The following is a 113463-nucleotide window of genomic DNA, read 5'->3' on the forward strand; positions in this document are numbered from 1 at the left end:
CCGAGCGGGTCGTCGGACTCGTCGACTCCTCCAAGGTGGGCGTCGAGACCGCCGTCCGGTTCGCCGCGCTCGACGAGGTCGACGCCCTCGTGACCGACCGCGAGATCCGGGCGGTGGACCGCAAGGCCATCGCCGCGACCGGCGTCGAGGTGGTGACCGCGTGATCATCACCGTCACCCCCAACCCCAGCATCGACCGCACCCTCGCGCTCCCCGGCGAGCTCGTCCGCGGCGGCGTGCTCCGCGTCGCCGCGTCGCTCGACCAGCCCGGTGGCAAGGGCGTGAACATCTCCCGCGCCTGCGTCGCGGCCGGTGTCCCGACCTGCGCCGTGCTGCCGGTCGCGGCGGACGACCCCTTCGTGCGCGAGCTCGACCGCCTCGGCGTGCCCAGCGCGCCGGTGCCGCCGGCCGGGCCGATGCGGGTCAACCTCACCCTGACCGAGCCCGACGGGACCACCACCAAGCTCAACGCCGCTGGGGCCGAGGTGTCCATCGCGGACCTCGACGTCCTGGCGGACCGGGTTCTCGCCCTCCCCGGCGACGGATGGGTCGTGCTCGCCGGCTCGTTGCCGCCCGGCGCCCCCGACGGCTGGTACGCCGACCTCGCGGCCCGGCTGCGCGCGACCGGCCGCCGGGTGGCGGTCGACACGAGCGATGCCGCCCTCGATGCCGTCGTCGCCCAGCTCGCGCCCGGGTCCGCGCCCAGCCTGCTCAAGCCCAACGCCGAGGAGCTCGCCTCCGTGGTCGGTGCCGACGCGGCCGAGCTCGAGGACGACCCGCAGCGGGTCGCCCTCGCCGCCCGGACCCTCGTCGACCGGGGCGTCACCACCGTCCTGGCCACGCTCGGCGGCGCCGGTGCGGTGCTCGTCGACGCGACCGGCGCCTGGCACGCCGTACCCCCGCCGACCCGGGTCGTCAGCACCGTCGGCGCCGGCGACAGCAGCCTCTTCGGCTACCTCGCCGCCGACCTGCGCGGCGCCGCGGCGCCCGACCGGCTGGCCGCCGCCGTCGCCTACGGCAGCGCCGCCGCCGCCCTCCCCGGCACGACCGTGCCGACCCCCGATGACGTCCGGACCCACACGGTCCGGGTCCGTGCGCTCGACCTGAGCGCCACCGCCCACGAAGGAGAACCCTCATGGCAGAGCTGATGACCACCGCCCTGGTCAGCCTCGACGCCGTCCTCGGTGCCGACAAGGACGCGGTGATCGCCGCCCTCGCCGCACGTGTCGCCGAGGCGGGTCGTGCCACCGACGTCGAGCAGTTGAAGGCCGACCTCTACGCCCGTGAGGCGAAGTCGTCCACCGGGATGAAGGACGGGATCGCCATCCCGCACTGCCGTTCCGTCGCGGTCACCGAGCCCACCCTCGCGTTCGCCCGGCTGGCGCCGGGCGTCGACTTCGGCGCGAAGGACGGTGCGGCCGACCTGGTCTTCCTCATCGCGGCGCCCGAGGGCGGCGGCAACGCCCACCTGCAGATCCTGGCCAAGCTCGCCCGGTCCCTGGTGAAGCCCGAGTTCACCGACGCGCTCCGCGCTGCCACAACGCCGGAGGCGGTCGTCGCCCTGGTGCAGGGCGTCGTGGCCCCGCCGGCCGACGCAGCGCCCGCCCCGGTCGACGTCCAGAAGAAGACCACCCCCGCCGTCGTACGACGCCTGGTGGCCGTGACCTCCTGCCCGACCGGCATCGCCCACACCTACATGGCGGCCGAGGCGCTCGAGGCGGCCGCGGAGCGGGCCGGCGTCCAGATCGACGTCGAGACCCAGGGCTCGGCAGGCTCGAAGCCGCTTCCGCAGGCGACCATCGACGCCGCGGACGCGGTCGTGTTCGCGACCGACGTGGGCGTGCGGGACAAGCACCGCTTCGCGGGCAAGCCCGTCGTGGCGACCGGGGTGAAGCGCCCGATCGACGACGGCGACGCCGTCATCGCGGAGGCGCTCCGGGCCGCGGACAACCCGTCCGCCGCCCGGGTCGAGGGCTCCGCCGCGGCCGGCGGCGCCGGTTCGTCCGCCGGCGGCTCCGCGTCCGCGGGGGAGTCGTGGGGCGGCCGGGCGCGCCGCGTGCTGATGACCGGCGTGTCGTACATGATCCCGTTCGTCGCGGCGGGCGGTCTGCTCATCGCGCTCGGCTTCCTGCTGGGCGGCTACGACAGCGCCAACGTCGCGGGCGACATCCTCGTCAAGCACAGCCTCCTCGACCGGCCCACGCCCGCCGACTACGGGCTCGACCACGTCGCCTTCGGCTCCGGAGCCATGCTCTACCTGGGCGTGCTGCTGTTCGTGATCGGCAAGGCGGCCTTCGCGCTCTTCGTGCCCGCGCTGGCAGGCTACATCGCCTACGCGATCGCCGACCGGCCCGGACTGGCGCCGGGCTTCATCATGGGCGCGCTGGCCACGAACCTGGCGGGCTTCGCCGCGGGCGACGCCACCGCGGCGCCCCAGACCGGGTTCATCGGCGCCATCGTCGGCGGCACCCTCGCCGGCCTGATCGCGCTGTGGGTCTCGAGCTGGCGGGTGCCGACCTGGGCGCGCGGCCTGATGCCCGTGCTGGTCATCCCGCTGGTCACCAGCATCGTCGCCGGCCTCGTCATGTTGCTCCTCCTGGGCCGCCCGATCACCTGGCTGATGGAGCAGTTGAGCGACGGGCTGAACAGCATGAGCGGCTCGAACGCGATCATCCTGGGCGTCGTGCTCGGCATGATGATGGCCTTCGACATGGGCGGACCGCTCAACAAGGTCGCCTACAGCTTCGCCGTGGTCGGCATCGGTGCAGCCAGCCTCAAGACGGGTGCTCCCGAGCTCAAGATCATGGCCGCCGTGATGCTGGCCGGCATGGTGCCGCCGCTGGCCATGGCGCTGGCGACGGTCGTCCGGCCCGGCCTGTTCACCAGCGCCGAGCGGGAGAACGGCAAGGCCGCCTGGCTCCTCGGCGCCTCCTTCATCTCCGAGGGCGCGATCCCGTTCGCGGCCGCCGACCCGCTCCGGGTCATCCCGTCGATCGTGCTCGGCAGCGCCGTCACGGGCGGCCTCGCCGAGGCGCTCGACGTGAGCCTGCGCGCCCCGCACGGTGGCATCTTCGTGCTGTTCGCCGTGGACGGCGTGCTCGGGTTCTTCGTCGCCCTGATCGCCGGCACGGTCGTCGCAGCGGCCGCCGTGATCGCGCTCAAGTCCGTGGGACGCGCCGCCCCCGTCGAGGCCGCGCCCGAGCCCGTCACCGTCTGACACCAGCCATCCGTCGTACCGAACGAGAGGAAGCATCCATGCACACCGTCACCGTCACCGTCGGCTCCGCCGTCGGCCTGCACGCCCGTCCCGCCGCGATCATCTCCGAGGCGGCCGAGGAGCTCGACTCCGAGGTCCTGATCGGCATCCCCGGCGACGAGGGCGTCGACGCCAGCTCCGCCCTGCTGATCATGACCCTGGGCGCGGGCAACGGCGACCAGGTCGAGGTCTCCGGCGAGAGCGAGGCGGACGTCGCGAAGATCGCCGCACTCGTCGAGCAGGACCTCGACGCGGAGTAGCCGCGGGCCCTCGATTGGGCACGAACTGCACGCCCCGGACCCTGATCTCTGCGGATTGGTCCCGAACCGCAGCACAACCGAACGGGATGTCAGTCGAACGCGAGCCGGAATCCCGCCATCCGGAACGACCCGAGCCGACGGGCCCCCTGCAGGAACGCGAGGGGCCCGTCGCTCGCGAAGCTCCACCGCGAGCGGCACGGCAGCGCCTTCGCGTTGCCCTTCATCACCACGTCCGCGACCTCGGGGTGCTCGGGGATGCCGGGCTGCTCGACCAGGCCGGTGAACGGCACCCGGATCGCCGCGCGCGAGACGTCGGTGAACTGCGCCGACACGATCGGCCGCCGCTCCACGGTCGCCGTCCAGTCGGTCGAGGTGACCGGGCCGCGGAAGCTGCTCTCCATGTCGAAGTCGCACAGCTGCTTCGGGATCGCCCACAGCTCCCGGCCGCCGGCCTGCGAGGCCGGGGAGTCGACCCAGATGTCGGTGATCGTGACCGCGCCCTTGCCGGCGCGGTTCTTCGTCGTCCGGGCCACGAGGAGCTCGTGGTAGGTCAGCGGGCTCGGGTCCTCGTACGAGACCAGCGCGACGCCGTACGTGCCGGCCGGGTGGCGGTCGTCGGCGTCCTCGCGCAGCCTGAAGGCAGACAGCCACAGGGAGCCGTGCATGTGCCACGGCGCCGGGGGATAGGGCTTCACTCGGTGTCCTCGCTCGAGTCGATGAGGAGCTGCGCGGTGTGCTCCAGCTCCGCCTCCATCGCGGCCGGCAGGTCGTCGGTCAGCTCGTCGGCCATCGGGCTCTCCTCGCGCGGGCCCAGCCCGGCGGCGGCCTTCTCGATGGCGGCGCCGACGTTGATCACGGTGGCGTCGCGCACGTAGGGCTTGTCGAGCTCCTTGGCGACGTACTTCGCGATGAAGCGGCGCAGCTCGCCCTCGACGTTGGCGGCCTTGTTCATCAGCGAGGCCCGCAGCCCCTGCGCCTTCAGCCGTACGACGACCTGGTTGGCCTCCGGCGGCGTGACCTCCAGCGCGATGGCGAGGTCGGACCGGCCGTGGGCGGTGATGACGATCGGCACCGTGATGTCGGCGTCGAAGTTCTGCTTGTCCATGCCGAGGTCGATGCTGAACTGCAGGGTCACCGGCAGGTCGACGTGGAAGGAGACGGGGGAGGAGCCGACCCGCTGGCCGGCGGCGGTGCCGATGGTGCCCTTCGCGGTCACCTTGGCGATCCGGCCCGGCCCGACGCCGAGTGGTCCGACGTCGATCTGGCGCCCGGACAGCACGTTGACGCCGGCCAGGACGCGCTCGGCGGTCACCGCGGTCGCGAAGAACCGCTCACCCCAGCTCGCGTAGTCGATCAGCTCCTCGCTCACCCGGCCGACACTAGTGCTTGGGCCGCGCCTTGGGGCCGGTGGCCAGTCCGCGGGTGGTCATCTCCAGGGTCCGCTCGACGGCGGCCTCGCGCTCGGCCTCCGTCATGTCCTTGAGCGGGCCGTCGATGAGCAGCATCGCGAGCCCGTGCACGGCGGCCCACGGCCCCGCCTCGGCGCCGGGGCGGTCCTCGGGTGCGAGGTAGCCGACCTCGACGAGGTCGTCGAGCATGGTGCCGAGCAGGACGTACGGCGCGGGGTTCCCCATGCCCTCGGGCTCGCCCTCGCCCTCGGGCTCGCGGAGCCGGCCGGTGAAGCAGGTGCGGAAGATCCCCGGCTCCTGGAGCGCGAACCGGATGTAGCCGCGGCCCGTCGACTCCAGCCGCCCGATCGCCCGGGCGACCGGGTCGGCGTCCGCCGGCACCTGCTGCAGGAAGTCCGACATCGCCGCGACCATGCCGTCCATCGCGAGTGCGCGCGCGGCCTCGAGCAGGTCGGACTGGTTGGCGAAGTGGCGGTACGCCGCCGTCGGCGTGACGCCCACCTGCCGCGCCGCGCCCCGGATGGTCACCGCGTCCGGGCCGCCGGTCGTGGCCAGCTCGGCCGCGGCCCGGGCGAGGGCGTTGCGCAGGTCGCCGTGGTGGTAGCTGGTCCGGCTGGAAGTCGTCACGAGGAACATGTTGACACCCGTACACATCCATGCCAAGTTAACACCCATAAAGTTTACGTTCGTACACATTGGAGGAGTGCCATGTTCCGCTGGATCGGAGAACTGGTCACCCGGCGGGCGCGCTGGGTGCTGGCCCTGGGCCTGGTCGCGGTCGTCGCGGCGGCGGTCGTCGGCGTCGGTGCGTTCAGCAAGCTGCAGACCGAGGGCTTCGACGACCCCGACTCCGACAGCAGCCGCGCCGCCGCGCTGCTCGAGGAGCGCTTCGAGGGCTCGGCCGACTACGTGTTCGTCGTGGAGGCGGCCGACGGCGACGTCGACTCACCGGCCTCCGCAGCGGCGGGCGCGGCGCTCACCGAGCGGCTGCGGTCCGACCCGGACCTGGCCGACGTGGCGTCGTACTTCGACGGACGGGCGGGCCCGATGCGCTCGACCGACGGCAGCCACGCCCTGGTGACGGCCTCGGTCGCCCCGGGCACGGAGGCCGACCCCGCCGCCGTCCTCGACGACTACGCGACGAGCGACGGGCCGCTCTCGGTCGACGTCGGCGGCGGTGAGGTCGTCGGCGAGGAGATCGGCGGCCAGATCGGCAAGGACCTCGGCCTGGCCGAGAGCATCGCGATCCCGCTGATCCTCGTCCTGCTCGTGCTGGCCTTCGGCAACGTCGTCGGCGCGCTGGTCACTCTCGGCGTCGGCATGGCCGCCATCCTCGGCACCTTCGCCGAGCTCTCGATCCTCGGCTCGACCACGGACGTGTCGATCTACGCGGTCAACCTGACGACCGGCCTCGGTCTCGGCCTCGCGGTCGACTACGGCCTGCTGATGGTGGCCCGGGTGCGCGAGGAGCGCGCGGCCGGGCGTGCCCACGACGCCGCGGTACGACGAGCGGTGGAGACCGCCGGCCGGACCATCGCGTTCTCGGCGACGACGGTGGCGGTCGCGCTCGCGTCGCTGCTGGTCTTCCCGATGTACTTCCTGCGCTCGTTCGCCTACGCCGGCATCGGGGTCATGCTGATCACCGCGTTCAGCGCGGTGGTCATCCTGCCGGCCGGGCTCGCCCTGCTCGGTGACCGGATCGACGCGTGGCGGGTGCCGAAGGTCCGCGGCATCCGCGGCGAGGAGGCCCCGGCGTGGGCGCGGCTCGCCCGGTTCGTCACCCGGCGCCCCCTGGTCAGCGCCCTCCCGGTCGTCGGCGCCCTGCTCGTCGTCGCCATCCCGCTCGCCGGCATCGACCTGGGCACGCCCGACGACCGCGTGCTGCCGACCAGCGCGTCCAGCCGCCAGGCCGGCGACGCGCTGCGCACGGAGTTCGCGGGCGACGGCACCCACCCGATCCAGGTGGTCACGACCCCCGCGCTCGACCAGGCCGACCTGGCGTCGTACGCCGACGACCTGGCCGGGCTCGACGGCGTCGTCCGGACCGAGGTCCGTCCCGGTGACGGTGCGTCGCTCGTCTCCGTGGTCACCGACCTCGACCCGCGCTCGGCCGCGGCCCGCGACCTGGTCGAGGACGTGCGCGCCGTGCCGGCGCCGGACGGCGTCGAGGCACTGGTCGGGGGCGCCAGCGCGGAGCTGCACGACCAGATGACCGGCATCGGCGACCGTCTCCCGATCGTCGCCGGGTGGCTGGTGCTGACCACGATGGTGATCCTGTTCCTGTTCACCGGCAGCGTGGTCCAGCCCGTCCGGGCCCTGCTGCTCAACGCGCTCGGCCTCGGTGCCACGCTCGGCGCGATGGTGTGGGTGTTCCAGGACGGCCACCTGTCAGGCCTGCTCGGCTTCACCCCGCAGCCGATGGACAGCTCGATGATGGTCCTGCTCTTCTGCGTCGCCTTCGGGCTCTCGATGGACTACGAGGTCTTCGTGATGGGCCGGATCAAGGAGATGCGCGACCTCGGCATGGACAACGAGCAGGCGCTGGTCCACGGCCTGGCTCACACCGGCCGGATCGTCAGCACCGCCGCGGCCCTGATCGCGATCAGCTTCTTCGCGTTCCTGGTCAGCTCGGTCAGCTTCATCCAGTTCTTCGGGCTGGGCACGGGGCTGGCGATCCTGATCGACGCGACCCTGATCCGCGGCGTGCTGGTGCCGGCGAGCATCCGGCTGCTGGGGGAGCGGGCCTGGTGGGCCCCGGCCCCGCTGCGGGCGCTCCACCGGCGCTTCGGGCTCTCGGAGTCGGTGCCCGAGGCGCCGCCGGTCCGGGAGGCGGCTGCGGTCGGCTGACCTCCCACGGCCGACTGGAGCTGAAAGGGACGAGGGCCCGGCGGAGAGATCTCCGCCGGGCCCTCGTCGCGTCTCGTGACGGTCGCTGACCGACCTCCTCGACGACCGCCGGGGCTAGTCCTCGGGGTCGTCGAGCCGGGCCAGCCAGGTCGCGAACCGCTCGACCGCCACCTCGAACTCCGGGTGGGTGTCCACGAACTCCTGCAGCCGCTCGCCGAGCCAGGCCAGGGTGACCTCCTCGTCACCCCGGCGCTGCTCGAGCTCCTCGATGCCGCGATCGGTGAAGTACATCAGCCCTCCACGTCAGGCGAAGGCCTCGCCGATGAGGACCTTGGCCTCCTCGAGGTGGCGCTTGGCGGTGCCGACCGCGGTGGTCGACGAGGCGGCGCGGGTCACCGGCTCGATCTCGCGGTCGAGGTGCGGCACCACGTTGAGGTAGTACGACGGCCACGGACCCTGGTTGTAGGGCTCGTCCTGGACCCACTTGACCTTGGCGTTGGGGTACTTGGCCAGCTCGGCCTTGATCGCCTCGACGGGCCACGGGTACAGCTGCTCGACGCGCAGGATCGCGACGTCCTCGCGGTTGGACTTCTGGCGCTCGACCACGAGGTCCCAGGTGAGCCGGCCGGAGACCAGCAGCACCGTGGTGACCTTCGCCGGGTCGACCGTGTCGTCGCCGATGACGGCGCGGAACTCGCCCGAGGTGAAGTCGGCCGGCTGCGAGGCCGCCTCCTTGCGCTTGAGCATCGACTTCGGCGTGAACACGATGAGCGGCTTGTGCTCGCCGCCGAGGGAGTGCTGGCGCAGCAGGTGGAAGTACGACGCCGGGGTGGACGGCTGGGCGACGACCATCGCGTCGTCCGCGCAGAGCGTGAGGAAGCGCTCGATGCGGGCGGAGGAGTGGTCGGCTCCCTGGCCCTCGTAGCCGTGCGGCAGGAGCAGCACGACACCGGAGTCCTGGTTCCACTTGGTCTTGCCGGCCGAGATGTACTCGTCGATGACCGATTGGGCGCCGTTCACGAAGTCACCGAACTGCGCCTCCCACAGGACGAGGGCGTCCGGGCGGGCGACCGAGTAGCCGTACTCGAAGCCGAGGGCGGCGTACTCGGACAGCAGGCTGTCGTAGACGAAGAACTTGGCCTGGTCCTCGGTGAGGTTGGCCAGCGGGGTCCACTCGTCGGCGTTGTGCCGGTCGATGATCGTCGCGAAGCGGGACACGAAGGTGCCGCGGCGCGAGTCCTGGCCGGCCAGGCGGACCGGGCGGCCCTCCATGAGCAGCGAGCCGAAGGCGAGGATCTCGCCGGTGCCCCAGTCGATCGGGCCGTCGGCGATGGCCGCGGCGCGACGCTGCAGCTGCGGCATCACCTTCGGGTGCACGGTGAAGCCCTCGGGCGGCGTGACGTAGGCGTCCGCGATCCGCTTCATGACCTCGGGCGTCACCGACGTCTGGGTCTCGCCGGTCGGCTTGTCCGGGTAGTCCGGGACGGTCGTCCACTCGTCGGGCTTCGTGTCGGCCTCGCGGACCTCGGTGAACACCCGCTCCAGCTGCTGCTGGTAGTCGCGGAGGACCTGCTCGGCCTCCTCGATCGTGATGTCGCCGCGACCGATGAGCGACTCGGTGTAGAGCTTGCGCACCGAGCGCTTCTGCTCGATGAGGTCGTACATCAGCGGCTGCGTGTACGACGGGTCGTCGCCCTCGTTGTGACCGCGGCGGCGGTAGCAGACGAGGTCGATGACGACGTCGCTCTTGAACGTCTGGCGGTACTCGAAGGCCAGCCGCGCGACGCGGATGCACGCCTCCGGGTCGTCGCCGTTGACGTGGAAGATCGGCGCCTGGACCATGCGGGCCACGTCGGTGCAGTAGAGCGTCGAGCGCGACGAGCCGGGGGAGGTGGTGAAGCCGACCTGGTTGTTGATGACGACGTGGATCGTGCCACCGGTGCGGTAGCCGCGCAGCTGGGAGAGGTTGAGCGTCTCCGCCACCACGCCCTGGCCGGCGAAGGCCGCGTCACCGTGGAGGAGGACCGGCAGGACCGGGAACTCCTCGCCGCGGTTGAGCACGTCCTGCTTCGCGCGGGCGATGCCCTCGAGCACGGGGTCGACCGTCTCGAGGTGCGACGGGTTGGCGGCGACCGAGACGGCGATGGTCTCGCCGGTGCCGGCGACGAACGCGCCCTCCGCGCCGAGGTGGTACTTCACGTCGCCCGAGCCCTGGACCGTGCGCGGGTCGATGTTGCCCTCGAACTCGCGGAAGATCTGGTTGTAGGACTTGCCGACGATATTGGCCAGCACGTTGAGGCGGCCGCGGTGCGCCATGCCGATCGCGACCTCCTCGAGGCCGGCCTGCGCGGCGGCCTCGGCGATCTCGTCGACGACGGGGATCGTGGTCTCGCCGCCCTCGAGGGAGAAGCGCTTCTGGCCGACGAACTTCGTCTGCAGGAAGGTCTCGAACGCCTCGGCCTGGTTGAGCTTCAGCAGGATCCGCAGCTGCTCCTCGCGGGGCGGCTTGCTGTGCGGCTGCTCGACGCGCTCCTGGATCCAGCGCCGCTGCTCCGGGTCCATGATGTGCATGTACTCGATGCCGGTGGTGCGGCAGTACGAGTCGCGCAGGATGCCCAGGATGTGGCGCAGCTTCATGAAGCGCCGGTCGCCGCCGCCGAAGGAGCCGGTCGGGAACTCGCGGTCGAGGTCCCACAGGGTCAGGCCGTGCGACTCGATCCGCAGGTCCGGGTGGCTGCGCTGCTTGTACTCCAGCGGGTCGGTGTCGGCCATCAGGTGGCCGCGCACGCGGTAGGCGTGGATCAGCTCGAGGATCCGGGCCTGCTTGTCGATCTCGTCGTCGTGGGACGTCGCGATGTCGGCGTTCCAGCGGATCGGCTCGTAGGGGATCCGCAGCGCGCGGAAGATCTCGTCGTAGAAGCCGTCCTGGCCGAGCAGGTACTTGTGCACCTGGCCGAGGAACTCGCCCGACTGCGCGCCCTGGATGACCCGGTGGTCGTAGGTCGACGTCATCGTCATGATGCGCGAGATCGCGTTGCGGGCGATGGTCTCCTCGGACGCGCCCTGGAACTCCGGCGGGTAGTCCATCGAGCCGACGCCGATGATGGCGGCCTGGCCCTGCATGAGGCGCGGCACGGAGTTGTTGGTGCCGAGGCCACCGACGTTGGTGAGGCTGACCGTCGTACCGGAGTAGTCCTCCATGGTCAGCTTGTTGTCCTTGGCCTTGCGCACGATCTCCTCGTACGCCGTCCAGAACTGCGCGAAGTCCATCGACTCGCACGCCTTGATCGACGGCGCCACGAGCTGGCGCGTGCCGTCCTTCTTCTGCTGGTCGATCGCCAGGCCCAGGTTGATGTGGGCCGGCGTGACCATCGTCGGCTTGCCGTCGATCTCGTCGTAGGTGTTGTTCATCGCCGGCAGCTCCTTGATCGCCTTGACGATCGCGTAGCCGATGAGGTGGGTGAACGACACCTTGCCGCCGCGGGCGCGCTTGAGGTGGCTGTTGATGACGATCCGGTTGTCCCACAGCAGCTTGACCGGGATGTTGCGGACCGAGGTCGCGGTCGGCACGGACAGCGAGATGTCCATGTTCTTCGCGGTCGCGGCCGGGATGCCGCGCAGCACCGTCAGGGTCGGCTCGTCGCTCGCGGTCACGGGAGCCGGGCGGGGAGCGTCCTTCGGGGTGGGCTTGGGGGCGTCGGCCTTCGGCGGGGTCGGCGTCGTGGTGGAGGCGGGGCTCACCTGCGGGGCAGGGGTCGCCTTCGGGGTCGGGGCGGCTGCGGGGGCGGCAGCCGGGGCGGCCGCGGCCGCGGGCGCCGCCGGAGCGGGGGCCGGGGCCGGGGCCGTGGTGGTGGCCGTGGCCGTGGCGGCAGGGGCAGCGGCGGCCTTCGTGCCGTTCGTGCCCGCGCCCTTGAAGTACGCGGCCCAGGCCGGATCGACGCTGTTCGGGTCAGCCTCGAACTGCTCCTTCATCTCCTCCACGAGCCACTCGTTGGCTCCGAAGTCGACGGGTTCTGGTGATCCGTGGGACTGGTCTGACGACTGCGTCACGACGTGCTTCGCCTCTTCCGAATGTGCGCGTTGGCCCCCCGCCGCCGGTGACGGGCGGTTTCGACCGCCAAGGCTAGTCCCATGCCGAAGCAAATGCCGCCCCTCGGTCACCCTTTGGCGCAGGGTGTTGCACAACAGGCGTCTGCCGGGTCGTGGTGGTGGGCACCGGACGGGAGTGAATGCCATGAGCACGGTTCCAGACGACGCCGGTGCCCGCGCGCGGAGGATGCCCGTGGGTACGGGGATTTCGGCCCTTGTCGTGGTCGCGGGACTGCTCCTCGGAGGCTGCTCGGGGGGCGAGGAGGAGCCCGCTCCGGCGCCTTCGAAGGAGTCGTCGGCCCCGGACGTGAGAGTGGTCACGGACAGCGGCATCGGCAAGGTCCGGGGGCCGCTGAGCCCCCCACGGCGCGCCGAGGTGGTCCGTGACGTGACCGCCGTCGTCGACGCCTGGTCGACGAGGGCGTACGGCGGCGACTACCCGCGCACCGACTTCGCCGACGCCTTCGCGGCCTTCACCCCGGACGCCCGGGCACTGGCCCTGAGGAAGACCTCGCTGCTGAGCAACGCCGCCGCCGGCGCCGACCTCGAGGCGGTGACGATCGCGCGGCGGGTCGTCCGGGTCGACGTACTCGCGCCGCGGGGGAAGGTCGCCGGGGCGACCGCGCGGATCCGGATCGTGCTCGACCTGTCGGGGCCGACCGACCGTCGCGAGGTGGTGACCGGCCGCCTGCTGCTCTCGCCGACGGCCAAGGGGTGGCGGGTCTTCGGGTTCGACGTCAGCCGAGGGAGGGATTCCTGATGCGCACCTTCATCCGCACGACGCTGCTGGCCCTGCTGCTCGGGGTCGTCGCGATCGTCGTCCCGGACAGCACGCCGGCGCCGACGCAGTTCACCATCGTGAAGCTCGACCGGTCCGACGGCGTGGACGTCGACCCGGACGTGATCTGGGTGCTCGCCGTCGGCTCGGACGCCCGGCCGCGCGAGAACCCGTTGCGGGTGCGCGGCGACGCCCTGCAGCTGGTCGGCATCAACACCCGGACCGGCGCGGCCACCGCGATCGGCATCCCGCGCGACAGCTGGGTCCCGATCCCGGGCGTCGGCTCCAACCGGGTCAACGCCGCCCTCTACTACGGCGGCCCCGAGCTGCTCGGCCGGACCGTCGGCAACCTCGTCGGCCTCCAGCCGGACTACGTCGTCGTCGCGACCTTCAGCGGCCTCGCCGAGCTGGTCAAGGGGATCGGCGGGATCACCGTCAACAACCCCCGCGCCTTCTCCGACGCCCACCTGCACCCGCGGGGCTGGCCGAAGGGGAGGGTCCGGCTCAACGGGATGAAGGCCGTCGAGTTCGCCCGGGTGCGCAAGTCGCTGCCGCGCGGCGACTTCGACCGGTCCGCCAACCAGCAGCGCGTGATCCGCGGCATCCAGCGCCGGGTCGCCGAGCGGGCGGCCGAGCCCGGGTTCATCGAGGGCCAGGTCATCAACGTGCTGCGCCACCTCTCCACGAGGGGGCTCTCCCCGGCGGAGCTGTTCCGCGTCGCGCAGGCGATCGCCCAGGTCGATCCCGCCAAGGTCACCGGCTGCGTCCTGCAGGGCAGGGGCGCCAGCATCAACGGGGCGAGCGTGGTGCTGCCCGACACCCGGGCGGCGCGGCGCTACGGCGACGACGCCCGCAAGGACGCCGTCATCCGGCGGTGCTGAGGTCCCGTGCCTCGCGGGCACCCTTCCCGGCGAGCGCGTCGGCGCGCTCGTTGCCCGGGTCGCCGGCGTGGCCCTTCACCCAGTGCCAGGTGACGTCGTGCGCGGCCGCGGCGACGTCGAGGCGGCGCCACAGGTCGTCGTTCTTGACCGGCGCCTTCGCGGCCGTGCGCCAGCCGTTGGCCTTCCACTTCACGACCCACGACATGATCCCGTTGCGGACGTAGCTGCTGTCCGTGTGGAGGTCGACGGCCGACGGGCGGGTGAGGGCCTCGAGCGCCTGGATGGCCGCCATCAGCTCCATCCGGTTGTTGGTCGTGGCCGGCTCGCCGCCGCGGAGCTCGAGCTCGTGGCCGCCGTACCGGAGGACGGCGCCCCAGCCGCCCGGCCCCGGGTTGCCCAGGCAGGCCCCGTCGGTGTGGATGGTCACGCGGGAGGTGGACGGGCTCGGCACAAGGCGAGGGTACGGCGATCTGCTGGCGGCCCGGGCACCGCCACGGCACGATGGGCGGGGTGACGAAGAAGGCCAGGCGCTCGGACCGGGCGCGACGCAGGAAGGTCGTCGGCCGGCTGCGTGCCGCCGAGGCGAAGCAGCGCCATGTCGAGCTCCGGCTCCGTGACGCAGACCCGCTGAGCGGGTTCGTCCTCGGGGTCGACGACAAGCACGTCGAGCTCACCCGGCTCGGTGAGCCTGGCGAGGCCGACGGCGTCGAGGTGGTCCGGGTCCGCGACGTGGAGAAGGTGCGCCGGACGTCGGCCCCGGCCGACCCCGGGCCGCTGCGCGGCCGCTTCACCCACCTCGAGGAGGTCGAGGAGCTGGCCCAGGCGGTCGTCGACGAGGCGTTCGAGGAGGGCTGGCCGTACGACGCCCAGGGGATCGACCAGCTGACCGGGCTGCAGCGGGCGATCCGCGAGCTCGCGTGCGTCGTACGACGTCCGGCGGAGCCGGCGGGGGACTGACCCGAAAAACAGAAGGGCGCCTCCGGCAGGATTCGAACCTGCGACACCTGGTACCGGAAACCAGTGCTCTATCCCCTGAGCTACGGAGGCATGCGACCGAGACGGGCTCGGCGACGCGAGGCAGAACACTACCGGGCGATACTCACGCGAAGGAAACCGGCACGCGCCGATAGGCTTCGGTCGTGACTCCAGCCCAGCTCTCCTCGACCATCGTCGCGGCCCTCACGTCGCTCGTCGACGACGGTGCCCTGACCCTTCCCGACGGCGTCCCGGCGGAGGTCACGGTGGAGCGACCCCGGCAGAAGGGGCACGGCGACTACGCCACCAACGTCGCGCTGCAGCTTGCGAAGAAGGCCTCGACCAACCCGCGGGCCCTCGGCGAGCTGCTCGCCAAGCAGCTCGAGCAGGCCGACGGCATCAGCGCCGTCGAGGTGGCCGGGCCCGGCTTCCTGAACATCACCGTCGAGGCGGGTGCGCAGGGCAAGGTGGCGGCCGAGGTCGTCGCCGCGGGTGCGGCGTACGGGCACAGCGAGCTGCTCGGCGGCGAGAAGATCAACGTCGAGTTCATCTCCGCCAACCCGACCGGTCCGCTGCACCTGGGCCACACCCGGTGGGCGGTGCTCGGCGACGCGATCGCGCGCGTGCTCGCGGCGGCCGGCGCGGAGGTGACGCGGGAGTTCTACATCAACGACCGCGGCGTGCAGATGAACCACTTCGCCGACTCGATCATCGCCGCGGCGCTGGGGGAGCCCAAGCCCGAGGACGGGTACGCCGGCGAGTACATCACCGACCTCGCCAAGGCCGTCGAGCAGGCCAGCCCCGGCATCTTCCAGCTCGAGGGCGAGGAGCGGCGTGCCGCCGTACGGGCCCAGGGCTACGCGATCCAGCTCAAGGAGCAGCAGGACCAGCTGGACGGGTTCAACACCCACTTCGACGTCTGGTTCTCCGAGCTGTCCCTGCACGAGTCCGGCTCGGTGCCGGAGACGCTGCAGCGGCTGAAGGACCTCGGCCACGTCTACGAGGAGGGCGGCGCGCTCTGGATGCGCACCACCGACTTCGGCGACGACAAGGACCGGGTGCTCATCAAGTCCGACGGCGAGCTGACCTACTTCGCCTCCGACACCGCCTACTACCTCGACAAGCGGGCGCGCGGCTTCGACCACTGCATCTACCTGCTCGGCGCCGACCACCACGGCTACGTCGGCCGGCTCCGGGCGATGGCGGCGTGCGTGGGCGACGACCCCGACAAGACGCTGGACGTGCTCATCGGACAGCTGGTGAAGATCCTCAAGAACGGCGAGGAGCTCAAGCTGTCGAAGCGGGCGGGCAATATCGTCACGCTCGACGACCTGGCGCGTGAGATCGGCGTCGACGCGCTGCGCTACTCGCTGGCGCGCTACCCGGCCGACTCGCCGCTGGTGCTCGACGTCGCCGAGATCACCAAGCAGTCCAACGACAACCCGGTCTACTACGTCCAGTACGCCCACGCGCGGACCTGCCGGATGATCGAGAACGCCCGCGACCTCGGGATGGCGCTGCCCGAGCTCACGGCAGCCGATCAAGGCGGCTTCGACCCGAGCCTGCTCGGCCACGAGCGCGACGGCGAGCTGCTGCGCGCGCTGGCCGAATACCCGCGCGTCGTCGCGAGCGCTGCCGAGCTGCGGGAGCCGCACCGGGTCGCGCGCTACCTGGAGGACACCGCGTCGGTGTTCAACAAGTGGTACGACACCAAGGAGTGCCGCATGCTGCCGCAGGGCGACGAGCCGGTGCGGCCGGTCAACGAGGCGCGCCTGGTGCTCACGGTCGCGACCCGGACCGTGATCGCCAACGGCCTCGACCTGCTCGGCGTCTCCGCGCCCGAGCGCATGTGATGGCAGGTCGCGTCCCGCCCGGCGACTACGCCGGCTCCTCCCCGCACTGGCTGCGCGAGCCGGCCGACGTCAACGCCCTCGTCCCGGCGCTCTGGTCGAGCACGGCGTCGAAGGACGCCGACGGCGTGCTGCACGTCGGCGGCCTGGCGATCCCCGACCTGGTCGCCGACGTCAACACCCCGGCGTACGTCTTGGACGAGGACGACTTCCGGGCTCGGGCCCGTGCCTTCCGCGACGCGTTCGAGGGCGTCGACGTCTACTACGCCGGCAAGTCGTTCCTGTGTACGACGGTCGCCCGGTGGATCGCTGAGGAGAACCTGTTCCTCGACGTCTGCTCCGACGGTGAGCTGACGGTGGCGCTGCGCGGGGGAGTCGAGGCCGAGCGGATCGGCTACCACGGCAACAACAAGACGCCGATGGAGCTGCGCCGCGCCATCGTCCTCGGCGTGGGACGGATCGTCGTCGACTCGTTCCACGAGATCGAGCGGGTGGCCGCCATCGCGGCCGAGACGGGCGTGCCCGCGCGGGTGATGGTCCGGGTGACCGCCGGCGTCGAGGCCCACACGCACGAGTTCATCGCGACGGCCCACGAGGACCAGAAGTTCGGCTTCTCGATCTCCTCCGGCGACGCGTTCGAGGCCGCCCGTCGCGTCATCGCCGCGGACGGCGTCGAGCTGCTCGGCCTGCACTCCCACATCGGCAGCCAGATCTTCGACACCGCCGGCTTCGAGGTCGCCGCCCGACGGGTCCTGGCCCTGCACGCGCGGATCGCCTCGGAGCTGGGCGTCGTCCTGCCCGAGATGGACCTCGGCGGCGGCTTCGGCATCGCCTACACCAGCCAGGACGACCCCAAGCCGGCCGCCGAGCTGGCGGCGGGCATGCGCGAGATCGTCGTGCACGAGTGCCGCGCGCTCGGCATCGAGGAGCCTCGTCTGTCGATCGAGCCCGGCCGTGCCATCGTCGGGCCGACCATGTGCACCGTCTACACCGTCGGCACGGTCAAGCAGGTCCAGCTCGACGGGGGCGCCGTGCGCACCTACATCAGCGTCGACGGCGGGATGAGCGACAACATCCGCACGGCCCTGTACGACGCCGACTACTCCTGCACGCTCGCGTCCCGCGCCTCGGCGGCGGAGCCGGTGCTCGCCCGGGTCGTGGGCAAGCACTGCGAGTCCGGCGACATCGTCGTCAAGGACGAGTTCCTCCCCGGCGACGTGGCCCCTGGTGACCTGATCGCGGTGCCCGGCACGGGCGCGTACGGCCGCTCCATGGCCTCCAACTACAACCACGCCCTCCGACCGCCGGTGGTCGCGGTCAAGGACGGCCAGGCGCGAGTGATCGTGCGCCGCGAGACGGTCGACGACCTGCTCGCGACGGACATCGGCTAGCGGGTCGGCCTTCGCCACGCAACAACCGAATTCGTCCTCGAACGGCGCAGGAGGCGACGAATTCGGTAGTTGCGTCGCGAGCTCAGGAGCGGCCGAGCAGCCGGACCGGCCCGTCGCCGTACTCGCTGAGGGTGTCGCCGGGGTTGGCGAGCCGGCACGACTGCATCGACAGGCAGCCGCACCCGATGCAGTCGTCGAGGGTGTCGCGCAGCTTCTCGAGCCGGGTGATCCGCTCGTCGAGGGTGGTGCGCCACGACCGCGACAGCCGGGCCCAGTCCGCCTTCGTCGGCGTGCGGCCCTCGGGGAGGGTGGCGAGCGCCGCGCGGATGTCGGCGAGCGAGATGCCGACGCCCTGCGAGACGCGGACGAAAGCGATCCGCCGGAGCACGTCGCGGTGGTAGCGGCGCTGGTTGCCGACCGTGCGCACGCTCGTGATGAGCCCCTCGCGCTCGTAGAAGTGCAGCGCCGACACCGCGACCCCGGCCCGCCGGGCCACCTCGCCGGGCGCCAGGTCGTGGGTGCGGATCTCCCGGTTGATGTCAGTCATTGACCTCAACCTTACTTGAGGTTGTCGGATGGTTGCCATGCACGCGATCCGTCACCACGCCTTCGGGCCCGCCTCCGTCCTCCAGCTCGAGGAGCTGCCCGACCCCGTCCCCGGCGCGGGCCAGCTCCGCATCGCGGTCGAGGCCGCCGGCGTCCACCTCCTCGACACCTACCTCCGCTCCGGCAACGGACCGGCCACGATGGCAGCACCGCAGCTGCCGGTGGTGCCCGGCCGCGAGGTCGCCGGCGTGGTCGACCGGGTGGGCGAGGACGTGGACGAGCGCTGGCTCGGGAGGGCGGTCGTGACGCACCTCGGCCCGCAGGGGAGCGGCGCGTACGCCGAGCTGGTCGTCGCCGACGTGGCGCGGGTGTACGAGCGCCCACCGGGCCTCGACGCCGCGACCGCCGTCGCGGCGATCGGCACCGGCCGGACGGCGGCCGGCATCCTCGACCTCGCCGGGATCACCGCCGACGACGTCGTCGTGGTCACCTCCGCGGCCGGCGGCCTCGGCACGCTGCTCATCCAGGGAGCGCGCAACGCCGGCGCCCGGGTCGCGGGCCTGGCCAGCGGCCCGAAGCTCCACGTCGCCCGCCAATTCGGGGCCGACACCACGGTCGACTACCGCGACCCCGAGTGGCCGGCCGTGCTCCGTGCCGCCGAGCCGCGCCTGACCGTGCTCCTCGACGGCGTCGGCGGGCCCGTGCCCCGAACGGTCCACGCGATGCTCGAGCCGGGCGGGCGCACCGTCCGCTTCTCCGGCGACGTCGAGGGGTACGACGCCCCCGGCCGCGCCGTCGTCGACGTGCTCGGTCCGCCGATCACCAGCCGCCTCGCCGAGCTGGAGAAGGCGGCCCTCGAGGCAGCGGCCGACGGCAGCCGGGTGCCCTACGTCGGCACGGTCCTCCCGCTCGCGGACGCCGCGCTCGCCCACGAGGCCCTGGAGTCGCGCACCGCCGTCGGGAAGGTCGTCCTCGAGGTCACCCGGTGACCGCGGTCGCCGACGCCGCGGTGGTCTCGCCGTGGCGGGGCCGCCATGCCCGGACGACCGTCGGGGTGTTCTCGCTCGCCTTCCTCTTCGCCTTCGAGGCGCTCGCGGTCGCCACGGTGATGCCCGATGTCGCCGCGGAGCTCGACGGCCTGCGCTGGTACGCCGTGGCCTTCGCCGCGCCGCTCGCCGCCGGAGTCGTGGCGCTCGCCGCCAGCGGGCCGCAGGTCGACCGGCTCGGCCCGGGCCCGGCGCTGCGGCGCGGGCTGGTCGTCTTCTGCGCCGGGGTGGTCATCGCCGGACTGGCCCCGGACATGCCGGTCTTCGTCCTCGGCCGCCTCGTGCACGGGTACGGCGGCGGCGTGCTCGGCGTCGCCCTCTACGTCGTGATCGCGCAGGCCTACCCCGAGGCGATGCGGCCGCAGGTGTTCGCGGTGCTGACGACGGCCTGGGTGCTGCCGGCCCTCGTCGGTCCCGTGCTCGCGGCGCACGTGGCCGAGCAGCTCGGCTGGCGCTGGGTGTTCCTCGGGGTGCCCGTCGTGGCCGTCGCCGCGTGGCTGCTCGTCGCCGACGCGCCGTCGGCGCCCGGCGTGGCTCGGGCGGAGCCCGGCCGGTTGGCGTGGGCGGTCGCGGCGGCCGGCGGCGTGCTGGCGGTGAGCGTCGGGGGCCAGCAGGTCGTGGCCTGGTGGCCGGTCCTCGTCGTGGCGGGCCTGGCCGCGGTGGTGCTGGGTGGCCGGCAGGTGCTGCCGGCCGGGTCCTGGTCGCTGGCGCCCGGCCTCCCGGCGGTTCTCGGCTCCCGGGCGGCGATCGGTACCGCGATGGCCGCTGCCGAGGTCTACGTCCCGCTGCTGCTCGTGCTCGAGCGTGGCCTGAGCCTCGCGCAGGCCGGCTGGGTGCTGACCACGGGTGCGGTCACGTGGTCGGCCGGCGCGGTGCTGGCTGCCCGGTGGCGGTTGCTCGCGGACCAGCCGGGTCGCGTGCGGACCGGTGCGCTGCTCCTGGGCGTCGGGATCGCCGCCTTCGCGACGGTGTCGCTGTCCGTCGTACCCCTGGGGGTGGTGGTCGTCGCCTGGGGCGTCGCCGGGCTCGGCATCGGGATGGCCTTCTCGACGCTGTCCGTGCTGGCGCTCGCGACAGCCGGGGACGGGGAGGCGGGGCGGACCTCGTCGGCGCTGCAGCTCAACGACTACCTGGCGAACAGCGCCGGCGTCGCGGTGGGCGGGGTCGTCTTCGCGGCCTTCGCCGAGACCGCGCCGGGTGCGGCCGCGACGGCGCTCGTGCTCGCCGCGGCCGGCATCGCCGGGCTCGCCCTGGTGCCCGCGGCGCGGCTGCGGTCCTGAGCCGGAGGATCAGTCGCCGGCGTACCGGTGGACCGCGACCCGCGCCGGCCGCACCGACCGGCCGACCTCGGCGAGCAGCAGGCCCGGCTCCAGCAGCGAGGCCACCGTGCGGTCCCGGGCGGCGACGTCGGTAGCGACGACCTCGACCGCCTCCATCAACACCGCGTCGAACGGGGTGCCCTCGGTGGGCGCGACCAGCCGGCCGCCCCGTCCCTCGATCAGCCGCTCGATGCCGCCGGCCATCGCACCGAAGGCCTCGCGCTCCCGACGCGAGCGGGCCGTGGCCGCGCAGGTGCTCGCGTCGCGGTGCAGCGCGAGCAGGTCGACGAGGAGCGGTACGTCGGCGCCGGCCCGGGCGCGCGCGGCGGCCGCACGGCTGTCGTCGACCAGCTGGTCCAGGCTCGCGGCCTGCCGGGCCACCAGACGGCCCACGTCGACCACCGCGTCGGCCAGGTCCTGGAGGCTGGGTTCGGGCGCGGGTTCGGACACGCGGGAATCGTATCCACGCGTTGCCAGCCGCAGGTACGCTCGCGCCCGTGGCCGTCCACGGAATCGACCTCGGGACCACCTGCTCGGCGATCGCCCGGACCGACAGCAGCGGTCGGCCGCAGGTGCTCGTCGGCATGACCGGCGAAGCGACCGTGCCCTCCGTCGTGCTCTTCGCCTCCGACCGCGAGCACCTCGTCGGGGAGGGCGCGCGCCGGCAGGCGCGCCTCGACCCCGAGCACGTCTGCGCGCTGGTCAAGCGCCGGATGGGCGAGTCGGACTGGCGCTTCGTGGCCCACGGCCGCAGCTGGTCGGCCGCCGCCGTGTCGTCGCTGATCCTGAAGTCGGTCTGCGAGGACGCCGCCTTCGGGTCGGGGGAGCAGGTCACCTCGGCGGTGATCACGGTGCCCGCCTACTTCGGCGACGAGGAGCGCCGGGCGACCACGCTCGCCGGCACCTACGCCGGCCTCGACGTGGTCGACGTCCTCTCCGAGCCGATCGCCGCCGCGCTGTCGTACGGCTTCGGCCGCCTGGACGGCTCCTTCGGCCTCACCAAGGACGCCGGCTACGAGACCGTCCTCGTCTACGACCTCGGCGGCGGCACCTTCGACGCCACGGTGATCGAGCTCGCCGACCGCCGGATCTCGGTGCTCGCCGTCGACGGGGACCACCAGCTCGGCGGCGCCGACTGGGACGAGCGGATCTGCCTGCACCTCTCGCGCCAGTTCTGCGCGGAGAACCCCGATGCCGAGGACCCGCTCGACGACTCGGCCGGCGCCCAGGAGCTGGTCATCGCCGCGCAGCGGGCCAAGCACGACCTCTCCGACCGCGAGTCCACCGAGGTCGTCGTCACCCACGACGGCGCCCGGTCGACGGTCACGCTGACCCGGGCCGAGCTGGAGGACATGACCTCCGCGCTGCTGCGCCGCACGATCGACCTGACCCGGTCCTGCCTCGAGGCGGCGTCGCGCCGCGGCGTCGGCCGTGTCGGCCGGGTGCTGATGGTCGGCGGCTCCTCGCGCATGCCGATGGTCGAGAAGGCGCTGCGGGCCGAGCTCGGCATCGCGCCGGAGCTGCACGACCCCGACCTCGCCGTCGCGAAGGGCGCCGCGCTCTACGGTGCGAAGAAGGAGCTGGAGCGGCTCGTCGAGGGAGACCTCGTGACCCGCGGCCGGCTGCGGGCGGGCGACCGGATCGAGGACGCCCCGCCCGACGAGCTCGACGCGGCCTGCCGCCGGGTCGCGGACGCTCTCGGCCAGCCGCTCGCGCAGGTCCGGCGCGCGATCGAGATCCGGGTCGACACGGTCGTGTCCCGTGGCTTCGGCGTGCTCGCGGCCAACCCGATGACCGGCGAGCTCGAGCCGGTCTGGCTGGTGCACCGCAACGACCGGCTGCCGATCAACGTGAGCCGCTCGTTCGGGACGGTACGACGCGACCAGGACGCCATCGAGATCCGGATCGTCGAGCAGCAGAGCCAGGCCGAGTCGATGCGCGTGCAGGACGTCAAGCTCCTCGTCGCCGGCACCATCGAGGGCATCCCGCCGGGCTACGACGAGGGCAGCGAGGTGCGGGTCCGGTTCCTCATGGGCTTCGACGGCCTGCTGACCGTGCTGGCCGACCACGTCGAGGCCCGGCTCCCGCTCACCCTCACCGCCCAGACCGGCGCGACGCTCTCGCAGGCGGAGGTAGCACGCGAGCGTGAGCAGCTCCAGCGGACGCGGCGGCGCGACGCGTGAGCGGCCGGCGCCCGCCCTTCGACGGCAACGACTACCGCAAGCGGGTCCTCGCCGCGATCCAGAAGCGCGGCGGCGCCGAGGGGGCCGACCCGTTCGAGGTCTACGACCTGCCCGTCGACGAGGTCGGGCGGTGGAGCGACGCCGACGTCGCCGCGCAGGTGGACGAGGTCTGGGGCTTCTGGCAGCGCCAGCGCGACCACCCCAAGTACGGCACCCTCGTCGGCATCCTCGTCGCGTTGCACGAGCAGAACAGCGCCGAGGTGCTCGACCCGCGCCGTCGGGGCCATCTCGTCGAGCAGGTCCGCCAGCAGCGCGCGGCGCGTGACTCCGCACGGTTCCAGCCGCTCGACGAGGCGATCGCCCGGCTGGTCCAGCGCCACGGCGGCATCCCGCGCGACAAGCTCGAGGGGCTCGTCGAGGTCGGCGCGCTCGGCGGGCTGAGCCGCGCCGAGGTCGAGCTGCGGCTGCGCCGGCACCGGGTCGTCGACACGGCCCCCGCGCCACCGCCCCCGCCGCCGGTCGCGAGCAGCCCGGTCAGCGACCACCGCCGCCAGCAGGTGCGCGACCTGCTCGACGAGTTCGGCCGGCTCCAGGAGCAGCCGCCTCCTCCCACCCTGCTGGCCCTGCTGGGCCTGGGACCGGACGCCGACGACGCGGAGGTCGCCCACCGCGCCGAGGCGTGGCGGGTGCGTTGCCGGGAGCTCCCGCCGCTGCGGATCCGCGCCGTCGCCGACGAGCTGATGGTGCACGTCGCCGAGTTGCTCGAGGCCGGCCCGATCGTCCGTGACGCCTACCTCGACGCCGTCGTGCACGACGTCCGGGCGCGCCTGCTGCCGCGGGTGCGCGCCGCCGTGCTCGTCGAGGACCGCCTGGTCGCCGACGACCACGAGCACCTCTACGAGGAGGCGCTCGACCTCGGTCTCGACCCCGGCCGGGCCCGCGCGGCGCTCGCGGCGATGGCTGCCGAGCTGGGCGTGGCCATCGAGCCGATGCGCGGCAGCGGCGTACCTGCTCCGGCGCCGGCTCCCGCGCGGCCGCCCGACCGGGTGTGGGAGGAGATGCTCCGGGCCGCACGGGCCGCGCTGCGACGCGGTGCGCTGCTGGAGGCCCGGCGTCTCGTCGCGCAGGCGCGGGCCACGGGCGACCCGGCGTCCGCCACCCCCGTCCGGGCGGTGTCCGACGAGGTCGACGAGGCGATCCGCGAGGCCGAGCTGCGCTGGCGTGCGGTGTCGGCTGCGCTCGGTGCGCGCCGGTTCGCGGAGGCCATCGACCACCTGGAGCACCTCGCCCGGGTCGCGTCCGACCTGCCGAGCCCGGCCGGGCTCGACACTGCCGAGGCCGAGCTGGCCCGGGCCAGGGGCGAGGTGCGCGAGGCCGACGCCCGCGTCGCCGATGCCCGCGCGGCGGCCGACCCGGTGGGCGCGCTGATGACGGTGCTCGAGCGGTGGCCCCAGCACCCGGCCGCGGTGGCGGCCCTCGCCGCGATGCCGCTGCACCCGCCTTCGGCCGTGCGCGCCGTCCGCGACGGGTCCGGCGCCGTCGTGGTCAGCTGGCAGCCGTCGCCGACCAGCGGCGCGACCTACAAGGTCTCCCGCGTCGAGCCGAAGGGGACGACGCGCGTCGTCGGCCGGACCGCGGCCCCGCAGATCGAGGACGGCGGCGCCCCGGCTGGTTCCGACGTTCCCGTGTACGTCGTCGTGGCGGTCCAGCCGGGACGGGTCTCCGACGAGGTCCGGTCCGACCAGGCCGTCGTACCGGCCCCGGCTCCGCCGGCACCCGCTCAGCCGGCACCCGCTCCGCCGCCACCCGCTCCGCCGCCGGCGGCAGCGCCACCACCACCTCCGCCCCCGGCCGCTCCGCCGACATCCGCTCCGGCGCCACCCGCTCCGCCGCCACCGGCAGCGGTCCCGGGCGCCACCGACGTCACCGCCGTCCGGGCTCCCGACGGCTCGGTGCACGTGCGCTGGAACGGACCGGCCGACGCCGAGTTCAAGGTGTCGCGCCGCGCGCCGGACGGGCGCTGGCAGGTCGTCGGCCGCACCCGTGGCCATGAGCTGGAGGACGGGGGAGCGGCGCCCGGCGAGGTGCCGCTCTACTCCGTCTCCGCCAGCAGCGCGGCGGGCTTCGCCGCGGACGCGTTCTCCGCGCCCGTCTGACCCTCAGGCGGGCACGGCGCGCAGCGAGAAGCGGGCCCGGTACTGCTGCGGCGAGAGCCCGACCCGGTCGCGGAAGTGCTTGCGCAGGGCCGCGGCGGTGCCGAAGCCTGCCTCGTCGGCGACGAGGTCGATGGTCGCGTCGGTGGTCTCCAGCAGCTCCTTGGCACGGTCCACGCGCGCCGCGACCAGCCAGTTGCCGAGGGTCAGGCCGGTCTCGGCGCGGAAACGGCGGGTGAGCGTCCGCACGCTCATGCCGAAGGCGGCGCCGACCTCGTCGAGGCTCACCGGCCGGTCGAGCCGGGCGAGCAGCCACGCGCGCACCTCGGCCATCGCACCGGCCTCGTCGGCCAGCGTCGGGCGGGGCACGAACTGGGACTGGCCGCCGCCGCGGTGCGGTGGGGCCAGGGTCAGCCGGGACACGTCGGCAGCCGCGGCGGCCCCCAGGTCACGCGCGATGATGTGCAGGGTGAGGTCGATGGCGGCCGACGCGCCGGCCGCCGTGAGGACGTCGCCCTCGTCGACGAAGAGCTCGTCGGGCCGGAACACGACCTTCGGGAAGGCGGCGCGGAACTCGTCCGCCGCGCACCAGTGGGTGGTCGCGGCGCGCCCGTCGAGCAGCCCGGAGGCGGCGACGGTGAAGGCGCCGGTGCAGTAGGAGACGACCCGTGGCGCGCCGAGGTCCGCGAGCCCGATCGGGTCGCCCGTCGTGGTCGACGTCTGCCAGGGAGGTACGACGACCGTGTCGACCTCGTCGAGGACCGAGCGGTCCGCGGTGACCGCCACCGAGAAGTCCGCCGCGGTCGGCACCGGCCGGCCGTCGAGGCTGCACGTCACGACCTCGTACGCCGCCCGTCCGTCCACGCTCGCCGCGCCGAAGAAGCGCGAGGCGATCCCGAGCTCGTAGGGGTAGACGCCGGGCAGCGCGACCACGCCGATCCGGTGCGGTGCGGGTGCTTGTCGGGTCATGGCCAGATCATGACACATGTCGTCCATCTGGCCACTGTCGTGCGGACCGCGCGGCCGGGAGGCTGGGAGCACCCCGGAGGAACCCGGGGCACTCCGGCGAGAAGAACCGACGAGAAGAAGACGAGAAGGAGCAGGTCATGCGTGCAGTCCGCTATACGGGTGCTGGTGCGGCAGCAGAGGTCACCGAGCTGGTCGAGGTGGCCGATCCCACCCCGGCGCAGGACGAGGTGCTGGTCCGGGTCGCCGCGGTCGGCCTCAACCCGGTCGACGTGAAGATCCGTGCCGCCGCGGTCGACTTCGGCCCGATCGAGTACACGACCCTCCCGGGCTGGGACGTCGCCGGCGAGGTCGTCGCGGTCGGACCGGCCGTCGACGGCTTCGCCCCGGGCGACGCGGTCTTCGGGCTCGCCCGCTTCCCGCGGGCCGCGCACACGCTGGCCGACCTGGTCGCCGTACCGGCCTCCGACCTGGCGCACGCCCCGGCGGCGTGGAGCGTCGCCCAGCAGGGCGGCGCACCGCTGGCCGTGCTCACCGCGTGGCACGCGTTCGAGGCGGCCGGGCTGACCGGCGACGCGACGGGCAAGCGGGTGCTCGTGCTCGGCGGCGCCGGCGGCGTCGGCCACCTCGCGGTCCAGGTCGCGAAGGCCCGCGGCGCCCAGGTCGTCGCGACCGCGAGCCGTGCGAAGCACGACGTCCTCACCGGCCTCGGTGCCGACGAGGTCGTCGACTACAAGGACGAGTCCGCGCTCGAGGAGATCGCGCCGGTCGACGTCGTGCTGTCCACGGTCGACAACGGCGTGCCGCCGCTCGGCGCGGTCCGCGAGGGCACGGCCGTCATCACCATCACCGGCTTCCCCGACGGCGCCGAGGAGGCGCTGCGCGCCGCCGGGGCGTCCGTCGTCCAGCGGATCATGGTGACCGCCGACGGCCCCGCGCTGGCCGAGGTCGCCGCCCTCGCCGACGACGGCCGGCTGACGGTGCTGGTCGACGGCGCGTTCCCGCTCGACGACGTGGTCGCCGCGCAGGAGCGGCTCGAGACCGGCCGGGTGACCGGCAAGGTCGTCGTCACCCTGTCCTGACCCGCAGTCCTGACCCGCACGACCGGCGACGTGCCGGGCGCCGAGGCCGCGGAGCCTGTCCGCGTTCTGCCATCGGTTCCCGGCACGAACCCGGGCGCCGATACGATCGCGGGGTGAACAGTCCCCTCAAGGTCGCCGTGCTCGGCTGTGGCTCCGTCGGGTCGCAGGTGGTGCGGCTCCTCGGTGAGCAGGCCGACGACCTGGCGGCGCGGGTGGGCGCCCCGGTGCAGCTCGCTGGTGTCGCCGTACGACGTCTTGACGCCCCGCGCGAGGTCGACGTCCCCGCGGAGCTGCTCACGACCGACGCGGCCGCGCTGGTGGCCCGCGACGACATCGACCTCGTGATCGAGGTGATCGGCGGCATCGAGCCCGCGCGCTCCCTCATCCTGTCGGCGCTGGAGAACGGTGCCTCGGTCGTCACGGCCAACAAGGCGCTGCTCGCCGAGGACGGGCCGACCCTGTTCGAGGCCGCCGAGAAGGCCGGGCGCGACCTCTACTACGAGGCGGCCGTCGCCGGCGCCATCCCGATCCTGCGCCCGCTGCGCGAGTCCCTCGCCGGTGACAAGGTCACCCGCGTGCTCGGCATCGTCAACGGCACCACCAACTTCATCCTCGACAAGATGGACACCCAGGGCAGCGGCTTCGCCGACGCGCTGGAGGAGGCCCAGGCGCTCGGCTACGCCGAGGCCGACCCGACGGCCGACGTCGAGGGCTTCGACGCCGCGGCCAAGGCGGCCATCCTCGCCAGCCTCGCGTTCCACTCCCGCGTCACCGCCGCCGACGTGCACCGCGAGGGCATCACCGACGTCACCGCGGCCGACGTCCGCTCGGCGCGCGAGATGGGCAGCGTCGTCAAGCTGCTCGCGATCGCCGAGCTCGTGCCGTCCGCCGACCCGGCGGAGGACGCCGGCGTCAGCGTCCGCGTGCACCCGGCGATGATCCCCCGGTCGCACCCGCTGGCCAGTGTCCGCGAGGCCTACAACGCGGTCTTCGTCGAGTCGGAGGCGGCCGGCCAGCTGATGTTCTACGGTCCCGGTGCCGGCGGCTCGCCCACGGCGAGCGCCGTGCTCGGCGACCTCGTCACGGTCGCCCGCAACCACCGCCAGGGCACGCGCGGCGTCGGCGAGTCGGCGTACGCCGACCGGGCGGTGCTGCCGATGGGGGAGACCCGCACCCGCTACCACGTCGCCATCGACGTCGACGACCGCGCCGGTGTGCTGGCCGCGGTGGCGCAGGCCTTCGCCGAGCACGGGGTGTCCATCCAGACCGTCCGCCAGGAGGGCCGGGGCAACGACGCCCAGCTCGTCGTGGTCTCGCACGAGGCGTCGGACGCGGCCCTGGCCGCCACCGTCGAGCAGCTGCGTGACATGGAGATCGTCCGCGAGGTCACCTCGGTGATGCGCGTCGAGGGAACCGAAGAGTGAGCATGAGCAACCCCGTCAACCGGGCGAACGGTCAGTGGCGTGGCGTCATCGAGGAGTACCGCGAGCTCCTCGACATCCCGCAGGACACCCCTGCCGTCACGCTCCGTGAGGGCGGCACGCCGCTCGTGCACTCGGGCTGGCTGTCCGGCCTGACCGGTGCCGAGGTCTGGCTCAAGGTCGAGGGCAACAACCCGACCGGCTCGTTCAAGGACCGTGGCATGACCACCGCGCTGTCGGTCGCCGTCCACGAGGGCGCCAAGGCCGTCGTGTGCGCCTCGACCGGCAACACGTCGGCGTCGATGGCGGCGTACGCCGCGAAGGCGGGGGTCACCCCGATCGTGCTGGTGCCCGAGGGCAAGATCGCCGCCGGCAAGATGGCGCAGGCCGTGCTGCACGGCTCGCAGGTCATCCAGGTCCGCGGCAACTTCGACGACTGCCTGCGGATGGCCCGCGAGATGGCGTGGAAGTACCCCGTCGCGCTGGTCAACTCCGTCAACCCGCACCGGCTCGAGGGCCAGAAGACGGCGGCCTTCGAGATCGTCGACTTCCTCGGCGACGCGCCCGACTTCCACCTGCTCCCGGTCGGCAACGCCGGCAACATCTCGGCCTACTGGCTCGGCTACACGCAGTACGCCGCCCTGGGCCGCGCGACGAGGAAGCCGGTGATGCGCGGCTTCCAGGCCGAGGGCGCGGCGCCGCTGGTGACCGGCGAGCCGTTCCCCGACCCGGAGACTCGCGCCACCGCGATCCGGATCGGCAACCCCGCGTCGTGGAAGCTCGCCGAGGCGGCCCGCGACGAGTCCGGCGGCCGCTTCGCCGCCCTCTCGGACGCGCAGATCCTGGCCGCCCAGAAGGAGCTGGCCTCGAAGGACGGCGTCTTCGTCGAGCCCGCCTCCGCCGCCGGTGTCGCCGGCCTGCTGGCCGAGCTCGCCGCGGGGGAGTCCTACACGGGCAAGACCGTCGCGATCACCGTCACCGGCCACGGCCTGAAGGACATCGCGACCGCGCTCGACGGCCTGGTGCTGCCCGAGGTCGTCGTCGACGCCGATGTCGACGCGGCCGCCACGGCCGCGGGTCTCTGATCCCGTGACCTTCGTGCAGGGCCCGGCCCGGGCCACCGTGCCCGCGACGTCGGCCAACCTCGGCCCCGGCTTCGACACCCTCGGCCTCGCCCTCGAGCTGCGCGACACCCTCGAGGCCGAGGTGCTCGACGGCGGGCTCGTCGTCGAGGTGAGCGGGTACGGCGAGGGCCAGGTCCCGCTCGACGAGCGCCACCTCGTGGTGCGCGCGATGCGTGCCACCTTCGAGCGGCTCGGCCAGCAGCCCGCCGGCCTCCGCCTCTCCTGCACCAACGTCATCCCGCACGCGCGCGGCCTCGGCTCCTCGTCCGCCGCCATCGTCGGCGGGGTGTGGCTGGCCCGCGAGCTCGTCGCGGGCGGACGCCTGCTGCTCGACGACGCCGCGCTGCTCGACCTCGCCGCCCGGCTCGAGGGCCACCCCGACAACGTCGCGCCGGCGCTGCTCGGCGGCTTCGTCATCTCCGGCCAGGACGCCGACGGCGGGTTCTGGGCAGTGCCCGGCAGCGTGGACCCGCGGGTCGGTGCCGTGGTCTTCGTCCCGCCGACCCCGGTCGAGACCGAGGCGGCGCGCGGGCTGCTGCCCGACGTCGTACCCCATGGCGACGCGGCGGCCAACGCCGGTCGCGCCGCGCTCCTCGTCGCGGCGCTGTCGGGCCGCCCCGAGGAGCTGCTGCGCGCCACCGAGGACCGCCTCCACCAGGAGTACCGCCGCCCGGCGATGCCGGAGAGCCTCGCGCTGGTCGAGGCGCTGCGCGCCGACGGCGTCCCCGCGATCATCTCCGGCGCGGGCCCCACGGTGCTGGCCTTCACCGACGGCCCCGGTACGACGACCGCCGACGCGCTGCTCGCCCGGTGCCCCGCCGGCTGGGAGGCCCACTCCCTCGCCGTCACCCGCCCGGGCGCCACGCGCGCGGACTGACCTCGCGCCCGGAATCCGCGGTGGTACATTGACGGTGCGCCGCAGTCATCGGCGCCCGCACGTCCTCACGGACGTGCCTGTTCTCCGGCGTGGAGCCGGACCCGCGGGACTTCCCGCTCGGTCGTCCGCGCTGGATCCAACCAGATGCCGTCCCGTGCCGATCTCCGCCGGGATGAGCGTGTATCCGTGGGAAGGGCTCACGTGACCGAGACTCTCGACTCCACCGCTGGCGCCGCCGAGACCCCCGAGGGGTCGGCGGCCAAGGCGCCCAAGAAGCGCACCGGTGGACTCAACTCCATGCTCCTCGCCGACCTCAAGGCGATGGCGGGCGGCATGGGCATCCCGGGTGCCGGGAGCATGAAGAAGGCCGCCCTGGTCGACGCCATCAAGGCGGCCCAGGCCGGCGGCGGTGCGCCGTCGCAGCCTGCGAAGGCCGAGCAGCCTAAGGCCGAGCAGCCGAAGGGTGATCAGCCGAAGGCCGAGCAGCCCCGGGGTGAGCAGCCCAAGGGCGATCAGGCCAAGGGCGATCAGGCCAAGGGCGATCAGGCCAAGGGCGATCAGGCCAAGGGTGAGCAGGCGAAGGCCGAGCAGGCGAAGGCCGAGCAGCCGAGGAAGGCCGACGAGCAGAAGGCCGACCAGAAGGGCGACCAGAAGAAGGGCGACGAGCCCAAGGGCGAGCAGCCCCAGCAGAGCCGCCAGCAGAACTCGCGCCAGCGCGGCAACCAGCAGGGCAACCAGCAGGGCGGCCAGGGCAACCAGCAGGGCCAGCCGAAGCAGGGTGGCCAGCAGGGCAACCAGGGCAACCAGGGCAAGGCCCAGCCCAAGCAGGACGAGCCCCGCCCGGCCGACGACGACGCCCACGACGACGGCGACGGCGCCGACGGCGAGGGCGGCAGCCGCCGCAACCGCCGCCGTCGTGGTCGCGACCGCGACCGCACCACGCGCGCCGGCCGCGAGCCCGACACCGAGGTGCGCGAGGACGACGTCCTCGTGCCCGCGGCGGGCATCCTCGACGTCCTCGACAACTACGCCTTCGTGCGCACGAGCGGCTACCTCGCCGGCGTCGACGACGTCTACCTCTCGCTGTCGATGGTCCGGAAGTACGGCCTGCGCCGCGGCGACGCCGTCGTCGGCCAGGTGCGCCAGCCGCGCGAGGGCGAGCGCCGCGAGAAGTTCAACCCGATGGTCCGTATCGACACGGTCAACGGCGTCGACCCCGAGCAGGCGAAGAACCGGGTCGAGTTCGACTCCCTGACCCCGGTCTCGCCGACCGACCGGCTGCGCCTCGAGACCGGTCCCGACGCCGTCGTGGGCCGGGTCATCGACCTGGTGACGCCCGTCGGCAAGGGCCAGCGCGGCCTCGTGCTGGCGCCGAGCGACGCGGGCAAGACGGCCACCGTGCAGGCAATCGCCAACGCGATCACCGCCAACAACCCCGAGTGCCACCTGATGGTGGTCCTCATCGACGAGCGCCCCGAGGAGGTCACCGACTTCCAGCGCGCGGTCAAGGGCGAGGTGGTCGCCAGCACCTTCGACCGTCCGGCGACCGACCACACGACGCTGGCCGAGCTGGCGATCGAGCGGGCGAAGCGCCTCGTCGAGCTGGGCCACGACGTCGTCGTACTCCTCGACGGGTTGACCCGCCTCGGCCGCGCCTACAACCTGACGGCGCCGGCCAGCGGCCGGGTGCTGCCCGGCGGTGTCGACGCGGCCGCGCTCTACCCGCCGAAGAAGCTCTTCGGTGCTGCGCGCAATATCGACAACGGCGGCTCGCTGACGATCCTGGCGACCGCGCTGGTCGACGGCTCCAAGATGGACGAGGCCGTCCTCGAGGAGCTCACCGGCACCGACAACCTGCGCCTCCACCTCTCGCGCGAGCTGGCCGACCGTGGGCTCGTGCCGGCGGTCGACGTCCACGCGTCGGGCACCCGCCGGGAGGACCAGCTGCTGACCAAGGAGGAGCTGGCCGTGCTCGGTTCGCTGCGCTCCGAGCTGGCCGGCAAGGACGCCGCGGAGGCGCTCGAGCAGCTGCTCGGCATGGTCCGCAACAGCCACACGAACTACGAGCTGCTGGTCCGCCTGCAGCGCGGCTGACCGGCGGCCGACGGCGGGAACAACCTCGCCTCCCCGGCGGTTTGGGGAGGCGAGGGATCTCGCCGTAAGATCTCCCGTTGGCTCCGGTTCACGTCCGCACCCCGCGAGGCGACCCGGGCCCCTTTGAGAGGACACCCATGAAGAAGGACATCCACCCCGACTACGTCGTGACCCAGGTGACCTGCACCTGTGGCGCCTCGTTCACCACGCGCAGCACCGCGACCTCCGGCACGATCCACGCCGACGTCTGCTCGCAGTGCCACCCGTTCTACACCGGCAAGCAGAAGATCCTCGACACCGGCGGCCGCGTCGCCCGCTTCGAGGCCCGCTACGCCAAGGCTGCCAAGAAGTAGCTGCCTCCGAGCGCCGGTCCGCCCCCACCACGGGGGTGGACCGGCGCTCGTCATTTGTCCGCGCTTGCTGACCATTCCCTGCGGTTGTTGACGGTTGCAACCGTCACCAACCGCAGGAATCCCCGGCCAGGCGGGGATTCCCACCACCCCGAGGAGCCAAGGTGTTCGAAGCCGTCGAGGGCATGCTCGCCGAGCACGCCGAGCTCGAGACGCGGCTCGCGCTGCCCGAGACCCACGCCGACGCCCGGCTGGCGCGCACGCTCAACCGGCGCTACGCGGAGCTCAACGCGATCATCGCCACCTGGCGCGAGTGGCGACAGGCGGGCGAGGACGCCCAGGCGGCCCGCGAGCTCGCGGCCGACGACCCGACGTTCGCCGAGGAGGTCGACGACCTGCTGGCGCAGCAGGAGGAGGCGGCCGAGCGGCTGCGCCGGCTGCTCGTCCCACGCGACCCGGCCGACGACAAGGACGCCCTGCTCGAGGTGAAGTCGGGGGAGGGCGGCGAGGAGAGCGCGCTCTTCGCCGGCGACCTGCTGCGGATGTACAGCCGCTACGCCGAGCGGCGCGGCTGGAAGACCGAGATCCTCGACGCCACCGAGTCCGACCTCGGCGGCTACAAGTCGGTGACCGTCGCGGTGAAGGCGAGCGGTGCCACCGAGCCCGGCCAGACGCCGTACGCGCTGTTGAAGTTCGAGGGCGGCGTCCACCGGGTGCAGCGGGTGCCCGTGACCGAGTCGCAGGGCCGGATCCACACGAGTGCCGCCGGCGTGCTGGTCATGCCGGAGGCCGAGCAGGTCGACGTCGAGATCAACGACAACGACCTGCGCATCGACGTCTTCCGCTCCTCGGGCCCCGGCGGCCAGAGCGTCAACACGACCGACTCGGCGGTCCGGATCACCCACGTGCCGACCGGCATCGTGGTGAGCTGCCAGAACGAGAAGTCGCAGCTGCAGAACAAGGAGCAGGCCATGCGCATCCTGCGCGCCCGGCTGCTCCAGGCCGCGCAGGACGCCGCCGACGCCGAGGCGAGCGATGCACGGCGCAGCCAGGTCCGCACGGTCGACCGCTCGGAGCGGATCCGCACCTACAACTTCCCGGAGAACCGGATCTCCGACCACCGCACGGGCTACAAGTCCTACAACCTCGACCAGGTGCTCGACGGCGACCTCCAGCCCGTCCTCGACTCCTGCGTCGAGGCCGACATGGCCGCCCGGCTCGCGGCGCTCGAGGAATGAGCACCGAGCCGATGAGCACCACGAGGGAGCTGGTCCGCGCGGCCGCCGACCGGCTCGCCGCCGCCGGCGTCGCCAGCCCCGAGTACGACGCCGCGGAGCTGCTCGCCCACGTGCTCGGCACCACCCGCGGCCGGCTCCTCCTGGTCGACGCGGTCGAGGAGCCCCAGCGCCGCCGGTACGACGACCTGGTGGCCCGCCGCGCCGCCCGTGAGCCGCTGCAGCACCTCACCGGCAGCGCCGCCTTCCGCCACGTCGAGGTCGCCGTCGGGCCGGGCGTCTTCGTTCCCCGCCCGGAGACCGAGCTCCTCGCCGGCTGGGCGATCGACCGGGCCCGCGAGGTCGTCGCGGCGGGGGAGGTCCCCGTCGTGGTCGACCTGTGCACCGGCTCCGGGGTGATCGCCCGCAGCATCGCCGACGAGGTGCCCGAGGCCCGGGTCCACGCCGTCGAGCTCGACCCGGGCGCGCATGCCTGGGCCGAGCGCAACCTCGCCGGCACCGGCGTCGACCTGCGCCTGGGCGACCTCGCGACCACGTTCGACGAGCTCGCCGGGCAGGTCCACGTGCTCGTGAGCAACCCGCCGTACGTACCGCTCGAGGCGTGGGAGTCGGTCGCCGTCGAGGCGCGCGACCACGACCCGCACCTGGCCCTCTTCTCGGGCGACGACGGGCTCGACGCGATCCGCGTCATCGCCGTCCGCGGCCTGCTCCTGCTGCGCCCCGGCGGCGTCGTCGGCGTCGAGCACGCCGACGCCCAGGGCGAGGCCGCCCCGGCCGTCTTCAGTCAGGACGGGCGCTGGGAGGAGGTGCGCGACCACCGCGACCTGGCCGGCCGGCCGCGCTTCCTCACGGCACGCCGCCCGCAGTCCTAGGAGGCCGTGGTGCGAGGATGGGCGTCGTGAGTGCCGAGCGGTTCCCGACCGAGACCGACGAGCAGCGCGAGGCCGCGCTCGAAGCCGCAGGACAGGCCGTGCGCCTGGGCCGCCTGGTCGTCCTCCCCACCGACACCGTGTACGGCGTCGGCGCGGACGCCTTCGACCCCTCGGCCGTGAGCCGGCTGCTCGCCGCCAAGGGCCGCGGCCGCGAGATGCCGCCGCCCGTCCTGGTCGGCACCAAGGGCACCCTGGAGGCGCTGGCCACCCGCGTGCCGCCGTATGTCGCGCCGCTGGTCGAGCAGTTCTGGCCGGGCGCGCTGACCATCGTGTGCCACCAGCAGCCCTCGCTGCAGTGGGACCTGGGGGAGACCCGGGGCACGGTCGCGATCCGGATGCCCGACCACGACCTGGCCCGCGCCCTGCTGGACCGGACCGGCCCGCTGGCCGTGAGCTCGGCCAACATCTCCGGCCAGCCCGCCGCGGTCGACGCCGACGAGGCCACCGAGATGCTGGGAGAGGCGGTCGCGGTCGTCGTCGACGGCGGTGCCGCTCCCGGTGGGGTCGCCTCGACCATCATCGACGCCACCGGGCCCCGCCCGCGCCTGCTGCGCGCCGGAGCCATCCCCGTCGAGGAGATCGACGCCGTCCTCGCCGACCTCGAGCTCACCGTGGAGACCGAGCCGGACGATGCGTGAGTACCTCGTCGTCTTCTTGGTCGCGGCCGTCGTCACCTACCTGCTGACGGTCGTCGCCCGGGAGATCGCCGTGCGCACGGGCGCGGTGGCGAAGGTGCGCGACCGCGACGTGCACGCCGAGCCGGTGCCCTACCTGGGCGGCCTGGCGATGCTCGGGGGCCTGTGGGCGGCGTACTTCGTCGCGAAGGGGCTGCCCTTCCTCGGCGACGACCGGCCCTTCGTCTTCGACGACGCGTCCGCGGTGCTGCTGGCCGGCACGCTGGTCTGCGCGGTGGGCGTCGTCGACGACATCATCGACCTCGACGCGCTCACCAAGTTCGGCGGCCAGGTCCTCGCGGTCGGGGTGCTGGTCTACTCCGGCATCCAGTTCCGCTACTTCTACCAGTCGCAGGGCGAGGTCTTCGCCCTCGACCCGGGCCAGGGTGCGCTGCTCACCGCGTTCGCGGTCGTCGCCACCGTCAACGCCGTCAACTTCATCGACGGCCTGGACGGGCTCGCGGCCGGCGTGATCGGGATCAGCTCGGCCGCCTTCTTCCTGTTCTGCTACTCGCTGTCGTTCCTCAACGACGTCACCCGGGCGACCACCGGTGCGCTGCTGTCCGCGGCGCTCGCCGGCGCCTGCGTCGGCTTCCTGGTCCACAACTTCCATCCCGCCCGGCTCTTCATGGGCGACAGCGGCTCCATGCTGATCGGGCTGGTCCTGTCGGCCACGGCGATCACGATCACCACCCAGTTCGCGCCGGGCGACCTCACCCAGGGCGCCGACGGGACCCGCGCGAGCCTGCTGCCGGTGCTGCTGCCGGTCCTGCTGCCGATCCTGATCCTGCTGGTGCCGCTCGCGGACCTGGTCCTCGCCGTCGTACGACGAACGCGGGCCGGGCGCTCGCCGTTCGCCCCCGACAAGCAGCACCTGCACCACCGCCTGCTGGAGATCGGGCACTCCCACCGCCGGGCCGTCATCATCATGTGGCTGTGGGCGGGCTTGATCGCCTTCAGCGTCGTCGTCGCCAGCCTGTTCACGGGGCCGGCGGTGTGGGGCGCGCTGGGTGCGAGCTTCGTCGTGACCGTCGGCCTCACCTTCGCCCTGCCGCTGGTGCACGCGCCCCTGGTCGACCAGGTGCTGGACCAGGCCCTGGAGCCGGCCGAACCACCGCTCCCGGAGGCCGTCCCGGAGCCTGCCGCAGACCGGGGGACCACCCCCGATGCGGGCTCCTCCGGGACCTTGTGATAACTTTCACGAACTCCCGGAGAGCTCCTTCCGGGCCCGACGACCGCGACGAGCAGAACGGCCGCCGATGATGACGACCGACACCCGGACCCACCGCGTGGTGACCCGTGCGGCCGTCGTGGCCGCGGTCGCCGCAGCGGGCCTGGTCCTGGTCGCCGCCCTCGTCTCCGGCGAGTCCGCCGCCCTCGGTGCCGCGGTCGGGGGAGTGATCGCCGTCGGCGTCTTCGCCTTCGGCTCCTTAGCCGTCGAGGCGGTCTCGCGCCTGATGCCGGCGGCCTCGCTGCTGTTCGCGATGGTGACCTACACCTTCCAGGTTGCGGTGATGGCGCTGTTGTTCGTCGCCCTCAACACCTCCGGCCTGCTCGACGACGAGATCGATAGCACGTGGGTCGGCGTGGCCATCATCCTCGGGGCCTTCGTGTGGATGGCCGTGCAGATCCTGCTGGCCACGACGGCGCGCATCCCGGCGTTCGAGACCCCTCCGTCCACCCCGTCCGAGGGCGGTGCGCGATGACCGTTCGCGGCTGCTATTGTCCGGGGCGCAATGAGTCAGCCCGAGGAGAAGCCCAAGGGCGATCCGTGGCATGCGTTCGGCTACATCGTGGCCGGGGTCGCGTTCTACGGCTTCGCGGGGTGGCTCGTGGACCGATGGCTGGGCACCACGTTCCTCGTTGCGGTGGGCATCCTCGTGGGTGCCGCGCTGGGGATCTACCAGACAGCCGCACGGTTCCGCGTGGATCCACCAGACCAGCCGCACAGCACCCCGCCCGACAGCACCGACGAGCAGTGAACGCAGAGGAGACCTGGTGATCACCGCAGCCAGCGCCACCGTCCGAGCCGAGGAGTTCCACGCTCCTGGCCCGAGCCTGTTCGACCTGCCCGGCATCGCCGGCTCCGAGGTCACCAAGCCGATGGTCCAGCTGTTCCTCGCCGCGATCCTGGTGTTCGGCTTCTTCTACCTCGCCTCGCGCAAGCGGGCGCTGGTCCCGGGCAAGCTGCAGTTCGCCGGTGAGGGCGCCTACGGCTTCGTGCGCAACAGCGTCGCGCGCGACATCATCGGCAGCCACGACTTCCAGAAGTTCGTGCCCTACCTCGTCACGGTCTTCTTCTTCATCCTGGTGAACAACCTCTTCGCCAGCATCCCGTTCATCCAGTTCCCGACCTTCAGCCGCGCCGGCATGGCCTACGCGCTGGCCGGTCTGTCCTGGCTGGTCTACAACGGCGTGGGCGTGGCCCGGCACGGCCTGCTCGGCTACCTCAAGCTGCAGAGCGTGCCGTCCGGCGTCAGCCCGGTGATGTACCCGCTGCTCGTCCCGCTGGAGTTCTTCTCCAACATCCTGGTCCGCCCGGTCACGCTGGCCCTGCGTCTGTTCTGCAACATGTTCGCCGGCCACATCCTGCTCGCGCTGTTCGCGACCGGTGGTCTCTACCTGATCGAGCACGTCGGCGGCATCGGGTACGTCGCCGGCCCGCTCGCCTGGGTCCTCGCGATCCTGGTCAGCTTCCTCGAGATCCTGGTGCAGTTCCTGCAGGCCTACGTGTTCGTCCTGCTGAACGCCATGTACATCCAGGGCGCGCTCGCCGACGAGCACTGATCCACAGCTTTCTGCACCGCACCACCAACCCACAGTTCTCTGCACGAGAAAACAACCCGAAAGGAAAGTAGCCATGGGTGGCTCTCTCAACATGATCGGTTACGGCCTGGCCGCCATCGGCCCGGGTATCGGCATCGGTCTGATCTTCGCCGCGTACATCAACGGCGTTGCCCGCCAGCCCGAGGCGCAGAGCCGCCTCCAGTCGATCGCGATCCTCGGATTCGCGCTCGCCGAGGCGCTCGCGATCATCGGCATCGCCCTGGCGTTCGTCCTCAAGGCCTCGAACACCTGAGCCGTACCGGCCTCCTCCTGTCAGTACGAGATCTAGGTCAGGTCCATGAAGTCACTGTTGATCGTCGCCGCCGCTGAGGCGGAAGAGCACAACCCGCTCGTCCCTGAGTGGATCGAGGTCGTCCTCGCCCTCGTGGTGTTCGCGATCCTCTTCTTCGCCATCAAGAAGTTCGTCGTCCCGAATTTCGAGACGACGTTCGCCGAGCGTTCGGCGGCGATCGAGGGTGGCATCGCCGCGGCTGCGACCAAGCAGGCCGAGGCGGACGCCAAGCTGGCCGAGCTCGAGCAGCAGCTCGCTGACGCCCGTCACGAGGCGGCTCGCATCCGCGAGGAGGCTCGTGAGCAGGGTGCCGCGATCGTGGCCGAGATGCGGGAGCAGGCGCAGGCCGAGGCCAACCGCATCGTCGAGCACGGCAAGACGCAGATCGAGGCCGAGCGCCAGCAGGCGGTCACCTCGCTCCGCGCCGAGGTCGGCTCCCTCGCGACCGGCCTCGCCGGCCGCATCGTCGGTGAGTCGCTCGAGGACGACGCGCGCCAGTCGCGCGTGGTCGAGCGCTTCCTCGCCGAGCTGGAGACGGCCAACGCGGCTGACGCGGGCAAGGACGCGTGATGGTGTCCTTCCGCGGCGCCTCCGCCGACGCCATGGCCGCCCTCACCGACGTCGTCGGTGGGGTGGCCGAGGCGTCCGCAGCAACGGTGGCGGGGGACCTGTTCTCCGCGGCCGCTGCCTTCCGGTCCGAGGCGGCGCTGCGCCGCGTCGTCACCGACCAGTCGGTCCCGGCCGAGGCCCGCACGGGCCTGGTCGGCGACCTGTTCACGGGCAAGGTCGACGCGGCGACGCTCGGCCTGCTCCGTGACGCGGCCGGTCGGCGCTGGACGCGCGCCCGCGACCTCGCCGACGCGCTCGAGCAGCTGGGCGTGGTCGCCATCGTGCGGTCCGTCGGGCTGCAGGCCGGCACCCTGGTCGACGAGCTGTTCGGCGTACGCCAGCTGGTCACCGGCAACAGCGACCTGCGCAACGCGCTGTCCGACCCGGTCCGCTCCGCGGCCGACAAGGGCGGGCTCGTCGAGTCCCTCCTGTCGGGCAAGGTGCTGCCGGCGACGGTCCAGCTCGTCAAGCAGGCCCTCTCGGGCTCCTACCGCACCGTGGTGGCGGCGCTCGAGGACTACGAGCGCACCGCTGCCCAGGTGCAGGGCGAGAGCGTGGCCACCGTCCACGCCGCACGGGCCCTGTCCGCGGACGACGAGCAGCGCCTCGCCTCCGCACTGACGCGGCAGTACGGCCGCCCGGTGCACCTCAACATCGTCATCGACCCGCAGGTCCTCGGCGGCCTGCGTGTGGAGATCGGCGATGACGTCATCGACGGCACCGTCGTCAGCCGCCTCGATGACGCCCGCCGGAAGATCGCCGGCTGACGCCGCGCGGCACCACGCACACCCACGACTTCACAGCTGTAGAGAAGGAAGAAGGCACCTGAGATGACGGAACTCTCCATCCGTCCGGACGAGATCCGCGACGCCCTCGCCAAGTACGTCGCGGACTTCGAGCCCGCGGCCGCCAGCAAGGAAGAGGTCGGCACCGTCGCCTCTGCCGCGGACGGCATCGCCCGCGTGGCGGGCCTCCCGTCGGCCATGGCCAACGAGCTGCTCGAGTTCGAGGACGGCACGCTCGGCCTCGCGCTGAACCTCGAGGACCGCGAGATCGGTGTCGTCATCCTCGGTGACTTCGACAAGATCGAGGAGGGCCAGACGGTCCGCCGCACCGGCGAGATCCTCTCGGTCCCCGTCGGCGAGGGCTACCTCGGCCGCGTGGTCGACCCGCTCGGCAAGCCGATCGACGGCCTCGGCGAGATCGCCACGGAGGGTCGCCGCGCCCTCGAGCTCCAGGCCCCCGGCGTGATGATGCGCAAGTCGGTCCACGAGCCGCTCGCCACCGGCATCAAGGCCATCGACTCGATGACCCCGATCGGCCGTGGCCAGCGCCAGCTGATCATCGGTGACCGCGCCACCGGCAAGACCACGGTCGCGATCGACACGATCATCAACCAGAAGCAGAACTGGGAGTCGGGCGACCCGACCAAGCAGGTCCGCTGCATCTACGTCGCCATCGGCCAGAAGGGCTCGACCATCGCCTCCGTGCGTGGCGCCCTCGAGGAGGCCGGCGCCCTGGAGTACACCACCATCGTGGCGGCTCCGGCGTCCGACAGCGCGGGCTTCAAGTACCTCGCCCCCTACACCGGCTCGGCCATCGGCCAGCACTGGATGTACGACGGCAAGCACGTCCTCATCGTGTTCGACGACCTGACCAAGCAGGCCGAGGCCTACCGCGCCGTGTCGCTGCTGCTGCGTCGCCCGCCGGGCCGCGAGGCCTACCCGGGTGACGTCTTCTACCTGCACTCCCGCCTGCTGGAGCGCTGCGCGAAGCTGTCCGACGAGCTCGGTGCGGGCTCGATGACCGGTCTGCCGATCATCGAGACCAAGGCCAACGACGTCTCGGCGTTCATCCCGACCAACGTCATCTCGATCACCGACGGCCAGATCTTCCTGCAGTCGGACCTGTTCGCGGCCAACCAGCGCCCGGCCATCGACGTCGGCATCTCGGTCTCCCGCGTGGGTGGTGCCGCGATGACGAAGGCGATGAAGGCCGTCACCGGCTCGCTCAAGGTCGACCTGGCGCAGTACCGCGCCATGGAGGCGTTCGCCATGTTCGCCTCGGACCTCGACGCCGCGTCGAAGCAGCAGCTGGCCCGCGGCCAGCGGCTGATGGCGCTGCTGAAGCAGCCGGCCTACTCGCCGTACCCGCTGGCGGACATGACCGTCTCCCTGTGGCTCGGCACCTCGGGTCGCCTCGACGTCGTCGACACCGGTGACGTGCTGCGCTTCGAGCGTGAGTTCCTCGACTACCTGCACCGCTCGCACGACGGCATCCTCGCCGCGATCCGCGAGACGCAGAAGTTCGAGGACGAGGACGGCCTCGCGGCGGCGTACGACTCCTTCCTGACCCAGTTCGAGACCTCGGACGGTGGCAGCATCAAGGTCGGGCACGAGCCCGAGGCCGAGGCGCTCGCCGACGACGAGCTCGAGCAGGAGCAGATCGTCAAGCAGAAGCGAGCCTGAGCATGGCCGTATCGCTGCGTGAGTACCGCGCGCGGATCAAGTCGACGGAGTCGATGAAGAAGATCACGCGTGCCATGGAGCTCATCGCTGCGTCCCGGATCATCAAGGCGCAGCAGCGGGCGACGGCGGCAGCGCCGTACGCCCGGGAGCTGACGCGCGCCGTGTCGGCGGTGGCGACGTTCTCGAACGTCGACCACCCGCTGACGCGGGAGCAGGAGAACCCGAAGCGGGCCGCGGTCCTGGTCATCACCAGCGACCGGGGTCTGGCGGGTGCCTACTCCTCGAGCGTCATCAAGGAGACCGAGCGGCTCAGCGAGCGGCTGCGGGCCGAGGGCAAGGAGCTCGACTTCTACCTCGCCGGGCGCAAGGCGGAGGCCTACTTCAAGTTCCGCAACCGCCCCTACGTCCAGGCCTGGACCGGGTTCTCCGACCAGCCGACGTACGACAAGGCGGCCGAGATCGGCGCCGCCCTGATCGAGGCGTTCCTCAAGGAGCAGGGCGAGGACGGTGACGTGGACGAGGTCCACGTCGTCTACACCCGCTTCCGCTCGATGCTCACCCAGGAGCCGACCGCGATCCGGCTGCTGCCGCTCGAGGTCGTCGAGGGTGAGGAGGCCCCCGAGGCCGACGAGCTGCTGCCGCTCTACGAGTTCGAGCCGTCGGCGTCCGAGGTCCTCGACGGGCTGCTCCCGCAGTACGTCCAGAGTCGGATCTTCTACGCCCTCCTGCAGGCCGCGGCCTCCGAGCTCGCGGCTCGCCAGAAGGCCATGAAGTCCGCGACGGACAATGCTGAGGAGCTGATCAAGAAGCTCACCCGGATCGCCAACCAGGCGCGCCAGGCGGGCATCACCCAGGAGATCAGCGAGATCGTCGGTGGCGTGAACGCCCTCGCCGACGCCCAGGCTGCGAACGACTGACCCACCAGAGAAAACACCAAACGGAGTAAGACATGACTGCAACGGTTGAAGAGACCACCGCCAGCGGTGCGGCCTCGGTGGGTCGGATCGCACGGGTCATCGGCCCGGTCGTCGACATCGAGTTCCCGACCGACTCGATGCCCGACATCTACAACAAGCTCGAGGCCGAGATCACCCTCGACGGCGAGACCACGGTCCTGCCGCTCGAGGTGGCCCAGCACATCGGCGACGGCATGGTCCGCGCCATCTCCCTGAAGCCCACCGACGGCCTGGTCCGGGGCCAGAGCGTCTCCGACACCGGCGAGCCGATCTCGGTGCCGGTCGGCGACGTCACCCTCGGCAAGGTCTTCAACGCCACCGGTGACTTCCTCAACCTCGCCGAGGGCGAGACGGTGGAGGTCAACGAGCGCTGGGGCATCCACCGCAAGGCGCCTGCCTTCGACCAGCTCGAGTCGAAGACGCAGATGTTCGAGACGGGCATCAAGGTCATCGACCTGCTCGCGCCGTACGTCACCGGTGGAAAGATCGGCCTGTTCGGTGGTGCCGGCGTCGGCAAGACCGTGCTCATCCAGGAGATGATCGCCCGCGTCGCCAAGAACCACGGTGGTGTGTCGGTGTTCGCCGGTGTCGGCGAGCGCACCCGTGAGGGCAACGACCTGATCGTCGAGATGCAGGAGGCCGGCGTCTTCGACAAGGTCGCCCTGGTCTTCGGCCAGATGGACGAGCCGCCGGGCACGCGTCTTCGCGTCGCCCTGTCCGCGCTGACGATGGCGGAGTACTTCCGCGACGTCCAGGGCCAGGACGTGCTGCTGTTCATCGACAACATCTTCCGGTTCACGCAGGCCGGCTCCGAGGTCTCGACGCTGCTCGGCCGCATGCCGTCCGCCGTGGGCTACCAGCCCAACCTGGCTGACGAGATGGGCACGCTGCAGGAGCGGATCACCTCGACCCGCGGTCGCTCGATCACCTCGATGCAGGCGATCTACGTCCCCGCCGACGACTACACCGACCCGGCCCCGGCGGCGACCTTCGCCCACCTGGACGCCACGACCGAGCTCTCCCGTGAGATCGCGTCGCTCGGTATCTACCCGGCGGTGGACCCGCTGACCTCGACCTCGCGGATCCTCGACCCGCAGTACATCGGTCAGGCCCACTACGACTGCGCGATCCGCATCAAGCAGATCCTGCAGCGCAACAAGGAGCTCCAGGACATCATCGCGATCCTCGGTGTCGACGAGCTCTCCGAGGAAGACAAGATCATCGTCTCCCGCGCGCGTCGTATCCAGCGGTTCCTGTCGCAGAACACCTACGTCGCCAAGCAGTTCACCGGCATCGAGGGCTCGACGGTCCCCGTGGCCGAGACGATCGAGGCGTTCAACAAGATCGCCGACGGTGAGTACGACCACGTGGCCGAGCAGGCGTTCTTCATGTGCGGCGGTCTCGACGACGTCGAGCGCAACTGGGCCGAGATCCAGAAGAGCCTCTGATCATGGCTGAGACCGCAGTCGAGCACCTGCACGTCGAGCTCGTCGCTGCCGACCGGACCGTGTGGTCCGGTGAGGCGGCGATGATCATCGCGCGCACGCTCGAGGGTGACATCGGCGTCCTGCGCGGTCACGCGCCGACGCTGTCGCTGCTGTCGGCCTCGGTGATCGAGATCCAGGTCGCGGGCACCAACCAGCTCGTGGTCGCCGCCGTCGACGGTGGCTTCCTGTCGGTCGCCCACGACCGGGTCTCGATCCTCGCCGAGCACGTCGAGAAGGGCGAGGACATCGAGGTGGAGCAGGCGCGGATCGACCTCGAGGAGGCGCGTCGCCTCCTCGACTCGAGCAACGAGGCGGAGCAGCGCGTGCGGCACGCCGAGGCCCGCATCCGCGCCGCAGAGAAGGTCAGCTAGCACGCAGATGGCTTGGTGGGAGTGGCTGCTCGACATCTGTGGCGCCCTCCTGCTGCTGTGTGTGCTGTACGGCGCCGGACTGATCGTCCGGCGCCGTCTGCTGTCCCGGCACGGTGGCACCTTCGAGCTGAGCCACCGCTACCGCATGGACCGGCCCGAGCGCGGCTGGGTCCTGGGCCTCGGTCGGTACTCCGACGAGACGCTCGAGTGGTTCCGCGTCTTCTCGCTGTCGCCACGCCCGAAGCAGACGTGGACCCGCGAGGAGCTCGACTACGACGGTCGGCGCGAGCCGCTGGGTGCCGAGCAGGCCTCGTTGTACCCCGACCACCTGGTCATCCGGTGCCAGTCGCCGAACGGCCTCGTGGAGCTCGCCATGAGCGTCTCGTCGCTCACGGGCTTCCAGGCGTGGCTGGAGGCCATGCCTCCCGGCACCGACTGGAACCGGGTCAAGGGCTCGTCCTAGATGGAACCCACCTGCGCTGACGTCACGTTCGGCTCCCGCACCGGACGCGCGGTGCTCGCGGCGGCGACGCTCGGCAGCGCCATGGCGCTGCTCGACAGCACGGTCGTCAACGTCGCGCTCCGTCAGGTCGGTGAGGACCTCGAGGCGAGCCTCAGCGACCTGCAGTGGGTGACCAACGGCTACCTGCTCACCCTCGCCGCCCTCACCCTGCTGGGTGGCTCGCTGGGCGACCGCTTCGGCCGGCGTCGCATCTTCGTGCTCGGAGTCGTCGGCTTCGCGGTCACGTCCGCGGCGTGCGGACTGGCCCCGTCGGCGCCCTTCCTCGTGGTCGCGCGGATCGCCCAGGGGGCCGCTGCCGCCTTGTTGACCCCGGGAAGCCTGGCCATGATCCAGGGTTCCTTCGCACCGGGCGACCGGGCACGGGCGATCGGGACCTGGTCGGGCTTCGGGAGCGTGGCCGCCGCGGTGGGACCGTTCGTGGGTGGCTGGCTCGTCGAGGCGGCCAGCTGGCGGTGGGTCTTCCTCATCAACCTGCCCGTCGCGGCACTGGCGCTCCTGGCGGCGCGCGCCGTGCCGGAGACGCGTGACCCCGAGGCCGTGCCGGGCTTCGACACCCGGGGCGCCGTGCTCGGCGCCCTCGGCCTCGGCGGCGTCACCTACGCGCTGATCCAGTGGACCACGACCCCACCGGCAGCCGCGGTCGCGCTCGTCCTCGGCCTGCTGGCGGGCGTCGCCTTCGTCGTCGCCGAGCGGCGCAGCCCGCACCCGATGCTGCCGCTGTCGCTCTTCGGGTCGCGCCAGTTCTCCGCCGCCAACGGGATGACCCTGCTGACCTACGCCGCGCTCGGTGGCGTGCTCTTCTTCCTCGTGCTGCAGCTCCAGACCGTCGGTGGGTACGGCGCGCTCCGCGCCGGTCTCGCGACGCTGCCCATCACGGTCGCGATGGTCCTGCTGGCCGGTCGCGGGGGAGCGCTCGCCGCGCGGATCGGCCCGCGGCTGCCGATGACGGTCGGGCCGCTGCTGTGCGGCGTGGGCACCTTCCTGCTCGCCCGGGTCGACGCCGACGTCGACTACTGGCTCGACGTAGCCGTGCCGCTCACGGTCTTCGGCCTCGGCCTGGCCTCGCTGGTCGCTCCGTTGACGGCGGCGGTCCTCGCCGCCGCGCCCGACCACCACGCCGGCGTCGCGTCCGGCATCAACAACGCCGTCGCCCGTGCCGGCTCACTGCTGGCCGTCGCGGCCCTGCCACTGCTGGTCGGGCTCTCGGGGGAGGACTACCAGGTGCCGAGCGAGTTCGCGCACGGCTATCGCGCGGCGATGCTGTGGTGCGCCGGCCTGCTCGTGGTCAGCGGCGTCTTCTCCTGGCTGACCATCCGCAACCCCTCCACGGTCGTCGAGTAGCCCGCGCCGCTGCTCACTCGAACAGCCCGCGGATGTCGTCGGCACCGATCGAGGTGCTCATCGCGCCGTCGCCGTCGATCACCTGGGCGAAGAGCTCGGCCTTGCGTGCCTTGAGCTCCATGACCTTCTCCTCGATGGTGTCGCTCGCGACCAGCCGGTAGACGTGGACGTGCTTGGTCTGGCCGATCCGGTGGGCGCGGTCGACGGCCTGCGCCTCGGCGGCGGGGTTCCACCACGGGTCGAGCACGAAGACGTAGTCGGCCTCGGTCAGGGTCAGGCCGACACCGCCCGCCTTGAGCGAGATGAGGAAGACCGGGGCGGAGCCCGACCGGAACTCCTCGATGACCGCGCTCCGGTCGCGGGTCGCGCCGTCGAGGTAGGTCGTGGCGATCCCGGCGTCCTCCAGCCGCGACCGGACCCGGCGCAGGAAGGAGGTGAACTGGCTGAAGACGAGCGCGCGATGACCCTCCGCGGTGATCTCGAGCAGGTGGTCGACGAGGACGTCGAGCTTGGCCGACCCGACCCGCTCGTGCTCCTCGTCGACCAGTGCCGGGTCGAGCGCGAGCTGGCGCAGGGTGGTCAGGGCGCTGAAGATCGCGACCCGGTTGCGGTCGAAGTCCTCGACCAGGCCGAGGATGCGCTGGCGCTCCTTCGCGAGGTGGGTGTCGTAGATCTTGCGGTGCCGGGGCGCGAGCTCGACGGGCAGCACCTGTTCCTGCTTCGGCGGCAGGTCGTCGGCGACGAGCTCCTTGGTCCTGCGCAGCAGGAACGGCTTGACCCGCGCCCGGAACCGGTCGAGGACGGCCTTGTCGGCGTCGCGCTCGATGGGGCGCACGACCTTCTCGGCGAACCGGCGCGGCCACGGGTAGAGGCCGGGCACCGTGATGGAGAGCAGCGACCAGAGCTCCATCAGCCGGTTCTCGAAGGGGGTGCCGGTGACGGCCAGCCGGAAGGGCACCTCGAGGGTGCGCACGGCGGTGTAGGTCTTGCTCTGGTGGTTCTTGACCTGCTGGGCCTCGTCGAGGACCAGGCCCGCCCACGTGACGGCGGCGTACTCCTCCTGGGCGAGGCGGAGCAGGGTGTAGGTCGTCACGACGACGTCGGCATCGGCGGCGAGCTCCGCGACGTCGTCGGTACGGCGGCTCGCGACCCGCACCCGGAGGCCGGGCGCGTGCCGGGCGGCCTCGTCGGCCCAGGCGGTCACGACGCTGGTCGGCGCGACGACGAGGAAGGGACCCTCGTCGGGCCGCTCGGACCGGGCATGCGCGATCAGCGCGAGCACCTGGAGCGTCTTGCCCAGGCCCATGTCGTCGGCGAGGATCCCGCCGAGGCCGTGCTGCCAGAGGAAGGCCAGCCACCAGAAGCCCTCGCGCTGGTAGCTGCGCAGCCGGGTGGCGAGACCCTGGGGCTCCGGACGGGGGATGTCGGTCAGGTCGCGGAGGGCCTCCGCCCGCCGGACCCACTCGGCGACCTGGCTGTCGACCAGGCCGGTCTCGGCGAGCTGCGCCCACAGGCCGAGGTCCTGGCGGCCGACGGCGATCCGCTCGCCGTCGTGGTCGTGCAGCTCGGCGGCCGCGGCGACGACCTCGCGGAGCCGGTCGAACTCGGGGCGGTCGGTGGTGACGTACATGCCACTCGGCAGCACGAGGAACTCCAGGCCGAGCGTGAGCGCCGCGAGCACGTCCGGCAGCGGGATCGACTCGTCGGCGACCCGCACGCTCACGGCGAGGTCGAACCAGTCGGTGACCGGCTTGTCGTCGTCGGGCTCCACGACGTCGAAGCGGATCTCGGGGGCGACGTCGACCTCGCGGAAGTCGGGGCGCTCCTCCTCCACGACCCGCACGTCGGGGAGGGTGCGCAGGTGGGGGAGCTCGTGGATGGCCAGCGCGAGGGCCTCGCCGTCGGTGGCCGTGGTGGTGCCGAGCAGCTCGGGAGCGACCTGACCGACGATCTCGCGCTCGGCCGCCCGGTCCCGGACCCCGCCGAGCGGGTCGCGGCTGCCGAGCGCGCAGGTGCGGCTCCCGTCGTCGCCGTACTCCCAGGTCCAGGCCAGCCCGGCCTTGGTCGCGGTGTGCCAGGTGACCGTGAGCACCAGCGTCGGGCGCAGCGGCTCGGGCAGCTCGATGGCCGCCGTCTCCGTGCGCACCGTCAGGTGGCGCATCAGGACCGGCAGCTCGGCGCGCAGGTCGTCGGCGTCGGCGGGCGGGACCGTGAGCCCGGGCCCGTCGACGAGGTGGCGCACCGACAGCGGCATGGGGGAGTCGAGGGCGGCGATCAGCAGGTGGCCGTCGGCGTCGAGCAGGCCGACCGACGTGGCCGGGTTGCCGATCGGGATGACGTCGTCACCGCGCCACGACTGGTCGCCGAGGGTCACCGCCGCGTGCACGGCCGTGCCACCCGACGCACTGTCGGACAGCAGGACGACGACCTCCGCCTCGTCGTCGGCGACGCTGACGCCCGCGGTCCCCCTGCCGCCGAGCAGGGTGACGCCGGCGTCGCGGGCCGTGCGCAGCGCGCGCACGACCTGGCCGCCGAACTCGTCGAGCGAGGGCGCCACGCCGGCGTAGTAGTAGGAGCGGTGGCCCATCCAGAGCTGGTGCAGCGCCGCGACGGCGTCGGCCTGCGCGCGGGGGAAGCCGCCGGTGACCTCGGCCGCCGCCACGTCGGACCAGTCCGCGCCGGTCTTGACCCAGGGCTTGTTGCGGCCACGCCGCAGGGGGCGCACGTGCAGCGTCCGTCCGACGCCCTGGTAGCCGCGGCGCGGCTCCTGGAGGCTGATCTCGAGGGCCAGCGGGACCTCGTCGACCGGCTCCCGGTGCTGCCGGTCGAGCTCGGTCACCACCCGTTCCAGCGTCCGTCGCCAGGTCGAGCCGATCGAGGGGATGCTCGCGGCCGGCGCGAAGCTCTGGCGCAGGGTCAGCGCGAGGGCGGCGCCGTGCTTGCACACCGAGCGCACGGGGCACGTGCAGACGGTGAACAGCCAGCCCGCGTAGTCGGCCGTGGGCGCCTCGACGTGCAGCTGCACCTGGTAGGGCTCGACCCGCGAGCCCAGCACCTCGGCCGTCGCGGTGACCGACGCGGCGGACAGCATCCCGATCTCGGGCCGGCGCACGGCGCCCCGCTCGACGACCTCACGGGCGCGCGCCAGCGTCCCGGGGTCGAAGTGACGCTCCAGGAAGGTGTCGGTGAGCTGGGCGAGGACGTTCACGATCCGTCCAGAATGTCACGGGGGACCGACGTCTCCCGCATCCATCCACAGCCCCTCCCGGGGCGGGCGGATCAGTCCCCGCGGCCGCGGTCGTACCCGCGCTCGCCGCCCGGCACCCACAGCACGTCGCCGACCTCGCGGTTGGCGTGCCGGGCGAGGATGAAGAGCAGGTCGCTGAGCCGGTTGAGGTAGGTGATCGCGAGGGGGTTCATGGTCTCGGCGTGCACGGCGTGGGCGGCCCAGGCGGCCCGCTCGGCCCGTCGTACGACGGTGCGGGCGACGTGGAGCTGGGCCGCCGCGGGCGTGCCGCCGTTGAGGATGAAGGACCGGAGCTTCTCGAGGTCCTCGTTGAAGTGGTCGCACCAGTGCTCGAGCCGGTCGATGGAGCCCTGCTCGATGCGCAGGGGCGGGAACTCCGGGTCGGTCACCACCGGGTTGCAGAGGTCCGCGCCCACGTCGAACATCTCGTTCTGGACGTGGGTGAGGACGGCGACGACGTGGTCGGTCAGCCCGCCGGTGGCGACCGCGACCGCGATCTGCGCGTTCGCCTCGTCGACCGTCGCGTAGGCCTCGAGCCGCAGGTCGGTCTTCGTGGTCACGCTCATGTCGCCCAAGCGGGTCTCGCCGGCGTCGCCGGTCCGGGTGTAGATGCGGGTGAGGTTGACCATGGTCGGGAGCCTACTTCTGCAACTCGCCGAAATTTTCCGGGGCTCGGTGCAACCGAATCGGGTACCCGAGCGTCATGGTGGGTAGAAGGCCGTGAGGGACGGCCCGCACGGATCTCGGGAGGCACGGATGGGCGCGACGATCAGCACCGACCTGCAGACGACCGGCGCCGTGCTCGTGCTCGCCGGGGAGCTCGACGTGCGGAGCACGGGCGAGATCCGAACCGCCCTCTACGAGCACCTCCGCGTCCACGGCTCCTACACCGACGGCCGCGTGCTGGTCGACCTGAGCGACGTGACCTCCATCGACGAGACCGCGCTCAAGGTGCTGGCTGCCGCCAGCCGCCGGGCCCGCCGCCGCGGCGGGGCCGTGGTGCTGCGCGGTGCCTGCCCCGCCGTACGCCGCATGCTCCACCTGACCCACCTGGTCCGGCTGTTCGAGCTCGAGCGGCTCCCGGTTCCCGCCTGAGCGCGATCCTCGCCGGGCGGACGACCAGCCCCTTCCGCGGGTGTGGCGTTGTGCACAACCACACACCGAACGGCGGTTACCAAGCGGTAGTGATCCGCCTAGTCTTCGCTCTATGAGTTCGATGCCTGACGCCTCCGCCACGCCCGAGAAGGCCTCGCACCCCAAGGACCGCCCCTGGGTGATGCGCACGTACGCCGGCCACTCGACCGCCGAGGCGTCCAACGCGCTCTACCGCACCAACCTGGCCAAGGGACAGACCGGCCTCTCGGTCGCCTTCGACCTGCCCACGCAGACCGGCTACGACCCCGACAGCCCGCTCTCGCGCGGCGAGGTCGGCAAGGTCGGCGTACCGGTGCCGCACCTGGGCGAGATGCGCAAGCTCTTCGACCAGATCCCCCTCACCGAGATGAACACCTCGATGACGATCAACGCGACCGCCATGTGGCTGCTCGCGATGTACCAGGTCGCGGCGGAGGAGCAGAACCCCGACCTGTCGCCGTCGGAGGTCGCCCACAAGCTCGCGGGCACGACCCAGAACGACATCATCAAGGAGTACCTCTCGCGCGGGACCTATGTCTTCCCGCCGGAGCACTCCCTGCGCCTCATCGGCGACATGATCGCCTACACGGTCCACGAGATCCCGAAGTGGAACCCGATCAACATCTGCAGCTACCACTTGCAGGAGGCCGGCGCGACGCCGGTGCAGGAGATCGCCTACGCGATGTGCACGGCGATCGCCGTCCTCGACCAGGTGAAGAACTCCGGTCAGGTCTCCGACGACGACTTCGAGAAGGTCGTCGGCCGGATCTCGTTCTTCGTCAACGCGGGCGTCCGGTTCGTCGAGGAGATGTGCAAGATGCGCGCCTTCGTCGAGCTGTGGGACGAGATCACCCGTGAGCGCTACGGCGTGCAGGACGAGAAGATGCGCCGCTTCCGCTACGGCGTCCAGGTCAACAGCCTCGGCCTCACGGAGGCGCAGCCGGAGAACAACGTCCAACGCATCGTGCTCGAGATGCTCGCCGTGACGCTGTCGAAGAAGGCTCGCGCCCGCGCGGTGCAGCTGCCCGCGTGGAACGAGGCGCTCGGCCTGCCGCGGCCGTGGGACCAGCAGTGGTCGCTGCGCCTCCAGCAGGTGCTGGCGTTCGAGTCCGACCTCCTCGAGTACGAGGACATCTTCGACGGCTCCCCGGTGGTCGAGGCCAAGGTCCGCGAGCTCGTGGAGGGCGCCAAGGCGGAGATCGACCGGGTGCAGGCGATGGGCGGCGCGATCGCCGCCGTCGACTCGGGCTACATGAAGCAGGAGCTGGTCTCGTCCCACGCCCGGCGCCGTGCCGCGATCGAGGCCGGCGAGGAGATCATCGTCGGCGTCAACAAGTTCGACACCACCGAGCAGAGCCCGCTGACCGCCGACCTCGACGGCGCGATCATGGTCGCCGACCCGGAGGCCGAGAAGGCCGCCCTGGCGTCCGTCGAGGCGTGGAAGGCCCAGCGCGACCAGGCCGAGGTCGACGCCGCGCTGGCCCGCCTGGCCGAGGACGCCAAGACCGGCACGAACCTGATGGCCGCCACCCTCGCCGCCGCCCGCGCGGGCGCGACCACGGGGGAGTGGGCCGGGGTGCTGCGCGAGGTGTTCGGCGAGTTCCGCGCCCCCACCGGCGTCGCCGGCGCCGTGGGCGTGGCTGAGGCCGGCGCCGAGCTGACCGCCGTCCGCGAGGCCGTGCAGCGCACCGGTGACGAGCTCGGCGGCCGCCTGCGGCTGCTGGTCGGCAAGCCCGGGCTCGACGGCCACTCGAACGGCGCCGAGCAGGTCGCCGTACGGGCGCGCGACGCCGGCTTCGAGGTCATCTACCAGGGCATCCGGCTCACCCCCGAGCAGATCGTGGCCGCCGCGGTCGCCGAGGACGTCCACTGCGTGGGCCTCTCGATCCTGTCCGGCTCGCACATGGAGCTGGTGCCGGCCGTGCTCGACGGCCTCAAGGCCGCCGGGATGGGCGACGTGCCGGTCATCGTCGGCGGGATCATCCCCGAGTCCGACGGCAAGGCGCTCCTCGAGCTGGGCGTGGCCGCGGTCTACACGCCGAAGGACTTCGGGCTGACCGAGATCATGGGCGGCATCGTCGAGGTCATCCGCAAGGCCAACGGCCTGGCGTAGCCCGGTCGTCGGGGAGGTTGCACCGCAACCGGCCCGGAGGCGAGACCCTCAGTCGGCCGCGATCACCCGAGCCACGGACTCGGGGTCGCGGCCGACGACCGTCGTACCGTCGGCGGCGGTGATGATCGGCCGCTGGATGAGCCGCGGGTTCTCGGCGAGCAGGCGCAACCACGCCGCACGCTGGTCCGCGGCCTTCGGCGGCAGCGTGCGCTCCAGCTTCCTCGCGTCGGCGGTGCGCGCGATGTCCCAGGGCTCCAGGCCCAGCCGGCCCAGCACGTCCTCGAGCTCGGCGACCGTCGGCGGGTCGTCGAGGTAGCGACGGATCGTGTACTCGACGCCGGCGGCCCTCAGCTCGCTCTCCGCGGTGCGGCACTTGGAGCAGGCGGGGTTCAGCCAGATCTCGATCACGGCGTGACTGTAGCGACCCGCATCACCTGTGACGCCGGTCACGTCAGTTAGGTCTGCCTACCCTCATCCCTTACCCTCGTGACGTGGGCAAGGACAAGAAGAAGTCGAAGGGGAAGCAGAAGCTCCCCAAGACGAAGTGCTGCGTCTCGAAGTCGAAGTGCGGCCGCTGCCCCCTGCGCATGCTCAAGGAGGGCACCCTCCCCGACGGCTTCACCGTGAAGCGGCGCGTGCTGGTCACGACCAGTGGCAAGAAGGTCACCAAGAAGGCGCTGCAGAAGGCCGCCTGAGCCGCGACCACCGACTCTGATGGATAGGGTGGCCCGCATGGCTGCACCACGCTTCACCGACCAGCTCAACGTCCAGATCGGCAACGAGTTCGCCGCGCACAACCAGTACCTCGCGTGCGCCGTCTACTACGACGCCCTGACGATGCCGCAGCTGGCGGGCTTCTTCTACGCCCAGGCGCTGGAGGAGCGCGAGCACGCCATGATGATGGTGCAGTACCTCCTCGACACCGACGCCGACGTGGCGATCCCCGGCGTCGAGGCGCCGGTCTCCGGCTTCGCCGACATCACGGCGCCGATCTCCCTCGCCCTCGAGCAGGAGAAGCGCGTCACCGAGCAGATCTACGGCCTGCTGCGCATCGCGCGCGAGGAGAGCGACTTCGCCTCCGAGCAGTTCATGCAGTGGTTCATCAAGGAGCAGGTCGAGGAGGTCGCGACCATGAACGACCTGCTCGCCGTGGTGACCCGGAGCAAGGACGACATCAACGCGATCGAGGACTGGGTCGCCCGCGAGCAGGGAGCCGGCGCCGCCGACCCGACGGCTCCGGCCGCCGCCGGCGCCTGATCCCTACGCCTTGCGCGGATGGCGGCGCCGGTAGACCAGCACCGCCACCACGACGCCGAGCGCGAGGCCGACCAGGCCGCTGATCCCGGGCGCGCGGTCGCCCCCGATGGCCATGCCGATGCCCAGCCCGGCGGTGCAGATGACCAGGGCCAGGCTGACGACGAGCACGTTGAAGAACATCTCGCGGAAGTAGGTCCGGGAGAAGCTCTCGCCGGGCCGCGCGGAGGCCGCGGGAGCGGCGGTGGCCGCAGGTGCGGTGGCCACGGCCGGGGCCGCGGGACGCGGTGCGGCGGTCGTCGTACCGGGGGAGAGCGGGATGGCCTTGACGACCGCACTCGCCGGCAGCCGCCCGTAGATGTGCGGGAAGGTCTCCTCGACGCCCGGAGCCGGCGGCTCCTCGACGACGGGTACGTCGAGCAGGTCGGTGTCGATCTCCAGCAGCACGAGCGGCTCGGCGACATCGGCGTAGAACCGGTCGCGCACGGCCGTCCACTGGTCCGCGCGACTGGCGTGGATGAAGCCCTCCTCGGCCAGCGACCGGCCGAGCGTCGACGTGGTGTACGCGCCTGACGCCTCGGCGGCCGCCCACTCCGAGGCGAGGGCGAGGTGGAAGATCGTGGCCATGGCCGCGATCTTGCCAGCACGGCTTGGTTCGCTTCCCTACGGTGGGGTGCGATGACCGACACAACGGCAGGACCCCGGCGGCGCGGCAGGCGGAAGGCCCCGCAGCCCGGGCGCACGGTGGCGCGTGTGATCGTGGCGAGCCTGGTCAGCCTCGGGCTGGTGACCGGCGTGGGCGTGGCCCTCGTCTACGCCCACTGGAACGGCAACCTGACGGTCAAGAAGGTCGACGACCTCGTGACCGACCGACCGGACCGGTCGGGTGGCGAGGAGGTCAACATCCTGGTGATGGGCGACGACACCCGCGCGGGCAAGGGCAACAAGATCGACGGCGCCGGCGGGGGTGGCTCCGACACGACGATCCTCTTCCACCTCTCGGCCGACCGGGAGTTCGCCTACGGCATCTCGATCCCGCGCGACACGCTCGTCGACCGGCCGGAGTGCAAGAAGGAGGACGGCTCGGTCACGCCGGCCAAGGCCGACGCGATCTGGAACGAGGCCTACGCCGTCGCCGGCCCCAGCTGCACCATCCAGCAGTTCGAGAGCCTGACCGACATCCTCGTCGACAACTACGTGGTCGTCGACTTCAACGGCTTCAAGGACATGGTCGACGCGCTCGACGGCGTCGAGGTCTGCATCCCCGAGGACATCGTCGACGAGGACGCCGGCATCACCCTCAAGGCGGGCACCCGGGAGATCGAGGGAGACGAGGCGCTGAGCTACGTGCGCGTGCGCAAGGGCGTCGCCGGTGGCGACGGCACCGACCCCCAGCGGATCAAGCGCCAGCAGGCGTTCATGGCGTCGATGATCAACGAGGCGCTCCGGGCCGACATGCTGGCCCGTCCCGACCAGCTGATCGGCTTCATCAACGCCACCACCAAGTCACTCACCACCGACTTCGAGAACATCGGCCAGATGGCCGACCTCGCCCGCTCCTTCCAGGGCATCGGCCTCGACAACATCTCCTTCGTGACCACGCCGTGGGTGTACTCGACCGCACAGGAGGGCCGCGTCGAGTTGACCGACGACGTCGCGAAGCTGTGGCGTCTGGTCCGCCAGGACAAGGAGCTGACCCGCGACTTCCGCGACGACTCCATCAACGCGGCCGACGACCCCGACGGCAGCCCGTCGGCCTCCGGCAGCGCCTCCGGTACGCCGGAGGGGTCGGCCTCCGCGTCCGCCGGCGACCCGTCGACGGACGCGACCGAGGAGCCGGTCGAGGAGGAGCCGGCGTCGCCGGGGCTCTGCTAGACCCGCCGCCACCTCTGCCCAGGAACACGCGGCGGAGCGCTCCGCCCGCGGGATCAGAACAGCCGGTCCTCGGCGTTGTCGAGCCCGCGCAGGGCGTCGTAGTCGACGACGGCGCAGGTGATGCCGCGGTCCTCGGCGAGCACGCGGGCCTGCGGCTTGATCTCCTGCGCGGCGAAGATGCCGCGGACCGCGCCCTTGGTGGTGAGCAGCGGGTCGCGGTTGAGCAGCTCGAGGTAGCGGGTGAGCTGCTCGACGCCGTCGATCTCGCCGCGCCGCTTGATCTCGACGGCGACGCTGAGGCCGGCCTCGTCGCGGCACATCAGGTCGACCGGCCCGATCGCGGTCGGGAACTCGCGCCGCACCAGCGTCAGCCCCGCCGACAGGGTCGCGGGGTGCTCGGCGAGGAGCTCCTGGAGGTGCTTCTCGACGCCGTCCTTCTGCAGGCCGGGGTCGATCCCGAGGTCGTGCTCGCTGTCGTGGAGGATCTCCTCGACGAGGATCCGCAGTGTGTCCGGCGTCTGGCCCTTGGGTGCCTTCGCCGTCACGGTCCACTCGACCTGGCCGTCGTCGGTCGTGCCCTCGCGCACGGTGCACGGCGGCGACATCCAGTTCAGGGGCTTGTACGAGCCGCCGTCGGAGTGCACGAGCACCGACCCGTCCGACTTCAGCATGAGCACCCGGGTCGCCATCGGGAGGTGTGCGGTCAATCGGCCTGCATAGTCCACCTGGCAGCGCGCCACGACGAGTCTCACGGGGAAGGAACATACCCTCAGCCCCGTGGAGATCGAGCCCGACCAGCCCTGGTGGCGTCCCGAGCAGGGGAGTACGACGACCTGGCTGCTCTCCGTCCGGGTGCAGCCGGGCGCGTCCCGCACCGGCGTGGCCGGTCCGACGGGCCCCGAGGGCGCCGAGCTGAAGGTCCGGCTCGCGTCGCCCCCGGTGGACGGTCGGGCCAACGAGGAGCTGGTCCGCTGGCTGGCGCGCGAGCTCGGCGTACCGCGCTCGGCCGTGACGCTGGTGCGCGGCCAGACGTCGCGGTCGAAGCAGCTGCGGATCGACACCACGAACCGGCGGAGCTGAGCACGTCGTGTGACTTCCGTCTCGATGTGTCCACATGGTTACCGACGGGTAGCCGCAGGCCCTTCGGGCTGCCAGAATCCGGCGCATGACTTCGAGCGAGCAGATCTTCAACACGCTGGTGCTCCCGTACCTGAACCACGCGGTGCGCACCTACGAGTCGGGCTACGCCTCGGTGGCCGACATCGACGCCGCGATGCGCTTCGGCTGCGGCTACCCCAAGGGCCCGCTGACCGTGGTCGACGAGATCGGCGCCGCCCAGGTCCGTGACCTCCTCGCCGCGCGCTACGCCGAGACCGGCGACCACCTGCACCAGCCGGCCGACCTGCTGGAGAAGCTCGTCGCCGAGGGGCGCACCTTCGCCGACGAGGCGGCCGCTGCCGGCGAGTCCGCCGCGCCGCAGTTCAAGCACGACATCAACCGGGTCGGCGTCGTCGGCACCGGCACGATGGCGTCCGGCATCGTCCAGGTCTTCGCCCAGGCCGGCTACGACGTCGTCTACGTCGGCCGCACCCAGGAGAAGCTCGACGGCGTCATCGGCTACATCACCAAGAACCTCGACCGGGCCATCGCCAAGGGCAAGGGCACCGAGGCGGACAAGGACGCGCTGCTCGGCCGCCTGACCGGGGCCGTCGAGCGCGAGGCGCTGGGCGACGTCGACATCGTCATCGAGGCCATCGCCGAGGACCTCGAGATCAAGCTCGAGCTGTTCCGCGACCTCGACAAGATCGTCAAGCCGGGCGCGATCCTCGCGACCACGACGTCGTCGCTGCCGATCACCAAGCTCGGCGAGGCCACCGGCCGCCCGCAGGACGTCATCGGCATGCACTTCTTCAACCCGGCCCCCGTGATGAAGCTCGTCGAGATCATCACCACCGCCGACACCTCCGCCGACGTCGACGAGACCGTCCGCGCGCTGACCGCCAATGTCGGCAAGGTCGGCGTCTCGGCCGGCGACCGCTCGGGCTTCATCGTCAACCTGCTCCTCTTCCCCTACCTCAACGACGCCATCAAGCTGGCCGAGGGTGGCGAGGAGCTGGCCACGATCGACGCCGCGATCAAGGAGACGGCCGCCTTCCCGATGGGCCCGTTCGAGCTGCTCGACGTGGTCGGCAACGACGTGTCGCTGGCGATCCAGAAGGAGCTGTACGGCGAGTTCGGCGAGCCCGGCTTCGCCCCCGCGAAGACGCTCGAGGACAAGGTCGCGGCCGGCGAGCTCGGTCGCAAGACCGGCAAGGGCTTCCACGACTACTCCTGATGGTGCGGGCGCGTCTCCGGCGCGTTGATGGGGGCAGCAAGCTGCCGTCGCGCGCCTCCAGCCGCGCTGCCGCACTGGCTGCTGATGCCGCCACGCCCGCCCGATAGGGTCGGCGCATGACGCTTCACCACACGGCTCTCGGTTCCACCGGGAGCCGTGTGGTCTTTCTCCACGGCCTCTTCGGCCAGGGCAAGAACTGGACCGGGATCGCCAAGCAGCTCGCCGAGAAGCACCGCGTGCTGCTGCTCGACCTGCCGCACCACGGCCGCTCGTCCTGGCCCGAGCGCTTCGACTTCGCCGAGTCGGCCGGGCTGGTCGCGGAGGCGATCACCGCGCACGGTGGTGACGAGCCGGTGACCCTCGTCGGCCACTCGCTCGGCGGCAAGGTCGCCATGGTCCTGGCCCTGCTGCACCGCGAGCGCGTCGAGCGCCTCTGCGTCGCCGACATCTCGCCGGTGCGCTACGACGAGAGCCGGGAGTTCCCGGGCTACATCGAGGCCATGCGCGGCATGGACCTCGCCCAGGTCGTGCACCGCTCCGACGCCGAGCGCCTGCTGGAGCCGGCGGTGCCGGACCCCGTCGTGCGCTCGTTCCTGCTGCAGAACCTGCGCCGCGACCCCGAGGCCGCGTCGGGCTGGAGCTGGCAGGCCAACCTCGACGTGCTCGACCGCGACCTCGGGGTCATCAGCGACTGGCCGGAGGAGGAGCTGGCCGGCGCGGCGCCGTACGACGGACCGGTGCTGTGGCTCGCCGGAGGCCGGTCGAGCTACGTCCAGCCCGCGTACGACGCCGCGATGGACCGCTGGTTCCCGCGCAACCGCAAGGTGACCCTGAAGGACACCGGCCACTGGCTGCACTCGGAGCGCCCCGAGCTCTTCCTCGAGGTGCTCAAGCGGTTCCTGGGGGACTGAGCGGGGCGCTCACCAGATCGACTCGGCGTACTCCGGGTGGTCGATGAAGGGGTTCCGGTTGCCCTGGTAGCTGCCGTAGATGAGGTTGTTGCGCGCCCGCTCGGCCGCCGACACGGGGTCGGCCGCGTGCCAGGCCAGCAGCACCGAGATCTTGCCGAGATAGGCCGTCGACCCGTTGATGCTGTCGTTGAGCTCGAGGTCGGCGAAGCCGTCGCCGCCCTCGTAGCGCACGGCCATGTACATCAGCCCGCGGGCGACGTCGCCCTTGACCGAGTCGCGCGGCTCGAACGAGTCGGCGTCGGAGAAGCAGTCGGGACACTGGGCGACCGCGGAGCCGCCGTTGTCGAAGTCCTTGTTGCCGCGGGTGGAGTTGACCGTGACGTCCTCGGGCCGCAGGTGGTGGAGGTCGGTGCCGGGACCGTTGCTCGTGCCGAAGCCGCCGTGGCTCTGCGGCCAGGTGTGCTCACGGTTCCAGTCGTCGGGGTCGCCGCCGTTGGTGGTCTTGGCGATCGAGCGCCCGGAGTAGAACTCGATCACGTTGCTGGAGTTGTTCGGGTCGGCGTCGGTGACCTTCAGCGCCTCCCAGACCTGGGCGTAGGTCAGTGTCGTGTGCCCGTCGATGATCCCGTGCAGCGCGGTCGCCAGCGCGGCGCCGCTCTTGCCGGCAGCGGGGTCGTAGTAGCCCGCGGGGATCGAGGGGTCGGTGCCGCCGCCCCCGCCTCCGCCGCTGCCGACGACGGCGAACGCGGTGCCGTCCTTCAGGCCCGGATGCGAGAAGTACGCCGCCAGCGTGCCGGTGACGTCGATCTGATTGCCCATGAGCGAGGGGTTCGACCGCAGCCCGAAGGACGCGCGGAAGGCCGACGGGATCTGCACGTAGACCATCTGGCTGGTCGAGGTCGTGCCGGGGGAGTCCGCGAGCGCGAGCGCGTAGTCGTTGGGGAAGCCGCTGGTGACGACGGTCGAGGTCGCGGTCGGCTGCCCGACGACGTACCCGCGGACCGTCGCGACGGACGAGTTCTGGGTGGCGATCGCCTGCGTCACGGTGATCGGCGTCGCCGCGGCGGCCGTGTCCGGTCGCGGGGCGACGAGCAGCAGGGACGAGAGGAGGAGGGTGAGGACGAGCGCGCCCAGAGGGCGTCGTCGCATCCCGAGCATGCGAGTCATGGGCAGATCCTGCCCCGCGCGGGCCGGCCCGGCCAGACCCCCGGCCGAGATGTCACACGGACGTCACTCGCCGGCCTCCTCCGCCTCCGCCTGCCGGGCACGGTACGCCGCGACCGCGTTGCGGTTGCCGCACGTGACCGAGCAGAAGCGGCGGGAGCGGTTGCGGGACAGGTCGAGCACGATGCCCTCGCAGGTCTCGTCGGCGCAGATCGCGAGCCGGGACATCTCGTCGGCGCGGATCACGTCGATCATCGCCATCGCGGTCTCGACGACGATCCGCTCGGCGAGGGGACGGTCCGGTGCGATCGCGTGCAGGTGCCAGTCCAGGCCGTCGTGGCGCTGGAGCTGGGGGAGCGCCTGCGCGTCCCGGAGCATCTCGTTGACGATCCGCACGGCCTCGTCGCGGTGTGCCGTCAGCACCGCCCGCAGGCGGGGGACGATGGCGTGCACCTCGTCGACCTCGGCCTGGTCGCCGTCGTGGCGACCGGTGTAGCCGAAGTCGGCGAAGAAGTCGTCGAGCTCCTCGGGCGTCCTCAGCCCGACCGGCTCCAGCTCGGAGTTGACGAGCGTGACCGCGGCCTGGAGCGATGCGGCGGTGTCATGGGTGAAAACCACTTTGACAGGTTACCGCAGTCAGGACTACCGTCATGAGTCATGACGACCTTGACTCGTGACGCACCGGTGGTGGCCCGCCGGGACGCCGGGACCGGCCTGCTGCTCGCGATCGTCTCGGCCGCCACCTTCGGCATGTCCGGCGCGCTCGCGCGGCCCCTGCTCGACAGCGGCTGGACCGCCGGCGGGGTCGTCCTGCTCCGGATCGCCGTGGGCGCCCTCGCCGTGCTGCCCTTCGGCATCGCCGCGATGCGGGGTCGCTGGCACCTGCTCGGGAAGGCGCTGCCGACGGTCGTCCTCTACGGCATCCTGGCCGTCGCGGGCGCCCAGTTCTGCTACTTCTCCGCCGTGCAGACGATGGAGGTCGGCCCGGCCCTGCTCATCGAGTACACCGCGCCGGCCGCAGTCGTCGTGTGGATGTGGGCCGCCCACGGCCAGCGTCCCGGCCGGCTCACGGTCGTCGGCGCCGCCGTCGCCGCGCTCGGCCTGCTGCTGGTGCTCGACCTCTTCTCCGGCGCCGACTTCGACGTCCGCGGCGCTGCCTGGGCGCTCGGCGCGATGGTCGGCGCGGCGGCGTACTTCGTCATCTCGGCCGACGACCGCAGCGGCCTGCCGCCCATGGCCCTGGCGACCGGAGGGTTGATCGTCGGCGGTGCCTTCCTGGGCCTGATCGGCCTGCTCGGGCTGATGCCGGTGCGGACCGCCTCCGCCCACGTCGAGTACGCCGGCCTCGTGGTCGCGCCCTGGGTCGCGATCCTCGCGCTCGGCCTCGTCACGGCCGCGCTCGCCTACGGCACCGGCATCGCGGCGAGCCGCCGGCTCGGCTCGCGGCTCGCGTCCTTCGTCGCGCTGAGCGAGGTCGTCCTCGCGGTCCTGTGGGCCTGGGCGCTGCTGGGCCAGCTGCCCGGACCGGTCCAGTTCGCGGGCGGGGCGCTGATCCTGGTCGGCGTCGTCGGGGTCAAGCTGGGGGAGCGGACTGTCGAGCACGAGGAGCCCGTGCTCGCCTGACCGACGCGCGCCCGCTGCGCAGGGCCAGGTTGATGAGCACGCTCGTCGACGCCGCCCACACGCACCACAGCGAGATCACGGCGTTCTGCTGGAGCCACGCCAGCAACGAGACGACGAGCAGGTTGCCGATCCCGAACCACCGCAGCTCCGGGCTGCGCGCGAACAGGCTCGGTCCGCAGGTCGCCAGGACGTACGCGGCCAGCACGACGCCGGACCACGCCACCCCCGGGTGGTAGGCGATGTGGTGGCCGTCGATGTGGCGGCCGACCGGCTCGAAGCCGATCGCGAACAGCCCGGCGCCGGCGGCGGCGAGGCCGGAGGCGAGGAAGAGCCGGTCGAGGACCGGGCGGTTCGTCGTACCCAGGCGCAGGAAGGCGTAGGGAACCAGCGCCGGCACGACGACCAGCGCGATCGCCACGTAGGTCCACGCCGCGAGGTCGGCCGCCGGCGTGGACACGTGGCCCTCGAGGTTCCACCACACCCATGTCTCGACCAGCTGGTGCGCGCCGAAGACCAGGGGCAGCAGCCCCAGCGCGAGCTGGTCGCGGGTGCGCACCTGCCGCAGCGTGTCGACCCCGATGCCGGTCACGACCAGGCCGGCGGCCAGGTCCATCTCCGCCGAGAAGCACATGCCGGGTCCTCCTAGCGAAGATCCTGCCTCTTGACGACGACCTCGCGCACCACCAGCAGCACCGCGGCGGCCGCCGGGATCGCGAGCAGTGCGCCGACGACGCCCAGCAGGGCGGTGCCGACGAGGGCGGCGATCACGATCACGGCACCCGGCAGGTCGACCGACTTGCTCATCACCCGCGGGTAGATCACGTAGTTCTCGACCTGCTGGTAGACCACGTAGAAGACGACGCAGATGATGCCGGTCTTCACGTCGGTAGCGAACGCGATCGCGCAGACGATGACCGCGCCCAGGGTGGCGCCGATCATCGGGATGACGTCGAGCACCGCGACGACGAAGGCCAGCGCGACGGCGTACTTGCCGATGGGTGTGAACCAGAGGAAGACGAGTGAGGTCAGCCCGGCGCACAGGGCCACGAGGAAGGCGCCGGAGACGTAGCCGCCGATGTTGGCGATCACCTTGTCGCCGAGCTTGGCCACCCGGTCGCGGCGCGAGGCCGGGGCGAGGTTGTACATCGCGCCCGTGGTCGTCTTGAGGGAGGCGAGGAAGTACAGCGTCAGCACGACGATGACGAAGAGGTTGAACAGCGCCGACACGATCTTGAGGCCGAAGCCGAGCGCACCGCCGAACAGCGCGGAGACGAAGTTCTCGTCGGTGATCTTCGCCTTGATCTTGTCGATGATGTCGTACTCGCGGTTGAGCTCCTGGATCCGCTTGTTCTTCTGCAGCTCGTCCAGCCAGCCGGGGGCGCTCTTCGTGATCGACTGCACCTGGTCGGTGATCACCGGGACGATCGCGACCACGAACAGCGCCACGGTCGCCAGCGCGATGACGATCACCAGCGTCACGGCGAACGAGCGCCGCAGGTTGTGGCGCTCGAGGAACTCGACCGACGGGTTCAGCCCCGCGGCGAGGAAGAAGGACACGACGACGAGCATCAGCACCGAGCCGATGCCGGCGACGGCCTGGAACAGCCAGAACGCCGACAGGGCGCCCAGGGCACCCACGAAGCCGTAGTAGAACGGCGAGCGCCGGTCGAACGGCTCACCCATCGTGCCGTACGGCGCCTCGGGGTCGTTCGGCGCCGGGGCGGCGGGGTCGATCCCGCCGTGCTCGCTCACCCCGTCGACGGCGCTGGTCGCGTCGTCGACGGGGTCAGCGGCGACATCGTCGCTTCGGCTCAACTGTCGTCCTCGCCGAAGCCGGCGACCAGGTCGGCGAGCGAGGACAGCTGGGCGGTGATGGCGGCGCGGCGCTTGGTGAGCCGGTCGAGCTCGGCCCGGCGGGCCGAGATCTCACGCTCGACCTCGGAGTTGCCCGAGGCGGTGACCGCCTCGGCCTGCGCGCGGGCGGAGGCCACGATCTGCTCGGCCTCGCGGCGGGCCCGGAGGAGGGCGGCCTCGGCCTCCGACTGTGCCGCGGCGCGGTTCTCGGTCGCCTGCTTGCTGGCCTCGGCAGCACGCGCCTCGGCCGCGTTGGCCCGCTGCTCGGCCTCCTCGACCAGGCGGCGGGTCTCGGCGACCGCGCTGTTGTGGTGGTCGGTCGCCTCGCGGGCGAGCCGCTCCTTCTCCACGGCCAGCGCCCGGCGGGCCTCCTGGACCTCGCGGTCGACCGCGGCGCGGGCCTGCTCGACCTCGCGCTGGGCCTGGCTGCGCTGCTCGGAGACCTCCTGCTGGGCGGCGAGGCGCAGCTGGTCGGCCTCGCGCCTGGCCGAGGCGAGCACGTCGGCCGCCTCGCTCTTCGCCAGCGCCCGCTCCTGCTCGGCGTCGGTGAGCAGGCGGGTGCGGTTCTCCTCCAGCTCGCGCAGCTGGACGGCGCGCATGTCGTCGGCCTCGCGGGCCGCCTCGGCGCGGATCGCCTTGGCGTCGCGGGTGGCCTGCTCGCGGATCTCGAGCGCGTCGGACTCGGCGACCGTGCGGATCTCGGCGGCCTCCTCCTCGGCGAGACGGAGCATCGCGCTGGCCCGCCCGCCGAGCCCGGCGTACGACGGGTTGTCGGTCTCCGCGAGCTCGGCGCGCACCTTCGCCAGCTCCTGCTCGAGCTCGATGACGCGCTGCTCGGACTCGGTCAGGCTGGCGCCGAGCGTGGCCTTCTCGCTGGACAGCTGCCGGATCTGGGCGTCGACCGCGTCCCGGTCGTAGCCGCCCTTGCGGACGATCGGCAGGCCGCCGGAGGGGGCGGTGAAGCCGACCGGGCGGGGCGAGGCCGCCTGCGACGCGGCGCCGCGCGGCGCGCCGGACGGACGGGGCGACGTCGCCGCGGCGCGGTCCGGCTGCGTGGCGGTCGGCCGGTCGGAGGGGGCGGCCGGGGCGGCCTTCGGGCGCGCCACCGGCGTCTCTGCGGTCTTCGTGGCCGGGATGACCTGCGTCGGCTCCTCGTCGGTGGACTTGGTCGTCACGGGGGTGGACTCCTCGGGGGTGGTGGGCTCGTCGTCGAAGATGGACAGACCCTGGTCGCTCATGGGGACGGAGCCTCCCTGGCTCTCGGTGGCGTACATGGGGGGATTGGCCCCCATGATCCCCGATGAGCCTGAGCTTTCCCAGCCCGCCCCGCCGGATCGGTCAGGTGTCGGCCGCGAGGCGTCGTACCTGCCGAAAAATGCCGGGAGGCCGGCGCGTCGCCGCGCCGGCCTCCCGGTCCCGCTCCGTGGCTCAGATGCCGCGGAAGAGGTTGATCTTGTCGAGGTGCTTGGCGCGGAGCTCCTCGTTCTTGACGCCGAGGCCCTCCTCGGGGGCCAGGCACAGGACGCCGACCTTGCCCTGGTGCTTGTTGTGGTGCACGTCGAGGGCGGCCTGGCCGGTGTCCTCGAGCTTGTAGGTGCGCGACAGGGTGGGGTGGATCTTGCCCTGGGCGATGAGGCGGTTGGCCTCCCACGACTCGCGGTAGTTGGCGAAGTGGCTGGAGATGATCTTCTTGAGGTTCATCCACAGGTAGCGGTTGTCGTACTCGTGCATGTAGCCGGTGGTCGAGGCGCAGGTGGTGATGGTGCCGCCCTTGCGGGTGACGTAGACCGAGGCGCCGAAGGTCTCGCGGCCCGGGTGCTCGAAGACGATGTCGATGTCCTCGCCGCCGGTGAGCTCACGGATGGCCTTGCCGAAGCGCTGCCACTCCTTCGGGTTCTGCTTGGTGCCGTCCTCGTTCCAGAACTTCGGGGCGAGCTCGGAGCGGTTGATGACCATCTCGGCGCCCATGTTGCGCACGATCTGGGCCTTCTCCTCGTTGGAGACCACGCAGATCGGGTTGGCGCCACCGTTGAGGGCGTACTGGGTGGCGAAGCCGCCGAGGCCGCCGGAGGCGCCCCAGATCAGGACGTTGTCGCCCTGCTTCATGTTGCCGCCGTTAGAGGAGACGAGCTGGCGGTAGGCCGTGCAGTTCACCAGGCCGGGGGAGGCGGCCTCCTCCCAGGTGAGGTGCTCGGGCTTGGGCATGAGCTGGTTGGCCTTGACCATCGCGACGTCGGCGAGGCCGCCGAAGTTGGTCTCGAAGCCCCAGATGCGCTGGGAGGTGTCGAGCATCGTGTCGTTGTGGCCGTCGGGGGCCTCGAGCTCGACGGAGAGGCAGTGCGCGACGACGCGGTCGCCCGGCTTCCACTTGGTCACGCCCGCGCCGACGGCCAGGACGACGCCGGACAGGTCGGAGCCGACGATGTGGTAGGGCAGGTCGTGGCGCTTGGAGAGCTCGGACTCGCGGCCGTAGCGCTCGAGGAAGCCGAACGTGGAGACGGGCTCGAAGATCGAGGTCCACACGGTGTTGTAGTTGATCGCGGAGGCCATGACCGCCACGAACGCCTCGCCCGGTCCGAGCTCGGGGAGGGGCACCTCGTCGACGTGCAGGGACTTGCGGGGGTCCTTGTCACGCGAGGCGATGCCCTCGAACATGTCGACCTCGTCCTTGTGGACCGTCACGGCCCGGTAGGACTCGGGAAGCTCGAGGTTGGCGAAGTCCTCCGCGGAGGCCTCCGCCTGGATGGCGTCGAGGATGTGCTGCACGGTCGTCGTCTCCCTGGGAATCGGTGGCGCACCTCCGGCGGTGCGCGTTGGGGTGGCAATACGGCCGCGGCGAAGATTACCCATCGGTAACCGGCTGGTGGCGGTTCCGTGACAGGCGTCTCACTTGCGGCGGCTGCACCGTCCTGGGCTCGGCGGCGCTCGGCAGCCCCGATCAGGGCTCGATGGGCCACCATAGGCCCGTGACGTTGCATTCGGGTCGCCCGTCCACGACTTCCACCCCGAACGGGGGTGACGTGGATCTCAACGCCGATGTGGGCGAGTCCTTCGGCCGGTGGCAGCTCGGCGACGACGCCGCGCTGCTGCCCCACCTGACCAGCGCCAACGTCGCCTGCGGCTTCCATGCCGGCGACCCGCTGACGCTGCGGCGTACCTGCGAGCTGGCGGTGGAGCACGGCGTCGTGATCGGGGCGCAGGTGGGCTACCGCGACCTCGCCGGCTTCGGGCGGCGTGACATCGACATCGATGCCGAGGACCTCGAGGCGGACGTGCTCTACCAGCTGGGCGCCCTCGACGGGATCGCGCGGGTCGCCGGGTCCGCCGTCCGCTACGTCAAGCCGCACGGTGCGCTCTACCACGCGGTGAACCAGCGCGCGCACAAGGCGCGGGCCGTGCTGCGGGCGGTGGTCGCCTTCGGCGACGCCCGGGGCGAGGCGATCCCCGTCCTGGGCCTCCCGGGCTCGCAGTTCCTCCGCTTCGCCGAGGAGGCGGGCCTTCCGGCAGTGGGCGAGGGCTTCGCCGACCGCGCCTACCGATCCGACGGCGGCCTGGTGCCACGCTCCTCGCCCGGGGCGCTGCTGACCGATCCTGCCGAGGCCGCCGCCCAGGCCGTGCGGCTGGCCTCCTCGGACGGGGTGCGCTCCCTGTGCGTGCACGGCGACTCGCCGGGGGCCGCCGCGCTGGCTGCCGCTGTCCGGGAGGGGTTGTCGTCCGCCGGGATCACCGTCGCGCCCTTCGCCGGCCGATGAGGCTGCTCCCGTACGGCGACCGCGGGCTCCTCGTCGAGCTCGCGGACACGGCCGCGGCGGTCTCCGCGGCCGCCGCCCTGCGGACCGACACCGCGGTGGCCGAGCTGGTCGCCGACGTCGTCCCGGGCGCCCGGACCGTCCTCCTCGTCGCCCGCCCGGGGGTGTCGGTCGACCGCCTCCGGACGGTAGTCCCTGACGAAAAGCACCTTCTGGGGGCCGGGAACGGTGCTTTTGGTCAGGGACTACCGGGCCCGGAGGTCATCATCCCCGTCGTGTACGACGGCCCCGACCTCGCCGCAGTGGCGGAGCTGACCGGGCTGAGCGCCGAGGAGGTCGTCGCGGCCCACACCGCAACGTCCTGGCAGGTCGCCTTCGGCGGCTTCGCGCCCGGGTTCGCCTACCTCGTCGGCGGCGACCCGCGGCTGCGGGTGCCGCGTCGCGACCAGCCCCGGACGACGGTTCCTGCCGGGTCGGTCGGACTGGCCGGGGAGTTCAGCGGGGTCTACCCCCGTGCCTCGCCCGGCGGCTGGCAGCTGATCGGTCGCACCGACGCGGTGCTGTGGGACATCGAGCGTGATCCGCCTGCGCTGCTCGCGGCCGGCATCACCGTGCGCTTCGAGGCGAGCGAGCGGTGAGTGCGCTGCTCGTGAGGGCCGTCGGCGGACCGGTGCTGGTGCAGGACGCCGGCCGACCCGGCCACGCCGCGATCGGGGTCGGCTCCGCGGGAGCGGCCGACCGGGCGTCGTACACGCTCGGGGGGAGGCTGGTCGGCAACGAGCCGGGCGCCGCGGCGCTGGAGGTGGTGCTCGGCGGGCTGGAGGTCGAGGCAGACGGTCACGTGACCGTGTGCGTGACCGGCGCTCCGGCGCCGCTGGAGGTCGAGGGGCGCCCGGAGCCGTCGGGTGCCGTGCTCACGCTGCGCCCCGGCCAGCGGCTGCGCCTGGGCACCCCGGCGTCGGGGCTGCGCAGCTACCTCTCGGTCCGCGGCGGCCTCGAGCTGCCACCGCTGCTGGGCTCACGCGCCCGCGACACCCTGGCCGGCCTCGGCCCGGAGCCGGTCCGTGTCGGTGCCGTGCTGCCCGTCGGCACCCGGGCCCCGGGGGAGGTGCTGGTCGACGCCGTCCCGCCCAGCAGGTACGACGCCGTGCCGGTCGTCCGCGTCGTGCGAGGCCCCCGCGACGACTGGGCGGCGGACCCGGACGCCCTGGTGGCCCGCACCTGGCGGGTCGGCGGGGCCAGCGACCGGGTCGGGCTGCGGCTCGAGGGGGATCCCCTGGGCGTCGTACCCGGCAAGGGGGAGCTGCCCAGCGAGGGCGCCCTCCGCGGCGCCGTGCAGCTCCCACCGGACGGTCACCCGGTCGTGTTCGGCCCCGACCACCCGGTGACGGGCGGCTATCCCGTCATCGCCGTGGTGGTCGACGCCGACACCGACCGGCTGGCCCAGCTGCGCCCCGGCGAGGAGCTCCGGTTCCGCTGGGTCTGACACGAAGTGGCGCGGTTTCTCCGCCGAAGTGGCGCGGTTTCTCCATCGAGGTGGCGCAGCTTCTCCATCGAGGTGGCGCAAGTTCTTCGCCCCGCGGAGAAGGTCGCGCACCTCGGCGGAGAAAGACTCACACTTCGGCGGAGAAAACCTCACACTTCGCGGGCGATCAGTGGCCGCCGTCGGCGGCCGGCTCCACGAGCTCGACGAGCACGCCGCCGGCGTCCTTCGGGTGGACGAAGTTGATCCGGCTGTTGGCCGTGCCGCGGCGGGCCTCGGGGTAGAGCAGGCGCAGGCCGCGCTCGCGCAGGATCGCGGAGACCTGGTCGAGGTCGGTCACGCGGTAGGCGAGCTGCTGGAGGCCCGGGCCGCTGCGGTCGATGAACTTCGCGATGGTCGACTCGGCGTTGAGCGGGGCGAGGAGCTGGATCTTCGAGTCGGTGTCGCCGACGGCGACCATCGCCTCGCGGACACCCTGCTCCTCGTTGGTCTCCTCGTGCGCGACGTGCATGCCGAAGTTGTCGCGGTAGAAGGCGATCGCCTCGTCGAGGTCGGGCACCGCGATGCCGACGTGGTCGATGGCGGTGAAGAGGTGCGTGGGAACGCCGTCAGTGATGCTCATGCGCGCCATTGTGCCGTTGCGCCTCCGTTCGGGGGGTGTGACGAGTGCCTCACCGACCGCACGATGGACCCCTCGCCGGGTCCGGATACCCGCGAGTAGAGTCGAAATGTTCCGACCACACGTCTGCACGGAGGATCCATGTCCGACAACCCCAGCGTCATCGTCGCCGGCGCTCGTACGCCGATCGGTCGCCACCTCGGCGCCCTCAAGACCCTGTCGGCCGCCGACCTCGCGGGCGTCGCCATCAAGGGCGCGCTGGAGAAGGCCGGCGTGTCCGGTGACCAGGTCGACTACCTGATCGTGGGCCAGGTGCTCCAGGCCGGCGCCGGCCAGAACCCCGCCCGCACCGCGGGTCTCGCCGCCGGCCTGCCGCCGCAGGTCCCCTCGATCACCATCAACAAGGTGTGCCTGTCGGGCATCAACGCCATCGCCCAGGCCGACCAGCTGATCCGTGCCGGCGAGGCCGAGATCGTCGTCGCCGGTGGCACCGAGTCGATGACCCAGGCGCCGCACCTGCTGCCGAAGTCCCGCGAGGGCTTCAAGTACGGCGACACCACCCTCGTCGACTCGCTGGCCTACGACGCCCTCTTCGACCAGGCCACCCAGCAGGGCATGGGCAACCTGACCGAGGCGACCAACGCCTGTCGCGAGACCCCGCTGACCCGTGAGGAGCAGGACGCCGTCGCGGCCCGCTCGCACCAGCTCGCCGCCGCCGCGCAGAAGAACGGCATCTTCGACGACGAGATCGTCCCGGTGACGATCCCGCAGCGCAAGGGCGACCCGATCGTCGTCAACAAGGACGAGGGTGTCCGTGGCGACACCACCGCCGAGTCGCTCGCGGCCCTGCGCCCGGCGTTCGCCAAGGACGGCACCATCACCGCCGCGTCCTCCTCGCAGATCTCCGACGGTGCGGCCGCCGTGGTCGTCACCTCGAAGAAGAAGGCGGAGGAGCTCGGCCTGCCGATCCTCGCCGAGATCGTGAGCCACGGCCAGGTGGCCGGCCCGGACTCGACGCTGCAGCTGCAGCCCGCCAACGCCACGAAGAAGGCGCTCGACAAGGCCGGTCTGAGCGCCGCCGACCTCGACCTGGTCGAGTTCAACGAGGCGTTCGCCGCCGTCGGCATCGAGTCGGCCCGCGCGCTCGGCATCGACGAGGACAAGGTCAACGTCAACGGTGGCGCCATCGCCATCGGCCACCCGCTGGGTGCCTCCGGTGCGCGCATCACGCTGCACCTCGCGCTCGAGCTCAAGCGCCGCGGCGGTGGCCTCGGCGCGGCCGCCCTCTGCGGCGGTGGCGGCCAGGGCGACGCGCTGGTCCTCCGGGTCCCGGCCAGCTGACCGACCGAGCGGACTGCGTTGCCTGACGCAAGCAACATCCAGGGCGGCCGTCGCGGGATCACCGCGGCGGCCGTTCCTGCGTTGGTCGAGAAGGCCCGCGAGGGCGACCCCCGATCGGTGGGTCGCCTCGTGTCACAGGTCGAGGACGAGTCGCCGCTGCTGCCGGACCTGATGCGCGCCCTCGCGCCCCATGCCGGGCACGCGCGGATCGTCGGTCTCACGGGTGCTCCCGGCGTCGGGAAGTCGACGTCGACCAACGCCCTGATCGGCGAGCTGCGGCGGCGGGGCAACCGGGTCGCCGTACTCGCGGTCGACCCGTCGTCCCCGTTCTCCGGCGGTGCCCTGCTGGGCGACCGGATCCGGATGGGCGACCACGTCCTCGACCCGGGCGTCTTCATCCGGTCGATGGCCGCGCGTGGGCACCTCGGTGGCCTGGCCTGGACGACGCCGCAGGCGCTGCGGGTGCTCGACGCGGCCGGCTTCGACTACGTGCTCGTCGAGACGGTCGGCGTCGGCCAGAGCGAGGTCGAGGTGGCCGGGCAGGCCGACTCGACGATGGTCCTGCTCGCGCCCGGCATGGGCGACGGGATCCAGGCCGCGAAGGCCGGGATCCTCGAGATCGGCGACCTCTACGTCGTCAACAAGTCGGACCGCGACGGCGCCGACAAGGTACGCCGCGACCTGCGCTCGATGCTCGGTCTCGCCGAGCGCCGCGAGGGGGCCTGGCGCCCGCCGGTGCTCAAGACCGTCGCCTCCAAGGGCGAGGGCGTCGCCGACGTGGTCGACGCGCTCGAGGAGCACGGCACCTGGCTGCGCGAGAGCGGCGAGCTCCAGCGCCGGCGTGTCCGCCGCGCGCGCAACGAGATCGAGACCCTGGCGCTGACCGCGCTGCGCCGTCGTTGGGGCACCGTGGGCGGGGGCGACCGCCTCGACGACCTGGCCGCGGCCGTCGTCGCGGGGGAGACCGACCCCTACACGGCGGCCGACCAGCTCACCGGGTGAGCTCGGGCGACCACGGCCGCGTGCCGTGGCCGGCCCTGCCGGTCCCGGTCTGCGACCGGGACGCCGTCCGGCCGGTGCTTCCCCCGGACCGTGCAGGCCGCGAGCCGGCCAGCGACGGTCGCCCGTGCCGGTCGAGCCCCGTGAAGCAGAACCCGCGGTTGCGTGCGCCCCGCACCACCTTGGCCACCGCGGCGACAGAGATGGGCGAGCGGTCGACGCCGTCGTGCTGGAGGACCACATTGGGGCCGGGCCGCAGGTCGCGCAGGATCCGCGAGGCGATCTGGTCGGCCGAGCCGTTGGCCCAGTCGCGGGAGTCGATCGTCCAGAGCACCGGGACGTAGCCCGCGCCCACCAGCTCCCGCCGCACCCGGCGGTCCATGGCGCCGTACGGCGGTCGCATCAGCGTCGTCGGGTGCACACCGGCCCGGCGCAGCTCGCGCTGCGTCGCGGTGATCGAGGCCCGGACCTGCCTGCTCGAGCGGGCGGTGAGCTGCTCGTGGGCCCAGCTGTGGTTGGCGATCTGGAAGCCGCCGCGCTCGACGGCCCGGGCGAGCTCGGGGTGCTGGCGCACCCGGCGCCCCACCATGAAGAAGGTCGCGGGCACGTTGGCCGCACGCAGGACGCTCACCAGCCGCGGCGTCGTCCCGGGCACCGGGCCGTCGTCGAAGGTGAGCGCGATCGTGCCCGTGCAGCGCCGGTTCCGGGCGGTCTGGCCTGTCCGGTTGGTCCGGGTGCTCCGGTTGGCCCCCGGCTTCGCCTGGGGCGCCGGCCGGGCGCGCACGCTCGAGGCCAGCTCGGCCGCAGGCCGGTCCTCGCCCGCGCCGTTCGGGCGCGCGTGGTGGGGGCCCAGCACGAGGGCAGCGAGGAGCAACATGGCGGCGGCACAGACGGGCCCGAGTCTCCGTCCCGTGACCTCCGTCCGGACACGGGGGGGAAGCACGGGGCAAGCATGCGGGCTGAGGGGGTGCGGTCGTCGGATTTCGCCGCTGTGTTGAGAGGATTGTGACGTGAAGGACGTCGTCATCCTCGGATCCACCGGCTCGATCGGCACCCAGGCGCTCGATCTGGTGCGGGCCAACCCCGACCGGTTCCGCGTCGTGGGCCTGACGGCCGGCGGCAGCAACCCCGATCTGTTCGCCCGTCAGGTCGAGGAATTCGCGCCGCGCTTCAGCGGCCTGGGCGAGGAGGCCAGCACCGACGCGGCCGCGCAGGAGTGCGACGTCGTCCTCAACGGGATCACCGGGGCCGTGGGCCTCCGACCGACGCTGGCCGCGCTCGATGCCGGCAACACCCTCGCGCTCGCCAACAAGGAGTCGCTCGTGATGGGCGGTCCGCTCGTGCTGGAGCGGGCGGAGCCCGGCCAGATCGTGCCCGTCGACTCGGAGCACAGCGCCCTCGCCCAGTGCCTGCGCGGCGGCAGTGCTGCGGAGGTACGACGGCTCGTGCTCACCGCCAGCGGCGGTCCCTTCCGCGGGCGCACCCGCGCCGAGCTCGTCGACGTCACTCCCGAGCAGGCCGGCAACCACCCGACCTGGGACATGGGTCCCGTGATCACCATCAACTCCGCGACCCTGGTCAACAAGGGCCTGGAGGTCATCGAGGCGCACCTGCTCTTCGGCATCCCCTACGACCGGATCGAGGTCGTGGTGCACCCGACGAGCGTCGTGCACTCGATGGTCGAGTTCGTCGACGGCTCCACCCTCCTGCAGGCGAGCCCGCCGACGATGCTGATCCCGATCGCGCTCGGCCTCGCCTGGCCGGATCGGGTGCCCGACGCCGCCCCGTCGGTCGACTGGTCCAGGCCCGAGACCTGGGAGTTCTTCCCGCTCGACGACGAGGCGTTCCCGTCCGTCGCCCTCGCCCGCGCGGCGGGGGAGCGCGGGGGCACGGCTCCCGCCGTCTACAACGCCGCCAACGAGGTCGCGGTCGACGCCTTCCGCCGCGGTGAGCTGGCGTTCACCGGGATCGTCGACGTCGTGGCGGACGTGGTAGCCGCCCACGACGTACCCTCGAACCAGCAGATCTCGCTCGACGACGTCCTCGCGGCCGACGCGTGGGCGCGCGAGGCTGCCGCCCGCTCCGTCACCGCCTCGAGGACAGCCGACCGCCCGTGATCACCGTACTTCTCTACACGCTCGGCGTCGTCGTCTTCGCGACCGCGATCCTGGCGTCGATCGGGCTCCACGAGCTCGGCCACATGATCCCGGCGAAGAAGTTCGGCGGGAAGGTCACGCAGTACTTCATCGGCTTCGGGCCGACGGTGTGGAGCAAGCAGGTCGGTGAGACCGAGTACGGCATCAAGGCGGTGCCGCTCGGCGGCTACGTCAAGATCGTCGGGATGCTGCCGCCCGCGGCCGACGACCTCGTCGAGGAGGTCGAGTACGACGACCAGGGCAACCAGGTCTTCAAGGTCCGCAAGTCCAACACCGGCCTGTTCACCCAGCTGATCTCCGACGCACGTGCCGCCGAGTGGGAGCACGTGAAGCCCGAGGACACCGACCGGCTCTTCTACAAGCTGCCGTGGTGGAAGAAGGTCATCGTGATGGCCGGCGGGCCCACGGTGAACATCCTGATCGCGTTCACGATCTTCGCCGCCGTCTTCGCGACCTACGGCAACGGCGGCGACGAGAAGGTCGACACCACGATCAAGATCGTCCACGCCTGCGTGAAGCCGGCCGACGAGTCGGGCGAGGTGTGCACCGCCGCGGACCAGCCCACCCCGGCCTACGCAGCCGGGCTGGAGGAAGGTGACCGGATCGTGTCGTTCAACGGCACGTCGATCACCAGCTGGGACCAGATGCAGGAGCTGGTCAAGGCCAACGGGACCGATCGGGCGACGGTCGTGGTCGAGCGCAACGGCGAGAACCTCACCTTCCGCACCAAGACGACCGTGCGCCCGCCCGACAAGGCGGGTGACGAGGCGGACGAGGAGGTCGGCTTCCTCGGCGTGACGCCCGACTCCCACCTCGCCAAGGGCGGTCCCCTCTACACGATCGGCCAGATGGGCCACATGACCGTCGACGTCGCGAAGTCGCTCTCGACGCTGCCGGCCAAGGTGTGGGGCGTGGCGCAGGCGATCGTCGGCGTCAAGGAGCGCGACCCGCTGGGACCGGTGAGCGTGGTCGGCGGCGGCCGGCTCGCGGGCGAGGTCGCCTCGCACGACGAGATCAGCGTCAACGACAAGCTGGTCTCGCTGCTGATGCTCATCGCGGGCTTCAACTTCTTCATCGGCATGTTCAACTTCGTGCCGCTGCTGCCCCTCGACGGCGGCCACATCGCCAGTGCCCTCTGGGAGGCCGTACGCCGCGGCCTCGCCCGGCTCCGCCGGCGTCCCGACCCCGGTTACGTCGACGCGGCGAAGCTGCTGCCGGTGGCCTATGTCGTCGCAGGCGCCCTGCTCGTGATGGGTGTCGTGCTGATCGTCGGCGACCTCGTCGTCCCGGTCCACCTCGAATCCTGATCCCGCCCGGTCGGCGACTAACCTTGGGGTCATGACGTCGATCAGCCTGGGCATGCCGGCCGCCCCGCCGCCGGTGCTCGCCCCCCGTCGTACCACCCGCCAGATCCAGGTGGGCAAGGTCGGGGTCGGCAGCGACCACCCGATCTCGGTGCAGTCGATGACCACGACGCTCACCTCCGACGTCAACACCACGCTCCAGCAGATCGCGGAGCTCACTGCCGCGGGCTGCGACATCGTGCGGGTCGCCTGCCCGAGCCAGGACGACGCGGACGCGCTGCCGGAGATCGCGAAGCACAGCCAGATCCCGGTGATCGCGGACATCCACTTCCAGCCGAAGTACGTCTTCGCGGCCATCGAGGCCGGCTGCGCGGCGGTGCGGGTCAACCCGGGCAACATCAAGAAGTTCGACGACCAGGTCAAGGAGATCGCCAAGGCGGCCCAGGACCACGGCACGTCGATCCGGATCGGCGTCAATGCCGGGTCGCTCGACAAGCGGCTGCTCGAGAAGTACGGCAAGGCCACGCCCGAGGCGCTCGTCGAGTCCGCCGTCTGGGAGGCCAGCCTCTTCGAGGAGCACGGCTTCCGCGACTTCAAGATCTCGGTCAAGCACAACGACCCCGTCGTGATGGTGCGGGCCTACGAGCTGCTCGCCGAGGCCGGCGACTGGCCGCTGCACCTGGGTGTCACCGAGGCCGGGCCCGCCTTCCAGGGCACGATCAAGTCGGCCACGGCCTTCGGCGCCCTGCTCTCGCGGGGCATCGGCGACACGATCCGGGTCTCCCTCTCCGCCCCGCCGGTGGAGGAGGTCAAGGTCGGCATCCAGATCCTGCAGTCGCTCAACCTGCGCCCCCGCAAGCTCGAGATCGTCTCCTGCCCGTCGTGCGGCCGTGCCCAGGTGGACGTCTACACGCTCGCCGAGCGGGTGACCGCCGGCCTCGACGGCCTCGAGGTCCCGCTGCGCGTGGCCGTCATGGGCTGCGTCGTCAACGGCCCGGGGGAGGCCCGCGAGGCCGACCTCGGCGTCGCGTCCGGCAACGGCAAGGGCCAGATCTTCGTCAAGGGCGAGGTCATCAAGACCGTGCCCGAGGCCGAGATCGTCGAGACCCTGATCGAGGAGGCGATGAAGATCGCCGAGACGATGGAGCCGGTCGAGGGCGCGGAGGCCACGGTCTCCATCAGCTGACCCGTCAGCCGACCCGTCAGCCGACGCCCCACATCGCGGCCACGTGCCGCGCGTCGGTGCCGCAGCAACCGCCGAGGACCTCGAGGTTGCCGAACGCGTCGAGCAGCGGCTGCTGGTCGGCCGCGAGCTGCACGGGGTCGCCGTCGTCGAGCGTCTCGGCCTCGTCGAGCTCGGCGTGGCTCATCGTCGACGCGTTGACCCGCAGGCCACCGACCCGCTCGCGCCACGCACCCTCGTCGAGGCCGCGCAGCACGTGGCTCGGGTGCGCGCAGTTGACCAGGTAGTACGCCGGGGGAGCGGCCGCGTCGACCTGCTCGATCGCCGACGCCAGGCTGGTGCCGTCGGGCAGCCGGCCGTCGGTCTCGACGGTGAAGCCGATCCCCGCCGGCAGGCCCACGTCGGCCGCGGCGCGGGCGATCCCGATCGCCTCGCCGACCTCGGTCAGGGTGAGCACCGTAGCCCGGCTCGCGCCGGCCGCCGCGAACGAGGCCAGCTGCGGACGGTGGTAGTCCGCGGCGGCGTCCGGGTCGACCGGCCCGGCGCTCGCGTAGCCGTCGCCGCGGGGTCCCAGCATCCCGCCGACCTCCCAGCCGACGAGCTCGTCGGCCCGCTCGGCCGCCACGGAGGAGAGGAAGTCGACGCTCTCGCGGTTGACGCGGTCGAGCGCCGCGTCGTCGTACCCGAGCAGGGCGGCGTGGTCCGGGTTCGCCCGCCACGTCGGCGTCTCCAGGAGCAGCGGCGCGCCGACGCGGACGGCGATGTCGGCGTAGGCGAGGTAGTAGTCGCGCAGGGCGGCGCGGCCCTCGTCGGTGTCCAGGAGCGGGAACGAGGCGAACTCGGGGAGGTCGAAGCCGCGCAGGAAGATCAGGTCGGTCTCCAGACCGCCATCGGTCACGTGACGTGCAGGCATCGGCACCACCTCGCTCCGGGGGACTCCAGTGTGGACCTGATCGCCGGTCCGTGTCCCGTCCTCACTTCGCGTGGGCCGAGGGCATAGGCTCCGATCGTGTTGACGACCCGGCACGGCGTGCGCGTCCTGGCGACGGCGGACGTCCCTGCGTTCCTGGAGCTGGCCAACCAGGACCCGGTCGTCAACGTCTTCGCCGTCCACCGGGCACACACCACCAACCTCGAGCCGCGCTGGCTCGGTGGCGAGATGTGGGGCCGCTTCGACGGAGGTCACCTCGTCGCGGCCTGCCACGTCGCCGCCAACCTGGTGCCGGTCCAGGCCGGCCCGGAGGACGCTGCCGCCTTCGCCCAGCGCGCGCTGACCCGCCGTCGTACCGCCTCGACGATCGTCGGGCCGCAGTCGGCCGTGCGCCCGTTCTGGGACGAGGTCGGGCCGTCCTGGGGGCGGGCCCGGGACACCCGCTGGGACCAGCGCCACCTCGAGATCGCCGGCCCGCCGGCCGTCCGGCCCGACCAGGGCGTGCGGGCAGGGGTGCAGGGCGACCTCGGCACGCTCTACCCGGCCTGTGTGGCGATGTACACCGAGGAGGTCGGGGTCTCGCCCGAGGCCGGTGGCGGCGCCGACCTCTACCGCGCCCGCGTCGCCCAGCTGGTCGGCCGCGGCTGGTCCTTCGTCCGGTACGACGGCGACGAGCTCGTCTTCAAGGCCGAGGTCGCCTGCGCGACCGAGCACGCCGCCCAGATCCAGGGCGTGTGGGTGCCGCCGCACCGCCGGGGCGAGGGGCTCGCGACCGAGGGCATGGCCGCGGTCGTGCACCAGGTCCGGGCGCGGATCTCGCCGACGGTCTCGCTCTACGTCAACGACTGGAACCACGCGGCGCGCGGCGTCTACGAGCGGGTCGGGTTCGTGGAGACGACCCGCTTCGCGACCGTGATGTTCTGAGCGACCGCCGCTACCGGGCGAGCCGGGGGAGCCCGTTCCAGAGCAGCCGGCTGGCGATGTCGGTCACCTCGTCCAAGGTCGCGGTCGGGTGGTCCTGCCACCAGCGGGCCACCCCGTCGACACCGGTGATCAGCAGCTCCACCACGACGGCCGAGGCGGTCGAGCCCGCCGTCACCCCGGAGCGCGCGAGGTCGGGGGCGAGCATCGCGGCCACCGCCTGGGTGCGGGCCGTGCGGTAGGCCGCGATCACCTGGTCGAGCTCGGTGTCGCCGGTCGGGATCGGGTCGACGAGCAGCCGGCGGGCGGCGGGGCGCTGCCGCGCGAAGGAGAGGTACGCCGCCACGGTCGAGCGCAACCGGTCCGCGCCCGCACCGGCACCGGTGATCCCCGCGCCGACCTCGGCCAGCATCGCGGCGTTCTGCCCGTCGAGCACCTGCAGGTAGAGCTCGCGCTTGGAGCGGAAGTGGTCGTAGAGCACGGTGCGGGTGACGCCGGCCGCGGTGGCGATCTCGCCGACCGACGTGGCGTCGTACCCGCGCTCGGCGAAGACCTCGACCGCGGCGGCCTCGATGCGCTGGCGGCGGGCGGGCCCCGTCAACCGGCGACGCACGGTGTCCGTCGTCATGGTCGGCTCCTCTCGCTCGGTGCTAACCCACACCTGTGTCGGCTGACTCCGCGAAGGGCCTTGACCGTTGTGGTGGGAATCACTCTATCCTCAGGTCGACAGTAACCGACACCTGTGTCGGTTGGATCTCATGGGGGAGACCACGATGACCCACCGCCTCGACCGCCGTACGCTCCTCAGCTCGTCCCTGGCCGCCGGCGCCGGTGCCGCGCTGGCGACCACCGGCCTGGCGCCCGCCTTCGCCGCGACTCCCGGCAAGGAGGCGGTGGTGCTGGGCGGCGGCATGGCCGGCCTGACAGCGGCCCACGAGCTCGTCGAGCGGGGCTTCTCCGTCACGGTCTTCGAGCCGTCGGCGTGGGGCGGCAAGGCGCGCAGCATCCCCTTCGCCGGCACCGGCACGGGCGGTCGCGCGGACCTGCCCGGTGAGCACGGCTTCCGGTTCTTCCCCGGCTTCTACCACCACGTGCCGGACACGATGCGGCGCATCCCGTTCGGCTCCGGCACGGTCGGCGACAACCTGGTGGCCGCGACGGGCGGCAAGTTCCTGCGCGGCGGGGACCACGCCGACGCCTTCGTCTTCGGCGTCGGCCCCGACCCGGAGCAGCTGCTCACGGTCGACGGCCTGCGCCGGTTCCTGCTCGACAACCTCGGCGGCCACTCCGTCCCGCCGCACGAGCTGACCTACTTCGTCGAGCGGCTGCTGGTGTTCCTGACCAGCTGCGACGAGCGGCGGCTGGGTCAGTGGGAGAAGGTCAGCTGGTGGGACTTCGTCGGCGCGGCGAAGCGCTCGCAGCCCTACCAGAAGATCCTGGCCGCGGGGCTGACCCGCAACCTGGTCGCCGCCAAGGAGACCATCGCCAGCACCCGCACGATCGGCAACATGGGCGAGGCGTTCGTCTACAACATCATGGGCCGCGGCAACGACGGTGCGCTCGACCGCGTGCTCGACCTGCCCACCAACGAGGCCTGGATCGACCCGTGGATGACCTACCTCCGGGGCCGTGGCGTCCGCTTCGTCAGCGGCCAGCGCCTGGTCCGCTACGAGACGTCCGCCGGGCGGATCAGCGCCGCCGTCCTCGCCGACGCCGCCGGTACGACGAGCCGCGTCGAGGCCGACTGGTTCGTCAGCGCCATGCCGGTGGAGCGCGTCGTCCCCACCCTGACCTCCGACGTCCTGACGCTCGATCCCGGCCTGCGGGGCCTGTCCGCGCTGAAGACCGACTGGATGGTCGGCATCCAGTACTTCCTCCGGGACCACGTCGAGGTCACCAAGGGGCACATCACCTTCATCGACTCGCCCTGGTCGCTGACCGCGCTCACCCAGGGCCAGTTCTGGGCGGACCGCGACATCCCCCGCGACTACGGCGACGGCGAGGTGGTCGACATCCTCTCGGTCGACATCTCCAACTGGGACGCCCCGGGCATCCTGTTCGGCAAGACGGCCAAGGAGTGCACCCGCGACGAGATCGCGGCCGAGGTGCTCGCCCAGATCAAGGACCACCTCACCGTCGGCGACCTGCTCCCCGACGGCATCGTCCACTCCTGGTTCCTCGACCCCGGCGTGCAGTGGGACGGCGCGGCCGGCCGCAACACCAACGAGACGCCGCTCCTGGTCAACACCGTCGACTCGTGGAAGAGCCGGCCGACGGCCCGCACGAGGATCCCCAACCTGCTGATGAGCGGTGACTTCGTGCAGACCGACATCGACCTGGCCACGATGGAGGGCGCCAACGAGTCGGCCCGGCACGCGGTCAACGCCATCCTCGACGAGTCCCGGTCGACCGCGGCCCGGGTGAAGACCTACCGGCTCTACGACCCGCCGGAGTTCGCCGCGCTCAAGGCGACGGACAAGCTGCTCTACAAGCTGGGGCTGCGCAACGCGCTCGACCTCGGCTGAGCCACGCCGGGCGGGGCTGTCAGGATGGCCCCATGAGCCTGCCCACCGGCGCCAAGGTCGTCACCGGAGCCTTCCTCGTCAGCGGGACCGTCCACCTGGTCAAGCCCGAGGTCTTCGAGCCGCTGATGCCACGCCAGCTGCCCGCCCACCGCGAGATCATCGTGGCCAGCGGGGTGGCCGAGCTGCTCTGCGCGGCCGGGCTGCTCAACCGTCGTACGCGCAAGGTCGCGGGGTACGCCAGCGCGGCCCTGCTCGCCGGCGTCTTCCCGGGCAACGTGCAGATGGCGGTGGACGCGCTCCGCGGCGACAACACGCCGTTGAAGGCCGCGTCGGTCGCCCGGCTCCCGCTGCAGTGGCCGATGATCCGGGCGGCGCTGAAGGCCGCCCGCACCGCCTGAGCGTTACTGGTTGGGCCGCCGTCCCGTCCCGGCCGTAGGCTTCGGCCGTGCTGATGAGGATGTCGACCCTGTTCGTCCGGACCCTGCGTGAGGACCCCTCGGACGCGGAGGTCCCGAGCCACCGGCTGCTCGTGCGCGCGGGCTACATCCGCCGCGCCGCGCCGGGCATCTACACCTGGCTGCCGCTGGGCCTGAAGGTGCTGCGCAAGGTCGAGGGCATCATCCGCGAGGAGATGGACGCGATCGGCGCGCAGGAGGTCAGCTTCCCCGCGCTGCTGCCCCGCGAGCCCTACGAGGCCACCAACCGCTGGACCGAATACGGCGACGGCATCTTCCGGCTCAAGGACCGCAAGGACGCCGACTACCTGCTCGGTCCCACCCACGAGGAGATGTTCACGCTCCTCGTGAAGGACATGTACTCGTCGTACAAGGACCTGCCGCTGAGCCTCTACCAGGTGCAGACGAAGTACCGCGACGAGGCGCGCCCGCGGGCCGGCCTGCTGCGCGGGCGCGAGTTCATCATGAAGGACTCCTACTCCTTCGACGTCGACGACGCGGGCCTCGAGGCGTCGTACGAGAAGCACCGTGACGCCTACGTCCGGATCTTCGACCGGCTCGGCTTCGACTACGTGATCGTGAAGGCGACCGCCGGCGCGATGGGCGGCTCGAAGTCCGAGGAGTTCCTGGCCAACGCTGCCGTCGGCGAGGACACCTACGTGCGCTGCACGAAGTGCGACTACGCCGCCAACGTCGAGGCCGTCGAGGTGCGCGCGCCCGCGCCCGTGGCGTACGACGGCGTGCCCGCCGCGCACGCCGAGGACACCCCCGACACCCCCACGATCGACTCCCTCGTCGACCACCTCAACGCGGCCTTCCCGCGTGAGGACCGGCCGTGGACGGCCGGCGACACCCTCAAGAACGTCCTGGTCGTTCTCAAGCACCCCGACGGCAGCCGCGAGCCGCTCGCGATCGGCCTGCCCGGCGACCGCGAGGTCGACCAGAAGCGCCTCGAGGGCCAGTTGGAGCCGATCGAGGTCGAGGCGATGGACGAGGCCGAGTTCGCGAAGCACCCCGCGCTGGTCAAGGGCTACATCGGTCCCGGCGTGCTGGGGGAGGAGGGCAAGAGCGGCATCCGCTACCTGCTCGACCCCCGCGTCGGCGAGGGCACCCGCTGGGTGACCGGCGCCGACGAGCCCGGCCGCCACGTCATCGACCTCGTCGCCGGCCGCGACTTCACCGGCGACGGCACGATCGAGGCCGCCGAGGTGCGCGACGGCGACCCCTGCCCCAACTGCGACGGCGGCACGCTCGAGTCGGCCCGCGGCATCGAGATGGGCCACGTCTTCCAGCTCGGCCGCAAGTACGCCGAGGCGCTCGACCTCAAGGTCCTCGACGAGAACGGCAAGCTCGTCACCGTCACGATGGGCTCCTACGGCGTGGGTGTCTCGCGTGCCGTCGCCGCGATCGCGGAGGACACCCTCGACGAGATCGGCCTGTGCTGGCCGCGCGAGATCACGCCGGCCGACGTGCACGTCGTGGCCGCCGGCAAGGACCAGGCCGTGTTCGACGCAGCCGAGTCCCTCGTGGCCGGGCTCGTCGACGCCGGTGTCGACGTCCTGTACGACGACCGCGCGGGCAAGATCAGCCCCGGCGTGAAGTTCAAGGACGCCGAGCTGATCGGCGTCCCGACCATCGTCACGGTCGGCCGGGGCGTGGCCGACGGCCTGATCGAGGTCAAGGACCGCCGGACGGGCGAGAAGCAGGAGATCGCGCTCGACGGTGCGGTCGAGGCGATCCGCGCGATCATCACGGCCTGACGATGACGGCGCCCGGACCGGTCGAGATCACCGACCTGGTCCGGGGCTGGCTGCCCGACGGCGGCCGTGAGCCCATCCGCCGCGACGACGTCGTCGGGGCGCTGCTCGAGCGGGGGCAGCGCCGCGGCGCGCGGATCGCAGCCGCCCTGCCCGCCTCCGACGACGGGCTCCTCGACCTCGCCGTCGTCGACGCGCTCGTGCTGCGGGTGCACGCGGAGCTCCAGCGGTTCACCGAGGAGCTCAGCCAGGGCCGTCGTACGGCGGCCCGGCTCCGGCCCCTGCTCGACGGGCTCGGTCCCGGGCCGGTCCGCGTGGTCGACGTCGGCTGCGGCCTCGGGCACGTCATCCGCTGGCTCGCCGCGACCGGCGCCCTCGGCCCCGACGTCGAGCTGGTCGGCATCGACCTCGACCGCACCCTCGTCGCCTCGGCCGCGGCGCTCGCCGCCGAGGAGGACCTGCCCTGCCGGTTCCTGGCCGCCGACGCCTTCGCCCCCGACGGCGTCATCACGGACCCGGACCGGACCGTGGTCATCTCCTCGGGCCTGCTCCACCACCTGCGTGGCGACGACCTGGCGGACTTCTTCGCCGCCCAGACCCGCCTCGGCGTGGCCGCGTTCGTGCACTGGGACCCGGTGCCCGGGCCGTGGCCCGTGCTCGGCGCGTGGGTCTTCCACCGGGCCCGGATGCGCGAGCCGCTGTCGCGCCACGACGGGCTGCTGTCCGTGCGCCGCTCGCACCGCGCCCCCGAGCTCCTGGCCGCCGCGCGGCACCCGGACTACGACGTCACCTGCACCGACCCGCGCCGGGCGCTGACCACGCAGGTGGTCCGCCCCGTCGTCGGGGTACGACGATGACGGGGCTCGCCCTCGCGCTGGTGGTCCTCGCCGCGCTCGACGGGATGCTCAGCGGGTTCCGCTCGGCGGCCGGCCGGGACGGCAGGATCCGCACCACGCGGCGGGACGGGATCGCGCAGGCCCGCGGCCTGCTCGTCGTCGCCGTCCTGCTGCTCCCCGCCGCGGCGCTCGGCGCGGCCGGGCTGGCGGGGGAGCGCCACGACGCCTGGCGCCGTGCCGCGGAGGCGCTCGTGGCGTCGTACCTCCCGTTCGGGCTGCTGGTGCTGCTGGCCCTGCTCGCCTACGCGACAGCAGGCTGGGAGCGGCGCTTCCTGGCCAACGCGGCGATCCTCGGGCCCGGCACGTTCCTGCGCCCCGCCGTCGCGGTGCTGGGTGGTGCCTGGGCGATCACCCGGGCCGACGACCCGCAGGTGAGCCTCGGCGTGGTCGCGGCCGTGGCGGCCGTGCTGGCGGTCGAGCCGGTCTGCGGCCGGCTCTGGTACGACCGGCTCACCCCGCCTCCCGGCGCTGTCGGCACGGTCTCCTAGGGTCGGCGCATGGCGATCGAGGCGGTCATCTTCGACTGGGGCGGCACGCTCACCGCGTGGCACGACATCGACTTCCACGCGGAATCCCTGGCCCTGGCGCAGGCGGTGCTCGCCACCACCGACACCAGCGACGACCACCACGCACACGCCGCGCGGCTGCACAACGCGGGCAGCGTGATCTGGGGCCGCAGCCGCGACCACCAGCAGAGCGCGACCATCGCCGACCTGTTCACCGAGGCCGGACTGGACCATGATCCCGACCTCCTGGAGGCCTACTACGCGTTCTGGGAGCCGCACACCCTGACCGACCCGGAGGTCGTGCCGCTGTTCACGTGGCTGCGGGCCGAGGGCATCCGGGTCGGCGTGCTGTCCAACACGATCTGGCCCCGGTCCTGGCACCGCGGCTTCTTCGAGCGCGACGGTGTCCTTGACCTCATCGACGGCGACGTCTACACGAGCGAGGTCCCGTGGACCAAGCCGTCACCCGACGCGTTCCGCGCCGCGATGGACGCCGTGGGGGTGAGCGACCCCGCCGCCTGCGTGTACGTCGGCGACCGGCTCTTCGACGACGTCTGGGGCGCCCACAACGCCGGGATGCGGGCGATCCACGTCCCGCACAGCGACATCCCGGTCGACCAGGTCGGCCACACCGAGGGCGAGCCCGACGCGGTCGCCCACCGGCTCGCGGACATCCCCGGCCTGATCACCCCCTGGCGCTGACCCCGCCACGTCCCGATGGCGGCTCGGCCGGGCGGGGTGAGGCGGCCCTGACTGCAGGTTTGTGCAGTGCATGTTTATGAGGATCGCTTTCCGCACACCCGGGCGACGTTCTGTTGCATGATTGTGCACAGGTGATCGGTGAGCCCCACCTCTCCCGTCACTCAATATGACCGTTGTCCCCGGTCACCAGTGGTTCGCGGCCCCGTCTTCGGGGGACGTCTCGGGAGTTCCCCGGAGCGCGGAGGCCGCGAACCACTGGCGTTTTTACCGCCCGGCAACGATCAGGGGAAGGTCGCTCGCCCCACCTGACCGGCGGCGAGGACGGTCGGGGCCTCAGAGCCCCGGGAACGTCTCCGGCCTGCCGCCGAAGCCCAGCCCGCGCACCGCGGCATCGAGCAGGGCCGTCACCGCCCAGGCCCGCGTGGCGCCCGTGCTGCTCGCGACCAGGTAGGCGTAGGTCGAGGCGGCGTCCTGCTCCAGGCGCAGCGCCCGTGCGGTGAGGGCCGCGGGGGTGCCCAGGTCCGCGGGCAGCTGGTAGCCCGGCTCGGCCGCGACCGGCTCCCCGCCTGCGGCCCGGACCAGGCCGATGAGCTCGTCGCGACGGGTGCGGTGCAGGCGGTAGGCCGCCGTGATCCGGCCGTAGAGACCGGGCTGGGCCGACTGGGAGGCCTGGCCACCCAGGGCGGCGTACACGAAGACGGCGGCGTGCTCGGCCGCGAGCGTCGCCTGCAAGGCCTCCGTGGCGCTGTCGGGAACCGCGCCCGGGGTCGCGGGGGAGGAGGTCGGCGTGGAGGTGGTGTCGCTCATGCCAGCACCGCCCGCTGCTGGGCGACCGCGGCCGCCATCGACGCCAGCACCTGCGCCAGCGCGCCGCTCTCGGCCTGCCCGGCCGCCCGGACCAGCCGGTCCTGCAGCCGCGTCTCGGCCTGGGCCAGCCGGCGCAGGGCCGCGGCGCGACCCGCGGGTACGGCGGGCGCGTCGGCCTGCTCCGCGCCGCCGAGCTCGGTCGCGTGCGCGTCGTGCAGGCGGGCCAGGCGGGTGGCGACGCCCGCGAGGGCCGGGACCGTCGTACCGACCGCCGTGGCGAGCGCGCCCGTGGCCGTGACCGCGTCGAGGACGCTCGCCACCAGGTCGCTGTCGGCGTCGACCGCGGGTGCCGTCGGGCTCACGGCGCCCGACACGCCCGGGCTCTCGTCGTCGTCGAGCAGGCCGTCGACGGCGTCGCAACCGACCAGCGCCAGCGCCGTTCCGGCGAGACCGCCGGCCATCAGTGCGCGGCGGGAGAGCGGTGTCGGTCGTGCGGGCACCGGGGAACCCTATCCGCACCCGCGGATCGTCTAGAGTTGCCGGGCACAGCCACAACAGGACACGGGAGGACTCGTCATGGGTTCGGGCCAGGGCGCGCAGCGCGCGACAGCCGAGCGGATCGAGCAGGTTCTCACCGGACCGCTCGCCGAGCTGGGCCTCGACGTCGAAGCGGTCGAGATCACTCCGGCAGGCAAGCGGCGGGTGCTGCGGGTCGCGCTCGACACCGACGGCGGGCCCACGCTCGACGACGTCGCCGCCGCGACGAAGGTGATCGACCGGGTCCTGGAGTCCGACGGCCCCGACGGGGCCGGCGACGTGATGGGCGAGCTGCCGTACACGCTGGAGGTCACCTCCCGCGGGGTCGACCGGCCGCTGACCCTCCCGCGGCACTGGCGGCGCAACGAGACCCGGCTGGTCAAGGTCACCCTGGCCGACGACTCGACGGTGACCGGCCGGATCGGCGCCTCGGACGACGACGGCGTGACCGTCGCCGTCGACGGCGCCGAGCGGCGGATCCCGTACGCGGACGTGCGCAAGGCGCTGGTCCAGATCGAGTTCAACCGCAAGACCCGTGACGACGAGAACGACGAGAAGGACGCCGACTGATGGACATCGACCTCAGCATCCTGCGGACGCTGGAGCGCGAGAAGGAGATCAAGTTCGACGTACTCGTCGAGGCGATCGAGCAGGCCCTCCTGACGGCCTACCACAAGACCGAGGGCTCGCAGGCCCAGGCGCGGGTCGAGCTCGACCGCAAGACCGGTCACGTCAGCGTGCTCGCCGCGGAGCTCGACGGCGAGGGCAACAAGGTCGGCGAGTACGACGACACGCCGGCCGACTTCGGTCGCATCGCCGCCACGACGGCGAAGCAGATCATGCTGCAGCGGCTGCGCGACGCCGAGGACGAGATCAGGTTCGGCGAGTTCTCCGGCAAGGAGGGCGACATCGTCTCGGGCATCATCCAGCAGGGCCGCAACCCCGACGACGTGCTCGTCGACCTCGGCAAGCTCGAGGCGCAGCTGCCGTCGAGCGAGCGGGTGCCGGGCGAGGACTACAGCCACGGCACGCGGATCAAGTGCCTGGTCGTGTCGGTCCGCAAGGGCATGCGCGGCCCGCAGATCACGCTGTCGCGCTCCCACCCGAACCTGGTGAAGAAGCTGTTCGCGCTGGAGGTCCCCGAGATCGCCGACGGCACCGTCGAGATCGCCGCGATCGCCCGCGAGTCGGGTCACCGCACCAAGATCGCGGTCCGCTCCACGGTCTCCGGCGTCAACGCCAAGGGCGCCTGCATCGGCCCGATGGGCCAGCGGGTGCGCAACGTGATGGCCGAGCTGCACGGCGAGAAGATCGACATCGTCGACTGGTCCGACGACCCGGCGACGCTGGTCGCGCACGCGCTCTCGCCGGCCCAGGTCCAGTCGGTCACGGTCGTGGACGCCGCGGCGAAGTCGGCCCGGGTCGTCGTACCGGACTTCCAGCTGTCGCTCGCGATCGGCAAGGAGGGCCAGAACGCCCGCCTGGCCGCTCGACTGACCGGATGGCGCATCGACATCCACTCCGACGAGGAAGCCTGACAGGGCCGGATCGCCGCACAGGCCGTGCCGGTTCGTGATCCTGACCGCAGGAGCGGTAGAGTTGAGCCTCGGTGGCTCGCCGACTGAATTCCCCTGCACGCCCTGACGTCCTCCCCATCGTGGGACCCGTCCGGACCTGCATCGGATGCCGTCAGCGGACTGCCAAACGCGAGTTGTTGCGGGTGACCGCCGGCTCGGGACCCGATGGCCGACCGGCCGTCGTCCCCGATCCCGACGGCACCGCGCCGGGACGTGGAGCGCACCTGCACCCCACCACCGGTTGCTACGACCTCGCGGTGCGGCGGAAAGCCTTCTCCCGCGCGCTCCGGTTCACGCCGGGCGCGGGTGGGCTCTCCACTGCGCCGGTGGGGGAGTACGTCGCCGACCTGGCCGCAACGACCCGGACCGATCCGACCGACAGAAACTGGAGCAACAGCTCATGAGCACTCGATGAGTACCTCGCGATGAGCCAGTTCGTTCTGCACCACCCACCAACGGTCTGAGATCCCGGGAAACCGGGTCCGGGCCAGAAGGAGAATTGTGGCCAAGACCCGAGTTTCCGAACTCGCGAAGCAGTACGGCATCCCCAGCAAGGAAGCGCTGGAGAAGCTGAGCGCGATCGGAGAGTTCGCCAAGACGGCGTCCTCCAGCATCGAGCTCCCCGCCGTGAAGAAGTTCGAGGCGACCTATGGCGCCGAGCTGCTCGCCAAGATGAAGCCTGCCGGCGACGCCGGCACCGCGGAGGCTGCCAAGCCTGCGCCCAAGCCTGCTCCGGCCAAGAAGGCCGCGGCCGCGCCTGCTGCCGAGGCTCCCGCCCCTGTCGCCGAGGCTCCCGCCCCGGCTGCCGAGGCTGCCCCTGCTCCGGCCGCGCCCGCTGCCGACAAGCCGGCGGCTCCGCGCCCCGGTCCGCGTCCCGGCCCGAAGGCCCCCGCGGCCGAGCCGGCGCCCGAGCCCCCGGCCGAGCCCGCCGCTCCTGCCGCTGCCGCTCCGGCTCCGGCTCCGGCGAAGCCGGCCGCGCCCAAGCCGCCGAGCCCCAAGGCCCCGGCCCCGGCTCCGCGCCCGGTCGGCAAGCCCGGCGGCACCCCGCGTCCGGGCAACAACCCGTTCGCGCCCAGCCAGGGCATGGGCCGTCGCCCCGCCCCGCCGCCGCGTGAGGGCGAGGCCGGTCCGGCCGGCCCGCGTCCGCCGGCCGGTGCCGGTGGTCCGCGTCCGGGCATGCCGCGCCCCAACCCGGCGATGATGCCGAAGTCCCCGGCCGCCTTCGGCTCGGGCCCCGGCGGTCGTGGCCCGGGTGGTCCCGGTCGTCCCGGTGGTCCGGGTCGCCCCGGTGCCCCCGGTCGTGCCGGTGCTCCCGGCCGCGGTGGCGCGGGTGCGGGCGCTCCCGGCGGTCGTGGTCCCGGCGGTGGCGGCTTCGGCGGCCCCGGAGGTGGCGGACGTCCCGGTGGCGGTGGCCGTCCCGGCCAGCGTGGCCAGACCCAGGGCGCCTTCGGTCGCCCGGGCGGTCCGGCGCGCCGCGGTCGCAAGTCGAAGCGGGCGCGTCGCCAGGAGTTCGAGGCCATGGAGGCCCCGACGATCGGCGGCATGCGGGTCCGCAAGGGCAACGGCGAGACCGTTCGCCTGGCGCGTGGCTCCTCGCTGACCGACTTCGCCGAGAAGATCGGCGTCGACGCCGCTTCGCTCGTGCAGATGCTCTTCCACCTCGGCGAGATGGTCACGGCCACCCAGTCGGTGGGCGACGAGACCCTCGAGCTGCTCGGTGAGGAGCTCAACTACGTCGTCGAGGTCGTCTCCCCGGAGGACGAGGACCGCGAGCTGCTGGAGTCGTTCGACATCGAGTTCGGTGCCGACGAGGGCAGCGAGGACGACCTGGTCATCCGCCCGCCGGTCGTGACCGTCATGGGTCACGTCGACCACGGAAAGACCAAGCTCCTCGACGCGCTCCGCGACGCCAACGTCGTGGCCGGCGAGGCCGGTGGCATCACCCAGCACATCGGTGCCTACCAGGTCCACACCGAGGTCGACGGCAATGACCGTCGCATCACCTTCATCGACACCCCGGGTCACGAGGCGTTCACCTCGATGCGTGCCCGTGGTGCGCAGGCGACCGACATCGCCGTCCTGGTGGTCGCGGCCGACGACGGCGTCATGCCGCAGACGGTCGAGGCGCTCAACCACGCCCGGGCGGCCAACGTCCCGATCGTGGTGGCGGTCAACAAGATCGACAAGGAGACGGCCGACCCGACCAAGGTCCGCGGCCAGCTCTCCGAGTACGGCCTCGTGCCCGAGGAGTACGGCGGCGACGCGATGTTCGTCGACGTCTCGGCCAAGGCCGGGCTCAACCTCGACAAGCTGCTCGAGGCGATCGTGCTCACCGCCGACGCGTCCCTGGACCTGCGGGCCAACCCGGTCCAGGACGCGCAGGGCCTCGTCATCGAGGCGCACCTCGACCGCGGTCGCGGTCCGGTCGCCACGGTGCTGGTCCAGCGCGGCACGCTGCGCGTCGGTGACTCGATCGTCGCCGGTCCGGCCCACGGCCGCGTCCGCGCGATGCTCGACGAGCACGGCAACGAGCTGACCGAGGCCGACCCGGCCCGGCCCGCGATGGTCCTCGGCCTCTCGTCCGTCCCGGGCGCCGGCCAGAACTTCATCGTGGTCGAGGACGACCGGATGGCGCGCCAGATCGCCGAGAAGCGGGAGGCGCGCGAGCGTGCCGCCCTGCAGGCGAAGCGCCGTGTGCGTCGTACCCTCGAGGACTTCATGGCCTCCATGGAGAAGGGCGAGAGCCAGGAGCTCAACCTCATCCTCAAGGGCGACGTGTCCGGTTCGGTCGAGGCCCTCGAGGACGCCCTCGCGCAGATCGACGTGGGCGAGGAGGTCAGCCTCCGGGTCATCGACCGTGGTGTCGGTGCGATCACCGAGACCAACGTCGACCTGGCCGCCGCCTCCGACGCCATCATCATCGGCTTCAACGTCCGGCCCCAGGGCAAGGCGGGCCAGATGGCGGAGAAGGAAGGCGTCGAGATCCGCTACTACTCGGTCATCTACCAGGCGATCGAGGAGATCGAGGCGGCCCTCAAGGGCATGCTCAAGCCGGAGTACGAGGAGAACACCCTCGGCCAGGCCGAGATCCGTGCGATCTTCCGCTCGTCGAAGATCGGCAACATCGCCGGCTGCATGGTCACCAGCGGTGTCATCCGGCGCAACGCCAAGGTCCGCCTGCTCCGCGACGGCGCCGTCGTCGCGGACAACCTCGACCTCGCCTCGCTCAAGCGGGAGAAGGACGACGCGGCGGAGGTCCGGGAGGGCTTCGAGTGCGGTCTCGTGCTCCGGAACTTCCAGGACATCAAGGAAGGCGACATCGTCGAGGCCTTCGAGATGCGGGAGATCCCGCGGAGCTGACCTGCTCCACCGCACCATCCGAGCTGTGCCGCCCGTCCCGACACCGGGGCGGGCGGCGCGGCCGTTCCAGTGATAGGAAGACCCCATGGCAAGCCCCCGCGTACGCAAGATCGCCGACCGGATCCAGGTGATCGTCGCGGAGATGCTCGAGCGCCGGATCAAGGACCCGCGGCTCGGGTTCGTGACGGTGACCGAGGTTCGGCTCACCGGCGACGCCCAGAACGCCACCATCTACTACACCGTGCTCGGCGAGGACGCCGACCAGCAGGCGACCGCCCAGGCGCTGGAGTCGGCCAAGGGCCTGCTCCGCTCCGAGGTCGGCAAGCAGCTCGGCATGCGGCACGTCCCTTCGCTCGCCTTCGAGTTCGACGGCGTCCCCGAGAGCGCCCGGCACCTCGACGAGGTGCTCGCCCGCGCCCGTGCGGCCGACGCCGCGGTCGCGGCCGCCCGCGAGGGTGCCCAGCCCGCGGGCGAGGCGGACCCGTACAAGAAGCCCCGCGAGGCCGCTCCGGAAGAGGAAGTCGACAGCGACGACTGATCGCACGGTCGTGCCGTTTGGTGACCCTTCGCTGACGTAGGCTCGACGGTGCCCGTCACACCGGGGTGGCGGCGCAGCGGGAGGGACACCGTCATGAGGACATCGATCCAGGGGCTCGTCGTCGCGCTGTGCGCGACCTTCCTGCTGCTGCCGGCGCCGCGCGCCGAAGCGGCAGGAGTGGACGTCGACATCCCGACCGGCACGTGGTCGGGCGTCGAGACGGTGACCTTCACCAGCGCCGACCCGACGGTCCAGTCGTTCGCCGTGCAGATCGGCGGCGCCCCGCACCCCGTGATCCGGGCGGCCAACGCCGTTCCGGGCGAGCCGGTCGAGGTGCAGGTGCCGACGTGGGGCTTCCACGGGCGGTGGAACGTCGCCGCCACCGGCTGCTCGGTCCCCGTGGACCAGCAGTGCAGCCCGAGCGTCCTCTACACCCGCACGTTCGAGCAGGACCCGGCTGACGCCGTGGCGGCCGCCTTCGACCTGCCGGGCGAGCCGGTCTTCCTGCCCGAGGAGGCGGACGACGCCCGCATCACCCTCACCAGTCCCGGTGGCCGGCACTTCCTGGTGACCAGGACCGAGTACGGCGGACGGGAGCTCTCCGACCTCGTCCCGGCCGGCGGCAGCGCGCCGCTCCCACTCGCCGGCACGGGTCCGATCGACATCGAGTCGGTCGCCCGCTGCCCCGAGGGCGTGACGCCCGGCCTGGTCCGCCTCGGCACGTCCTGCGAGGTGTTCCCGATCGGCCGCACCGTCACCGTCGTCGGCAACCTCGGGCTCTCGGTGAGTACCAGCAGCGCCGGAGCGATCATCGACGCGCAGGACGGGACCTCGGTCGACATCCGTGCCCGCGTCGTCGACGGCCTCGCCGCCGAGCTGTCCTACGAGCTGCTCGACTCCGCCGACCGGACCGTCCTCGGCCCGGTGGCCTGGCCCGGGACGGGCGACGTGGCCGTCTTCGACCCCAACGCGCCCGGAGTGGCGCTGGCCGGCGGCGACCACACGCTCGAGGTGACGGCCACGATCACGAAGGGCGACCTGGTCCGGACGGAGACCGCGACGGTCCCGCTGGCGCTGACCACCGACCCGCCGCCGGTGGACCTGCCCTCCTACTGGCTCTCCGGCATCGCTCGCGACGTGCGGGGCGACCGTCCGGCGTCGGTCTCCGTCGGTGGGACGAACGATCCCCGCTACCTCGGCACCCTGCATGTCACTGATGCGGCCGGCAACGAGGTGTGGACCGCCAGGACCGGCCCCGACTGCCGCGGGGACTCGTGCCAGATGGCGCCGGACCCGAACGAGCCCGCCTGGTACGACTTCTCCTGGCCCGGTACGACGACCGCCGGGGCCAGGTTGCGGGCGGGGGAGTACCACGCCGTGATGACCGTGGTGGACGCCTGGGGGCGCACGGTCGAGGTCGCCGACGTCGGCTCGCTGTACATCGACCACCTCGAGACCGTGACGACGACGAAGCGCTACACCCCGGCGAGCACGACCTGGGCCGACAGCATCATCGGACGATGCTCGTCCTCACCGAAGCCGGGGCCGCACGGTTGGGCCGGCTCGGTCGGCGTGCTCTCGCTGAGCAGGTGCCGCAACACCGCTGGGCGCTACGACTGGGCGTTCCGGTCGTTCCTGCTGGAGCACCGCAAGGCGCCGGACCAGCAGCGGCTGATCAGTTACCAGGTCGCCGCGTACGGCGCGCCGGTGCGGCGCGGGATGCGCGGAGGCATCGTGTACGACGCCAGCGGCGGCCGCGGACCGGTGTGGAAGAACGTCGGGACGCTGTCGGGCGGGCTCGGCTGGCACACTGCTGCCCGGGTGGCCGCGCCTCCCGGCAACGAGGGGACCAACTACTTCGCCCTCGTGCAGGCCCGGACGACCAGCGGCAACAAGTGGGACATCAGGTACTGGCGGGTCTCGTGGACCCACCGCGCATGGAGGAGATGAGTTGGCAGAGGTCCCGTCCGGGCTGGTCGTGGTCGACAAGCCCGGTGGCATGACGTCCCACGCGGTCGTGGCTCGCGTCCGTCGTACCCTCGGCACGCGGAAGGTCGGGCACGCCGGCACCCTCGACCCGATGGCGACCGGCGTGCTGGTCCTCGGCGTCGAGCGCGCCACCCGCCTGCTCGGCCACCTGATGCTGACCGAGAAGGCCTACACGGCGACGGTCCGGCTCGGCGCGTCCACGACGACCGACGACGCCGAGGGCGAGGTCACTGCGACGACCGACGCCTCCCACCTGACGGAGGCCCAGGTCCGCGACGCGCTGGGCGCGTTCGCCGGTGAGATCGACCAGGTCCCGTCGACGGTCTCGGCGATCAAGGTCGACGGCAAGCGCGCCTACGCGCTGGCCCGCGCCGGCGAGGAGGTCGAGCTGAAGGCGCGGCGGGTGACGATCCACGAGATCGAGGCCGACGGGTTCCGGGGCGAGGACGGCTTCCTCGACCTGGACATCCGGGTCCGCTGCTCGAGCGGGACCTACATCCGTGCGATCGCGCGCGACCTGGGCGCCGCGCTCGGCGTCGGCGGGCACCTGACCGCGCTGCGCCGTACGGCGGTCGGACCGTTCACCCTCGACGGCGCCAACACCGACCTCGACGACCTCGCCGTCACCCCCCTGGCGGTCGCCGCGCGGGCGTCCTTCCCCGCGCTCGACCTCGACGACGAGCAGGCGCAGGCGGTCCGCTACGGCCGTCCGCTAGCGCTCCCGATCGACGGCCTGACGGGGGTCTTCGCGCCCGGCGGCGAGTTCCTCGCGCTGTACCAGCCGAACGGCGGCAAGGCGAGGCCTGCTGCCGTCTTCGTCGGGTAGTGGCGGCCGGCGAGGGCGGGTGTGGGAGAGTTGCCGCCGTGCGAGTGTGGCGCGACTTCTCCGAGGTGCCGAGCGATCTCGGCCGCACGGTGGTGACGATCGGCAACTTCGACGGCATGCACCTGGGGCACCAGCACGTCGTACGACGTGCGCGCGAGGTGGCCGCCGAGGTCGGCGTCGACCACGTGGTGGCCGTGACCTTCGACCCGCACCCGATCGCGGTGCTGCGGCCCGAGCACGCCCCGCCGACGCTCACGACGATCGAGGAGCGGCTGCGGCTGCTCGGTGAGGCGGGGGTGGACGACGTCCTCGTCATCCCCTTCTCCCGCGACATCGCCGCGTGGACGCCCGCGGAGTTCATCCAGCGGATCCTGCTCGACACCCTGCACGTGCGCGCCGTCGTCGTCGGCGCCAACTTCCGCTTCGGCAACCGCGCCGCGGGTGACTGCAACCTGCTCCGCGAGGCCGGCGCCGCCCACGACTTCGTGCTCGAGGAGGTCAGCCTCGACGGCGGCCCCCAGGTCTGGTCGTCCACCTACGTCCGCACCTGTCTCGCCGCCGGTGACGTCACCGGTGCGGCGGAGGCCCTCGGCCGCCCGTTCACGACCCGCGGCGTCGTCGTCGAGGGCGACAAGCGGGGCCGCGAGCTCGGCTACCCGACCGCCAACGTGCCGGTCCGCCCCGGCGCGGCCGCGCCCGCCGACGGCGTGTACGCCGGCCGGCTGACCGTGCTCGACGGGCCGGACGCCGGTTCGTCGTACCCGGCCGCGATCAGTGTGGGCACCAACCCGACCTTCGCCGGGGAGCGCGAGCGCCGCGTCGAGTCCTACGTGCTCGACCGCACCGACCTGGCCCTCTACGGGCGCGAGGTCGAGGTGGAGTTCGTCGAGCGGCTGCGCGGCATGGTGCGTTTCGACTCGGTTGACGACCTGCTGAAGGCGATGGCCGACGACGTGGCGCGGGCCCGCACGATCCTCGCGGGCTGACAGGGCCGGCGGACATGGCGGACCTGCAGGACGAGGTCGCGGCGGCCGAGCGCTGGTTCGCCGACCACGGGCTGCCCTACTTCGTCGACGACCAGCGCGCGGCGGTCGCCCGCGGCCTCGGCCGGGCCCGGCTCGTGCCGGTGTTCGCGCTGGCGGTCCTCGTCGGCGCCGCAGGGGGAGTCGCGGTCGGTGCCGTGGCCGGTGCGGGGGCCGCGGCCGGCATCGGTGCCGGCATGACCGTCGCCGGCGTGGTCCTCGCGGCCTACGCCGTCGCCACGCTGCGTGCCTGGATCGTCGTGGGCTGGGCGGTGCGGCGCACGCTGCGCTCCTTCGGCCTCGTGCTGCCGCTGGTGACCCGGGCGCTGCCGTTGCTGCTGCTCTTCATCACCTTCCTGTTCATCAACACCGAGGTGTGGCAGGTGGCGGCCAGCCTCGACGGGGGAGTGCTGTGGGTGACCGTGCTCCTCTTCGCCGCGATCGCGGTCGGCTTCCTGCTGACCCGCCTGCCCGAGGAGCTCGACAGCGTCGACGACGAGGTCGAGGCGCAGCAGCTGATCGAGGCCTGCGCCGGGACTCCGCTGGAGCCTGCGGCGCGGGAGATCGCGGCCCGCGTCGAGCGCGTCGGTGCGGTCGATGCCGAAGTGGGTGGGCTGCAGAAGGCCAACCTGGTGCTGGTCCTGCTCGTCGCGCAGGCCGTGCAGGTGCTGCTCCTCGCCCTCGCCGTCTTCGTGTTCTTCATCGTGTTCGGCGTCGTGGCGATGAAGCCGGACGTGCTCGAGCTCTGGCTCACGCATCCGGTGCACCCGCTGCGAGGCCCGCTCGGTGACGCCTTCGGGCAGACCCTGAGCCTGGAGCTGTTGCGGGTCTCCACCTTCCTCGCCGCCTTCAGTGGCCTCTACTTCACCGTGTACGCCGTCACCGACGAGCTCTACCGCAAGCAGTTCTTCTCCGTGGTGATCCGCGAGCTCGAGCGCGCCGTGAGCGCCCGGGTCGCCTACCGCTACATGCGCGACGCGCAGCGGGACCCGGACGCGGCATGACCCGGCTCCCGGTGGTGCTCGACTGCGACACCGGGAGCGACGACGCCGTCGCGATCCTGCTCGCGGCGCTGCACCCGGGCCTGGACCTGCTCGGGGTGACCACGGTGTGGGGCAACCACGACGTGCGGCACACGACCGACAACACCCTGCGGGTGCTGGACCTGGTCGGCCGGGGTGCGGTCGGCGTCCACCCGGGGCGCAACGAGCCGGTCCGGCCGCGGATCGAGGACCTGCCCAGTGGGCGGTCGGACCTGCCCTCGAGCCTCGACCTGCCCGCGCCCGTGTCGGCCGCGGGTGGCGAGGCCGTCGAGTGGCTGGTCACGACGCTGCGTGGCGCCGCCGACCCGGTCGCGCTGGTCGCGACCGGCCCGTTGACGAACGTCGCCGCGGCTCTGGCCGCCGACCGGTCGATCACCGGAGCGATCGGCCGGCTGGTCGTGCTCGGCGGGACGCACCGGCAGCCCGGCGTGACGCCCTACGCCGACCGCAACGTCTGGTGCGACCCGGAGGCCGCCGCCGACGTCCTGGCGGCGCCGTTCCGCGACGTGCTGATGGTGACGATGGACGCGACCTTCTCGGCTCCGCTCACGGGTGCCGACGCCGGCCGCCTCCGGTCCGTCGGCACCCCCGCCGCCCGGGCCGCCGCGGACCTCGTCGAGACGCGGATCGACTGGTACCGGAGGGACCGGGCGATGGCTGCGCTGCCGGCGGCGCCGCTCCACGACCCGCTCGCGGTCGCGGCCCTGGTCGCACCGGAGATCCTCACCACGGTGCGCGCCTCGGTGGAGGTCGAGCGCACCGATCCCGAGCGGTACGGCGCCACGCGGTTCAGCGCCGAGCCGGACGAGCGCCGAGGTCGGCTCTCCGTGGCGGTCCGCGCGGACCACGACAGGTACGTCGCCCTGCTCTGCGACACCTTCGGTCCTTCAGCACGAGTGACTTAAATGTAGTAAGTCGATGGTGTTAATCTGCTGGCATGGTGGACACCTCGCTGCGACGTCGCTCGGTCCTCGGACTCCCGCTCGCCGGCCTCGCGGTCGCCGGCACGACCCAGGTGCTCGGCGCGGCCCCGCGGGCGTACGCAGGTGCCCCGGCCATCCAGAAGCCGCTCCCGCCGGAGTGGTTCATCGACTACGGGACCAACGCCGAGACCCGCTGGGACTCCGTGGGCCCGCACCGCTACGCCACGCCCCAGTCGCGGCTGTTCGTGCGCAACCACACGCGCACCCCGCAGATCGACGCGGCGTCGTACCGGCTGCGGGTGTTCGGCGACGGCCTGACCGACCCGGCCGGGGTCACCCTCGGCCTCGCCCAGCTCCAGCGGCGGTTCCGCACGGTCGAGGTCACCTCCGTGCACGAGTGCACCGGCAACGGTCGCAGCTTCTTCGACGTCCAGCAGGGCACGAAGGCGTCCGGCACGCAGTGGACGCTCGGCGCGGTCGGCACGGTCACCTGGCAGGGCGTCCGGCTGCGCGACGTGCTGCGGTGGGCGGGCCTGCGCAGCGACGCGGTCTCGGTCCAGGGCTCCGGGCTCGACGACGAGTACGTCGACAAGGGCGAGAACCTCGGTCGGGTACGACGCCCGTTCCCGATCGCCAAGGCGCTCGACGACGCGCTGCTGGCGTGGGGCGCCAACGGCGAGCCGCTGCTGCCCGACCACGGCTACCCGCTGCGCCTGGTCCTGCCCGGCTGGGTGGGCATCGCCAGCATCAAGTGGCTCGGCGAGCTGCAGGTCTCGACGTCGGAGCTGACCTCGCCCTGGAACACCCGCTGGTACAACATCGGCGGTCCGCTGGGCGTCAACCCGGTGCGCTCGGCCTGGGAGCTCCCGCGCGACGCGCAGGTGCCGGCCGGCCGCACGACCGTCCTGACCGGCCGCTCGTGGTCGGGCGCCGCCCCGATCGCCCGCGTCGACGTGAGCACCGACGGTGGCGCGACCTGGCAGCCGGCCCGGCTGCGGCCGGCCCCGGGACCGCGGACCGAGGGGCACGGCTGGACCCGCTGGGCGCACACCTGGCACGCCCCCGAGCCCGGGCGGCACGAGCTGCTGGCGCGCGCCACGGACCTGCACGGCCGCACCCAGCCCGACGTCGCGACGTTCAACCCCAACGGCTACTTCTTCGACGCGGTGGTCCGCCACCCCGTCACGGTCGCCTGACCCTCACTCGTCGACGCGCCCACGCAGCTGCTTGGTCTGGCCACGCTGGCGCTTGGCCTCGAGCCGGCGCTCCTTCGACCCACGGGTCGGCTTCGTCGCCCGCCGCGGCGGGGGTGGGGGAGCCAGCAGCTCGCGGACCCGGCCGGCGAGCCGCTCACGGGCCGCGCTGCGGTTGCGGTGCTGTGAGCGGTGCTCGTGCGCGACGACGACGAGCGGCACGTCGGTGCGCCCGAGGATCCGTGCCCGCTGGCGCTCGTCGAGAGCGGCGGACCCGGTCGGGTCCCACGCCAGCTCGACGCGCGAGTCGGTGGTGTTGACCGACTGCCCGCCGGGGCCGGGGGAGCGGGAGAAGCGCTCCACCAGCTCGCTGTCCGGGATGACGAGGCCGTCGGGCAGCCCGGGGCCGGGCGGGACGATCAGGTCCACGACCGCCCTAGGAGACCGTGACCGGTACGCCGGACAGGGCGGCGTTGCCCGAGACGTCCATCCGCTCCGGGTCGGTCAGGTCGTTGATGGACACGCCGGCGACCCCCGTCGCGATCCCCAGCCGGACGCCGTCGCGCTGGTGGCCGTAGCCGTGGGGGAGGGACACCACGCCGGGCATCATGTCCTCGGTCGCCTTCACCTCGACCTCGACCTTGCCGACCCGCGACGTCACGGTCACCACCGCGCCGTCGGCCAGGCCGCGGGCGTCGAGGTCGGCCGGGTGCATCAGCAGGTGGTGGCGCGGCCTGCCCTTGGTCAGCCGGTCGGTGTTGTGCATCCACGAGTTGCAGTCGCGCTGGTGGCGGCGCCCGATCAGCAGCAGCTCCTCGCCGGTCGGCAGCTCCTGCGCCCGCAGGCGCGTGAGGTCACCGGCGACCAGGTCCGGCAGCGCCTTGATCCGCTTGTCCTTCGTGAACAGCCGCCCCGGCAGCTGGCCGCCGCGGAGCGGGCCGATGTCGACGCCCTCGGGGTGCTTGCGGAGCTGGCTGATCGTCACCCCGGACCTCCCGGTGCGCAGCAGCATGCCGATCATCAGGGTCGGGCTGAGCCGCAGGCGTGCCTCCGTCATCAGGCGACGCTTGAGCGGTGCCTTGCGCTCCAGCCGGCGCGCGACGCGGGTGTACAGGTCGCGGAAGATCTCCCAGTCGTGGCGCTGGTCGCGTCCCTTCGGGAACACCGCCGGCGTGAACCGCGCGGTGTCGCGCACGGCCAGCACGTGGAACGGCAGGTCGTAGTGGTCGCGCTCCAGCAGCGTCGTCGGCGGCAGGATCACGTCGGCGTGCCGGGTCGTCTCGTTGAGGTAGATGTCGATCGCGGCGCAGAAGTCGAGGCCCTCGAGCGCCTTGTCGAGCGCCGCGCCGTCCGGCGTCGACAGCACCGGGTTGCCGGCGATGGTCAGCAGCGCCCGCACCTGGCCCTCGCCGGGGGTCTCGATCTCCTCGCGCAGCACGGACACCGGCAGCTCGCCGCCGAACTCCGGCGCCTGGCGCACCCGCGACCGGAACCGGTCGTAGTGCCCCCGTCCGAGCAGGCCGCGCCCGACGGCGTCGATCGCCGGCGACGTCAGCATCGCGCCGCCGACCCGGTCGGTGTTGCCCGTGACCAGGTTGAGCAGCTGCACGGCCCACTGGCAGACCAGGCCGAACTCCTGGGTCGAGACCCCCATCCGGCCGTACGCCGCCGCCCCGTCGGCGGCCGCGAGCTCCCGCGCGATCCGCACGATGACCTCCGCGGGCACGCCGCTCGCGCGCTCGGCCGCCTCAGGGGTGAAGTCGGCGACCGCCTCGGCGACGGCGTCCAGCCCGTCGACGTACGACGCCGGGCTGGTCAGGCCCTCGGCGAAGAGCGTGTTCAGCATCGCCAGCAGCACCCAGGCGTCGGTGCCGGGCCGGACGAAGTGGTGCTCGTCGGCGACCCGGGCGGTCTCGGTGCGGCGCGGGTCGAAGACGACCATCCGGCCCCCGCGCGCCTGCAGCTCGCGCAGGCGGCCCGGGAAGTCGGGGACGGTCATCAGGGAGCCGTTGGACGCCATCGGGTTGGCGCCGAAGACGAGGAAGTAGCTGGTCCGGTCGATGTCCGGCACCGGCAGCAGCAGCTGGTGGCCGTAGAGCAGGTTGCCGATCAGCTGGTGGGGGAGCTGGTCGACCGACGTGGCGCTGTACTTGTTGCGGGTGCGGAACGACTGGGCGACGGCGATGCCGTGCGTCAGTGCCCCGAGGCTGTGCGCGTTGGGGTTGCCGAGGTAGAGGGCGAAGGCGTCGTCGCCGTGCTCGTTGATGGTCCGCGCGATCCCGTCGGCCACCAGGTCGAGCGCCTCGCCCCACCCGATCTCCTCCCAGCGCGCGTCGGCGCCGCGACCGATCCGCCGCACCGGGCGGCGCAGCCGGTCGGGGTCGGCGTGGATGTCGCCGATCGCCACGCCCTTGGGGCAGATGTGCCCGCGCGAGAGCGGGTCGTCGGGGTTGCCCCGGACGCCGGTCACCCGGCCGCTCTCGATGGTCAGGAGGAGACCGCAGGTCGCCTCGCACAGGTTGCACACGCCGATGTGTTGCTCAGCCACGCCCGCATCGTCACACGTCTGCCCAGGCGACGCCATGACCCCGGCGGTCAAGGATTCGGCTCCCGACCCGGCCCGTTGATAGTCTTCTGCGGTTGCCGTCAGGACGGCCGCGGACAAAGAGAGCTCCAGGAACTCAGGCTGGGGCGCCGCGCAACGAGCGAACCAGGAGATTACCCATGGCAGTCGGTACCGACGCTGAGACCAAGAAGAAGATCATCGCGGAGTACGCCACGACCGAGGGCGACACCGGTTCGCCGGAGGTGCAGATCGCGCTGCTGAGCCACCGCATCAGCCACCTGACCGAGCACCTGAAGCAGCACAAGCACGACCACCACAGCCGTCGTGGCCTGCTGCTCCTCGTCGGCCAGCGCCGTCGTCTCCTCAACTACCTGAAGAAGACCGAGATCGAGCGCTACCGCTCCATTGTCGAGCGCCTCGGCCTGCGTCGCTGATTTCCGCCGCCCGGCGGAGCGTCTCCGGCGTTGCGGGCCCTCGACGGCCCGCTCCGCTTGAAGGCCGCCTTCGGGCCCGCGCCTTGGAGCCGCACACGCCGGGCGACGGAAATGAACATCGAACGGGCGAGCCCTCCGGGGCTCGCCCGTTCTGCTTTTCCACCGCCGGTCGATAAGGTGGCCGGTGGCAATCAATCCATTCCCGCGGGGCAGCGCGTCCCGCACCGTACGAACAAGAGAAAACATTGACTGAACCCGTCATCTCCGAGGTCGAGACCGTTCTCGACAACGGCAAGTTCGGCACCCGGACCATCAAGTTCGAGACGGGCGTCCTCGCCCGCCAGGCCGCCGGTTCGGTGAGCGCCTACCTCGACGGCGACACCATGCTGCTGTCGGCCACGACCGCCGGCAAGCACCCGAAGGACCACTTCGACTTCTTCCCGCTGACCATCGACGTCGAGGAGCGGATGTACGCCGCGGGTCGCATCCCCGGCTCGTTCTTCCGCTCCGAGGGCCGCCCGGGCGAGGACGCGATCCTCGCCTGCCGCCTCATCGACCGTCCGCTGCGCCCGACCTTCAAGAAGGGCCTGCGCAACGAGGTCCAGGTCGTCATCACCGTGATGGCGCTCAACCCGGACACCCCCTACGACGTGCTCGCGATCAACGCCGCGTCGCTCTCGACCCAGCTCTCCGGCCTGCCGTTCAGCGGCCCGGTCGGCGCCACCCGCGTCGCCCTCATCGAGGGCCAGTGGGTCGCGTTCCCGACCCACAGCCAGCTGGAGAAGGCCGTCTTCGACATGGTCGTCGCCGGCCGGGTCACCGAGACCGGTGACGTCGCCATCATGATGGTCGAGGCCGAGGCCACCGAGGAGACCATCGAGCTGGTCCGCGGCGGCGCCCAGGCGCCGACCGAGGAGGTCGTCGCCGGCGGTCTCGAGGCCGCCAAGCCGTTCATCAAGCAGCTGGTCGAGGCCCAGGTCGAGCTCGCCAACGTGGCCGCCAAGCCGGTCCAGGAGTTCCCGATCTTCCTCGACTACGAGGACGACGTCTACGCCGCCGTCGAGGCTGCCGTGAAGGCCGACCTCACCTCCGCGATGAGCATCGGCGACAAGCAGGAGCGCGAGGCGCGCACCGACGAGCTCAAGGCCGAGGTGCTCGACAAGCTCGCCGGCGACTTCGAGGGTCGCGAGAAGGAGATCGGCGCGGCCTTCCGCTCGGTCAACAAGCAGGTCGTGCGCGAGCGCATCCTGCGCGACAAGGTCCGCATCGACGGCCGCGGCCTCGCCGACATCCGTCCGCTGCACGCCGAGGTCGACGTGATCCCGCGGGTCCACGGCTCGGCGCTGTTCGAGCGCGGTGAGACCCAGATCCTGGGCGTCACCACCCTCGACATGCTCAAGATGGAGCAGCAGCTCGACACGCTGTCGCCGGAGACCCACCGGCGCTACATGCACAAGTACATCTTCCCGCCGTTCTCCACCGGTGAGACCGGTCGCGTCGGCTCGCCGAAGCGCCGCGAGGTCGGTCACGGTGCGCTCGCCCGCCGCGCGCTCCTGCCGGTGCTCCCGAACCGCGAGGAGTTCCCGTACGCCATCCGCCAGCTCTCCGAGGCCATGGGCTCCAACGGCTCCACCTCGATGGGCTCGGTCTGCGCCTCGACCCTGTCGCTGCTGCAGGCCGGTGTGCCGCTGAAGGCCCCGGTGGCCGGTATCGCCATGGGCCTGGTGTCCGGCGAGATCGACGGCAAGACCGAGTACGTCGCGCTGACCGACATCCTCGGCGCCGAGGACGCCTTCGGCGACATGGACTTCAAGGTCGCCGGCACCAAGGAGTTCGTCACCGCGCTCCAGCTCGACACCAAGCTCGACGGCATCCCGGCCGAGGTCCTGGCTGCGGCCCTGACCCAGGCCCGCGACGCCCGCCTGGCGATCCTCGAGGTCATGGCCGAGGCCATCGACGCTCCCGAGGAGATGTCGATCCACGCGCCGCGGATCATCACCGTCAAGGTGCCCGTGGACAAGATCGGTGAGGTCATCGGGCCCAAGGGCAAGGTGATCAACCAGATCCAGGACGACACCGGCGCGAGCGTGTCCATCGAGGACGACGGCACGGTCTACATCGGTGCGACCAACGGCGAGGCGGCCGAGGCCGCCCGGGCCGCGATCAACGCGATCGCGAACCCGACCATGCCGGAGGTCGGCGAGCGCTACCTCGGCACGGTCGTCAAGACGACCAACTTCGGTGCGTTCATCGCGCTGATGCCGGGCAAGGACGGCCTGCTGCACATCAGCAAGCTGCGCGGCCTCGCCGGTGGCAAGCGCGTCGAGAACGTCGAGGACGTCGTCTCGGTCGGCCAGAAGCTCCAGGTCGAGATCGCCGAGATCGACGACCGCGGCAAGCTGTCGCTGATCCCGGTCGTCGAGGACGCCGAGGGCGCCGACGCCGAGTCCGGCTCGGAGGAGTCCGAGGACGCGTGAGCAACGCTCTCAAGTCGACGGCCGGTCAGCAGCACGCTGACCGGCCGTCGGCCGTTTCCCGTACCTCCACCAAGACGCTCGAGACGGTCCGTGACGAGGCCGGCCAGGTGACCTCCGTCGTACGACGTACGCAGCTCGCCTCGGGCCTGCGGATCGTGACCGAGCAGATGGCCGGCGCCCGCTCGTCGTCGATCGGCGTCTGGGTCGGTGTCGGCTCGCGTGACGAGACCGTCACGACCCACGGTGCGTCGCACTTCCTCGAGCACCTGCTGTTCAAGGGCACCGACGAGCGCTCGGCGCTGGACATCTCGATCGCCCTCGACGCGGTCGGCGGTGAGTTCAACGCCTTCACCTCGAAGGAGTACACCTGCTTCCACGCGCGGGTGCTCTCCGACGACCTCCCGCTCGCCGTCGACGTGCTCGGCGACATGGTCACCGGCTCCACGTTCACCGACCACGACGTCGAGGCGGAGCGGACCGTCATCCTCGACGAGATCGCGATGCACGACGACGACCCCGACGACGTGGTCCAGAACCTCCTCGCGGAGCTGGCGTGGGGCGCCGGCACCCCGCTCGGACGCCCGATCGCGGGCACGGACGCGTCGATCGAGGCGATGACGCCGGCACAGATCCGACGCTTCTACAAGAAGCACTACGTGCCGGCCAACACGGTGATCTCGATCGCGGGCGCCGTCGACCACGGCGCCGCCGTGAAGGCCGTCCGCAAGGCGTTCTCGCGCCACGGGTGGCTCGACGGCGACGCCGCACCGGCCGCGTCCCGGGTCGCGGCCACGAAGCGCCGCCCGCGGGCCGGCGCCGGCGAGGCGGAGGTCAGCCGCCCGTTCGAGCAGGTCAACCTGGTCATCGGCCGCGAGGGCGTCACCCGTGACGACGACCGTCGCTACGCGCTCGGCGTCCTCAACACCGCCCTCGGCGGCGGCACGTCGAGCCGGCTCTTCCAGGAGGTCCGCGAGCACCGCGGCCTGGCCTACTCGATCTACTCCTTCGCCAGCCAGTACGCCGACTCCGGCATCGTCGGGGTCGCCGTGGGGTGCCTGCCCGACCGCACCGACGAGGTGCTGGCCGTCGTACGCGAGCAGCTCGACACCATCGCGGCCGAGGGCATCACGGCCGACGAGCTCGCCCGGGGCAAGGGCCAGCTCGTCGGCGGCATGATCCTCGGTCTCGAGGACTCCGGCTCGCGGATGATGCGGCTCGGCAAGAACGAGCTGGTCCACGGCGAGGTGCTCGGCATCGACGAGGTGATCGAGCGGATCGAGGCGGTCACCCTCGACGACGTCCGCGCCGTCGCGGCCGACGTCTTCGGGCGACCCGAGCTGCTCGCCGTGGTCGGCCCGGCCTGACTGGACGGTTCAACTACCGAATTTGTCGTGATCAGGCCGATCGGGCGACAAATTCGGTAGTTGAACCGCGACCTCAGCTCTCGGACTCGGGCTCGGTTGGCTCGATCGACAGCACGAAGTCGTCGCCGTGCTCGGTGACGCCGGCGATGACGGCCTGCTCGACCGCCTCCTCGCCGTACCTGCGCCGGACCACGAGCGGGTCCTGGCGCAGGTCGCGGACGAGCGCGGCGGCGAGTCCGATCATGATCACGACGAACGGCAGGGCGGCCACGATCGTGATGGTCTGCAGGCCGGTCAGGGCGTCCTCGCCGCCGGCCAGCAGCATGACCGCCGCCACGGCGCCGGTCGCCACGCCCCAGAAGACCACGACGGACCGTCGCGGCTCGGTGGTGCCGCGCTCCGACAGGCTGCCCATCACGATCGAGGCGGCGTCGGCGCCGGACACGAAGAAGATGGCGACGAGCAGCATGACCACCACGGTGGCGACCGTGGCCAGGGGCAGGGCGTCGAGCGTGCCGAAGAGCTGCGCCTCGAGGCCGCCGGCGTTCGCGATGTCGGTGCCGTCGCGCTGGAGGTCGATGGCGGTGCCACCGAGGATGCAGAACCAGAGGACGCTGACGACGCTGGGCACGAGCAGTACGCCGGTGACGAACTGGCGGATCGTCCGCCCGCGCGAGATGCGGGCGATGAACATGCCCACGAACGGCGTCCAGGACAGCCACCACGCCCAGTAGAAGACGGTCCAGCTGCCGAGCCACTCCTCGGTCGCGGGCCCCTCGGCGCCGGTGCGGGCGGCCATCATCGCGAGGTCCTGCGCGTAGCTGCCGAGCGAGGTCGGCACCAGGTTGAGGATGAACACGGTCGGGCCGACCACGAACAGGAAGGCCGCGAGCACCATGTTGATGTTCGAGAGCCACTGGATGCCCTTCGCGACGCCGGAGACGGCGGAGAGGACGAAGGCGACGGTGAGCACGGTGATGATGACGACGAGCGCGCCGTTGCCCAGCGGGCCGACGTCGCCGACGATCTCGAGCCCGCTGCTGATCTGCAGCGCGCCCAGGCCGAGCGAAGTCGCGGAGCCGAACAGCGTCGCGAAGATCGCGAACATGTCGATGACCTTGCCGGCGCCGCCGGACGCGCGCTCGCCGAGCAGCGGGGCGAAGGCGGCCGAGATCAGCTGGACGCGCCCCTTGCGGTAGACGCCGTACGCGATGGCGAGGCCGACGACGGCGTAGATCGCCCACGGGTGCAGGGTCCAGTGGAACATGGTCGTCGCCATGGCGGTCTGCGCAGCGGTGTCCTCACCGCCCGTGCCGGGCGGGGGAGTGACGAAGTGCGACAGCGGCTCGCTGACGCCGTAGAACATCAGGCCGATGCCCATGCCCGCGCTGAACATCATCGCGATCCACGACGAGGTGCGGAACTCCGGCTCCTCGTCGTCGCGGCCGAGCGGGATGGCGCCGTACTTGCTCATCGCCAGCCAGACCACGAACACCACGAACCCGCTGGACGTCAGCACGAACAGCCACCCGGTGTTGGTCATCACCCAGTCCAGCGCGCGCCCGGAGGCCGTCGCGAGCGACGAGGTGCTGACGAGCCCCCACACGACGAACGCGATGCCCACGGCTGCCGCGCAGCCGAACACGACGGGGTCGAGCCCGCGTCGCGAGGGCTCCTCGGTGTCGACGGCGTGGTCCAGTGCCGGGTGCGGTACGACGTCCGCGGCCGGGGTGCTGAGCGCGCCGGCCAGCTCGGAGGCAGTGGTCTGCGGGATCTTGCTCGGGGTCTGGGTCACGTCTCTCCAGGGTGTCGCCGGTCAGGACGAGCACGCGCGCCGAGGCGGTGAGAGAGGACCGAGAGGTGAAGTCAGGCCAGCCCCGAGACGGGCATGCTGCCCCAGCACGTTAACAAGAGCTCACCCTGTCGTGTCGAATCGGTGGACCGCGGGTGAGCGGCCGCGGAAGGGTCAGCGGCGGCCGATGATGCCGATGACGGGAGGCATCTTGGAGTCGACGATGTAGACCCGGAAGCCGCCGTCGCGCAACTGCGCGGAGGTCTTCGCAAGGATGTCGGGCACCTGCTCGGGCCGGCTGGTGTCGAAGAACAGGTTGACCGAGCCGCCGGGCATCAGGCGCTCGTGGAGGAGGGCGATCTCCTCGGTTGCGTCGCGGACCCAGAACAGGTTGACGTCGAACGCGAACACCTTGGTGAGCCGCTTGACCGGCACCCGCAGGGTGGCCAGGTCGATCTGGCGCACGGTCAGCCGGCCGGCCTCGATGTGCGCCGCACAGCGCTGCTTCGTGCGGTCGACGCCCGCCTCCGACCGGTCGATGGCGAACATCTTGCCCTTGCCCTCGAGGCGCCGGCAGATGAGGTCGGCGGCCGCGCCACTTCCGCAGCCGATCTCCAGCACGTGGTCGTTGGGCTGGACGTCCATGAAGTCCACCGCCCACCGGATCCGGGCCGGGATCTTGTTCACCATGGGGGCCAGCCTGCCAGAACGGCGCGCCGGGTGACGCACTACCTTGGTCCCGTGAGCACTCGTGTCGCGGAGAACGCTGGACCTGAAAGCACCGGGAGGCTCCGTGTCGGAGTGCTCGGAGCACGCGGGAAGGTCGGCGCCGAGGTCGTCCGGGCCGTCGAGAATGCCGACGACATGGACTTCAGCGCGGGCGTCGACCAGGGCGACGCCGTGGCTGCGCTGGTCGACAGCGGCACGCAGGTGGTCGTGGACTTCACCCACCCCGACGTGGTCATGGACAACCTCCGCTTCTGCATCGAGAACGGCATCCACGCCGTCGTCGGCACGACCGGCTTCGACGAGGACCGGCTCGAGACCCTGCGTAGCTGGCTCGCCGACAGCCCGGGCACGGGCGTCCTGATCGCCCCGAACTTCTCCATCGGCGCGATCCTGATGATGCGCTTCTCCGCGATCGCCGCCCCCTTCTTCGAGTCGGTCGAGGTCGTCGAGCTGCACCACCCGACGAAGGCGGACGCGCCCAGCGGCACCGCCGGCCGCACGGCCGAGCTGATCGCCGCGGCCCGCCGCGAGGCCGGCAGCGCGCCCATCCCGGACGCCACCAGCACCGGCCTCGAGGGCGCCCGTGGTGCCGACGTCGACGGCGTCCGCGTCCACAGCGTGCGGGTCCGCGGCCTCGTGGCCCACCAGGAGGTCATCCTGGGTGGGCTGGGGGAGACCCTCACCATCCGCCACGACTCGCTCGACCGGGTGTCCTTCACCCCCGGGGTGCTGACCGGCGTACGCAAGATCGGCGCGTTCCCCGGCCTCACCGTCGGCCTGGAGCACTTCCTCGACCTGGGCTGACCCGTCCCGCCCGCGAAGTGTGACGGTCTCTCCGCCGAAGTGTGAGGGTTTCTCCGCCGAGGTGTGCATGTTTCTCCCTCGAGGTGTGTGACCTACTCCGGCGAGGTGGCGGAACTGTCGTCACAGGACGGAGAAGCTGTCACGCCTCGATGGAGAAAGTGGCCCACTTCGGCGGAGAAGGTCTCACACTTCGCGGGTCAGAGGCGCCGGTCGTCAGGCCAGCGCGGTGTGCAGGCGGACCTGCTTGACCGCGGTCCCGTCCTCGTCGGCCAGCTCCCGGCTCGCCCCGTCGGGCTCCCACCCGGCGCTCGTCAGGAAGGCGCGTACGACGTCGTCGGCCGCGTCGACCCAGCACACCGCGCGCGTGAACCGGTCGGCGACCAGCGTGTCGACGCAGGCCTGCAGCAGCCGGGAGCCGTGACCGGCTCGGGTCCCGTCCGGGTCGACGGTGAACTCGCCGATCTCGCCGTCCGCGGACGGGTCCGCGTCGGGGTCGGCGTTCGGGCCGGTGAGGGCGAAGCCGACGACGCGGTCGTGGACGAGCGCGACCAGCGCCCGCTGCCGGGCCTGCGGCGGTCGCGCGAGCGTGCCGCGCCAGGCCTCGGCCAGGTCGTCCACCCCGATGCCCTGCGCCGCGAGCCGCGCGGCCAGCCTGCCGTCGTACCGCTGCTGCCAGGAGCGGAGCTGGACGCCGGCGATCCCGGGGGCGTCGGCCGGCCACCCGACCCGGACGGAGACATCAGCAGCAACCACGCGGCCAGTCTGTCAGTGCGCAGGTGTGGACCCACCGCCTAGGGTCGGGAGCATGGAGATTCGCAACCTCGGCGCGAGCGGCCTGAGGATCTCGGCCATCGCCTACGGCAACTGGCTCACCCACGGGTCGCAGGTCGAGGAGGACGCCGCCCTGGCGTGCGTCCGGCAGGCCCTCGACGAGGGGATCACCACCTTCGACACAGCCGACGTCTACGCCAACACCGCCGCGGAGACGGTCCTCGGCAAGGCACTGGCGGGCGAGCGGCGGGAGGGGCTGGAGATCTTCACCAAGGTCTTCTGGCCCACCGGTCCGGGCGGGCACAACGACCACGGGCTCTCGCGCAAGCACATCCTCGAGTCCATCAACGGCTCGCTGCGCCGGCTCGGCACCGACTACGTCGACCTCTACCAGGCGCACCGCTACGACCACGAGACGCCGCTCGAGGAGACGATGCTCGCCTTCGCCGACGTCGTGCGCGCCGGCAAGGCCCTGTACATCGGGGTCTCGGAGTGGCGGGCCGAGGAGATCCGGGCCGCCGCCGAGCTCGCCCGCGAGCTGCGGGTGCCGCTCGTGTCCAACCAGCCGCAGTACTCCATGCTCTGGCGGACGATCGAGGCCGAGGTGGTCCCGGCGTCCCGTGAGCTCGGCATCGGCCAGATCGTCTGGTCCCCGATCGCCCAGGGCGTGCTGACGGGCAAGTACCTCCCCGGGCAGCCGCCGCCGGCCGGCTCCCGTGCGACCGACCTCAACGGCGGCGCCGACAACGTCGGCCGGTGGCTCAGGGACGACGTGCTCGAGCGGGTCCAGCAGCTGCGCCCGATCGCGGACGCCGCCGGGCTCACGCTGGCCCAGCTCGCCGTCGCCTGGGTGCTGCAGAACGACAACGTGTCGGCGGCCATCATCGGCGCGAGCCGGCCCGAGCAGGTCACCGAGAACGTCAAGGCCGCCGGGGTGACGCTCGACATCCAGACGTTGACCGCGATCGACCGGGTCCTCGACGGCGTGGTGACGACGGACCCGTCCCTCACCCGGTCGCCGCGGCGCTCCGAGGTGCTGGGCTGATCAGGTCCCGAGCAGGAAGCAGTAGCGGCTGGTCGGGACCAGGTCGAGCCCGTCGGCGGCACCGAAGCGCGCGCAGCTGTCCATCAGCTCGGTGAACCGTCGCTGCAGCTCGGCATCGTCGCCGCCGCTGCCGTAGAACGCGTGCTGGTCGCCCAGGGCGGCCATCGGGAAGAGCTCCTCGACGATCCCCGCGACGTCGTGCCCGCCCGGCGTCAGGACCTCGAGCACCGGGTTCTGGACGTAGCCGAAGGTGCCCTGGGTGTCGATGGCCACCCGGGTGTGCCGGTCGAGCCAGTCGCTGCGCCACGCCGCGTGGTCCATCGCCTCGGGCCGGCGCAGGAACGCGTAGTTGGCCAGGGCGTCGGCGCGCTCGCCGTCGGCGACCGCGGGCGGCACGAGCGGCTCGCGCTCCTCCACCAGCCAGGCGTCGGCCGTCCCGTCCAGGTCGTGTACGACGCCCAGCGCGTCCCCCACGGACGCGGAGGTCCACACGGCGACGACCGCGGTGATCGGCGTCCCCGGCCCGAACCGCATCGCCGGGGCGACCGCCTCGTCGTCGACGTTGACCTGGAGCCGCGTCGCGCCCGCGGCAGCGAGCGCGTCCCGGAACGGGGCGTCCAGCAGGCGGGGAGCGGCGGCGGGATCGTGGAGGGCGGCGATCAGCTTCACGCCGCCCAACCTACCCAGAACGCGTTCTAGTTCTGGCTGGTTCTGGCTAGTTCCGGTCGTAGTCCTCGGGCAGGGCCTGCCCGATCTTGACCCGGGCCTTGGGCAGCCGCATGAACTTCATCTGCATCGACCGGGTCAGGGCGTAGTAGGTGGTGCCCTTGAGCGACTCGTCGGGGAACCGCGTCCGGAGCTCACGGCGGATCCGGAAGCGCAGCACGAACATGTCGGTCACCACGAAGAGCACGGTGGCGAGCAGGACCAGGCTGCTGGCCTGCATCAGCGCGGAGTTGCCGGTGTAGCCGAGCAGCAGGCCGACGATCATCAGCGGGATGACCATCTCGACGATCGAGAAGCGGCGGTCGACGTAGTCGCGGATGAACCGGCGGACCCGGCCCTTGTCGCGCGGGAGGAAGTACCTCTCGTCGCCGCTCTTCATGCCCTGGCGGATCTTGCGGCTCTCCTCGGCGCGGAACTCGCGCTGCTTGCGCGAGGCCTCCCGCTTGTCGCGCGGGGCGCGGGCGCGCGCCTTCGCGGCGGCCTCGGCCTCCTTGCGGGTCGGCGTGGGCCGGCCCTTGCCGCCCGGCTTGGCGGGGGTGGCCGTCTCCTCGACGGCGGGGGACTTGGTGCGCTTGAACACGCTCAGGCCTTCCTGACCACGCTGGACTTGAGTTGCATCGGCCCGAAGCCGTCGACCTTGCAGTCGATGTCGTGGTCGCCCACGCCGCTGACGAGGCGGATGCTGCGGACCTTCGTGCCGGACTTGATCGGCTTCGGCGCGCCCTTCACTGGCAGGTCCTTGACGACGATGACGTCGTCGCCGTCGGCCAGGGGGTTGCCGTTGGCGTCGCGGACGACGCCGGCGGCGGCCTCGGCGTCAGCCGCAGCCGCGGCCTCGGCGGGCGACCACTCGTGGGCGCACTCGGGGCAGACCATCAGGTCGCCCATCTCGTAGGTGTACTCGCTGGAGCACTCCGGGCAGGCGGGAAGGGTGTCAGTCACGGTGGGTCTTCCCGGGCAGGTCGAGCATGCGCTGCAGGGCGACGAGGGCCTCGGCCTCGGTCTGCGGGTCGACCTCGATCTGGTTGACCAGGTTGCCCTCGGCGAGGTTCTCCAGGGCCCACACGAGGTGCGGCAGGTCGATCCGGTTCATCGTCGAGCAGTAGCAGACGTTGCGGTCCAGGAACATGATGTTCTTATCCGGGTGGGCGTTCTTGAGGCGCTGCACGAGGTTGAGCTCGGTGCCGATGGCCCAGCTGGAGCCGGCCGGCGCCTCCTCGACCGTCTTGATGATGAACTCGGTCGAGCCGACCAGGTCTGCCTTCAGCACGACCTCGTGCTGGCACTCGGGGT

111 protein-coding genes and 1 tRNA gene (2 of these 112 cut by a window edge) are annotated in these 113463 nt (G+C 72.2%); 76 read left to right on the top strand and 36 right to left on the bottom strand.

From position 1 onward, the window contains the following. The 4 genes in view from BJ993_RS19210 to BJ993_RS19225 are tightly spaced (at most 38 nt apart) and all read left to right on the top strand, a layout consistent with a single transcriptional unit that may run on beyond the window. A protein-coding gene (locus tag BJ993_RS19210; RefSeq protein ID WP_036542063.1) for a DeoR/GlpR family DNA-binding transcription regulator crosses the window boundary here: on the top strand, positions 1-164 show its 3' portion. 604 nt of this gene lie to the left of the window's left edge; 164 of the gene's 768 nt are visible here — the last part of the coding sequence; the start codon falls outside the window, past its left edge; its stop codon occupies positions 162-164. After that, entirely contained in the window at positions 161-1147 is a 987-nt protein-coding gene (locus BJ993_RS19215; RefSeq protein ID WP_179650624.1) for a 1-phosphofructokinase family hexose kinase, read from the top strand. The genes BJ993_RS19210 and BJ993_RS19215 overlap by 4 nt, the downstream gene beginning before the upstream one ends. Beyond that, on the top strand, positions 1135-3216 hold the full coding sequence (locus tag BJ993_RS19220; protein ID WP_179650625.1) for a PTS fructose transporter subunit IIABC: 2082 nt from the start codon (positions 1135-1137) through the stop codon (positions 3214-3216). The genes BJ993_RS19215 and BJ993_RS19220 overlap by 13 nt, the downstream gene beginning before the upstream one ends. A 38-nt stretch (positions 3217-3254) precedes the next feature. Continuing rightward, on the top strand, positions 3255-3515 hold the full coding sequence (locus BJ993_RS19225) for an HPr family phosphocarrier protein (RefSeq protein ID WP_179650627.1): 261 nt from the start codon (positions 3255-3257) through the stop codon (positions 3513-3515). Positions 3516-3604: 89 nt separating this feature from the next. Here BJ993_RS19225 and BJ993_RS19230 read toward each other — a convergent pair whose 3' ends face one another. Genes BJ993_RS19230 through BJ993_RS19240 form a run of 3 tightly spaced genes read right to left on the bottom strand, consistent with a single transcriptional unit; the run spans position 3605 to position 5551 of the window. After that, positions 3605-4210 (bottom strand): acetoacetate decarboxylase family protein, encoded by a 606-nt coding sequence (locus tag BJ993_RS19230; protein WP_179650629.1) that lies wholly within the window; start codon positions 4208-4210, stop codon positions 3605-3607. Beyond that, entirely contained in the window at positions 4207-4884 is a 678-nt protein-coding gene (locus BJ993_RS19235) for a hypothetical protein (protein WP_179650630.1), read from the bottom strand. Before BJ993_RS19235 ends, BJ993_RS19230 begins: the two co-directional genes overlap by 4 nt. Positions 4885-4894: 10 nt before the next feature. After that, complete coding sequence (locus BJ993_RS19240; protein ID WP_051931884.1) at positions 4895-5551, bottom strand: TetR/AcrR family transcriptional regulator; 657 nt, start codon at positions 5549-5551, stop codon at positions 4895-4897. 81 nt (positions 5552-5632) lie between these two features. Here BJ993_RS19240 and BJ993_RS19245 point away from each other — a divergent pair, with 81 nt between their 5' ends. After that, positions 5633-7771, top strand: coding sequence for an MMPL family transporter (locus tag BJ993_RS19245; protein WP_179650632.1), 2139 nt, complete (start codon positions 5633-5635; stop codon positions 7769-7771). A gap of 114 nt (positions 7772-7885) precedes the next feature. Here BJ993_RS19245 and BJ993_RS19250 read toward each other — a convergent pair whose 3' ends face one another. Continuing rightward, a complete protein-coding gene (locus BJ993_RS19250; RefSeq protein WP_179650634.1) occupies positions 7886-8062 on the bottom strand; it encodes a DUF6104 family protein in 177 nt (58 codons plus the stop codon). Between the two features lie 12 nt (positions 8063-8074). Beyond that, positions 8075-11821, bottom strand: coding sequence for a multifunctional oxoglutarate decarboxylase/oxoglutarate dehydrogenase thiamine pyrophosphate-binding subunit/dihydrolipoyllysine-residue succinyltransferase subunit (locus BJ993_RS19255; protein WP_179650636.1), 3747 nt, complete (start codon positions 11819-11821; stop codon positions 8075-8077). Between the two features lie 352 nt (positions 11822-12173). Here BJ993_RS19255 and BJ993_RS19260 point away from each other — a divergent pair, with 352 nt between their 5' ends. Together BJ993_RS19260 and BJ993_RS19265 are read left to right on the top strand one after the other, a co-directional pair. Then, on the top strand, positions 12174-12620 hold the full coding sequence (locus BJ993_RS19260) for a hypothetical protein (protein WP_179650638.1): 447 nt from the start codon (positions 12174-12176) through the stop codon (positions 12618-12620). Continuing rightward, complete coding sequence (locus BJ993_RS19265; protein WP_179650640.1) at positions 12620-13519, top strand: LCP family protein; 900 nt, start codon at positions 12620-12622, stop codon at positions 13517-13519. The genes BJ993_RS19260 and BJ993_RS19265 overlap by 1 nt, the downstream gene beginning before the upstream one ends. Here BJ993_RS19265 and rnhA read toward each other — a convergent pair. After that, the gene (gene rnhA / locus BJ993_RS19270; protein WP_179650641.1) at positions 13503-13970 is read right to left on the bottom strand and encodes a ribonuclease HI; all 468 of its coding nucleotides are present in this window, start codon (positions 13968-13970) and stop codon (positions 13503-13505) included. The genes BJ993_RS19265 and rnhA overlap by 17 nt on opposite strands. 59 nt (positions 13971-14029) lie before the next feature. Between rnhA and BJ993_RS19275 the strand changes: the two genes are divergently transcribed. Continuing rightward, positions 14030-14476: a hypothetical protein gene (locus BJ993_RS19275; protein ID WP_179650643.1), complete on the top strand. Its 447-nt coding sequence runs from the start codon at positions 14030-14032 to the stop codon at positions 14474-14476. A 17-nt stretch (positions 14477-14493) separates the two neighbouring features. Here BJ993_RS19275 and BJ993_RS19280 read toward each other — a convergent pair. Further along, positions 14494-14566, bottom strand: a tRNA-Arg gene (locus BJ993_RS19280). A gap of 92 nt (positions 14567-14658) precedes the next feature. On the opposite strand from BJ993_RS19280, the gene argS reads away from it, so the two are divergent. Next, on the top strand, positions 14659-16347 hold the full coding sequence (gene argS / locus BJ993_RS19285) for an arginine--tRNA ligase (protein WP_179650645.1): 1689 nt from the start codon (positions 14659-14661) through the stop codon (positions 16345-16347). Continuing rightward, positions 16347-17735 carry a diaminopimelate decarboxylase gene (gene lysA, locus BJ993_RS19290; RefSeq protein WP_179650647.1) on the top strand — a complete coding sequence of 463 codons (1389 nt, stop codon included), beginning with the start codon at positions 16347-16349 and terminating at the stop codon, positions 17733-17735. Before argS ends, lysA begins: the two co-directional genes overlap by 1 nt. A gap of 82 nt (positions 17736-17817) precedes the next feature. On the opposite strand, the gene soxR is transcribed toward lysA, so the two are convergent. Further along, positions 17818-18282 (bottom strand): redox-sensitive transcriptional activator SoxR, encoded by a 465-nt coding sequence (gene soxR / locus BJ993_RS19295; RefSeq protein WP_036542083.1) that lies wholly within the window; start codon positions 18280-18282, stop codon positions 17818-17820. Positions 18283-18310: 28 nt separating this feature from the next. Here soxR and BJ993_RS19300 point away from each other — a divergent pair, with 28 nt between their 5' ends. Both BJ993_RS19300 and BJ993_RS19305 read left to right on the top strand, forming a co-directional pair. Next, on the top strand, positions 18311-19270 hold the full coding sequence (locus BJ993_RS19300) for a zinc-binding dehydrogenase (protein ID WP_257026928.1): 960 nt from the start codon (positions 18311-18313) through the stop codon (positions 19268-19270). Continuing rightward, positions 19267-20607 (top strand): MFS transporter, encoded by a 1341-nt coding sequence (locus BJ993_RS19305; RefSeq protein ID WP_179650649.1) that lies wholly within the window; start codon positions 19267-19269, stop codon positions 20605-20607. Before BJ993_RS19300 ends, BJ993_RS19305 begins: the two co-directional genes overlap by 4 nt. A 9-nt stretch (positions 20608-20616) precedes the next feature. Here BJ993_RS19305 and BJ993_RS19310 read toward each other — a convergent pair whose 3' ends face one another. Continuing rightward, a complete protein-coding gene (locus tag BJ993_RS19310; protein WP_179650650.1) occupies positions 20617-21096 on the bottom strand; it encodes a nucleotide exchange factor GrpE in 480 nt (159 codons plus the stop codon). 47 nt (positions 21097-21143) lie between these two features. On the opposite strand from BJ993_RS19310, the gene BJ993_RS19315 reads away from it, so the two are divergent. Together BJ993_RS19315 and BJ993_RS19320 are read left to right on the top strand one after the other, a co-directional pair. Then, positions 21144-22829, top strand: coding sequence for an Hsp70 family protein (locus tag BJ993_RS19315; protein WP_036542090.1), 1686 nt, complete (start codon positions 21144-21146; stop codon positions 22827-22829). Next, positions 22826-24985, top strand: coding sequence for an Ig-like domain repeat protein (locus BJ993_RS19320; protein ID WP_179650652.1), 2160 nt, complete (start codon positions 22826-22828; stop codon positions 24983-24985). Before BJ993_RS19315 ends, BJ993_RS19320 begins: the two co-directional genes overlap by 4 nt. Positions 24986-24988: 3 nt before the next feature. On the opposite strand, the gene BJ993_RS19325 is transcribed toward BJ993_RS19320, so the two are convergent. Then, entirely contained in the window at positions 24989-25951 is a 963-nt protein-coding gene (locus BJ993_RS19325; RefSeq protein WP_179650654.1) for a GlxA family transcriptional regulator, read from the bottom strand. A 137-nt stretch (positions 25952-26088) separates the two neighbouring features. On the opposite strand from BJ993_RS19325, the gene BJ993_RS19330 reads away from it, so the two are divergent. From BJ993_RS19330 to BJ993_RS19435, 22 genes are all read left to right on the top strand, one after another. Beyond that, a complete protein-coding gene (locus BJ993_RS19330) occupies positions 26089-27030 on the top strand; it encodes an NADP-dependent oxidoreductase (protein ID WP_179650656.1) in 942 nt (313 codons plus the stop codon). 71 nt (positions 27031-27101) lie between these two features. Further along, positions 27102-28454, top strand: coding sequence for a homoserine dehydrogenase (locus BJ993_RS19335; RefSeq protein ID WP_373366968.1), 1353 nt, complete (start codon positions 27102-27104; stop codon positions 28452-28454). A 2-nt stretch (positions 28455-28456) separates the two neighbouring features. Beyond that, entirely contained in the window at positions 28457-29536 is a 1080-nt protein-coding gene (thrC, locus tag BJ993_RS19340; RefSeq protein WP_179650660.1) for a threonine synthase, read from the top strand. 4 nt (positions 29537-29540) lie between these two features. After that, complete coding sequence (gene thrB, locus BJ993_RS19345) at positions 29541-30452, top strand: homoserine kinase (protein WP_308645632.1); 912 nt, start codon at positions 29541-29543, stop codon at positions 30450-30452. A gap of 201 nt (positions 30453-30653) precedes the next feature. Continuing rightward, the gene (gene rho, locus BJ993_RS19350) at positions 30654-32546 is read left to right on the top strand and encodes a transcription termination factor Rho (RefSeq protein WP_308645633.1); all 1893 of its coding nucleotides are present in this window, start codon (positions 30654-30656) and stop codon (positions 32544-32546) included. Positions 32547-32683: 137 nt separating this feature from the next. Continuing rightward, positions 32684-32899, top strand: a complete 216-nt coding sequence (gene rpmE, locus BJ993_RS19355; protein WP_036542101.1) for a 50S ribosomal protein L31 — start codon at positions 32684-32686, stop codon at positions 32897-32899. Positions 32900-33060: 161 nt separating this feature from the next. Next, positions 33061-34134 (top strand): peptide chain release factor 1, encoded by a 1074-nt coding sequence (gene prfA, locus BJ993_RS19360; RefSeq protein ID WP_179650665.1) that lies wholly within the window; start codon positions 33061-33063, stop codon positions 34132-34134. A gap of 11 nt (positions 34135-34145) precedes the next feature. Next, positions 34146-35003, top strand: coding sequence for a peptide chain release factor N(5)-glutamine methyltransferase (gene prmC / locus BJ993_RS19365; RefSeq protein ID WP_179650667.1), 858 nt, complete (start codon positions 34146-34148; stop codon positions 35001-35003). 26 nt (positions 35004-35029) lie between these two features. After that, positions 35030-35701, top strand: coding sequence for an L-threonylcarbamoyladenylate synthase (locus BJ993_RS19370; RefSeq protein ID WP_242530590.1), 672 nt, complete (start codon positions 35030-35032; stop codon positions 35699-35701). After that, complete coding sequence (locus BJ993_RS19375) at positions 35694-36929, top strand: glycosyltransferase family 4 protein (RefSeq protein WP_179650669.1); 1236 nt, start codon at positions 35694-35696, stop codon at positions 36927-36929. The genes BJ993_RS19370 and BJ993_RS19375 overlap by 8 nt, the downstream gene beginning before the upstream one ends. A gap of 67 nt (positions 36930-36996) precedes the next feature. Continuing rightward, a complete protein-coding gene (locus tag BJ993_RS19380) occupies positions 36997-37443 on the top strand; it encodes a hypothetical protein (RefSeq protein ID WP_179650684.1) in 447 nt (148 codons plus the stop codon). A 30-nt stretch (positions 37444-37473) separates the two neighbouring features. Then, positions 37474-37719 (top strand): AtpZ/AtpI family protein, encoded by a 246-nt coding sequence (locus BJ993_RS19385; RefSeq protein ID WP_036542106.1) that lies wholly within the window; start codon positions 37474-37476, stop codon positions 37717-37719. 16 nt (positions 37720-37735) lie between these two features. Beyond that, the gene (gene atpB / locus BJ993_RS19390; protein WP_242530591.1) at positions 37736-38524 is read left to right on the top strand and encodes a F0F1 ATP synthase subunit A; all 789 of its coding nucleotides are present in this window, start codon (positions 37736-37738) and stop codon (positions 38522-38524) included. Positions 38525-38597: 73 nt separating this feature from the next. Continuing rightward, complete coding sequence (gene atpE / locus BJ993_RS19395) at positions 38598-38816, top strand: ATP synthase F0 subunit C (protein WP_036542107.1); 219 nt, start codon at positions 38598-38600, stop codon at positions 38814-38816. Positions 38817-38861: 45 nt separating this feature from the next. Beyond that, on the top strand, positions 38862-39425 hold the full coding sequence (locus BJ993_RS19400; RefSeq protein WP_036542109.1) for a F0F1 ATP synthase subunit B: 564 nt from the start codon (positions 38862-38864) through the stop codon (positions 39423-39425). Beyond that, positions 39425-40231, top strand: a complete 807-nt coding sequence (locus tag BJ993_RS19405) for a F0F1 ATP synthase subunit delta (protein ID WP_179650686.1) — start codon at positions 39425-39427, stop codon at positions 40229-40231. Before BJ993_RS19400 ends, BJ993_RS19405 begins: the two co-directional genes overlap by 1 nt. Positions 40232-40294: 63 nt before the next feature. Further along, entirely contained in the window at positions 40295-41932 is a 1638-nt protein-coding gene (gene atpA / locus BJ993_RS19410) for a F0F1 ATP synthase subunit alpha (protein ID WP_036542112.1), read from the top strand. Positions 41933-41934: 2 nt separating this feature from the next. Next, positions 41935-42849, top strand: coding sequence for a F0F1 ATP synthase subunit gamma (locus tag BJ993_RS19415; protein WP_036542113.1), 915 nt, complete (start codon positions 41935-41937; stop codon positions 42847-42849). A gap of 32 nt (positions 42850-42881) precedes the next feature. After that, entirely contained in the window at positions 42882-44336 is a 1455-nt protein-coding gene (atpD, locus tag BJ993_RS19420; RefSeq protein ID WP_036542115.1) for a F0F1 ATP synthase subunit beta, read from the top strand. Between the two features lie 2 nt (positions 44337-44338). Then, positions 44339-44746, top strand: a complete 408-nt coding sequence (locus BJ993_RS19425; protein ID WP_036542117.1) for a F0F1 ATP synthase subunit epsilon — start codon at positions 44339-44341, stop codon at positions 44744-44746. Positions 44747-44753: 7 nt separating this feature from the next. After that, on the top strand, positions 44754-45209 hold the full coding sequence (locus BJ993_RS19430; RefSeq protein ID WP_036542119.1) for a DUF2550 domain-containing protein: 456 nt from the start codon (positions 44754-44756) through the stop codon (positions 45207-45209). After that, positions 45210-46610, top strand: a complete 1401-nt coding sequence (locus tag BJ993_RS19435) for an MFS transporter (protein WP_179650688.1) — start codon at positions 45210-45212, stop codon at positions 46608-46610. 13 nt (positions 46611-46623) lie between these two features. Here the strand turns inward: BJ993_RS19435 and BJ993_RS26395 are convergent, their stop codons facing one another. Beyond that, on the bottom strand, positions 46624-49818 hold the full coding sequence (locus tag BJ993_RS26395) for a DEAD/DEAH box helicase (RefSeq protein ID WP_179650690.1): 3195 nt from the start codon (positions 49816-49818) through the stop codon (positions 46624-46626). A gap of 71 nt (positions 49819-49889) precedes the next feature. Further along, positions 49890-50486, bottom strand: a complete 597-nt coding sequence (locus tag BJ993_RS19445; protein ID WP_179650692.1) for a cob(I)yrinic acid a,c-diamide adenosyltransferase — start codon at positions 50484-50486, stop codon at positions 49890-49892. A gap of 127 nt (positions 50487-50613) precedes the next feature. Between BJ993_RS19445 and BJ993_RS19450 the strand changes: the two genes are divergently transcribed. Beyond that, a complete protein-coding gene (locus BJ993_RS19450) occupies positions 50614-50952 on the top strand; it encodes an STAS domain-containing protein (protein ID WP_051931712.1) in 339 nt (112 codons plus the stop codon). A gap of 112 nt (positions 50953-51064) precedes the next feature. Then, complete coding sequence (locus BJ993_RS19455) at positions 51065-53104, top strand: ethylmalonyl-CoA mutase (protein ID WP_036542125.1); 2040 nt, start codon at positions 51065-51067, stop codon at positions 53102-53104. Between the two features lie 48 nt (positions 53105-53152). Here BJ993_RS19455 and BJ993_RS19460 read toward each other — a convergent pair whose 3' ends face one another. Then, the gene (locus tag BJ993_RS19460; RefSeq protein ID WP_308645634.1) at positions 53153-53512 is read right to left on the bottom strand and encodes an ArsC/Spx/MgsR family protein; all 360 of its coding nucleotides are present in this window, start codon (positions 53510-53512) and stop codon (positions 53153-53155) included. 83 nt (positions 53513-53595) lie between these two features. Between BJ993_RS19460 and BJ993_RS19465 the strand changes: the two genes are divergently transcribed. Both BJ993_RS19465 and BJ993_RS19470 read left to right on the top strand, forming a co-directional pair. Beyond that, on the top strand, positions 53596-53799 hold the full coding sequence (locus BJ993_RS19465; RefSeq protein ID WP_036542127.1) for a hypothetical protein: 204 nt from the start codon (positions 53596-53598) through the stop codon (positions 53797-53799). Positions 53800-53836: 37 nt separating this feature from the next. Next, a complete protein-coding gene (locus BJ993_RS19470) occupies positions 53837-54361 on the top strand; it encodes a ferritin (RefSeq protein WP_036542129.1) in 525 nt (174 codons plus the stop codon). A gap of 3 nt (positions 54362-54364) precedes the next feature. Here the strand turns inward: BJ993_RS19470 and BJ993_RS19475 are convergent, their stop codons facing one another. Further along, positions 54365-54985, bottom strand: coding sequence for a DUF952 domain-containing protein (locus tag BJ993_RS19475; RefSeq protein WP_179650694.1), 621 nt, complete (start codon positions 54983-54985; stop codon positions 54365-54367). Between the two features lie 126 nt (positions 54986-55111). On the opposite strand from BJ993_RS19475, the gene BJ993_RS19480 reads away from it, so the two are divergent. Further along, positions 55112-56233, top strand: a complete 1122-nt coding sequence (locus BJ993_RS19480) for an LCP family protein (RefSeq protein ID WP_308645635.1) — start codon at positions 55112-55114, stop codon at positions 56231-56233. Positions 56234-56286: 53 nt separating this feature from the next. Here the strand turns inward: BJ993_RS19480 and nucS are convergent, their stop codons facing one another. Beyond that, entirely contained in the window at positions 56287-56985 is a 699-nt protein-coding gene (nucS, locus tag BJ993_RS19485) for an endonuclease NucS (RefSeq protein ID WP_036542132.1), read from the bottom strand. Positions 56986-57010: 25 nt separating this feature from the next. On the opposite strand from nucS, the gene BJ993_RS19490 reads away from it, so the two are divergent. The 3 genes from BJ993_RS19490 (at position 57011) to BJ993_RS19500 (ending at position 59479) form a co-directional block, all read left to right on the top strand. Then, the gene (locus BJ993_RS19490; RefSeq protein WP_308645636.1) at positions 57011-57313 is read left to right on the top strand and encodes a DUF167 domain-containing protein; all 303 of its coding nucleotides are present in this window, start codon (positions 57011-57013) and stop codon (positions 57311-57313) included. An 85-nt stretch (positions 57314-57398) separates the two neighbouring features. Further along, positions 57399-58568: a 3-hydroxyacyl-CoA dehydrogenase family protein gene (locus BJ993_RS19495; RefSeq protein ID WP_179650696.1), complete on the top strand. Its 1170-nt coding sequence runs from the start codon at positions 57399-57401 to the stop codon at positions 58566-58568. Positions 58569-58684: 116 nt separating this feature from the next. Beyond that, positions 58685-59479, top strand: coding sequence for an alpha/beta fold hydrolase (locus BJ993_RS19500; RefSeq protein WP_179650698.1), 795 nt, complete (start codon positions 58685-58687; stop codon positions 59477-59479). Positions 59480-59488: 9 nt separating this feature from the next. On the opposite strand, the gene BJ993_RS19505 is transcribed toward BJ993_RS19500, so the two are convergent. Then, positions 59489-60646 carry an endonuclease gene (locus tag BJ993_RS19505; RefSeq protein WP_257026931.1) on the bottom strand — a complete coding sequence of 386 codons (1158 nt, stop codon included), beginning with the start codon at positions 60644-60646 and terminating at the stop codon, positions 59489-59491. Positions 60647-60709: 63 nt separating this feature from the next. Further along, positions 60710-61261: a CGNR zinc finger domain-containing protein gene (locus BJ993_RS26665; RefSeq protein WP_036542140.1), complete on the bottom strand. Its 552-nt coding sequence runs from the start codon at positions 61259-61261 to the stop codon at positions 60710-60712. A gap of 39 nt (positions 61262-61300) precedes the next feature. Here BJ993_RS26665 and BJ993_RS19515 point away from each other — a divergent pair, with 39 nt between their 5' ends. Continuing rightward, complete coding sequence (locus BJ993_RS19515; protein ID WP_179650700.1) at positions 61301-62266, top strand: EamA family transporter; 966 nt, start codon at positions 61301-61303, stop codon at positions 62264-62266. Here BJ993_RS19515 and BJ993_RS19520 read toward each other — a convergent pair. From BJ993_RS19520 to ccrA, 4 genes are all read right to left on the bottom strand, one after another. Continuing rightward, the gene (locus tag BJ993_RS19520; RefSeq protein ID WP_179650702.1) at positions 62217-62897 is read right to left on the bottom strand and encodes a DUF6629 family protein; all 681 of its coding nucleotides are present in this window, start codon (positions 62895-62897) and stop codon (positions 62217-62219) included. The two genes, BJ993_RS19515 and BJ993_RS19520, sit on opposite strands and share 50 nt — an antisense overlap. Before the next feature lie 11 nt (positions 62898-62908). Then, complete coding sequence (locus BJ993_RS19525; RefSeq protein ID WP_257026932.1) at positions 62909-64081, bottom strand: AI-2E family transporter; 1173 nt, start codon at positions 64079-64081, stop codon at positions 62909-62911. Next, positions 64078-65358: a coiled-coil domain-containing protein gene (locus BJ993_RS19530; protein WP_036543066.1), complete on the bottom strand. Its 1281-nt coding sequence runs from the start codon at positions 65356-65358 to the stop codon at positions 64078-64080. The genes BJ993_RS19525 and BJ993_RS19530 overlap by 4 nt, the downstream gene beginning before the upstream one ends. Before the next feature lie 190 nt (positions 65359-65548). Then, positions 65549-66886: a crotonyl-CoA carboxylase/reductase gene (gene ccrA / locus BJ993_RS19535; RefSeq protein WP_179650704.1), complete on the bottom strand. Its 1338-nt coding sequence runs from the start codon at positions 66884-66886 to the stop codon at positions 65549-65551. Between the two features lie 254 nt (positions 66887-67140). On the opposite strand from ccrA, the gene BJ993_RS19540 reads away from it, so the two are divergent. The 3 genes from BJ993_RS19540 to BJ993_RS19550 are packed head-to-tail and all read left to right on the top strand — an operon-like array spanning position 67141 to position 69355. Continuing rightward, a complete protein-coding gene (locus BJ993_RS19540) occupies positions 67141-67872 on the top strand; it encodes a LamB/YcsF family protein (RefSeq protein ID WP_308645637.1) in 732 nt (243 codons plus the stop codon). Further along, the gene (locus tag BJ993_RS19545) at positions 67869-68507 is read left to right on the top strand and encodes a 5-oxoprolinase subunit B family protein (protein ID WP_179650708.1); all 639 of its coding nucleotides are present in this window, start codon (positions 67869-67871) and stop codon (positions 68505-68507) included. Before BJ993_RS19540 ends, BJ993_RS19545 begins: the two co-directional genes overlap by 4 nt. Then, positions 68504-69355, top strand: coding sequence for a 5-oxoprolinase subunit C family protein (locus BJ993_RS19550; protein WP_179650709.1), 852 nt, complete (start codon positions 68504-68506; stop codon positions 69353-69355). Before BJ993_RS19545 ends, BJ993_RS19550 begins: the two co-directional genes overlap by 4 nt. 166 nt (positions 69356-69521) lie before the next feature. Here the strand turns inward: BJ993_RS19550 and mce are convergent, their stop codons facing one another. Then, on the bottom strand, positions 69522-69974 hold the full coding sequence (gene mce, locus BJ993_RS19555; RefSeq protein WP_036543072.1) for a methylmalonyl-CoA epimerase: 453 nt from the start codon (positions 69972-69974) through the stop codon (positions 69522-69524). A gap of 138 nt (positions 69975-70112) precedes the next feature. On the opposite strand from mce, the gene BJ993_RS19560 reads away from it, so the two are divergent. Together BJ993_RS19560 and meaB are read left to right on the top strand one after the other, a co-directional pair. Next, the gene (locus BJ993_RS19560; RefSeq protein ID WP_036542151.1) at positions 70113-71312 is read left to right on the top strand and encodes an acetyl-CoA C-acetyltransferase; all 1200 of its coding nucleotides are present in this window, start codon (positions 70113-70115) and stop codon (positions 71310-71312) included. Positions 71313-71330: 18 nt separating this feature from the next. Continuing rightward, positions 71331-72314: a methylmalonyl Co-A mutase-associated GTPase MeaB gene (gene meaB / locus BJ993_RS19565; RefSeq protein ID WP_218864758.1), complete on the top strand. Its 984-nt coding sequence runs from the start codon at positions 71331-71333 to the stop codon at positions 72312-72314. Here meaB and BJ993_RS19570 read toward each other — a convergent pair. After that, a complete protein-coding gene (locus tag BJ993_RS19570; RefSeq protein WP_179650713.1) occupies positions 72304-73188 on the bottom strand; it encodes a polysaccharide deacetylase family protein in 885 nt (294 codons plus the stop codon). The genes meaB and BJ993_RS19570 overlap by 11 nt on opposite strands. Before the next feature lie 133 nt (positions 73189-73321). On the opposite strand from BJ993_RS19570, the gene BJ993_RS19575 reads away from it, so the two are divergent. Genes BJ993_RS19575 through ispG form a run of 3 tightly spaced genes read left to right on the top strand, consistent with a single transcriptional unit; the run spans position 73322 to position 76957 of the window. Further along, a complete protein-coding gene (locus BJ993_RS19575; protein WP_179650715.1) occupies positions 73322-74428 on the top strand; it encodes a 1-deoxy-D-xylulose-5-phosphate reductoisomerase in 1107 nt (368 codons plus the stop codon). Further along, on the top strand, positions 74425-75774 hold the full coding sequence (locus BJ993_RS19580) for a M50 family metallopeptidase (protein WP_308645638.1): 1350 nt from the start codon (positions 74425-74427) through the stop codon (positions 75772-75774). Before BJ993_RS19575 ends, BJ993_RS19580 begins: the two co-directional genes overlap by 4 nt. Before the next feature lie 31 nt (positions 75775-75805). Beyond that, complete coding sequence (ispG, locus tag BJ993_RS19585; protein WP_179650717.1) at positions 75806-76957, top strand: flavodoxin-dependent (E)-4-hydroxy-3-methylbut-2-enyl-diphosphate synthase; 1152 nt, start codon at positions 75806-75808, stop codon at positions 76955-76957. A 16-nt stretch (positions 76958-76973) separates the two neighbouring features. Here the strand turns inward: ispG and BJ993_RS19590 are convergent, their stop codons facing one another. Continuing rightward, positions 76974-77867 (bottom strand): homocysteine S-methyltransferase family protein, encoded by an 894-nt coding sequence (locus BJ993_RS19590; protein WP_179650719.1) that lies wholly within the window; start codon positions 77865-77867, stop codon positions 76974-76976. Between the two features lie 96 nt (positions 77868-77963). Between BJ993_RS19590 and BJ993_RS19595 the strand changes: the two genes are divergently transcribed. Continuing rightward, a complete protein-coding gene (locus BJ993_RS19595; RefSeq protein ID WP_179650721.1) occupies positions 77964-78809 on the top strand; it encodes a GNAT family N-acetyltransferase in 846 nt (281 codons plus the stop codon). 10 nt (positions 78810-78819) lie between these two features. On the opposite strand, the gene BJ993_RS19600 is transcribed toward BJ993_RS19595, so the two are convergent. Continuing rightward, positions 78820-79434: a TetR/AcrR family transcriptional regulator gene (locus BJ993_RS19600; protein ID WP_179650723.1), complete on the bottom strand. Its 615-nt coding sequence runs from the start codon at positions 79432-79434 to the stop codon at positions 78820-78822. Positions 79435-79579: 145 nt separating this feature from the next. Here BJ993_RS19600 and BJ993_RS19605 point away from each other — a divergent pair, with 145 nt between their 5' ends. From BJ993_RS19605 to BJ993_RS19630, 6 genes are read left to right on the top strand one after another with little or no spacing between them, the layout of a single operon-like run. Next, the gene (locus BJ993_RS19605; RefSeq protein ID WP_179650725.1) at positions 79580-81331 is read left to right on the top strand and encodes a hydroxysqualene dehydroxylase; all 1752 of its coding nucleotides are present in this window, start codon (positions 79580-79582) and stop codon (positions 81329-81331) included. Positions 81332-81363: 32 nt separating this feature from the next. Next, positions 81364-81729 (top strand): DoxX family protein, encoded by a 366-nt coding sequence (locus tag BJ993_RS19610; RefSeq protein WP_179650727.1) that lies wholly within the window; start codon positions 81364-81366, stop codon positions 81727-81729. 47 nt (positions 81730-81776) lie between these two features. Continuing rightward, positions 81777-83546 (top strand): proline--tRNA ligase, encoded by a 1770-nt coding sequence (locus BJ993_RS19615; RefSeq protein ID WP_036542164.1) that lies wholly within the window; start codon positions 81777-81779, stop codon positions 83544-83546. Between the two features lie 2 nt (positions 83547-83548). Then, positions 83549-84400 (top strand): methyltransferase domain-containing protein, encoded by an 852-nt coding sequence (locus BJ993_RS19620; protein ID WP_179650729.1) that lies wholly within the window; start codon positions 83549-83551, stop codon positions 84398-84400. Further along, complete coding sequence (locus BJ993_RS19625; RefSeq protein ID WP_179650731.1) at positions 84397-84927, top strand: hypothetical protein; 531 nt, start codon at positions 84397-84399, stop codon at positions 84925-84927. The genes BJ993_RS19620 and BJ993_RS19625 overlap by 4 nt, the downstream gene beginning before the upstream one ends. 9 nt (positions 84928-84936) lie before the next feature. Then, positions 84937-85647 carry an HAD family hydrolase gene (locus BJ993_RS19630; RefSeq protein WP_179650733.1) on the top strand — a complete coding sequence of 237 codons (711 nt, stop codon included), beginning with the start codon at positions 84937-84939 and terminating at the stop codon, positions 85645-85647. A gap of 333 nt (positions 85648-85980) precedes the next feature. On the opposite strand, the gene BJ993_RS19635 is transcribed toward BJ993_RS19630, so the two are convergent. Both BJ993_RS19635 and BJ993_RS19640 read right to left on the bottom strand, forming a co-directional pair. Then, positions 85981-86454 carry a ferritin-like domain-containing protein gene (locus BJ993_RS19635; protein ID WP_179650735.1) on the bottom strand — a complete coding sequence of 158 codons (474 nt, stop codon included), beginning with the start codon at positions 86452-86454 and terminating at the stop codon, positions 85981-85983. Then, positions 86451-86954 (bottom strand): hypothetical protein, encoded by a 504-nt coding sequence (locus BJ993_RS19640; protein WP_179650737.1) that lies wholly within the window; start codon positions 86952-86954, stop codon positions 86451-86453. The genes BJ993_RS19635 and BJ993_RS19640 overlap by 4 nt, the downstream gene beginning before the upstream one ends. A gap of 76 nt (positions 86955-87030) precedes the next feature. Between BJ993_RS19640 and rimP the strand changes: the two genes are divergently transcribed. The 11 genes from rimP to BJ993_RS19695 all read left to right on the top strand — a co-directional run bounded on the left by rimP (position 87031) and on the right by BJ993_RS19695 (position 99465). Beyond that, a complete protein-coding gene (gene rimP, locus BJ993_RS19645; protein ID WP_036542170.1) occupies positions 87031-87561 on the top strand; it encodes a ribosome maturation factor RimP in 531 nt (176 codons plus the stop codon). Beyond that, complete coding sequence (gene nusA, locus BJ993_RS19650; protein ID WP_036542172.1) at positions 87561-88529, top strand: transcription termination factor NusA; 969 nt, start codon at positions 87561-87563, stop codon at positions 88527-88529. The genes rimP and nusA overlap by 1 nt, the downstream gene beginning before the upstream one ends. Positions 88530-88648: 119 nt before the next feature. Next, positions 88649-88972 carry a YlxR family protein gene (locus BJ993_RS19655; RefSeq protein ID WP_277987708.1) on the top strand — a complete coding sequence of 108 codons (324 nt, stop codon included), beginning with the start codon at positions 88649-88651 and terminating at the stop codon, positions 88970-88972. A 97-nt stretch (positions 88973-89069) separates the two neighbouring features. Next, positions 89070-91928 carry a translation initiation factor IF-2 gene (gene infB / locus BJ993_RS19660; RefSeq protein WP_036542174.1) on the top strand — a complete coding sequence of 953 codons (2859 nt, stop codon included), beginning with the start codon at positions 89070-89072 and terminating at the stop codon, positions 91926-91928. An 85-nt stretch (positions 91929-92013) separates the two neighbouring features. Further along, a complete protein-coding gene (rbfA, locus tag BJ993_RS19665; RefSeq protein WP_036542177.1) occupies positions 92014-92466 on the top strand; it encodes a 30S ribosome-binding factor RbfA in 453 nt (150 codons plus the stop codon). A gap of 93 nt (positions 92467-92559) precedes the next feature. Continuing rightward, positions 92560-94416 (top strand): T9SS type B sorting domain-containing protein, encoded by a 1857-nt coding sequence (locus BJ993_RS19670; protein WP_179650739.1) that lies wholly within the window; start codon positions 92560-92562, stop codon positions 94414-94416. Position 94417: 1 nt separating this feature from the next. Further along, the gene (gene truB, locus BJ993_RS19675) at positions 94418-95281 is read left to right on the top strand and encodes a tRNA pseudouridine(55) synthase TruB (RefSeq protein ID WP_257026933.1); all 864 of its coding nucleotides are present in this window, start codon (positions 94418-94420) and stop codon (positions 95279-95281) included. Between the two features lie 38 nt (positions 95282-95319). Then, positions 95320-96267 carry a bifunctional riboflavin kinase/FAD synthetase gene (locus BJ993_RS19680; protein WP_036542183.1) on the top strand — a complete coding sequence of 316 codons (948 nt, stop codon included), beginning with the start codon at positions 95320-95322 and terminating at the stop codon, positions 96265-96267. A gap of 14 nt (positions 96268-96281) precedes the next feature. After that, positions 96282-97307 (top strand): hypothetical protein, encoded by a 1026-nt coding sequence (locus BJ993_RS19685; RefSeq protein ID WP_179650741.1) that lies wholly within the window; start codon positions 96282-96284, stop codon positions 97305-97307. Next, the gene (locus BJ993_RS19690; protein WP_179650743.1) at positions 97304-98251 is read left to right on the top strand and encodes a nucleoside hydrolase; all 948 of its coding nucleotides are present in this window, start codon (positions 97304-97306) and stop codon (positions 98249-98251) included. The genes BJ993_RS19685 and BJ993_RS19690 overlap by 4 nt, the downstream gene beginning before the upstream one ends. 32 nt (positions 98252-98283) lie before the next feature. After that, positions 98284-99465 carry a molybdopterin-dependent oxidoreductase gene (locus BJ993_RS19695; RefSeq protein ID WP_179650745.1) on the top strand — a complete coding sequence of 394 codons (1182 nt, stop codon included), beginning with the start codon at positions 98284-98286 and terminating at the stop codon, positions 99463-99465. 3 nt (positions 99466-99468) lie between these two features. Here BJ993_RS19695 and arfB read toward each other — a convergent pair whose 3' ends face one another. Together arfB and BJ993_RS19705 are read right to left on the bottom strand one after the other, a co-directional pair. Beyond that, on the bottom strand, positions 99469-99882 hold the full coding sequence (gene arfB, locus BJ993_RS19700; RefSeq protein WP_207011122.1) for an alternative ribosome rescue aminoacyl-tRNA hydrolase ArfB: 414 nt from the start codon (positions 99880-99882) through the stop codon (positions 99469-99471). Between the two features lie 16 nt (positions 99883-99898). Further along, positions 99899-102010 carry a molybdopterin-dependent oxidoreductase gene (locus BJ993_RS19705; RefSeq protein ID WP_308645639.1) on the bottom strand — a complete coding sequence of 704 codons (2112 nt, stop codon included), beginning with the start codon at positions 102008-102010 and terminating at the stop codon, positions 99899-99901. Between the two features lie 176 nt (positions 102011-102186). Here BJ993_RS19705 and rpsO point away from each other — a divergent pair, with 176 nt between their 5' ends. From rpsO to BJ993_RS19720, 3 genes are all read left to right on the top strand, one after another. Beyond that, on the top strand, positions 102187-102462 hold the full coding sequence (rpsO, locus tag BJ993_RS19710) for a 30S ribosomal protein S15 (RefSeq protein WP_036542197.1): 276 nt from the start codon (positions 102187-102189) through the stop codon (positions 102460-102462). Between the two features lie 245 nt (positions 102463-102707). Then, positions 102708-104939: a polyribonucleotide nucleotidyltransferase gene (locus BJ993_RS19715; protein ID WP_036542199.1), complete on the top strand. Its 2232-nt coding sequence runs from the start codon at positions 102708-102710 to the stop codon at positions 104937-104939. Further along, a complete protein-coding gene (locus BJ993_RS19720) occupies positions 104936-106303 on the top strand; it encodes a M16 family metallopeptidase (protein ID WP_179650749.1) in 1368 nt (455 codons plus the stop codon). Before BJ993_RS19715 ends, BJ993_RS19720 begins: the two co-directional genes overlap by 4 nt. 73 nt (positions 106304-106376) lie before the next feature. On the opposite strand, the gene BJ993_RS19725 is transcribed toward BJ993_RS19720, so the two are convergent. Both BJ993_RS19725 and BJ993_RS19730 read right to left on the bottom strand, forming a co-directional pair. Then, a complete protein-coding gene (locus BJ993_RS19725; protein ID WP_308645640.1) occupies positions 106377-108098 on the bottom strand; it encodes a BCCT family transporter in 1722 nt (573 codons plus the stop codon). A gap of 171 nt (positions 108099-108269) precedes the next feature. Further along, entirely contained in the window at positions 108270-108785 is a 516-nt protein-coding gene (locus BJ993_RS19730; RefSeq protein WP_036542201.1) for a class I SAM-dependent methyltransferase, read from the bottom strand. Positions 108786-108896: 111 nt separating this feature from the next. Between BJ993_RS19730 and dapB the strand changes: the two genes are divergently transcribed. Next, a complete protein-coding gene (gene dapB, locus BJ993_RS19735; RefSeq protein WP_308645641.1) occupies positions 108897-109628 on the top strand; it encodes a 4-hydroxy-tetrahydrodipicolinate reductase in 732 nt (243 codons plus the stop codon). A gap of 213 nt (positions 109629-109841) precedes the next feature. Here the strand turns inward: dapB and BJ993_RS19740 are convergent, their stop codons facing one another. Continuing rightward, positions 109842-110381, bottom strand: a complete 540-nt coding sequence (locus BJ993_RS19740) for a GNAT family N-acetyltransferase (RefSeq protein ID WP_179650753.1) — start codon at positions 110379-110381, stop codon at positions 109842-109844. Between the two features lie 52 nt (positions 110382-110433). Here BJ993_RS19740 and BJ993_RS19745 point away from each other — a divergent pair, with 52 nt between their 5' ends. Further along, entirely contained in the window at positions 110434-111444 is a 1011-nt protein-coding gene (locus BJ993_RS19745) for an aldo/keto reductase family protein (RefSeq protein ID WP_036542206.1), read from the top strand. Here the strand turns inward: BJ993_RS19745 and BJ993_RS19750 are convergent, their stop codons facing one another. The 4 genes in view from BJ993_RS19750 to nadA are tightly spaced (at most 46 nt apart) and all read right to left on the bottom strand, a layout consistent with a single transcriptional unit that may run on beyond the window. After that, entirely contained in the window at positions 111445-112113 is a 669-nt protein-coding gene (locus BJ993_RS19750; RefSeq protein WP_308645642.1) for a hypothetical protein, read from the bottom strand. 46 nt (positions 112114-112159) lie between these two features. Further along, positions 112160-112750 (bottom strand): DUF3043 domain-containing protein, encoded by a 591-nt coding sequence (locus BJ993_RS19755; RefSeq protein ID WP_036542208.1) that lies wholly within the window; start codon positions 112748-112750, stop codon positions 112160-112162. 2 nt (positions 112751-112752) lie between these two features. Continuing rightward, positions 112753-113112 (bottom strand): zinc ribbon domain-containing protein YjdM, encoded by a 360-nt coding sequence (locus BJ993_RS19760; RefSeq protein ID WP_179650755.1) that lies wholly within the window; start codon positions 113110-113112, stop codon positions 112753-112755. Further along, positions 113105-113463, bottom strand: partial view of a quinolinate synthase NadA gene (gene nadA, locus BJ993_RS19765; RefSeq protein WP_179650757.1) — the end only. It continues 817 nt past the right edge of the window; 359 of the gene's 1176 nt are visible here — the last part of the coding sequence; the start codon falls outside the window, past its right edge; its stop codon occupies positions 113105-113107. The genes BJ993_RS19760 and nadA overlap by 8 nt, the downstream gene beginning before the upstream one ends.

This window comes from Nocardioides aromaticivorans (assembly GCF_013408525.1).
Taxonomy (GTDB): Bacteria; Actinomycetota; Actinomycetes; order Propionibacteriales; family Nocardioidaceae; genus Nocardioides; species Nocardioides aromaticivorans.

Excerpts from the sequence above, each read along its gene's own strand:
- BJ993_RS19220 (WP_179650625.1), top strand. The coding sequence starts at position 1,135 with ATGGCAGAGCTGATGACCACCGCCCTGGTCAGCCTCGACGCCGTCCTC.
- BJ993_RS19225 (WP_179650627.1), top strand. The coding sequence starts at position 3,255 with ATGCACACCGTCACCGTCACCGTCGGCTCCGCCGTCGGCCTGCACGCC.
- BJ993_RS19245 (WP_179650632.1), top strand. The coding sequence starts at position 5,633 with ATGTTCCGCTGGATCGGAGAACTGGTCACCCGGCGGGCGCGCTGGGTG.
- BJ993_RS19250 (WP_179650634.1), bottom strand. The coding sequence starts at position 8,062 with ATGTACTTCACCGATCGCGGCATCGAGGAGCTCGAGCAGCGCCGGGGT.
- BJ993_RS19265 (WP_179650640.1), top strand. The coding sequence starts at position 12,620 with ATGCGCACCTTCATCCGCACGACGCTGCTGGCCCTGCTGCTCGGGGTC.
- lysA (WP_179650647.1), top strand. The coding sequence starts at position 16,347 with ATGGCAGGTCGCGTCCCGCCCGGCGACTACGCCGGCTCCTCCCCGCAC.
- soxR (WP_036542083.1), bottom strand. The coding sequence starts at position 18,282 with ATGACTGACATCAACCGGGAGATCCGCACCCACGACCTGGCGCCCGGC.
- BJ993_RS19300 (WP_257026928.1), top strand. The coding sequence starts at position 18,311 with ATGGTTGCCATGCACGCGATCCGTCACCACGCCTTCGGGCCCGCCTCC.
- BJ993_RS19325 (WP_179650654.1), bottom strand. The coding sequence starts at position 25,951 with ATGACCCGACAAGCACCCGCACCGCACCGGATCGGCGTGGTCGCGCTG.
- BJ993_RS19330 (WP_179650656.1), top strand. The coding sequence starts at position 26,089 with ATGCGTGCAGTCCGCTATACGGGTGCTGGTGCGGCAGCAGAGGTCACC.
- thrC (WP_179650660.1), top strand. The coding sequence starts at position 28,457 with ATGAGCAACCCCGTCAACCGGGCGAACGGTCAGTGGCGTGGCGTCATC.
- rpmE (WP_036542101.1), top strand. The coding sequence starts at position 32,684 with ATGAAGAAGGACATCCACCCCGACTACGTCGTGACCCAGGTGACCTGC.
- prmC (WP_179650667.1), top strand. The coding sequence starts at position 34,146 with ATGAGCACCACGAGGGAGCTGGTCCGCGCGGCCGCCGACCGGCTCGCC.
- BJ993_RS19375 (WP_179650669.1), top strand. The coding sequence starts at position 35,694 with ATGCGTGAGTACCTCGTCGTCTTCTTGGTCGCGGCCGTCGTCACCTAC.
- BJ993_RS19380 (WP_179650684.1), top strand. The coding sequence starts at position 36,997 with ATGATGACGACCGACACCCGGACCCACCGCGTGGTGACCCGTGCGGCC.
- BJ993_RS19385 (WP_036542106.1), top strand. The coding sequence starts at position 37,474 with ATGAGTCAGCCCGAGGAGAAGCCCAAGGGCGATCCGTGGCATGCGTTC.
- atpE (WP_036542107.1), top strand. The coding sequence starts at position 38,598 with ATGGGTGGCTCTCTCAACATGATCGGTTACGGCCTGGCCGCCATCGGC.
- BJ993_RS19400 (WP_036542109.1), top strand. The coding sequence starts at position 38,862 with ATGAAGTCACTGTTGATCGTCGCCGCCGCTGAGGCGGAAGAGCACAAC.
- BJ993_RS19405 (WP_179650686.1), top strand. The coding sequence starts at position 39,425 with ATGGTGTCCTTCCGCGGCGCCTCCGCCGACGCCATGGCCGCCCTCACC.
- atpA (WP_036542112.1), top strand. The coding sequence starts at position 40,295 with ATGACGGAACTCTCCATCCGTCCGGACGAGATCCGCGACGCCCTCGCC.
- BJ993_RS19415 (WP_036542113.1), top strand. The coding sequence starts at position 41,935 with ATGGCCGTATCGCTGCGTGAGTACCGCGCGCGGATCAAGTCGACGGAG.
- atpD (WP_036542115.1), top strand. The coding sequence starts at position 42,882 with ATGACTGCAACGGTTGAAGAGACCACCGCCAGCGGTGCGGCCTCGGTG.
- BJ993_RS19425 (WP_036542117.1), top strand. The coding sequence starts at position 44,339 with ATGGCTGAGACCGCAGTCGAGCACCTGCACGTCGAGCTCGTCGCTGCC.
- BJ993_RS19430 (WP_036542119.1), top strand. The coding sequence starts at position 44,754 with ATGGCTTGGTGGGAGTGGCTGCTCGACATCTGTGGCGCCCTCCTGCTG.
- BJ993_RS19435 (WP_179650688.1), top strand. The coding sequence starts at position 45,210 with ATGGAACCCACCTGCGCTGACGTCACGTTCGGCTCCCGCACCGGACGC.
- BJ993_RS19445 (WP_179650692.1), bottom strand. The coding sequence starts at position 50,486 with ATGGTCAACCTCACCCGCATCTACACCCGGACCGGCGACGCCGGCGAG.
- BJ993_RS19450 (WP_051931712.1), top strand. The coding sequence starts at position 50,614 with ATGGGCGCGACGATCAGCACCGACCTGCAGACGACCGGCGCCGTGCTC.
- BJ993_RS19455 (WP_036542125.1), top strand. The coding sequence starts at position 51,065 with ATGAGTTCGATGCCTGACGCCTCCGCCACGCCCGAGAAGGCCTCGCAC.
- BJ993_RS19470 (WP_036542129.1), top strand. The coding sequence starts at position 53,837 with ATGGCTGCACCACGCTTCACCGACCAGCTCAACGTCCAGATCGGCAAC.
- BJ993_RS19475 (WP_179650694.1), bottom strand. The coding sequence starts at position 54,985 with ATGGCCACGATCTTCCACCTCGCCCTCGCCTCGGAGTGGGCGGCCGCC.
- BJ993_RS19495 (WP_179650696.1), top strand. The coding sequence starts at position 57,399 with ATGACTTCGAGCGAGCAGATCTTCAACACGCTGGTGCTCCCGTACCTG.
- BJ993_RS19500 (WP_179650698.1), top strand. The coding sequence starts at position 58,685 with ATGACGCTTCACCACACGGCTCTCGGTTCCACCGGGAGCCGTGTGGTC.
- BJ993_RS19505 (WP_257026931.1), bottom strand. The coding sequence starts at position 60,646 with ATGACTCGCATGCTCGGGATGCGACGACGCCCTCTGGGCGCGCTCGTC.
- BJ993_RS19515 (WP_179650700.1), top strand. The coding sequence starts at position 61,301 with ATGACGACCTTGACTCGTGACGCACCGGTGGTGGCCCGCCGGGACGCC.
- BJ993_RS19520 (WP_179650702.1), bottom strand. The coding sequence starts at position 62,897 with ATGTGCTTCTCGGCGGAGATGGACCTGGCCGCCGGCCTGGTCGTGACC.
- BJ993_RS19530 (WP_036543066.1), bottom strand. The coding sequence starts at position 65,358 with ATGAGCGACCAGGGTCTGTCCATCTTCGACGACGAGCCCACCACCCCC.
- BJ993_RS19545 (WP_179650708.1), top strand. The coding sequence starts at position 67,869 with ATGAGGCTGCTCCCGTACGGCGACCGCGGGCTCCTCGTCGAGCTCGCG.
- mce (WP_036543072.1), bottom strand. The coding sequence starts at position 69,974 with ATGAGCATCACTGACGGCGTTCCCACGCACCTCTTCACCGCCATCGAC.
- BJ993_RS19560 (WP_036542151.1), top strand. The coding sequence starts at position 70,113 with ATGTCCGACAACCCCAGCGTCATCGTCGCCGGCGCTCGTACGCCGATC.
- BJ993_RS19570 (WP_179650713.1), bottom strand. The coding sequence starts at position 73,188 with ATGTTGCTCCTCGCTGCCCTCGTGCTGGGCCCCCACCACGCGCGCCCG.
- ispG (WP_179650717.1), top strand. The coding sequence starts at position 75,806 with ATGACGTCGATCAGCCTGGGCATGCCGGCCGCCCCGCCGCCGGTGCTC.
- BJ993_RS19590 (WP_179650719.1), bottom strand. The coding sequence starts at position 77,867 with ATGCCTGCACGTCACGTGACCGATGGCGGTCTGGAGACCGACCTGATC.
- BJ993_RS19600 (WP_179650723.1), bottom strand. The coding sequence starts at position 79,434 with ATGACGACGGACACCGTGCGTCGCCGGTTGACGGGGCCCGCCCGCCGC.
- BJ993_RS19605 (WP_179650725.1), top strand. The coding sequence starts at position 79,580 with ATGACCCACCGCCTCGACCGCCGTACGCTCCTCAGCTCGTCCCTGGCC.
- BJ993_RS19610 (WP_179650727.1), top strand. The coding sequence starts at position 81,364 with ATGAGCCTGCCCACCGGCGCCAAGGTCGTCACCGGAGCCTTCCTCGTC.
- BJ993_RS19620 (WP_179650729.1), top strand. The coding sequence starts at position 83,549 with ATGACGGCGCCCGGACCGGTCGAGATCACCGACCTGGTCCGGGGCTGG.
- BJ993_RS19625 (WP_179650731.1), top strand. The coding sequence starts at position 84,397 with ATGACGGGGCTCGCCCTCGCGCTGGTGGTCCTCGCCGCGCTCGACGGG.
- BJ993_RS19630 (WP_179650733.1), top strand. The coding sequence starts at position 84,937 with ATGGCGATCGAGGCGGTCATCTTCGACTGGGGCGGCACGCTCACCGCG.
- BJ993_RS19635 (WP_179650735.1), bottom strand. The coding sequence starts at position 86,454 with ATGAGCGACACCACCTCCACGCCGACCTCCTCCCCCGCGACCCCGGGC.
- rimP (WP_036542170.1), top strand. The coding sequence starts at position 87,031 with ATGGGTTCGGGCCAGGGCGCGCAGCGCGCGACAGCCGAGCGGATCGAG.
- nusA (WP_036542172.1), top strand. The coding sequence starts at position 87,561 with ATGGACATCGACCTCAGCATCCTGCGGACGCTGGAGCGCGAGAAGGAG.
- rbfA (WP_036542177.1), top strand. The coding sequence starts at position 92,014 with ATGGCAAGCCCCCGCGTACGCAAGATCGCCGACCGGATCCAGGTGATC.
- BJ993_RS19670 (WP_179650739.1), top strand. The coding sequence starts at position 92,560 with ATGAGGACATCGATCCAGGGGCTCGTCGTCGCGCTGTGCGCGACCTTC.
- BJ993_RS19685 (WP_179650741.1), top strand. The coding sequence starts at position 96,282 with ATGGCGGACCTGCAGGACGAGGTCGCGGCGGCCGAGCGCTGGTTCGCC.
- BJ993_RS19690 (WP_179650743.1), top strand. The coding sequence starts at position 97,304 with ATGACCCGGCTCCCGGTGGTGCTCGACTGCGACACCGGGAGCGACGAC.
- BJ993_RS19695 (WP_179650745.1), top strand. The coding sequence starts at position 98,284 with ATGGTGGACACCTCGCTGCGACGTCGCTCGGTCCTCGGACTCCCGCTC.
- rpsO (WP_036542197.1), top strand. The coding sequence starts at position 102,187 with ATGGCAGTCGGTACCGACGCTGAGACCAAGAAGAAGATCATCGCGGAG.
- BJ993_RS19730 (WP_036542201.1), bottom strand. The coding sequence starts at position 108,785 with ATGGTGAACAAGATCCCGGCCCGGATCCGGTGGGCGGTGGACTTCATG.
- BJ993_RS19745 (WP_036542206.1), top strand. The coding sequence starts at position 110,434 with ATGGAGATTCGCAACCTCGGCGCGAGCGGCCTGAGGATCTCGGCCATC.